This is a genomic window from Chitinophaga varians (assembly GCF_014529945.1).
GTDB classification, from domain to species: domain Bacteria; phylum Bacteroidota; class Bacteroidia; order Chitinophagales; family Chitinophagaceae; genus Chitinophaga; species Chitinophaga varians.
Genome location: NZ_JACVFB010000010.1, coordinates 1 through 115,343, shown reverse-complemented (window position 1 = coordinate 115,343; position 115,343 = coordinate 1). Strand labels below are relative to the sequence as shown.

Genomic DNA, 115,343 nt, shown 5'->3' with positions numbered 1-115,343 from the left:
CTTCCGTATAACGATAGCTTACCCGGGGCGTCATCTCCCAGCTTTTGTTGATCTGTATCTTATCGCTGACAGCCGCCAGGAAGGTTTTCACGGATTCTTCCGATTCTTTGTCACCGGGGGCTGCGTAGAAACCGTTGGCGCCATAGCTGTTTTTCACAAAACCGGCCAGTGCCCGGATATCATGGTTAGCCGCCGGCTGAAAAACGCCCTGATAAAAAGCGCGGTAGTTGTCGTACGCCGTATTATAGCGATAGCCGTTGCCGCTGTTGGCGTTGAGAGATAGTGACTGTCCGCTGTTGCCGGTCATGAGGGTACCGGTGGCGCCCACGCCGTAACCGCTGTACAACTTGTCTTTTTCATCTTTTTTGAAGCTGCTGCCAACGTTGGCGCGAACAACCGCCCCTGTTTCTTTCAGCTGCCGGGTGATAATGTTAATGGCGCCGTTGAGCGCATTGATGCCGTAAACCCTGGCTGCTGCGCCACGGAGCACCTCAATATGGTCCACGTCTTCGAGGGAAACGGGCAGGTTCATGATATTGTGGCCTGTCTGCGGGTCGGTGATCTTAATGCCGTTCAGCAGCACCAGCGTCTGGTCGAACGTACCGCCATCAATGCCAATATCTGCCTGGACGCCTCCGGGGCCGCGCTGGCGCACGTCCAGCCCGGGCACAAAAGCCAATACTTCATTAATAGAGGTGACCGCCAACGCGTCGATTTGTTTGCGGCTGATGATGGTAATATTGCGGTTGGCAGCCTTTAAAGGCGCTGCCAGCCTGTTTTCCTGTACAATCACTTCATCGAGGCTGTGGGTGGTCATGGCAGTGTCGGGACGCTGCTGTGCAGCTGCCCGGCCACACAGGCCCGTCAGCAGGAATAGCAGGAGTGTACGGTTATTCGTATAAATACGCATGCGTTTAAAATTGGTCAAAGCGGCGCAAAAGTACAGAATTATTTACAACCGGCCGGCAGCGCATCCTGTACTGTCCTGTCCGCCGGTCATATTTTCTTTTGTGTATAAACATTAGCGACTATCTTACCGGCACTGCTTACCTATAAAAGCTTTAACATGAAATTCCACGTATATCCGCTACTGATCTTACTTTGCTGTATCTGTCCATTGATGGCCCACAGCCAGCTGCCACCCAATCCGGCGCTGTTGCAAAACCACTGGACCGCCACCTGGATCAGCTGTCCCGGTATTGCACAGCGGGCTTATGGTATCTATCATTTCCGGAAGACCGTAACGCTGGCGGCCCAGCCGTCGAAATTTATCGTACACCTGAGCGCCGACAACCGATACCGCTTTTTTGTGAACGGCCAGGCGGTCTGCAGCGGCCCGGCACGCGGCGATCTCTATAACTGGAACTATGAAACGGTGGACATCGCGCCCTATCTGCAGGCAGGTAATAATACCCTGGCGGCGCTGGTCTGGAATATGGGAGAACATGCGCCGGTAGCGCAGGTATCCAACCAAACCGGCTGGCTGTTACAGGGTGATGGGGAGGCCGGGAAGATCGTTAACACCGACAAGAGCTGGAAAGCATATCACGACACAGCCTATACTCCCTGTTCACTCGACAACGGCGCCCGGATGCATAGTTATATGGTCGTCGGCCCGGGCGATCAGGTAAAAGGGACCGCTTTCCCCTGGGGCTGGGAGCAGCCCGGCTTTGACGACAGCGGCTGGAGCGCCGCCAGCGGGGTCACCCACCCTGCCTCGGCCGGCTACGGCACCGATAATCTCTGGACACTCGTTCCCCGCAGCATTCCACTGATGGAAGAAGTGCCGGAGCGCATGGGCACCGTACGGCGCAGCAGCGGTATCACGCCCGTAGCTGGCTGGCCCAACAAGCCCGGCACATTGGAGATACCCGCGCATCAGACCGTCAGCATACTGGTGGACCAGGCCTATAACACCTCCGCCTATCCGCAGTTGACCGTCTCCGGCGGCAAGGCTTCCCGCATCAAAATGACCTACGCAGAAGCCCTGTTCCGCAACCATCAGAAAGCCAACCGCAACCAGGTGGAAGGCATGGAGATCATCGGCAACTACGACATCTTCGAGCCGGATGGCGGCAGCCGGCGTACTTTCCGGCCCTTATGGTTCCGTACCTACCGTTACCTGCAACTCGATATCACCACCGGTGATGAACCGCTCCGCATAGATGATCTCTATGGCATGCGCACCGGCTATCCGTTCGAAGAAAAAGCAACATTCAGTTGTAACGATACTACGCTCACGGATATATGGAAAACCGGCTGGCGCACCGCCCGGCTCTGTGCCGGTGAAACGTATTTCGACTGCCCCTACTACGAGCAGCTGCAATATGAAGGCGATACCCGTATCCAGTCGCTCATCTCCCTCTATGTGGCTGGTGACGACCGGCTGATGCGTAAAGCCATTCACGACTTCTACTGCTCCCGGGTACCGGAAGGCCTCACCCAGGGCCGCTATCCGAGCAACCGCATGCAGGTGATCCCTCCTTTCTCCCTTTTCTGGGTGTCCATGCTGCATGACTACTGGATGCACCGGAAAGACGACGCCTTCCTGCAACAGTATCTCATGGCAGCCCAGGGCGTGCTGGACTGGTACGAGCGACATATCGACAGCAGCCGTATGATGCTGGGACCCATGCCCTGGTGGGGCTTCACCGACTGGAACACGGCGTTCCCCGGTGGTGTGCCCGATGGCGCTACCAACGGCCATTCCGCGGTGATTACTTTACAATACGCCTATACGTTACAGCAGGCAGCCGCGTTGTTCGCCGGTTTCGGTAAACAGCCGCTGGCACAGCATTACAGGGATTTAGCTCAGCGGCTTTCCCAAAGCGTATACCGTCAGTGTTTTGACCCCGCCCGCAACGCCATGGCCAATACACCGGAGAAAAAGACTTTCAGCCAGCATGCCGGTATCATCGCCGTGCTCGCCGGCGCCATTCCCGCCAGCCAGGAACAGTCCGTGCTGCGTAGGCTCATGACCGATACCACGCTGAGCCAGGCTACTTTCTATTATCGTTTCTATCTCAATCAGGCGCTGAAGAAGGCAGGCATGGCCAATCAGTATTACGGTCAACTACAACCGTGGCGGGACATGCTGGCCATGGGTCTTACCACTTTCGCGGAAAACCCGGAGCCTACGCGCTCCGACTGCCACGCGTGGAGCGCCAGTCCCAACTACGATTTTCTGGCTACCATCTGTGGTATTGTACCGGCCCGGCCGGGGTTTGCACGCGTAAAGATTGCACCGGCCCCTGGTGAATTGCGCCAAATAAAAGGTAGCATGCCACATCCTCTGGGCAATATAACGGTATCGATTATACGAAAAGGAGCACATGGTATCACCGCCAGCGTTACGCTGCCAGCCGGACTGGACGGGGTGTTTGTATGGGAAGGAAAAGAAAAGGCACTACACAGCGGCCAACAGAGTTTTGATATTGGGGTATTTTGATATTGGGGTATTTTGGGATTTACGGATCTTGAAATTTCGGGTTTGATAGAATTTTGATAAAAATCGAAAAGAAAAAATTTTCAACATCTACTCAAAACCCCGAAATCCCAACATCCGTAAATCCGTAAATCAAAAAATCGATTCAAAGTTCCCGTCGGCGATCACCTGGTCCAAACGTTGTCCCAGCGCTCTTTTCTGCGCCCAGTATATGCTACCGCCCATACTGATGCGTTTTACGCCGAGCGAGTTCAGCTCTTCCACCCCTGGCAGGCCTTTCATGGACATTACATTGACCGGCAGTTTAGTAGCTGACACTACGGCCTTAATATCTGCCGGTCCTTTGATAAAGGGCACAAAAAGACCATCGGCGCCGGCTTGTGCGTATAACCGTGCCCGTACGAAAGTTTCTTCCAGTTTTCCCGGAACATCTAACAGGAACGTATCTGTACGGGCGTTGATAAACAGGTTTTGTCCTTTTGCAGCGAGGTGACTTTTAATAGCGGCAATTTTTTTCACAAAATCATCTGCGGGCAACAGTGTTCTGGTGCCGGAAGGTGCAGAGTCTTCCAGGTTGATTCCCGCCACACCAGCTTCCACCAGCAGGTCTATATTAGTCAGCAGGTCTTCTATGCTGTTGGCGTATCCTGCTTCAATATCGGCAGATACGGGCACTTCCACGCATTGTACAATACGACGAATGATATGGAGCAGCTCACCGAAAGAGATATTTTGTCCGTCGGCATATCCTAGCGTATCTGCAATAGCCGAGCTGGACGTAGCGATGGCTTTGATACCTTTTTCCTGCATCACCCGGGCACTGGCCACGTTCCAGGCGTTGCCCAGCAACAGCAGTGTTTCCTGATGATGTAATTGTTTGAATTGTTCGTAAACAGACATGGATTCCTTTTATTGATGATTTACATTAAATGTACCAGAGATAACCGTCACTGCTTCCCCACGGAGTAATACCCGGTCGCCCCGCAGCTCCACCTCCAGCTCACCACCTCTTGCGGAAGCCTGGTAAGCCTTAAAAGTGGTTTTGCCCAGCTTGTCCGCCCAGTACCGTGCCAGGCAACAATGTGCCGAACCCGTCACCGGGTCTTCGTTGACGCCCAGCGGCGCAGCAAAATAGCGGGATACAAAATCGTAAGGGCTGTCGCTGTCACCCGGAGCGGTGATCACCACCGGATAGGACGCCAGCAGCTGGAAGTCAGGTTCAAATGCAGCTACAGCGCCGGCCGATGGCAGTTCCACGATATAACGGTCATGGCTATACACCGCGTTGCTGTAGTTGTCCTGAAACAACTGCCGCAGGGCGGTCGGCAATACTACCTGTTCGTAAGTACGGGCGGGAAAATCGAGTTCGATCCGCTGCTCCCTGCCGGCGGCGGTCAACAGGCCGCTGCGGACCGTATGGAAGCGCAGGGGGATGTCGCGGGGTTCCAGTCCGTTGCTCCAGAGCACATGGGCACTGGCCAGCGTGGCATGGCCACAGAGGGCGATCTCCACCCTGGGCGTAAACCAGCGAAGGCTGTAGCCATCGGCCTGTTTCAGCAGGAAAGCCGTTTCAGAGAGATTGTTTTCCGCCGCAATGGACAGCATCGTTTCATCGGGCAGTGGCGTTTCCAGCAAACATACGCCGGCCGGATTACCAGTGAAGGGCTTATCGGTAAAAGCATCTACCTGAAAGAAACGGATATTCATATCGTGAGGGATTGTTGAGTAGCAAAAATGCAACAATTCCTCCGGCTAAAACAGATACAGTTTTTTATTTTTTGACCATATCAGATGAGGCGGTTACATTCTGTAACACACTGCATTGATGTTCATACCGGCGCCTACAGAAGCAAATACGATCACATCGCCCGGATGCAGCGTATGTTCCGGCAGATCGCCTTTACACACCATATCAAACAAGGTAGGGATCGTAGCCACCGAGCTGTTGCCCAGTTCATGGATATTCATCGGCATCACGCTGGCCAGGTCCGGCGTAAGGTCGTACAACTTATACAGCGCCTTGATGATGGCTTCGTCCAGTTTTTCGTTGGCCTGATGAATGAATATCTTTTTTATCTGGGAGATGGGTATGCCGGTAGCATCGATGCAGGATTTGATGGCTTCCGGTACATGTTTGAGGGCAAACTCATACACCCGGCGCCCCTGCATTTTTACATATTTGATACCGCTGTCGTCTTCCGGAGAGTTGGAGACACCGGTGCTGATATAGTTGAGTTCCTGTATAGCGTAAGTCTGTGCAGCGGCAGCGAGGATGCCCGGACCATCGGCCGTTCCTTCGGCAGCTTCCAGTACCATGGCGCCGGCGCCGTCGCTGAAGATCATACTGTCGCGGTCATGGCTGTCGAGCACGCGGCTCAGTACTTCTGCTCCAATCACCAGGCAACGTTTCGCTACACCGGCACGGATAAAGGCATCTGCCTGTATAACGCCCTGTAGCCAGCCCGGGCAGCCGAAGAGGATATCGTATGCCACACAGTCAGGGTTGCGGATACCCAGTATATTTTTTACACGGGCTGCCAGTGAAGGCACGGCGCCCGACTGAATAGAGCCTTGTTCCACATCTCCGAAGTTATGCGCCACGATCAGCTGGTCGATCGTTTCCGGATCAACACCCGCATCTTCCAGTGCCTTTTGGGCCGACCATGCCGCTATTTCAGAGGTGTGCTGATCATTCGTCACATAACGGCGCTCACAGATACCGGTGATCTGCCGGAACTTATCGACAATCTCTTCGCCCGGCGTGTCAATCGGCGCATGCTGAGCATCGTAAAAATGGTTAGGAATAAAATCCCGGTTCAGTTTCGCGACTGCGGGAATAAAGCTGCCAGATCCTTTAATAATAGTGTTGGTCTTCTTCAATGTCCGAGTTTAAAATTTTTTGATAAAAGGCAAATAGGTTCATAGCCTGACATGCGCATGGTATCCGGTTGCAGAGCGGAGGGCATGTATCTCTTATAACAGATAGTGTGCAGAAAAAATCTTGCCGGTTTACCGGCGTTTTAGTCTTGGAAAAGCATTTATATCTCCCTGAAGGTACTTTTTTTGGAGGACAAAAACTAATGCGGCCCCAACAATATCTGACCGCAGGGGGCCAAAATGCGGCCCGATTTTTTTACTACCTTTAAAAACAAACACTTATAAACCATTGAACTATGACAATCCAGGAAATCGCTAAACGCCTCGCTGCCTACTGCGAAAAGGAAGACTACACCGGCGCCCACAACGAACTGTATGCAGAAGATGCTATCAGCATTGAACCGGAGGCCATGGGTGGCTTTGAGAAGGAAACCAAAGGCCGGCAAAACATCATCCGCAAGGGTGAACTGTTCATGGACATGGTAGAGGCTTCGTACGGCGTGAAAGTATCCGAACCACTGATCGCTGGCAATGCCATCGCCTTCACGCTCACCATGGATACGAAGTTCAAAGGCAGGGATCGCAGTAAATTCGATGAGATCTGCGTGTATGTGGTGAAAGATGGTAAAATCATCTCAGAACAATTCTTCTTCTAAAAACGGGCATCGCCCCTATCAAAACACAGTAGCCCGGGGCGATGCTCCGGGCTATTGTGTTGGTTACCGGGTCAAAGTGCCGCTGCTACCATCTCCTCCTGATACGCTTTTTTGACCACCTTAGCGGTTTTATGATCGCCCGTATGGCTCCATCCCGGCGGCATCACGATGTACAACAACTTGTTGACAATCCCCGGCGCCTTGCGGATATCTTTCCACAAACAATACAACTCTCCAAAATATACATCCAGCAGATTACCCGGATTCATCTCCCGCGTAATGCCGTATTCAATTTTCACGGTTCTTTTTTCGGGTTGAAAAGTACCGAAAACCTTGTCCCATATATTGAGCAGGTTACAGAAATTGGTGTCCATATACTCCGGGTTTTTAGCATGATGCACCCGGTGGTACGACGGCGTAAGGATGATGCGGTTCAGAAAACCCATTCTGCCATCCGGCAGAATATTTTCGCCCACATGAATAAAAGCGCCCCAGGTACCATCGATGAACATGATCAGGAACAACATAGGCGGATTTACGCCCGCCAGTATACAGATAGACGTGCGGATCACGTCTGCATAGGGCGCTTCCAGAAAGAAATGCGCATAGGTGACAGACAGGTTCATGGCCTGCGGCGCATGATGGGTGGAATGCAGGCACCAGAAAATACGCACTTTGTGTCCCAGATAATGATAGATGAAATGCGCGAACTCCCAGATTATATAGCCATAGATAAACCAGTACCAGGTAAACGTTGTCTGAAAAGGCGCGATCTTTTCAAATACCCCGATACAAAAAGCAATGGCCGCGATGGAAATAAACCGTGAGATAAATCGATTAAGCACAAAAATCAAAAAAGGAATTTTGTAGTCTTCTATCTTAAACCGCTTGTAAATCAGCGCGCGGGTGACTTCTATCAACAGCAAAAAAGGTATCACCGGTGAAACAACAGACAGGATTCCATTGAAGGTAAGCAACGAGGAATAATTGCCGGTACGGTACAGTTCCAGAAGGTTTCCGATACCCAGGAAAGAAATCAGCTCCTGGTACAATGTGTGGAGAATGGCCATAACAGGATAATTAAAAAAGATCAGTAACGTGGGAAAAGTTCTCCCGGGAAAATAGTATAAATTCGGGAAGATTTTACCCGAAATTGTTCTTATGAGAAAATTTTCTATCCTGCTGACTTTACTATTGTCTGCTACCCTGTTAAGCTCCAGCCAGTCAACCGACTCCATTCGAACCTCCTGGGGCCATCTGTATTATCATCTTTACGGCAAAGGTGAACCCATCCTTGTATTATCCGGCGGGCCGGGCAATTCCTGTTTGCAGCAGGCGGAAGTGGCCGCTGAACTGGGCAAAACCCATCAGGCCATTTTGCTGGAACAGAGAGGCACCGGCTTGTCCATCCCGGTACCGATGGATTCCACTACCATCAACCTGAAAGCAGCCGTGGAAGACGTACGCCTGCTGACCGACCACCTTCATCTCGCCAAAGTGACCATCTATGGCCACTCCTGGGGCGCCATGCTGGCCATGAACTTCGCTGTTACTTACCCGCAACGGGTGAAAAAACTGGTACTCGCCTGCCCGGGCTATTACAAATTTGATCCTGGCTTTTTTGCTACGCACATCAACAACCTGCGGGTAAAAATGGGGCTGCACGACATCGTCCGTTATGATTCCCTGGAGAAGAAGATAAGCGGCCACCAGGCCACCAAAGCGGATTCTGTGGAGTACAACCGCATCATCCGGATGTCGTACATCTATGATAAAACGATGATCGACAGCATGCTGAAAAAAATCGATGTGGCCCCTTCCAACACTACCATGCAGCTGCTCATGATCCAGGACCTGAACCGCACCCATTACGATCTGAGCAAAACACTGCCCCGTTACAAAGGCCCGATGTACGTGATCGGCGGTGCACAGGACGCGTTGTCATTCTATACGTATGAGCTAAAACAGGTACATCCATCGGCCATCCTGTACTGGATACAGGGTTCCGGCCACTTCCCCATGTTTGAGCAGCGGAAAGCTTTCTTTGAAACATTGAAAAAGACGTTGTAGTCCTCACTCCTGACGGAATGCGGTCATCACCTGCTGCCGGTACGACTGGCTCACCGGCAGCACGGTGCCATCTGTCAGCGTAAGGCGGTTGCCCCCCAGCACCCTGATCGCACTACAGGCCACCAGGAAAGAGCGGTGTATCCGGACAAATCCGGCCGGCAACAACAACTGCTCCAGCTCTTTCATCGTCAGCAAAGTAAGATAAGGCTGCGGCCCTGCATAAATCTTCATATAATCGCCCGCCGCTTCTATATAACGGATCTGGCTATACGTCACTTTTTCCAGTCCCTCCCGGCCTTTTAACATCAGAAAGGGCACGTCCACCGCCGTTTCCGGCTGTGGCACATTCGTTTTGTCTCCCGCCAGCACACGCCGCACCTTGCTGACGGCCCGTTCAAACCGTTCCGGAGAAAAAGGCTTCAGCAGATAATCAACAACGTCCAGCTCAAACCCCTCCAGCGCATGGGCGGCATAGGCTGTCGTCAGCACCACCGCCGGCGGCTCTTTCAGGCTTTTGAGAAAATCCAGCCCATTCATCAGCGGCATATTGATATCCAGGAAAAGTAAATCCACCTGAAGCTGGTGCATGGCCGCAAAGGCCGCTATCGGATTACGCACTTTACCGGCCAGCATCAGGTCGGGCGTTTGCAGGATATAATGCTCCAGTATCTCGTGTGCCACCGGCTCATCATCTACTATCAGGCATCGGATCATTTTGTATCATTTAGTTTATTCCATGTCAATGTGCAGGCTGGCCCGGTACAGGCCTTCAGCAGACTCCAGTTTCAGTTCGTGCCGCCCCGGATAGTACAGTTCCAGCCGGCGGCGTACATTGGCCAGCCCTATACCGCTCCGCTGCACCGGCATCCCCGGCACCACGTCGTTTTCCACGGTACAGGACAGTTTCCCGCGCTGCGCCCGGATAATAATACTGGCGTAACCGTTATCCTCCACACACAAGGCGCCGTGTTTGAAAACATTTTCCATCAGCGGCAGCAGCAGCAAAGGCGCCAGCCGGTAGTGGGCCGAGTCCGTATCTACATGCATCCGCAACTGCGCAGCAGGATATTTTTGTTGCTCCATGTCCAGGTACTGCTGCAGGAACACCACTTCTTTTTCCAGCGAAATCAGCTGTCCGGGCGCTTCATAGAGCACATACCGCATCATTTCCGCCAGCTTCAGTATCTGTCCGGGTGTTTTCTCCGGCTGCTTCAGGCTCATAGCATACAGGCTGTTGAGCGTATTGAACAGAAAATGCGGATTGAGTTGCCCTTTCAGCGCATCCAGCTGCAGCTGCATATTGGCTTCCTGCACCTGGCGCCGGTGATGTTCTTTTTCAAAGGTCTCCCGGACAAACAGAATAGAGGAAAAAACCGCAAAATCAGTGAACAACCATTCCATATGCACGGCTGCAAAAGGCCATCGGATCCCCAGCAGCTGGTGCCGGTACTCGGCTTCAAAGCCGCGGCTCAGCACCGGATCTGTTGACAGCCAGGCAAAGAGCTTATTGACCAGCAAAGCATCGTACTTGCCCAGATAACCGAAACACACGATCACCGCCGGCAGCACCCAGCCGTACATTTTTTTCCGCAACAGCCAGGGCATCAGCCAACGATAATATATCACCACATAGGCCGTCAGCAATAAACTGAACAGGATGAGCTGCGGATACGGCAGGTCGTTGCCCGGGATATGCGGGAACTTGTAATAACCCAGTAGTTCACTGTATTTGTACATGCACACGTACAAAAAAATCACCGACCACTCATACACCGCCGGAAACCGGCTCCTCCCCTGCTGTAATGACTTTTCCTGCATACAACCTTTTCTTCAATAATGAAATGAATGCGTCAATTTACAACAACTGTTCGACGAAACAGGCCTTTTTTTCGACGAATGAAGCCACCGGACACCTTCGGCTATTATAACCGGCCGTTCGACGGTTCACATGCCTCCATCCCGCGGCAGCGTATTTGTTTTGCTACCGGTGCCGCTCCTTCCGCCAGGTCTGATGCCACCCTGCCCGGGCTGAAGCCCCGGATTATGTTGTCATGCAGGTTCATTATCGGTAAATATTTAAAGCGCCGATGATGGACCTTTTTCGGGGCGAGGTTAAATTTTACCCTGTTTTTTAGCCGCCGGGTTTCTCCAACATCCTAAAAATTTCCACTATCTTGTTGCCTGAGTTAATCTAAACCCGTTGTCAAATCCAATTAAAAAGGCACTGGCCCGGCTGATCATCCGGATGTCTGACCGCTTGTCGTCCCGCCCGGACAAAAACGCCGTATTTAAATCCCTGTCGCTACTGTACGACCGTATCCTGCAAGGGAAAAAGGATAGCGGCTTGCTCGTGCCCTTCGACCTGCAACAGGGGCGTTTCATTATTTTTTCCGACCAGCACAAAGGCTGCCGCGATGCCGCGGATGACTTCAAAGATGCCGCCAGCGCCTATACAGACGCGTTGGAGCATTATTACGATCATGGCTATACGTTGATCAACCTGGGGGATTGTGAGGAGCTATGGGAAAACAAACCCTCTGCCGTGATGCAGTATAACGAACCGCCCCTGCGGGCAGAAGCGCGCTTCCTTCAAAAGAAACGGTATTACCGCATTTTTGGCAACCACGACCTGGAATGGCATTACGCCGTGCCCCGCCGCCAGTTCCTGCGGCCCTTTTTCGGCAAAAAGCTGCGGGTATATGAAGGACTCGTATTACAAACCCAATATAACGGTAACGCCTATATGGTCTTTCTGGCACATGGTCATCAGGGCGACAAACGCAGCGATGGCAACGCTTTCAGCAAATGGTTCGTAGCCGCCATCTGGACACCGGTGCAACGTTTCCTCGATATCCACCCCGATACCCTTTCCGAGTCATTTGACCTGGTAGACGCGCATAACATCATGATGTATGAATGGAGCCTGCAAACCGCCAATACATTGTTTATCTCCGGACATACCCATAAACCTGTCTTCGCCTCGCTGGACCATATCGACCGGCTCACCAAACAGCTGCAGCGGGCTTCCGCCGATAATGATCTGACAGCCGCGGCTGCGCTGCAAACCGAACTGCGCCAGCGACAGGAAGAATATGCAGGTAAACAATTCGTGAAAACCATGGCGCACCCCACCTATTTTAATACCGACTGTTGCTGCTTCAGTGATGGCGACATTACCGGGATAGAGATCGCAGACGGCTTCATCCGCCTCATCAAATGGAGCCGCAAAAGCGGCACCGTCACGCATCGCAGGGTGCTGGAGGAAGCTCCGCTGTATTACCTTTTTGATCAGCTGCCCGGTAGTATTCAAACGATCCGTTAATTGTATATTCTTTAGCAGGGAGAAAAGAACAATCGCCACCGCGGTATTGTTAGCAGTATGGTGATGTGTTCCCTATAGGGGGAATATTACCTGTCATGAAAACTATCGTTGATCCTAAAACCCTGCATATGAAAAGGTTGATTGTTCTCATGGCGCTGCCCATGTTTATTGCGTTCTGTGCAGCCAATGCACAGGAGCCACTGATGGCCCGCGCCGACAAAAAAGAAATCCGTAAGGAAAAACATGCTGAAAGAAAATCCCTGCGTGCATTAAGAGGACGGGACGTCAGCTACGAGTCCAAAATGCGCTTCGGACAAGACTTCGGCAATATTTCAGACGTGGTCTGGGAACGGACCACCTACTTCGACAAGGCTTCTTTTACCAGCAAAGAGGGCAAACCTATGACTGCTTTTTATGACGAGCAGTCCAACCTGGTAGGCACTACCACGCCGGCCAAATTCACGGACCTGCCACCGGCTGCACAGCGGGACATCGAAAAGCATTACAAAAACTACGCGAACGCTAACGTCATATTCTTTGACGACAACGAGTTTAATCAGACCAATATGATTATCTACGGAGAAGAATTTGAAGATGAAGACAATTATTTCGTGGAAGTAAAAGACGATAACAATAAACTTATCGTACTACGGGTAACACCGGAAGGAGAAGTGACTTACTTTTCAGACGTTAAATGACATTTAAACATTTTTTTATTTTGATATTTAGTCATTTTGATTCCGTCATCAATACAAAGTGGAATCAAAATGACTAAATATCAAAATAAAAAAATAAAAAAATGTTATGATTGCAGCACGGAGAGGATATTCCCTGCCGGATCTGCAAACCAGGCGATGGCCATTCCCCGTTCTTTATCCCGGAAAATACCTTTTTCATCCGTCCCTATTTCACCTTCGTATTGCAGGAACTTAATACCCTTCTGAGTAAGCTGTTCCACAGCATCGTCCACATTGTCTACAATAAAATTCAATACGGTAAAAGTGGCCGGCTCATGATTCGGCTTGGGATACAGAAAAATTTTGGATCCACCGTTTACCTGTAACTCCAGCCCTTCCGGTGTTTCGGCAACTTCCAACCCAACCTTGTCGTGATAGAACTGTTTAGCCTGTTGCAGATCGCTGACGGAAAAGCTGCTGAAGGCCCCTGAATGTTTAAGCATACGCTAAGGTTTAAAAGATGAGGAATACCCCAGTTCCTCAATTTTGTAACCAGAAAAGTAAAATGCGTTACATTCATGTTACCTAACCTCGTTTCTATGCGATGGACATCCATACTGCTGCCGGCCCTGATGATCGCGCTACAGGGCGCCGGTCAGTCCCTGCCAGATACGGCGGCGGCGCTGACAAACAATGCCGCGGTATATCAGCTGGTGATATCCCAAAACGGACAAATCATCTTTAACCATACCTACAACGGTCAACGGCCGGACACCCTCCACAACAGCCAGTCCCTGACCAAAAGCATACTGTCCATCCTGATCGGTATTGCCATCGACAAAGGCGATATCGCTTCCGTGGACCAGGAAATCGGTGCCTGGTTTCCGGAGCTGGCCAAAGACCCCGATTCCCGCAAACAACATATCACGTTGCATCAGATCATGGACCAGGCCTCCGGGCTGTGGCATGAAAACCTCGAAGGCGGACTGGGTGAATACCTCTCACAGCCTGCCCCCTCCCAATATGTGCTGGCCCAACCGCTGGTCAGTGCGCCGGGAGCAGTGTTTCATTACAATAACGCCGCCACGCACCTGCTTTCTGTTATACTCACCAGGGCGACCCATATGCCTACGGCAGTATTCGCCCAACGTTTTCTGTTCAACAAACTGGGCGTTCAGCAAGTTGACTGGAAAAAGATGAACGACGGATATGATGATGGCGCAGGGCTCCACAGTGTTTATCTGTCTACCACAGCTATCAATAAAATCGGGAACCTCCTCTTGCAGGAAGGGCGATATAACGGCCAAACCGTGGTATCCGGAAAATGGGTACGCATGCTGTTGCAGCCACCACTTACACGAGCTACCAACTGGGGTTTTGACGGCTCACAATATGCTTTATGCTGGTATCATGTACGCTATGAAAATCAGCCCGTTACTTACGGCATGGGATGGGGTGGACAATATATGATCATCATTCCCCACTTCAAAGCGGTGATCGCTATACATGAGCGGGTAAACGACGCGACTGCCGTGCGGCAGGCGTTGTATTTTGAAAAAGAGATCTTCCCGCTATTATGGCGTTATCTGCAAACAAAAGATAAAATGGCAGCAGGCCATTAACCATACAACACCTGCTGCCCGTTAGCCACTAAAACCTGCCTTATGCCAGTAATGCCGCTGCGGCAGTATCGAGATAAAAAGTACAATGCGGATGTTGCTGCAAGATGCTGGCCGGAAACAGATTGCTGACCGGTTGTTCCAGGCTGTTTTTTACGGCGGTGGCCTTTCTTTCACCAGGCACCGAGCAGATGATATGTTTCGACAACATAATCTGGTGCACAGACATGCTGATGGCTTGCGCCGGCACGTCTGCCGCTGTTTCAAACCATCCTTCGTTGGCCTGCTGCTGCCGGCAGGCCTGGTCCAGGTTTACCACCAGATAAGGCGCTTTGGTGGTGAAGTCAGCCGGAGGGTCATTAAAAGCGAGGTGACCATTCTCCCCTACGCCGACTAACGCCACGTCAATGGGATGCGCCTGTATCAGGGCAGAAAGCCGGGCTATTTCCGTGTTGGGGTCTGTTTCTCCGTCAATCAGATAAGCGGCTTTGAGCGGTCCTACCTTCTGCAGAAAACGTTCTTTCAGGTATTTGCGGAAACTGGCCGGATGGGTAACCGGCAACCCGATATATTCATCGAGGTGGAACATCACTACCTTGCTCCAGTCGATATCGGTGGCGATCAGTTCCTGAAGGGTTTCAAACTGGCTGGTACCGGTAGCCAGAATTACGTTAGCCTGTCCTTTTTCATGGATAGCCTGCCTGATCAGTGCAGCCGCATCCTGACCGGCTGTTACCCCTAATTCCTGTGGGTTGTTTGATCGGATGATTTTCATGTATATGCTTTTTTAGTCGTGACAAATGGATGCCTGTCCGCAAAAGACAGCAAATCTTTTATTGTTTGTTTTCGGGAGATGCCTGCCTTTTGTTGACCACGCCGGTGTTGCCGCCCTGCGCCAGGGAGATGTCCACCGGTTGATTCTTTTTCCATGATCCGCCTGTAAAGTCAGGTACATCGATGGAATTGGAGCGATGGGCGATGGACCATTCACTCAGCGGCCAAATGGCGCTCCAGGTGGCCGCATCGTATACGTCCATGTCCATCGGGAGGCCGTTACGCAGACAGTCGATCAGGCGCCAGTCCATCATAAAGTCCATGCCGCCGTGGCCGCCTACCTGTTTGGCCATATCGCCGACCTTTCGTACGATGGCCGGCATGTATTGCTCTTCCAGCTTTTTGACGTCCGCTTCGCTGAGCCATCCTTCGTGGCTGGTAGCGATACGCGCAGGCAGCGGATATTTCTGGGCGGTGGCTTTGGTGCCGCTGATCAGATGAATGCGGGAGTAAGGCCGCGGAGAGGTAACGTCATGCTGCACCATAATGGTTTTGCCTTTGCGTGTACGGATCGTAGATACGTTCATGTTACCCCTGAAATGTGCGTTGGCGAATGGTTGATAGAAGCTGTCCTTCTCCGCCAGCGACACCGCATAGGGATGCATCATAAAATCATTCGATGACACGGATACCAGGTACTCCATGCTGTCGCCCCGGTTGATGTTAAGCACCTGACATACCGGCCCCAGTCCGTGCGTGGGATAGAGATTACCGTTATGTTTGGCATTTTCGCGGAGGCGCCAGTTGTTGTACCGTTTGGTTTTATCGAACATGCTTTCGAAGATATCGTGAAGATAGGCGCCTTCACAATGGATGATTTCTCCGAAGAAGCCCTGTCTCGCCATATTGAGCGTAAGCAGTTCAAAGAAATCGTAGCAGCAGTTTTCCAGCATCACACAATGTTTACGGGTACGTTCGGATGTTTCCACCAGGCGCCAGCAGTCTTCCAGCGTAGTGGCGGCGGGTATTTCCGTGGCCACGTGTTTACCATGCTCCATGGCATATACGGCTATGGGCGTATGCAGTTCCCACGGGGTAGCGATGTATATCAGATCGATATCGTTGCGTTCGCACATTTTTTTCCAGGCATCAGCAGATCCCGTGTATTCGTGAGGGTGATAACCGCTGTTGGCGATCCTTTTTTTGGCTTCTTCTATTTTTTCCGGACGGATATCGCAGAGTGCTTTTACTTCGATGCCCTGCAGCCAGGTGATACGTTCCACGGCCGCGCCGCCTCTGTTGCCGAGGCCTACGTAGCCGATGCGCACTGTATCAATTTTGGGGGCTGCATAGCCGCTCATATTAAAACGTTGCCGGCGGATTTGTTGCGCCTGTTGCAGCAGGTTATCGGGCATGCCGGCGGCATGAGCAGCTCCGATGCCCGGCAGCACGGCATTGCCGGTAATGCCGATACCGGCGAGGCCTGCCAGTTTGAGGAAATCCCTGCGATTATTTTTCATATGCATATTATTTTTCGATGTTAAAGGTGGTGTCCGTGGTGCGCACAATCAGCTGTCCACGCTGGCGGCAGCGTCTGCGCAACTCCTGGAACTCGTCCCGGTAAAATTTGAGCGGCAGTCCGCTGATCGGGTTACCGGACATGTCTACCGGCGCTATCAGCTCTATTTCGCGGCCGGTAAGCGCGGCGGCCAGCGATACGTCGCCCCATGACAGGAAGCCCGGCACATGGATGGCCATGTTGAAATAATCGATGCCCTGCCTGCCGGCAAACTGGTAGCTAATGGGACTGTTATGCAGCACCACTTTATGCACACCGGTTTCCAAGGCCGCGAGGAAAAGACCCGCCATGGCTGTTTCCCGGTACCCTTCCAGGGTAATGCGTTTCACGCCGTAGTGGCTCCGGAGGTAACTGGTCAACAGCCGCAGGTCGCTGACCCACTTGCCCTGCAGCGTATGCCCCAGCCAGAGCGCGCTGCGCGCCAGCGTATGGAAGCGGGGCAGGCTGCCGTCGGTCTTGTTGGCAGCTTCAGCGCTTTGTTCACCGGTGCCCCACAGATCGGCCAGCACTACGCCGTAGCCCTGTGCCAGCAGGTCGTCGATACGATCTGATGGTAAACTGTCTTTTCCGCCGCTATGGGTCAGCACCACATACCCGTTTTCTCTTTTGCGGGGCTTGCGGTGCAGCAGCGGCAGCATTTCCCCGTCAGTTGTTTCCAGTGCGAGCCGGTCCCACCCTTGTTCCGGCGCATAGGTATGTATCTTCTTCAGTTGCAGCGGTTGCTCCTTCAGAATAGCTTTCAGTCCCGCTCTTTTTTCTTTCACTTCCGGGCGATCGTGGCCCAGCATACCGGCGCGCCATTCGCTACCTGCCTGCCGGCACCAGGCGGCGGTGCTGAGCACATTGCTGTCGCGCTGCAACGAGGGGAACGTGAGCAGTTGCTGTGCGGGCAACAAAGCACTATTGGGCAGTGGTACCGCTGCGCCGTTGCCAATGCCTTTCAGTTGCTGGTCAAACCAACCCAGCATGGCGCTGCGTATTTCCGGCCAGTAGCCATGGGTGGTATCAAAGAGTTGGTATTGTAGCCTGTCGCCGGCTTTCAGCATCTCAAACAGCGGCATAGCGGCTTTATAACTGCGCAGCATCTCTGAAGGATAAAAAGATTTGCTGGCGTCCTTTTCCGCGTTGCATATTTTTAGTGCCCGTGGCGCTGCCATGGCGAGGATGCCGGCTTCTTCCGTGAAGGTAAGCCCGGAAGGCAGCAGCTCGCATACACAGTTACTGTGAAGGATATACGCTTCAAAGGTGCCTACGCTGACCACGGGTACCGCGGCTTTAATTCGTTCATCCATCGCCGTGAGCCACATGGTTTGATTACCACCGCCGCTGGCGCCGGTAGCGCCTATACGTTTTTTGTCGGCCTCCGGCAGACTGCACAGCAGGTCTACCCCGCGGATGTTATCGGTCAGCTGCATGCCCATGAGCGTAGCACCGGCGTTCATCAGCGAGGCGCCGAGATTAGCGCCATGGTATTCGGCTTCGCCGGGCGTGGTGGTCCTTTCTCCTGCGCCCCAGGCGTCGATATTGAGGCAGATATAGCCGTGGCTGGCCAGTTCATGGGCCGTGGCCTGCACCATATCGCCGGTACGCGCCCCGGGCCAGTGGCCATGCATATTGATCACCGCCGGGAAAGGGCCCGGGCCATCCGGCATATACAGATTGGCGGTAGCATATACGCCGGGCCGGGTTTGAAAAGAGATATTACGGATGCTGTAACCCTGTTGTGGTACACGCCCTGTTTCATGGATATCGAGCGGCAACGTATGATCTTCCTGCATGCCCGTTTCGCGGACGATCTTGCCGCGCAGCTCCTGCCGCCAGGTGGTCCAGCCCTCGGGCGTTTGCGGGAGCGTGGTATGCCGCTGGAAGGCGGCGGCAGCCTCCAGCTTCAGCTGTCTGTCAACAATATCCTCCCGCTCAGCGGGAAGCACTTTGGGCAAAGGCTGCCCCACAGCCAGAAAAACAGAAGTCATTACCATGAAAAACTGCACTATCGTATTCAACATCCAATGATTTTACTTATCCAATAAACTATTCCACGTCCCACCACAAGCGGGTGGCGGCGTTATCAGGCCCGCCCAGCAGCTGCACCCCTTTCTTCAGTTCAGCAGCATTGGTGGTAGCCTCCGCGGATGGATACGGCAACCGCTTGATAAATGTGCCGGCAGGCAGGTCGGCATTCTCCGACTGCAATACCGGGTACATCTTAGGATAACCGCTGCGACGGAATTCCGCCCAGCCCTCTATCCCATCGGGATAAATGGCGATCCATTTCTGGGTACCGATCTGCTGACGCTGTACGCCGGCACTGGCGCTAAATTTCACCGGTATATCGGCTACGGCAGGTGAATTGGCCACATCGCCCGGCGGTACCGGCACCGCGGCAGATTGCGTATAGGCGTTGATGATAGCAACATCGGTAACGCCCCACTGTTGCAGACTGGTTTCGATACCTTTCTCGTACAACGCCTGTGCGGTACCGCCCATATTCCAGCCGTTCACCGCGCCTTCTGCCCGCAGGAAATAAGCTTCGGCGGCGTAAAGAATGGTCTGGGAAGCTTCCAGCGCCGGCAACCAGGAGCTGCCGTTCCAGGTGACCCAATACGTGCCCGCGTTGGAAGTTTGTGCCGCCTGGTTCAGCGGATTGTTCAGCGCTACTGCCGGTGAACCATTGCGAACGCCTCTGAAAGTGCCACCAGCCACGGAAGGCTGGTACATCCTGCTCAACCGCGGATCATGATAACCCTTCAGGTAAGACAGCATCGTGGAGCTCATGCTAAACTCGTTATAAGAAGCAATCCTGGCCAGTCCATTACCGTCGCCGCCGTTAAGGGAACGTTTCAGTTTAGCCGTATGCGTGATATCGGTCATCACACCGGCAGCTACGGCCGCTTCGGCTTCCTGTTTGGCCCGGTCGGGCTGTATCCGGGAAATCCGCAGCGCCAGCCGGAGCCGCAGCGTATTGGCAAAACGTATCCACTGTTGTACGTCGCCGCCATAGAAAAGGTCATAGGTGCCAAACACATTAGCGGTACCCGCCTGTTGCAGATTTTTTACGGCATGGTCCAGCCGCTTGAAAAAATCATCATAGATCTTATCCTGCGCATCATAGGCGATCACATCCTGCGCCTTGCCGGCATCAAAATAAGGTACCGGTCCGAAGTAATCTGTCATATGATGAAAGGCATACACCCACATGATCTCGGCCAGCGCATATTCCCCGGAAGCCTTGTCTGTCTTTTCAAAAATGGTAAACAACTGCGGGACGGTCTGCACATAGGTGACAATACCAGGGCGTGGCAACCAGGCATCGTTGATCTGATAACGATCGGTCTGAAAACTGGTGGTGTTCAGCGCAAAGTATTGCGCATACAGGTCAGCATACAGGTTCTGCGTGGTCTGGTAATAACCCTGGTTGATGGCCGCAGAAGACTGCGCTTTGGAAAACATAAATGGTATCTCCCGCAAGCCCGCGTCGGTAATAGCGCCGGGATTGGTATTCAATTCATCAAAATTTTTGGTGCAGCCGTTCAGCATAGCAGCCATTACCAGCGGAAGTATATATCGGAATTGTTTTTTCATGGCAGTTGGTTTTAGCGGCTAAAAAGACAGGTTTACATTCAGGCCAAAGCTGCGGACAGCGGGCAACAGGCCGGCTTCGATGCCCTGGAAGTTGCTGGCGCCGTTGGCCATCTCCGGGTCTACCGGCAGCTTTCTTTTACCGACACCAGGTATCTCCAACAGTGCTTTCCCTCTGTACAGGTAGAAGAGATTGCGGCCGGTGAGCGATACCTTCGCCGCCTTCAGCACCTTATTATTCAGCTTAAAATCATACGCTACCGATAGTTCGCGCAAACGGAAGTTGGTGGCGCTGTAGGTAAAGAATTCACCATAAGCGTTACGACCGCCCTGTGATACCGTGGTCCAGAGGTCTTCCGCCTTAACAGCGATATTGTTTTGAGAGCCGTCCGGCAGGATACCGGGCAATATCAGGCCGCCATCACGGAAACGGGTGGTATAGTCCGCCACGCCGTAAGCCGCCAGGATGGCGTCTGTACCGGACACCAGCACTCCGCCTACTCTTCCGTCTATCAGAAAAGACAGCGAAAGGTTTTTATACTGCAACTGGTTATTCCAGCCCAGGGTGAAGTCGGGGTTGAAATTACCCAGCTTCTGGTTGGCTGTTACCACCGGCAAACCATTGGCATTGATCATCCGTTGCCCGGTTTTTTCATCGCGGCTCCAGGTGTAACCATAAATATCGCCGTAAGAGCCGCCCGGAGAAATCAGCAGGCTCCCGAAGATAATGGAGGGCGACAGGTTTGCCTGGTCTATGCCCGGCGCCAACGATAACACTTTGTTTTTATTGGTGGCGTAGTTCAGGGTGGTATTCCAGCTGAAACTATTTTTACGTATAGGCGTCGCTGTTAGCATCACTTCTATGCCTTTATTTTCAATATTACCGGCATTGATATACTGATTGGTAAATCCGCTGGCCTGCGGCAGGCCAATATAGATCAGCTGATTGATGGTGTTGTTCTTATAAACCGTTGCGTCCACGCCGAGGCGACCATCAAAGAAACGCGCTTCCAGACCCGCTTCGTAGGACTTAGTCTGCTCCGGCTTCAGGTCCCTGATGGACTTGGTCACGTTTCTGGAAACGAAGCCATTGCCCGCGCCCATGGCATAATCATATGTCTGCAACAACAGGTATGGGTCTGCATCGTTGCCCACCTGCGTATAGGACGCCCGCACCTTTCCGAAAGTGACCCAGGAAGGCATTTTGATCATATCAGACAATACAGCGGATAGTCCTACCGAAGGATAAAAGTAGCTATAAGGGCTGGGCAACGTAGAGGACCAGTCGTTACGCGCACTGACATCCAGGTAGAGGTACTGCTTAAAATCCAGCTGGGCGTTGCCGTATACCGACTGTATCTCTTTTCTGATGGTAGTATTGGAGAAAGCCGGCGCTGAGGCGAAGTTCAGGTTGAACTGATTGGGAACGCTCAGGCCATTGGCCAGCGATTGGGTGTTGTATCCCCGGCTGGTGAGCACACTCCCTCCCACGTTGTAACTAACGTGAAAATCCTTTGAAATGGTGTTGTTGCCGGATAACAGCAGGTCCATATTGCGTTCCCAATGATTCACGTATCCTTCCAGATAGCGGCCGCCTGGTTGCACCGGAAAGGCTACCGTACCGTCATAATAGGAAGCCGTTATTTTATCATCATAACGGTCAAGGCTATATCTTCCCTGTACGCTGAGCCAGTTGCGCAGCTGATATTTGACCAGCCCCATCAGCATGATACGGTTGCGCGATTCATTGAGGCTATTGCGGTATACGTCCCAGTAAGGGTTCTGGAAGGCGGAGGAATTGGTCCAGTAAACAGGGTACGGTTTACCCGTGGCATCGAACCCTTCGTAGCGTTTCAATGAATCCGGGCTGAGGTCCCGCGGCATGATATAGGCTTCGTTGGCCACGCCCTGGTCGCCCACGCGTGGTTTATTTTTGATATCCTGGCTGACGTAGGTCAGCTTTACGTCGGTGGTGAGGCGTGGCAGCACTTCCGCGTTCACGCGCAGGTTGAGCGTATTGCGTTGCAATGTGTTTTTAGGATAGATACCGCTGATGGCATTATTAGCGTAAGAAGCGTATCCCCTTATTTTGTCTGTACCGCCGGAAACATCCACGGCGTTGTTCACCGCCGTGCCGGTGTTGAAGAATCCGCGTACGTTATTGCCATAAGTCTGTGCCGGTGCGCCCCAGCTGCCGCCGGAGCGGGCGCCGAACTGACCACCGTTGCCACGGCCGTAGGTATTCTGGAACTTCATGAGCAGGTTGGGTTGATCAATGGATACGCCACCGTTATAGTGCATGGCCAGTTTGCCACTTTTACCGCTTTTGGTGGTGATGATAAGCGCGCCGTTGGCAGCACGGCTGCCATAGAGCGCAGCAGCGGCCGGGCCTTTGAGCACGTTGATCGACTCTACGTCCTGCGGATTGATGCTGGCCGCGCCGTCGCTGCCGGAATAGCCGCTGGCCGGGCTTTTCACCTGTGTAGACACCGCATTGGCAGAGCCTTTGCCACCGGTTTCCGTGCTCATGGTATTATCGATGGGCACACCATCTACCACAATGAGCGCATTGTTATTACCGCTGATAGAGCGGTTGCCGCGAAGCACTACCCTTACGGCGCCGCCGGGGCCAGACGCCGCCGGTGTCACCACTGCGCCGGCCACTTTACCATTGAGCGTATTCATGATATTGGCGCCCGGGTCTTTGACAGCGTTGATGCTTTCCGTTCCCAGTTGCTGGGTGGCATATCCCAGCGAGCGTGTTTTGCGTTCAATGCCCAGCGCTGTCACCACCACCTCGCTGAGGCTGGAAGAGCTTTCGCTAAGTGTCACCTCAATGGCGCTTCTACCGTTTACCGGTATCTCCTGACGGGCATATCCTAAAAAAGAAAATATCAGTGTGGCATTGGCAGGCACCGCAAGCGAGTACGTGCCCGTGGCGCTGGTAGTAACACCCTGTGTGGTGCCCTTAACGGTGATGGTCACCCCGGGAAGCGGCGCTTTGGAAACAGCGTCCTTCACAGTGCCCGTCACAGGAGAAGTTTGCGCCATCAGTTGGCAAGGCAGCGCAGCCAGAAAATATAGGGATAGGTACAATAATAGTCGGTGGTAATTACAGCTCTTCATACGCGCGAATTTTAATGAGTGATTCCTGGTTGGTTTCATGGCTGAAACATGGCCTAAAATACACCGCATTAAAACGTTTCGACGGAATTTCACCGGTAACGTTACCGAAAACACCGGTGATTTCTTATATTCGGGCATATGCGCCGACACTATGCTACGATAAAAGATATTGCCCGGGCGTTGAACATCTCCGTATCAACGGTTTCCAGGGCACTGCGGGACACTTATGATGTGAATGCCGAAACCCGGCAGCTGGTACTGGACAAGGCGGCAGAACTGCATTACCGGCCTAATTTCAATGCCACCGGCCTGGTAAAAAACAGCTCGCATAATCTGGCTGTACTGTTGCCGGGCATTACCAACTATTACTTCTCTACAGTATTTACCGGCATACAGGAAATAGCCTACCGCCACGGTTATAACCTGATCCTGCACGTCACCAACGATGATGCAGAACGGGAGCTGAACATTATACGCAGCCTCTCTTTCAGCAGCCTCGACGGTATGCTGGTGTCTGTATCTTCTCAGGCCGACGCCTGTGACCATTTCCAGGAGATCATCGACGACGGCGTGCCGGTGGTGTTCTTCGATCGTGTAGCCGAACATGTTAGCACCAGCAAAGTGATGCAGGACGATTATAACGGCGCCTTTGAAGCTACCGAACACCTGATCGCCAAAGGATACCGCCGCATCGCACATATTGCCGGCCCACAGGGGCTCACGTTCACCGGCAACCGCCAGCAGGGCTACCTGGATGCGTTGCGTAAACATAAACTGCCGGCACAGGATTCCTGGATTATCCATTCCGGCTTCTCGCAGGACAGCGGGTATCAGGATTTCCAGCAGCTGTGGCAGCTGCGTTCAAAGCCGGACGCCATTTTTGCGGTCAACGACCGTAAGGCCGTCGGCGCCATGCTGGCCATGAAAGAAAAGAAAATCGTTCCCGGCAAAGATGTGGGTGTTATTGGCTTCACCAATGACCCCGTATCGGCCATCATCTCCCCTTCCCTCAGCACCATCGCTGAACCGGCCTTTGAGATCGGCAAGGTAAGTTGTCAGTTGCTGCTGAACCATATCCGGAAAAAGAATTTCATCGCGGAAGAAGTGGTGCTGCCGGGGAAATTGATTGAACGGGAATCTACCCAACGTTAAAATTTTGATACCCTGTCATCTGAGGAAGCTTTCCGGTCTTACATTCGGTTAAAATTACCCTGTACAGATGAAGCGAATGTTTCTTCTACCTGCCTTTATTGTTATTGCCCTGGCAACCTGCATGCACTATGCTCCCACCTTTGAAGTATACTCCAAAAGATACTCGCCGGACAGCAGTAAATACCTATTAGCTTATAACCGCGCCTTTGGCGGCGCCTGGGATGGCGGCCGCGACTGGTACCTCACCGTAATGAAGGCGACAGATTCCGTATATGAAGCGGAGAAATTCCGGGTGCTTTCCAATCAGGATATTGACAGCTTGTATTGGAAAGGAAATGACACGCTGGTGATACATGAAAAGTATGAACACTATATCGGGCGTGGAAAATCTGCTTTCGGAAGCAACCTGTTTAAGATTAACGACGCTTATATTCAGATTGTGCAGAAAGATCCTGTCAATAGCGCCTATACGAGAAAAATCTATTATCGGGAAGTATCGCCCAGCGGGCGTTATGAGTTGGTCGTTTACCGGTACGTCAAACCCCAAAACCATTATTATCCGCTCCACGTCTCTGTCATCCCCAAAGGTGACAGTCTTCCCAAATTCGGTAACTTCTTCATCTCCCGCTATGAAAATGATTGTATCAATGGCATCAAATGGCGTGCAGGTGACGTCTTAGCCATTCAGATGCATTCCGCAGATGCCTTTGCTTTCACGGAATATCTGGTAACAAACAGGGTCGCGATCCCCTATGTTCGCATTGACAATAATGAGGTGATTTCTTTTGCACAGTGACAACATCGCCAATACCCTCGTTATTCAACAGGTGTATAGCGGTCATCTCCGGGTGACATCGGCCGAAGGCCCGATAAAAAATATTATTCGGCCACCTCTTTGATCCGGTATTTCACAATCTTGTTGATCAGCGATACCGGCAGTGGTTTATCCAGCGAAAACTGAATAGCGCCTTTGGAAGTTTTATAGTCGGCCAGGTCGTCCTGAAAAACATGAATAGCGGAGCCGCCCGGATAAAAGCCGATATGGCCTTTGTAGCCGGCAAACCATACCAGCACTTTTTGCTGCTTAAATGCCGGTATATTATAGCTGATCACTTCTGTCGCTTTCGGTGCTGCTTTGCGAATGATTTCGCGGATCTCGCGCGCCTTTTCGACGCAGGGTTCAGGCACAGTGGCCATGTATTCGTCGGTAGTTTTGAATTTAGTTCCCATGGCGATATGATTGTGGATACAAACATACAAAGACTAACATTGCCGGAGGCGGTGTCAATACGACAATTACAAGGGGAGATACCGCCATTAATATTTATATTGGGAAACCTATTTTGATACACATGACAAACAGCCAACAACCTAAGATAAGCCTTGTTACCGGTGCCAGCAGTGGCATTGGCCATGCCATTGCCCGCGCCCTGGCGGCAGAAGGCCATACCGTCATCATCACCGCACGCAGGCAGGAACGGCTGGAAGAACTGGATGCCCCCAATGTGGTGATCATGGCCGGAGACCTTACTGACAGCGAATTTCAGGAGCAGGTAGTCAATACTGTTTTTGATACTTATGGCCGCTGCGATTATCTTTTTAATTGTGCAGGCAGTATTGAAACCGGCGCCATCGATACTATCGATGTAGATAAGATGGCCGCTATGATCCGGCTGAATGTGGAGGCTACCTTCCGGCTGACTTACCTGGTATTAAAACGTTTCAAAGCGCAGGGCTCCGGACATGTGATCAACCTGTCGAGTGTGATGGGCACGAAAGTGCGGCCTACGGCCGGCGCCTACGCGGCCACCAAATTCGCCATGGAAGCGCTGTCCGAAGCGCTGCGGATGGAGCTGGCAGGTACTCCGCTCAAAGTGTCCTGTATAGAACCGGGACTGGTGATGACGGAGCTGCACAAAGACTGGCCCGTTCATCCCAAAGAAAGTATGGGCATCCATCATCCGCTGACGGTAGACAACATCGTGGACACGGTGAAGTTTATATTGCAACAACCGGAACATGTGCGCATACCGAAACTGATGATCCTGCCGGGCGACCATCAGATCTGAGTTACAGCGCCACCACCACTTTACCGCGAGTGCTGCCGCTTTCAATCTGTTGATGTGCTTTTCCCATATCATCGAAATTAAATACCGCCGACACGTGGGACTTCACTTTGCCGCGCTCCAGCAGGTCGGCCAGCCGGTGCATGTCTGTACCGCTGGAAGCCACGACGATAAAGTATCCTGTTTTATTTTGTGCGGCAGCTTTCTCTCCCACTGTTTCGCGTAATCCGCTGGGCAGGCTGATGATTGTTCCCTGTGGCCGCAGCACTTTCAGCGAACGATCTATGTATTCACCTCCCATCGTGTCCAGTACGAGGTCAAGGTCATGATAGTGATCTTCAAACGCGCCGGATTTGTAATCGAAATGTTCGTCGGCGCCGAGGCCCAGTACAAAATCCCGGTTGGCGGCGGAGGCCGTACCGATCACATACGCGCCGGCTTCTTTGGCCAGTTGCACCGCATAATGGCCTACCCCACCTGCGGCCGCATGTATCAGCACTTTGTCGCCGGGATGGATCTGCGTGCTGTTAAGCGCCTGCAGGGCCGTGAGTGCCGCCAGCGTTGCCGCCGCAGCTTCTTCATGCGAGATGCCTGCCGGTTTGCGGGCCAGCTGTTCTGCCGGCACCGCCACATACTCCGCGTAAGCTTTACCATGACCGGGAAAATTAATCATCCCAAATACCTCATCCCCTTCTTTGAACAACGGAGAACGGGAGGCGGTCACCGTACCGGAGACGTCCCAGCCCAGGATGATGGGATTATCGGCCTGTAGTTTACCAAACATGCCTTTACCAGAACGGGTTTTAACATCGATAGGGTTAATGCTGATCGCTTTTACCTGTACCAGTACTTCGCCGTCCGCGATCTCCGGCACCGGCAGGGTTGTATGTATGAGCTGGTCAATGTCGCCCGCTCCTTGTAAGATGATTGCTTTCATGTTGTTGAGGATGATTTGATACAAATGTAACTCAACCACCCGCTCTTTTTCCTGTATAATCTTTGTATAAATCTGTAAAAATACCAGATAACTAAAAATAAAAAAGCGGCCCGGAGAGCCGGGCCGCAGGTGGATTTATATTCGTTCACTTAAAACGTTTTGATATCTTCTCCGAGGTCGTAAACGGGTACCTGCCCTTTCAGCGCGTCTGCCACGATGCTGCTGCCGGCAGCGCTGCGGTAACCACCGGCGCAATGTACCACGACGGGTTTGCTCACCGGTATTTCGTTTAATCGTTCCCGTAGCTGGTCCAGCGGAATGGCAATGGAGCCGGGCAACAAGGCACCTGCCTGTATTTCGTTCTCCATCCTCACATCTACGATGGTAAAATCTTCCGGATGCGCGCGCAGCTGGTCCAGCGGCACAGGAGCCATTGTTTCGGTGCCCCCGGCATATACCATGGCGCCGCGTATCATGCTTTCATAGCCGATGCTGGCGGCCCTGTGAAGCGCTTCTTTCAGCTGCTGTGCATCTGCTGCCAGCAGGTAAAAAGCTTCGCCTGGCGCTACCACGCTGCCCAGCCACGTTTCAAATTTGCCCTTCAGTTGCAGATTGATCGCATGCGGCAAATGGCTTTGTTTAAAAGCGGCACCGGAACGGGTATCTACGAGCAGCACACCGTTTTCCAATGCCTCACCGGAAGCCGGTGCCGGCACTTTTTCCAGTGAAGAGACCAGGGCTGGCGCCCCTTTCCGGTTGATGTCCACATCATACGGAAAATATTTCGGGATATAGGGCTGCTGCGATAACAGCTCCGCTACAAATGCGTCTTCGGTATATTCCTGCAAACTCCAGTTGGTCAGTTTCTCGGCGCCGATGGTACTGCGATTGGCATCACTCAGCGACTTACCGCACAGGGTACCCGCGCCATGGGCAGGATACACGTAGGTATCATCCGGCAATGTCATCAGCTTCTCCCGCAGGGAGTGGTACATCTGCCGCGCAAGGTCGGCCCGCGTAGCGGTGAGGTTACCGGCTTTCTCCCGCAGGTCAGGACGGCCGCAGTCGCCGATGAACAACGTATCACCGGTGAAGACTGCTTTTACAGTCCCTTCTTCTTCCAGCACAATACTGATGCTGTCGGGCGAGTGGCCGGGCGTGTTCAGGGCTTTGAAAGTCAGCGTTCCTATTTGTAATGTCTTTCCTTCATCAAAGGCGGTATGCGGATAGGCCGCACCCACCAGCGCCGAACAATAAATCGTTGCGCCGGTAGTCTGATGCAGCTCCAGATGGCTGCTGACAAAATCCGCATGCGGATGCGTTTCTATCACCCCGGTGATGGTTGCTTTCTTTGAGGCAGCGTATTCCACGTAAGGCGTGATATCGCGTGCAGGGTCTATCAGTATCACTTCTCCGGCCTGTTCGCTGTATACAGCGTACGCATAATGTGCCAGTCCTTTATCTTCAAATTGTCTGATCTCCATAACTATCTGTTTTTTAATGAGGTAATTGGTCCCGAAAACGGCCATACACCCAGGTGCCGGCGATGGCACTTAATAAAGTAACGGCGACTACGGTAGCGCCTACACCGATCTGGGCGAACAGCGGGCCCGGACAAGCGCCGGTTATGGCCCAGCCCAGACCAAATATCAAACCACCGTAGATCTGTCCTTTATTGAACTTCTTAGGATGAAACACCACGGTTTCCCCGTCCAGTGTTTTGATATTGAATTTTTTGATTAACCACACCGACAACATGCCCACCATCACCGCACTGCCAATAACGCCGTACATGTGAAAGGACTGCAGCCGGAACATCTCCTGGATACGGAACCAGCTGATCACTTCTGCTTTTACAAAGATGATCCCGAACAAAGTACCGATCACCAGATATTTTAATTGACTAAACCATGTATTCATAAAAAAGTCAGCATTACAATGAAAGAATAAAAGGCAGTATCAGATTAGCCATCACAAAACCGCCGATCATAAAACAGATGGTGGCTACCAGCGAGGGCCACTGCAAAGTGGACAGGCCCATGATAGCATGGCCGCTGGTACAGCCGCCGGCATAACGGGTGCCGAAACCTACCAGAAAACCACCACCCACCATCATCAGCAGGCCACGAACGGACAACAGCGCGGGCCAGTTGAACAGCTGACCAGGCACCAGCGAATGAAAATCTGTAATACCATATGGTGCGAGGTCCGTAACGAGTTGAGGATTCACCGCCACCGGTGCCGGATTAGCCAGCACGGAGCCTGCGATGATACCGCCTAACAGGATCCCCCCTACGAAAAGAAGGTTCCACGTTTCCTTTTTCCAGTCGTACTGAAAGAAAGGTACCTTCGCCGGTACGCAGGCAGCACAGATATGCCGCAGCGAAGAACTGATACCAAAAGATTTGTTGCCCACCAGCAGCAGTACCGGCACAGTAAGGCCGATCAAAGGGCCTGCGATGTACCAGGGCCAGGGTTGTTGCAAAAATTCGAGGATTGTCATTTAATTATGTGTATTTATGTTACAAAGGTGTAGCAATACGGTCACGAATACGGTGACAATTGTTACACAGTGGGATGCTTATTTCAATAATGTTTCCAGCAGGATGATGTAAATGCCCATGACCAGTACAAACCAGCCGAAGCCATGTTTGAGCCGCTCCCCCGGTATCCTCCGGGAAAGCAGTCCGCCGGCCACCACCCCTGCCACGGCAATACTGGTCAATGTCAACAACAGTAGCCAGTTGATGCCTGCATGGCCGGTGTCTCCCATAAAACCAATGAGGGTGCTCATGGCCATGATCATCAGAGACGTGCCTACCGCCGTTTTCATGGGCAGCCCCGCCATCATGATGAGCGCCGGGATGATCAGGAATCCGCCACCAGCGCCCAGCAGGCCTGTCACGAAGCCGATCAGCATGCCATAGAGCGCCAGCCGCACCTTGCCGGTGGTACTCATGGGCGCCGCTTCGCGTTCCTCAGCCTTTCTGCCTATGATCATGGAAAAAGAAGCCAGCAACATCAGTCCGGCGAACAATAACATCACTGCCAGTTCGCGGGTCAGTATCCAGTCGCCCACCCTAAACAGCTCCGCCGGTATGGCCGGCATCACGTACCGCCTGGTGAGCCATACCGCGATAATAGAGGGTATGCCAAACAACAGGGCCACCGGCACATTTACCCGTTTTTTCCGGTAGCTGCCCACCGCCCCTACAAGGCTGGTGGAACCTACAATAAACAGCGAGTAAGACGTTGCTGCCGCCGGGCTGATACCAAAAAGATACACCAGTACCGGCAGGGTAAGCACAGACCCGCCACCACCGATAAGACCCAGCGATATGCCGATCAATGCCGCTGCGATATAACCTATAATTTCCATCTGTTACACATTTGCTTTACTGTCCATACAAAGGTACGGAGCCGCCAAAGCAAACTCTGTGACTTAGGTTACACAGGCAGTACTTCTATAGAATTCCTGTTGAGTTTGACAAAGCCTCTCTGTTCCATTTTTTTGAGCAAACGGGAAACGACCTCCCTGGACGAGTTGAGGTCTGTAGCGATCTCCTGGTGGGTTAATTTCAGCTCCTGGGTGCCCAGTTTGGTGGCCTGGGAACGAATATAGGATAAAAGACGCTCGTCCATGTTTTTAAATACGGTGCTGTCCAATACGCCCAGCACCTCTTCGAAGCGGCGGCGGTAAGACTCTATCACAAACTGGTACCAGCTTTTGTGGTCTTTCATCAGCGCCTCCATATAATGCACGGGTATCATCAGCACCACAGCATCTTCCACTGCTTTAGCCATTACCTCGCTCGCTTTTCCGGAAGCCACACATACCATAGAAATGGCACAGGCATCACCCGGTTCCAGATAATACATAAAAAATTCGCCTATATCTTCTCCTTCCCGGTATAATTTGATCCTGCCTTCCAGGACCAGCACCGTGTATTTAATATATTGGCCCTGCTGCATCAGCACCGTGCCGGCAGGTACCTGCTGTAAGGTCCCGATCTCTGACAGGTATACTTTCAGTGCATTGTCCAGTGAGGGAAAATGAGCGTTGAGATAGTCCAGAATATCAGATTTTGCATCCATTGTATGCGCGATATGATTACAAGGTACAAAAAAGCCCGCGAACAGGGAGCGGTACAGATATCACCACAAAAAAATATAAAAAAACTTAAAATTATATAACAACCATTCCGGCCCTTCCGGCTACTTTTGCTCACATATGAAGAAAGTCCTCACACTCCTGTTACTACTGCTGTACGTAGGCACCTCCACCGGCGCCACGTTCCACATGCACTACTGCATGGGGAAGCTGGTAGAGGTAGCGTTGTGGCACGGGGACAATAAAAAATGCAGTCATTGCGAGACAGACCTAAGCAAGGGATGCCCTAAAAAGTGCTGCAAGGACGAGCATAAAACGGTGAAGCTGGAGAAAGACCAGAAAGTAACTGCTCATGCGCTTCATTTTCTGCAAATGCCTGCGGCCGACGTTCCTGTCAGCTATGTGGTGTTGCCTCCTGCTAAGATAGTGTCGCTGGCAACCGCGCATCCGGTGAGCCATGCACCACCTTACCCCGGTAAGGTCCAGCCCTATATCCTGTATTGTATTTTCCGCGTGTGATACCCCTTCCTTCAGCACGGTAAACCTGCCGTTTACTGATTTACCACCCTTTTATTATTCTTTTTCCGGGAGATGACTGGTCCCGCTGTGCAACGTGTAACCTATACCGTTATACCGGGTTTATGGTTGTGCATCGCAGTCTGTGAGCAACCTTGTATCTGCAGCGGTTGCTGTTATCTTCTGGTACCCATTGAACTAACATATATGGTACATCGAATTATCGAATGGTCGCTGCGCAACCGCTTTATTGTGCTGGTGCTGGCCACCGCCCTCTTTGCCTGGGGCATCTATGCCGTCAAAAAAAATCCTATCGACGCCATTCCGGACCTGTCGGAGAACCAGGTGATCGTGTTCACCGAATGGATGGGCCGCGGCCCGCAGCTGATAGAAGACCAGATCACCTATCCGCTGGTGACCAACCTGCAGGGATTGCCTAAAATCAAGTATGTACGCGGTTCTTCCATGTTCGGCATGAGTTTTATCTATGTCATTTTTCAGGATGATGTAGACATCTACTGGGCCCGTGAAAGAGTGCTCGAAAGACTCAGCACCGTGTCCCGTACCCTGCCCACAGGTGTTTCGCCGCAACTGGGGCCTGACGGCACCGGCGTAGGCCACATCCTCTGGTACACGCTCGACGCCCCGCAGATGGACCTCGGCGAACAACGCGCCCTGCAGGACTGGTACGTAAAATTCGCCCTGCAAAACGTGGAAGGCGTCAGCGAAATAGCCTCCTTCGGCGGCTTCCAGAAACAATACCAGATCACCGTAGATCCTAACAAACTATTATACTACCGCCTCTCCGTGCCGGAAGTGATCAGCGCCATCCGGACCAACAACAACGAGTCCGGCGGCCGCAAATTTGAAATCAGCGATATCGGTTATATCATCAAAACTTCCGGCTATCTGAAATCGGCCGATGAAATCGCCAACATACCCGTCAAAACCCAGAACAGCATTCCGATACGTGTGGCCGATGTGGCCACCGTGCAGATGACCGGCGAAACACGCCTCGGCATCTTTGATCAGGACGGACAGGGCGAACGGGTAGGCGGCATCGTGGTGATGCGCTACGGAGAAAATGCCGCAGAAGTGATCGATCGCGTGAAAGCCAAAATGAAAGAGGTCTCCAAAGGTCTCCCTGACCACGTGAAATTCGATATCGTGTACGACCGCGGTGAACTGATCAAAGAATCGGTGGACTCCATCAGACACACACTGATCGAAGAGATGATCGTCGTGTCGGTGGTGGTGATCATCTTCCTTTTCCACTGGCGCAGCGCGCTCAGCATCATCATACAGATACCTATCACCCTGGCCGCCAGCTTCCTGCTGCTGAATGCCTTCGGCATCTCCTCCAATATCATGTCGCTTACCGGTATCGCACTGGCCATCGGCGTCATCGTGGACAACGGGATCATCATGAGTGAAAACGCATACAAACACCTGGCTGAACGGTACGCCAGCTGGCAGGAACAACAAAAAAACCAATAACATGAACTGGCTGAAAAAGATATTCAGGAAACCACCACAGTGGATCAGCGAAGAAGAAAGGCTGAAAGTCATCGAGCAGTCAAGCAAGCAGGTGTCGCGTGGCGTATTTTTCGCCACCATCATCATCATTACCTCTTTCCTGCCGGTGTTTATGTTGACCGGACAGGAAGGCAAGCTCTTTCACCCGCTGGCCTATACGAAAACATTTATCATGATCATGGACGCCCTGCTGGTCATCACGCTGGCGCCTGTCCTGATCTCCTTCTTTATGAAGGGCAAATTCCGGCCCGACAATGCCAATCCGGTCAACCGGTTGCTGGAACGCATATACGAACCTATTATCAAAGGCGTATTAAAATGGCGTAAGACCACCATCGCTATCAACGTGATTGCACTGGTGATCACCATCCCGCTGCTGAAAAGCCTGGGCAGCGAGTTTATGCCGCCGCTGGATGAACAGAGCATTCTGTTTATGCCCGTTACCCTTCCCGATATCTCCAACGCAGAAGCCAAACGAATCCTGCAGGTACAGGACAAGATCATCAAATCGGTACCGGAAGTAGAGAAAGTGCTGGGTAAGGCGGGCCGCGCCAGCACCGCTACCGACAACTCCCCCATCAGCATGATCGAAACCATCATTATGCTGAAACCTACATCACAATGGCGGGAAGGCAAAACGAAAAAAGACATCATCGATGAGCTGGACGCTAAGTTACAGATACCTGGTGTGGTAAACGGCTGGACACAGCCCATCATCAACCGTATCAACATGCTGGCCACCGGTATTCGTACGGACGTAGGCGTGAAAGTGTATGGTCAGCAGCTGGACACCATCGCCGCTGTTTCTGAAAAAGTACGGAAAGCGCTGGAAGGCACGCCCGGTATCACCGACCTGTACGTAGAACCCGTTACCGGCGGTAAATACCTCGATATCACCGTTCGCCGGGCAGACCTGGCCCGCTATGGCCTTAATGTTGATGATGTGAACCAGACGGTAGAAACCGCGCTGGGTGGCGCTCCCATCGGCAACACCATCGAAGGGCGGCAACGTTTCTCTATCAGTGTGCGGCTGGCACAAGACTACCGCAACAGTGTAGAGCGTATCCGCCGCATTCCGATCATGTCTGCCGCCACCGGCGAAGTTCCTTTGTCCGCCGTAGCTGACGTAAAATTCACCGACGGCCCGCCGATGATCACTTCCGACAATGCCATGCTGCGGGGCGCCGTACTGTTCAACGTACGTGGCCGTGACCTCGGCAGCACCGTGCAGGAGGCCATCAACAAAATGGGACAGGCACAAAATATCCTGCCACAGGGCTACTATCTGGAATGGAGCGGCCAGTACGAAAACCTGATCCGTGGCCAGCAGACACTGTTATGGATTGCGCCGGTAGTGCTGATCATCATTTTCTTTTCACTCTACTTCGCTTTCCATTCCATCCGCGAGGCTTTCCTGAGCCTTATCACCGTGCCTTTCGCGCTTATCGGTGGCGCCTATATGATTTATTTCTGGGGCGTAAACCTGTCAGTAGCGGTGGCCGTGGGTTTCATCGCCCTCTTCGGCATCGCGGTGGAAACGGGTATCGTGATGGTCATCTATCTCAACGATGCCATGCAGCAGCTGGTGAAACAGAAAGGCAACAGCGCTGAGACCATCACGCGGGAAGACCTGCGGATACAGGTGATCTATGGCGCCGCTAAAAGGCTCCGTCCCAAACTGATGACCGTATGCGTGTCCCTCTTCGGACTGGTACCGGTACTGTGGGCCAACGGCGTAGGTACTGATGTGATGAAACCCATCGTACTGCCTATGATCGGCGGCGTACTCACCTCGTCCACGCATATCTTGCTGGTCACCCCGCTGATCTTCCTCATGACAAAAGAATATGAATTGCGTAAGCACGGAAAACTGGAGATCCATGAAGTACATCACTAAATATAAGCACGCAGAAAACCTGCACGCAAAGACGCAAAGCAACAGAGGCGCAAAGAGACGAACCTGTTTTTTGATGGTGGCGATGTCTTTGATGACCTATGCGGCCAGCGCGCAGCAAGCGCCCGTATTGTCTTTGCAAAGTATTCTGCAAAGAATAGACAGCAACAACGTGTTGCTACAGTCGTACGGGCTGAAAGCGGAAAGTTACCGCCACAGCGCCGAGGCAGCCACTGCCTGGATGGCCCCCATGGTGGGCGCCGGCACCTTTATGACGCCCTATCCCGGCCAGATGATCATGGACGACCGCGATAAAGGCAACCTGATGCTGCAACTGGAACAGGACATCCCCAATCCGGCCAAACTGGCGGCCAAAAAGCGTTACATCGCGTCGCAGGGCAACGTGGAAATGGCTACCCGCGGCATCACGCTCAACGAATTAAAAGCGCAGGCCAAACGACTGTACTACACCTGGATCGTAGCGCAACAAAAAATCCGCGTGCTGCAAGAGAATGAAAAGATCATGCAGACCATGCAGAAAATCGAAGAAGTACGGTTCCCCTATAACCAGTCGCAACTCAGTGGTGTCTATAAAACCACCGCCAAACTGGAAGACAACCGTAACATGATCCGCATGCAGGAAGGCACCATCGCCAAGGCGCGCTCCTGGCTCAACAGCCTCATGAACGCACCCGGCAATCAGTCGTTCGATATCGACACCACGTACCAACCGCTGTTTGAGCAGGCGTCTTCCTACGATACCGCATCGCTGGCGGCCGTACGGCAGGACGTGGTGAAGATGAACGAAAGCATCCGCTCTATGCAGCTCAACGTAGCAGCAATGAAGCGCGACAAAAAGCCTGATTTCAGGATCCGCTTCGACCACATGCAGCCGCTGGGCTCCGGTATGCCAAAAGCTTTCAGCGCCATGGGCATGGTCAGTATACCAATAGTGCCGTGGGCCTCTAAAATGTATAAGTCAGGCATCAAATCCATGGAATACAGTGTAGCGGCCATGGAGAAAGAGAAAGCCGCCATGTTGCAGGAAACGCAGGGCATGCTGTACGGCATGCAGTACGAGATACGCTCCATGCAGCAGCGCATCAGCGCTATGGAAGACAAGATCGTGCCCGCGCTGCGACAAACGCTGGATGCCGGCTTCCTGAACTACCAGGAGAACAAACAGTCGCTGTCCACCGTCATCGACTCGTGGGAAGCGCTGACCATGATGCAGTCCAATATTCTGGACGAGAAACTGAAACTCTATGAAATGATCGTGGATTATGAGAAACAACTATATCGTTAATATCAATATCCTGTCGGTAGCAGCGTTGGCGCTGCTGACCTTCGCTGCCTGCCAGCGTAAGCCGGCACAGACACATGCTACCGGCCACGCACAAACGCCGGACAGCAGCATTACCGCGCTGACGCAGCCGGTCAATGCCCGCGTGATTGCCACTATTCCGGTCATCAAAGCCACCAGCGGCACCCGTATCCATACCGCTGAGGTGAGCGGTGTCATCACCTACGATACCCGCCGGCAGACCAGCATCGCCAGTCGCGTAGGCGGCCGTATCGAAAGGCTGCTGATCAAATACAACTACCAGCCTGTCAGCAAAGGACAGCTGATCATGGAGATCTACTCCCCTGATCTGGCGGCCGCACAGCGGGAGCTGCTGCTCGTCGCCCAACAGGACGGCCCGCTGCTCTCCGCTGCCCGTCAGCGGTTGCAGCTGCTGGGCATGCAGCCGGCACAGATAGACCAGGTGCTGAAAACAGGGCGTATCCTTTACCGTATTCCGGTATACAGTAACGCCAACGGCTATATTCTGGAACAGAGTGGTGCAGCAGCACCAACTGCCGCGGCGCCTGCTGCCGCTGCACCTGCCGGCGATGGCATGAGCAGTATGGGCGGTGGTGGCGGCAGCGCTCCCGCTACTGCTACACCCGCAGCACCCGCCAACACACCGGTGATGCTACGCGAAGGACAGTATGTAAGCGCGGGGCAGTCGCTGTTCACCATTTATCAGGCCGATAACCTCGTGGCAGAATTCTCTTTTCCTTCCACGCTGGCAGCTAAAATAAAGGCACAGCAGCGCCTGCTGTTCTATCCGGTGCATGATAAAAACGCGATGCAGCCCGGTACGATCGGACTGATAGAACCGGTGTACCGCAACGGACAGAACTTCACGCTGGCAAGGGTGTACCTGGGCGCTCATCATTTCCGTGCCGGCCAGCTGCTCACCGCCAGCATACCGTTGGTATATCGTGAAGGCTGGTGGTTGCCCGCCAAAGCACTGTACCGCTCCGGTAATCAGTCGCTCGTGTTCCGCAAAACAGGGGGCGCCTTTACGCCCATAGCCGTGGAAGCCGGCGCCATTGTAGCCGACATGGTACAGATCACATCCAACATCGCCGACTGGGAAGTGGCTTCCAATGCCGCTTATCTGGTAGACAGCGAGAGTTTTATCAAAACCAATCCATAGTGTAAATCATCTAACCATGGAAAGAAAAAAATTCTTACGCAACATATTCCTGGTGTCCGTGGCGCCGGCCGTATTGCTGGCCGCCTGCAAGGAAACCGGCAAACCCGCCGCACAGGCGGGTCCGCAACCGACGTTCACCTGCCCTATGCACCCACAGATCGTGCAGAACAAACCCGGCACCTGCCCTATCTGCGGCATGGACCTGGTGCCGTTCGACAAAAACAACAAAGACCATTCGCTGACGCTGGACAATAGCCAGATAGCGCTGGCCAACATCACTACCGTGACCATCGGCGCCGGCAACCTGGCCGGATTCAAACAGCTGAACGGCCGTCTCGCTACCGATCCGGAGAAAACCAATGTCATCTCCAGTCGCGTACCCGGCCGGGTGGAAGTGCTCTACGTGCGGGAGACCGGCGTGAAAGTGACCAAAGGACAACCGCTGTACCGTATCTACTCCGAGCAGCTGGCAGCGCTGCAACAGGAATATCTGCTCGCCGCCGCACAGGCGCGGCAGTTCCCCGATGATGCCCGCTTTGCACAGATCGAAAAAGGCGCCCGGCAGAAACTGACGCTGTACGACCAGTCAGATGCCGCTATTCAACAGCTGCAGCAGTCACAGAAAGTGAATCCTTACGTGACCTATCCCGCCACCCAAAGCGGCGTGGTGTCGGAGTTGTCTGTCACCGAAGGACAATATGTGGCCGAAGGCGGCGCCGTGATGCGCCTCGAAGGGTATCAGCAGTTGTGGGTGGAAGCGGACCTCTACCCGGCAGAAGCCGAAGCCGTAAAGCCCGGACAGACCGTGAAGGTAATGGTGGCCGGCTGGGAGCAGGAACCGCAGCAGATGACCATTCAGTTCATCAACCCGGCCCTGCAGAGCGGCAGTCAGCTGATGCAGCTGCGCGGCACCATTCCTAATCCGGACAACCGCTGGCAGCCGGGCCAACAAGCCAATATCCTGTTGCCCGTTAAAAGTAAAAACGACGTACTGACGTTACCGGTAGACGCCGTGATCCGCGACGGCAAAGGCACCCACGTATGGATAGAAAAAAGCAAAGGTAAGTTTGAACCACGTATCGTTACCACCGGCATGGAAAACTACGACGCCGTAGAGATCGCAGACGGCCTGGCTGCCGGCGATAAAGTCGTCGTAACCGGCGCCTATCTGTTGTATAGCGAGTATATCCTCAAAAAAGGCGCAGACCCGCTGGCAGCAGCCGCCAGTCATCAACATTAAAAAATCAACTGTTCATCATAAAACGTATCCTCATGACTTCATTCGTTAAAGCGGGTATCCCCGTACTCTCCGCCCTGGTCCTTGCCGCCTGCGGCAACAGCGCCACCACCGGCAGCCACGCAGACTCCTCCCATCAGCAGCAGCCGCAACAGGCCGCCGCACAGCCCGGAGCCCTGCAGCTGAAAGACGATCAGCTGAATGCCGTATATCAGCAATACCAGCTGCTGTCTCAGGCACTCGTGAATGGTGATGCCGCCGCAGCGCGCATTGCCGCCAACGCCATCGAAGCGGGCGCCAAAGACCTCGCCGGCGGCGCACAGACCGCCAGCACCGCGGCGACCATCGTAGCGGCAGCAGATATCGAAGCACAGCGTACCGCCTATGCATCACTCAGCAATGACCTGATTGCCCTGGTGAAAAAATCAGGCGTCAGCAGCGGCACCCTGTACGTAGACTTCTGCCCCATGGCCCTCAACGACAAAGGCGGCTACTGGCTCAGCACAGAGAAAGGCATTCAGAACCCATACTTCGGCGAACAGATGCTCACCTGCGGAGAAGTAAAAGAAACGATTCAATAACTACTAACGTATACACATGAAGACGATCATCATCAGCACCCTGACAGCCACTACCCTGGCCTTTGCCGCCTGTAACAATCAACCTGCCACCCATGAAGGCAGTCACACCGACAGCAGCGCTACCGCACATCATCATGATGCCGCACCTGCCGCCGCTGCGGACGTCGCCACCGTGCAACCACAGTTCACCGACGTAGACCCGGCCGTGACCACCGCCATGAAAGGCATTGTAGAGGGCTACCTGCAACTGAAAAACAGCCTCGCCGCCGATGACGATGCAGCCGCGGCCAAAGCCGGCGAAGCCATGAGCGCCGCCCTGGCTAAAACAGATGCCTCGCGCCTCACCGCAGATCAACAGAAAATCTACGCCAACAACGAAGCAGACCTGAAAGAGCATGCCGAACATATCAGCAAAAATGCCGGCAACATCGCTCATCAGCGGGAACATTTTGCCGAGATGAGCGAAGATGTTTACGAACTGGTAAAAGCATTTGGTGGCGGCCAACCGCTGTACCACGAACGCTGCCCGATGTACAACGACAACAAAGGCGCGCTGTGGTTGAGTGAATCCGCCACAATTAAAAATCCTTACATGGGCGCCAAGATGGCGACATGCGGCACCGTGGAGGAATTAATCCGATAATTATTCGTCCAGGGGCTGAAGCCCTGGGCTACAATGTGTGTTCAGGTTGTTTCCTTTATACGCCTGTTTAGTTTTTGGGATAACCATGTGGCATATACGAAAGGCGGCCGGGCCACACATGCCCCGGCCTTATTGCGGTTTAAAACAATATAGCCCAGGGCGTCTGCCCTGGGCATAAAAATTTTATGATGAAAAAATTTAAATGGATAGCGGCTATACTACTACTGGCATTTGGCTCGATGCAGTTATTCCGGCCTGCTAAAAATCAGGGCGATCCACAGGACCTGACAGCGGACATCGGTCACGTATATACGATGCCGGACAGTGTCCACACACTATTGCAACAAGCTTGTTATGATTGTCACAGCAATCACACCCGTTACCCCTGGTATGCGGACATACAGCCGGCAGGCTGGTGGCTGGCCAGTCATATCCGGGAAGGAAAAAAGGAGCTGAACTTTCAGGAGTACGGACAGTATCCACCTAAGCGGCAACGCAACAAACTCAAAAGGATAAAGGAACAGCTTATTACCGGCGCCATGCCGCTGTCTTCTTATACGCTTATTCACCGGGAAGCCATATGGACACCCGCGCAGCGGCAGGCCGTGATCGTCTTCATAGACAGTACGCTGGAAAAACTTTAGGTGAATTTCAGTACGCCGCAGGTGAAGATAGCCAGCAGCAGCAACAGCTGAATGATATAAAACAGGTTCAGCCGGCCCTTCAATGGTTCAATCGATGCGCTGACGTTCTCCCCGGACGTGGCAGCCTGCAATACCGGTTTCATCTTCAGGCCAAGCCTTCTTCCAAGAATACCGTTGACGATCACCAACAGAAACATGATCATCTTGATCCTGAACCACAGCTGTTCTCCATAGACGCCGTGCACCTGGGCCATCATGCTGATACCCGACAACAATAACAACAACATCCCGATGCCCATGGCTACCGGGAAACGGGCCGTCAGGTCCAGAATAGCCACGGCCCTTACACGATCAGATGCATAAATCTTCCAAAAACGGCGGTTAGCCATAAATCCTGCCAGTACAATGCCGGACATCATGGCCAGTCCGGTAATGTGCACCAATAAACTCAATAAATAGGTGTTCATCTTAACATAATTTTATGCCGACAAAGGTCTGCCCTACCCGCCTTTTCCGTTTACATTAAAAGGAGTCTTATTTATATAAAAAGGAATTAGATTTGTAAAAAAAGTACCATGCCACTGGAATGGGATGCCGCAGGGAATGGACGGCCAAAATTCAACGCAGACGAACCGGACATCTTTACGCCGCACTTGCATGAAAACTCATCAGAAGTATCGGCGCCATTTGGCCGGGGGGAAATATCCACCTGGCAGTTTGATGGCATCCGTATGATCAGAAGCAACTGGGAATACAATAGCCGCAGCCAGTTGACCTGGCAGACCGAAGTTGATATGGTCCACCTGCATTTTATTTTGAAGGGAGACCTCCTCATGGAGCCATTAGAAGGAAGGACACCGCTGCACTTTACCACCAATACGCACAATATGCTGTATAACAATATGGTGCCAGGCGTATTAAATATTCAGGAGCTGGAAGCTTCTGCCTTTATCCTCCAATTTTCCAAAGACATTTTTCTTCAGCTGACCGAACATTCCGATGAAGTGCTGCAACGGTTTGCAGACAAGGTGCTGAACGGACAGGTAAGCACACTCTCGCCCCGTTCCATGCCTATCAGTCTTCCTATGCAGCAAACCATCAACGCGATCCTGCATTGCGGCTACCAGGGCGGTATTAAAAAGATGTTCCTTTTCTCCAAAGCCATTGAGATGCTGGTACTGGAAGCTGCGGCCTATCAGGAATACCACCAGGCCAAAAATACCGTTGTGCGTACGCCCTACGACCGCGACCGGCTGCATTTCGCCCGGGAACACCTGTCGCAAAACCTGGAGAACCCACCCACGCTTTCCGCACTGGCCAAACTGGCAGGGCTAAACGAATACAAATTAAAACACGGGTTTAAAGAGATGTTCCACACCACCGCTTTTGGCTTTGTAGCAGAGCAGCGGCTGGACCTGGCCCGTACTTACCTGCTGGACCAACATAAGACAGTGGGCGAAATTGCGAATATGCTGGGATATTCTTCTATTCAACATTTTAGCGCAGCCTTTAAAAAGAAGTTCGGCTGTTCGCCTAATAAAGCACGATAATATACCTATGACCGCACGTAGACTGTTACCCTATATACTGATGGTAGTGTTGTTTACAGGGATTTACTGGATCAGTATGCTGGCTCCTCTATCTTTTCTGCATGATATAGGTTATCCAACAAGAGCGCATTTACAGAATGAAGCTTTTATACGCTGTCTTCCCATTGGCCTTTTTATCGTCAACACGTTGGAGATAGTTACCGTTTACCCGCAAACGTTCTGGTCCAGAACATTAAAAACCTTCGTCACCATCCTACTCGTTTATGTAATCAGCGCGCTGATATGGCTGCTGATGGGACGGCCCAACGTTATTAACCTGTTTGGTGGTCGTGTAAGGCCACATATGCCCTGTCTTGCTACGATGTTCTTTTCGCTGGTGCTGATGACCGGCCTGGAAATAGTACAATACATCGTTTTCCGATTTGTCGGCAAGACGGTTGTTTGCCGGTATATCCCCCGCTGGCTGAGGATGGATCATACTGTTGCTTAGACCCAACGCCTATATCAAACTAAAGCGCTTTTCTGAATGACCTTACGCCGTCTGTTACCATATGTACTCATTGTTGTTTTGCTTGCCGGGATTTACTGGCTGACGATGGTAATTCCTGATGGCTGGTTTGAGGGTGGGTCTTATAAAATCTACCGGCAGAGAATACAATCGCAGCAAGCACTGTTAATGGTGTTATTACCCATTTGTTTATTCTTGGTAAACTCGTTGGAGACATTGACTGTTCCCATTTTGACATTCCCTGTCAGATTACTAAAATCAATTTTTACGTTAGTGCTCTGTTATATCACGATGGCCGGAATATGGTATTTGTCCGGACAACCACAGGCCAGTCTGTTTGGAAACCATCGTATATCCCCCCATTTCAACTGCCTCATGGCAATCATGACGACTGTTGTGCTCCTTGTCTGTCTCGAAATATTCTCGATTTTCCTGTCGCGTTTTGTTACAAAAGCCACCATCACCCGATATATCCCCCGTTGCCTCCGGATGAGCAGCACCACTAGTGCTTAATCCTGTAGGCAGTTCTGATATACTTATCAAGATCATCCTGTAGGCGGTCTTTTTTCATTTCCCCCATTTTCCGGTTCACCTCCGTTTTTTTCCGGTTCATCCGGATTGTCGGTATCTAATCTCCTGTGATAAGCCACATTTGCTCTTTATAAAGAAAAAATGATGGCAATGACTCACCAAAAAAGCAACATTAGCAGCAGACATCTGATTCCGGGGCTGATCATAGCCTGCCTGGTGCCGGCAGCCCTCAGCAGCTGCGGCAACAAAGCCGGAGCAGCTGCTGCCGGAATGGAAGCTCCCGTGCCCGAACTGCCGGTAATGACTTTGGATACCACCACCGCGATGACCACCAGCGACTATTCCGCGCAGCTGGAAGGAAAGGTGAATGTCGATATCCGTCCACAGGTGGATGGTTATCTCGATAAAATATTTGTGGACGAAGGCAGCTATGTAAAAGCAGGCCAACCACTGTTCCAGATCAACGACCAGACTTACCGTGAACAGCTCAATAAAGACATCGCCAGTCTGCATGCCATGGAATCTGCGCTGAATGCGGCCCAGCTGGAAGTAGACAAAGTGAAACCACTGGTAGATAACAAAGTGATGGCGGAGATGCAGTTAAAAACAGCCCTGGCCACGCTGCAGACAGCCAAAGCCAACGTAGAACAGGCCAAAGCCGCCGTGGCCTCCTCCCGCATCAATGTAGGCTTTACGCTGGTGAAAGCACCGGTAAGTGGCTATATCGGCCGTATCCCTAAAAGGATCGGTAACCTCGTTGGTAAAGGCGATGCCACCCCGCTCACGACCCTTTCTGATATCAGCGAAGTATATGCGTATTTCTCCATGAGTGAAAACGACTTCATGAATTTCAGTAAAGGAGCTTCCGGCGCCACTTTACAACAGCAACTGAAACTGCTGCGGCCAGTGACGCTGCTCCTCTCTAATGGAGAAGCCTATGGCCACAAAGGACGTATTGAAATGATCGACGGTCAGTTCAACAAAACCACTGCCGCCATCAGCCTGCGTGCCACCTTCCCGAACCCGGCTTCCCTCCTGCGTTCCGGCAACACCGGAAAAGTGCGGGTAGAACAGCTCTATAGCGGTGTGATACAGGTGCCACAGGCCGCCACACTGGAATTGCAGAACAAGGTGTTTGTATATCAGCTGGGCGACAGTAACAAGGTAGAACGTCGCATCCTTGACCTGGCCGGTAGCAGCGGAGAAAACTTCATCGTCCATGAAGGGCTGAAAAAAGGCGATAAGATCGTGACCGCCGGTATAGAAACCCTGATGGAAGGCGCCGTGGTAAAACCCGCAGGCACCCCTAAAGATACCGTTGCCCCGGCAGCGGGAAAATAAACCCAAAGTAATACAAGTCATGCTCAATAAAATCATTCAACGACCAGTACTCGCCACCGTGATATCGGTGATCCTGGTAATCCTGGGTATCGTAGGCCTCACGCGGCTGCCGGTGACCCAATTCCCCGACATCGCTCCGCCCAGCGTAGTGGTGAGCGCCACCTTCCCCGGTGGTAACGCAGCCACCGTACTGCGTTCGGTGGTAACGCCGCTGGAAGAAGCCATCAACGGCGTGGAAAACATGACCTATATACAGTCTACCGCCAGCAACGACGGTATGGGCATGGTCACTGTTTTTTTTAAACTGGGCACCGATCCCGACCAGGCGGCGGTAAACGTACAAAACCGCGTGGCCCAGGTAACCAGCCAGCTGCCTGCTGAAGTAATACAGGCCGGCGTGACCACCACCAAACAACAGAACGGGATGATCATGATCCTCGATCTGGTGAGTGATAATAATAAAAAATACGACGAAGCTTTCCTCCAGAACTACGCTAAGATCAACGTAATACCAGAGATCAAACGTATTCCGGGCGTAGGCCAGGCACAGATCTTCGGCGCCAAGGACTACTCCATGCGGGTATGGCTGAAGCCCGAACAGCTGTCGGCCTATAACGTTACGCCGACGGAGGTGATGAACGCTATCCGCGACCAGAGCCTGGAAGCCGCTCCCGGTAAATTCGGGGAAGGCACCGATGAGCCTTTGTCTTTCGTGATCAACTATAAAGGGAAATTCAATCTCCCTGAACAGTATGAAAAGATCGTTATCCGCGTAGCGCCTGACGGTTCGGTGTTGTACCTGAAAGACCTCGCCCGCATCGAGCTGGGATCGGCCAACTACACCACCGACAACCGCGTGAACGGTAAAGACGCCGTGACCATGGCCATCTTCCAGACCAACGGGTCTAACGCCAACGCTATCCAGACCGCCATCGGCGAGGTGATGCAAAATGCCTCCAAGACATTCCCTAAAGGGATACGCTATAACATCACCATGAGCACCAAGGAGCAGCTGGACATCTCCATCAAACAGGTAAAATCCACGCTGATAGAAGCTTTCGTGCTGGTGTTTGTGATCGTGTTCCTGTTCCTACAGGACTTCCGGTCCACCCTGATACCCGCTATTGCGGTGCCGGTGTCGCTGGTAGGTACTTTCTTCTTCCTGCAGATGATGGGCTTTTCCATCAATATGCTGACGCTCTTTGCGTTGGTGCTGGCCATCGGTATTGTGGTGGATGACGCCATTGTGGTAGTGGAGGCCGTACACAGTAAGATGGAGCGATCGCACCTGCCGGCCAAAGCCGCCACCATGTCGGCCATGGGCGAGATCACAGGCGCCATCGTATCTATCACGCTGGTAATGGCCGCGGTGTTCCTGCCGGTAGGTTTCATGGAAGGACCTACAGGCGTGTTTTACCGCCAGTTTGCCTTCACGCTGGCCATCGCCATCCTGATCTCTGCGCTGAACGCTTTGACGCTGAGTCCTGCGCTGTGTGCCCTCTTCCTGAAGAACACCCACGCCGGCGAAGGCAGTCATGATGGCAAAGCCCCGGCGCCGAAAGGATTTGCGGGCCGTTTCTTCACCGCGTTCAACACCGGCTTTACAGCACTCACCAATAAATACGGCCGTGGTGTAAAATGGCTGATCAACTACAAATGGGTGGGCCTCGGTTTACTCGGCATCGTGACCGCCGTTACCGTATGGCTGATGCAGACCACGCCGAAAGGCTTTATCCCCAACGAGGACGGCAGCTTTGTGGCCTACTCCCTGTCCCTCCCTCCGGGAGCGGGCCTGGACAGGACCACCCAGGTGCTGCATCGCGCCGACAGCATCCTGCAAAAGATGCCTTTTGTAGAATCCGAGACCAGCATCTCCGGTTACAACATCCTCAGTAACGGCGCCAGTCCGGCTTATGCCATGGGCTTCGTGAAACTGAAACCTATCAAGGAACGTGGCGACACCAGCGATATCAATGACATCGTGTATGTGCTCACCGATCAACTGGCCACTATCAAGGAAGGCACCTTCAGTGTGTTCACCTTCCCGACAGTGCCCGGCTTCGGTACCTTCAGCGGCCTCGAACTGGTACTGCAGGACCGCACCGGCGGCCCGGTGGAGAAGTTCAGCGAAACCGCCAATAAGTTCATCGGTGAATTGATGCAGACCCCGGAGATAGGCGTGGCCTTCACCATGTTCAAAGCGGACTTCCCGCAGTACGAGCTGATAGTGGACGCCGTAAAAGCCAAACAGCTGGGCGTAAGCGTGAGCGATCTGATGATGACCATGCAGACCTACTACGGTAGTAACCAGGCCAACGACTTCAACCGGTTCGGTAAATATTATCGGGTGATGGTGCAGGCGGAGCCACAAGCCCGCAGTAACCCGGGCAGTCTCGAAGGTATATTCGTGAAGAACGATCAGGGACAGATGGTGCCGGTGAACAGTATCATTACGCTGAAGAAAGTATATGGTCCGGAGATGATGAACCGTTACAACCTGTTCAACTCTATCGCCATCAACGCCATCCCTAAACCGGGGTACAGCACTGGCGACGCCATTAAGGCCGTTGAGCGGCTGGCCGCCTCCAGGCTGCCTACAGGCTTCAGCTACGAATGGACCGGCTTAAGTAAGGAAGAAAAAACTGCCGGCAATCAGATGGTGTTCATCTTCGTACTGGCGCTGGTGTTCGTATACTTCCTGCTGGCAGCGCAATATGAAAGTTACCTGTTGCCACTGGCCGTACTGTTTTCTATCCCTACCGGTATCCTGGGCGTATTTCTCGCCATTAATATGGCCGGTATCGATAACAATATCTATGTACAGGTAGGTCTGGTGATGCTGATCGGCTTGTTGGCCAAGAATGCCATCCTGATTGTGGAGTTTGCCGTACAGCGGCGCCGTGCAGGCAAAACGCTCGTATCGGCAGCGCTGGAAGCAGCGAAGCTGCGTCTGCGCCCGATCATTATGACATCACTCGCCTTCGTGGCCGGCCTGATACCGCTGATGGTCGTAAAAGGCCCGTCAGCGCTGGGCAACCACTCTATTAGTATCGGTACCGCCGGTGGTATGTTGTCCGGTGTTATCCTCGGTGTGTTCATCATCCCGGTATTATTTATCGTGTTCCAGTACCTGCAGGAAAAAGTCTCCGGTAAAAAGCCGGTAGCCACTCAGGAAGCAGTTGCGGTGTAAACACTTTTAAAATCAGTATACAATGACTACCAATAAATCACTGTTGTTCGCTATTGCCGTGCTCTCCAGCACGGTGATGGCCTGCAGGGTGGGCAAAGAGTACACCAGACCGGCCACCACGATGCCCGTTCAATACCGGGATATGGCCGTGCCGGCCGACAGCAGCAATATCGGCCAGCTGTCGTGGAAGACCTTCTTCACCGATCCGGCGCTACAAACGCTGATCGATAGTGCTATCGCGCACAACTTCGACATCCAGACCGCCCTGAAAAACGCAGAGATCTCTGCACAAACGCTCAAAACCGCGAGGCTGGGCAATCTGCCGGACATCAACCTGCAAATACAGGCCAACCGCAGCTACCCGTCCAAGAACAGTTTGAACGGCTCCATGGCCGATCAGTTTATGGGTACCCGTTATATGGACGACTATAACGCCAACGTGAGCCTGAGCTGGGAAGTAGTGGCCTGGGGTAAAATCAGCCGGCTGAAAGAAGCCGCCCTCGCCGGTTACCTGGGTAGCGCCGAAGCTGCCCGCGCCGTACAGACCCGCATTGTCAGCGAGGTAGCGCAGGGGTATTACAACCTGCTGATGCTGGACCAGCAGCGGGACATCGCCGCCAGGAACCTGGCGCTGAACGACAGCACCCTGTCGATGATGCAGTTGCAATACCAGTCCGGTATGATCAACAACCTGGCCATCGAACAAACCGCCGCACAGCGGCAGGTGGCCGCTGCCCTGTTACCCCAACTGGAACAGCAGATCACGCTCCAGGAAAATGCGCTGAGCATTCTTACCGGCACGCTGCCTGCCAGCGTGGCCCGGAGCAACCGGCCTTCATCCGTTGTCACCGGCAGTCCCCTCCAGGCAGGCGTGCCCGCCAGTTTGCTCAGTCAACGCCCCGACGTACAGGCCGCCGAGATGGCCGTTAAAGTAGCCAACGCCAAAGCGGGCATCGCACAGGCCAGCATGTACCCGGCCCTTAATATCACCGCCACTGCAGGCCTTAACACATTTAAAGCCAGCAACTGGTTCAGCATACCAGGCAGCCTTTTTGAAACAGTAGCCGGCAGCATTACGCAGCCGATCTTCCAACGGAAGAAATTAAAGACAGATTGGGAAATAGCTAAAATTGAATGGGAAAAAGCAGCGATCGACTTTCGGAAATCGGTATTGACAGCCGTTGGAGAAGTATCAGACGCCCTCGTGAAGATCGACAAGCTCAAAGCGCAACAGGAGATGACGCAAGTGCGGGTAGACAAACTGCATAGCGCGACCAAAAATGCCGGCTTACTGTTTCAAAGTGGCATGGCCACCTACCTGGAAGTGATCACCGCACAAAGCAATGTGCTGCAAAGTGAACTGGACCTCGCGTCAGTGCAACGTGCCCAACAAAGCGCCGTCGTAGAGCTTTATCGTTCCCTCGGTGGCGGCTGGAAATAGGTGTCATATGATTACTTTATATTTAGGGCCAGTTGGAAGCACTAAAAACAAGCAATGACCAAAAATAACAGGACAGAAAAAATGTTCAACAGGTATTACCGGATATTTATCATTCCTATGATATTTCTCCTGTACTACCTGTTGTCCTATCTGGTAAACCCCTACAGCGAGTCGTGGACCAAGATGTTCAAACAAAGCTGGAAGGAATGGATGATAGAGATCACCATCATGATGATCTTCTGTTGGCTGATCACAGAGCTGAGCCTGATCACCGCCCGGTGGATGGACCGGTGGATCCCCTGGGAACGATGGCCCATCCGGCGTTTCATTGCGCAGCTCTGTGGCCAGATCATCTCCGTGGGCGTGCTGCTTAGTATTTTCTATGTGATCCTGTCGCTTATATTCGGGCCGCGGGAGAACGAACCGGTAACGATACCCGAGAAGCTGGACGAGTGGCAGTTTGTCTTCGTGTGTGTGATGCTGTCGATACTGATCAGCGCCGTGCATACCGGCAACTACTTCCTGCAACGCTGGAAAACCTCCATGCTGGAAGCTTCCGAGCTGGAGCTTAAAGCCGCCGAGCTACGGCAGATAGCGATGCAGTCGCAGCTGCAATCTCTCAAACTACAGCTCGACCCGCATTTTATGTTCAACAATTTCAGTACGCTGTCGGCGCTGATTGAAGAAGATAAAACCACCGCATTGTCTTTCCTTGAGAATCTATCGCGCGTGTACCGGTATATGATCGTCAATCTTCCCAATGATATTATCACCCTGAAAGAAGAGTTACGTTTTATACAAGCCTACATCTATCTGATCCGGATCCGGCACGGAGACAACGTCGATATCCGGATTGACGTACCGGCAGAGATTTCCGGTCGGGGCATCCCTCCTATCACGCTGCAGCTGTTGATAGAAAACGCCATCAAACATAATGTCGCCACCGGCGAACATCCGTTGCACATTCATATTTATCAAAACGAAGAAGGGAAACTAACTGTCAGCAATAATACCCAGCGTATCCCCAATGTGATCCCGTCAACCAAACTGGGCCTGGAAAATATCCGGAACCGCTATGCGCTGCTCTCCGACCAGACACCTGATATCAGGGAAGAACACAGCATGTTTATGGTAACGCTGCCATTACTGGACTTTTAAAATTAACTGTATGAGAATCGTGATCGTAGAAGACGAAAAACCCAATGCTACCCGCTTAAAGAACCTGGTGCAGGACATCTGTCCGGATGCCATCGTGGAGGCGATGCTGGACACCGTGAGCGGCAGCGTGGCATGGTTTCGGGAAAACCCTCATCCCGATGTGGTACTGATGGACATCCGGCTGGCCGACGGCCTGTCATTTGATATATTCCAGGAGGTACCCCTTCAATGTCCGGTTATCTTTACCACGGCCTACGACGAATATGCCATCCGGGCGTTTAAAGTAAATAGCATCGACTACCTGCTGAAGCCCATCGAAAAGGAGGACCTGCGGCTGGCGCTGGACAAGATCCACAAACAGCCCACACAGGCCGGTCCCACCGAGATGGTACAGCAGCTGCTGGAATTTTTCAAACAGAAAGAAGTGTCCTACCGTACCCGATTCATGCTCCCCTTCCGCGATGGATACCGTACCGTACTGGTAGAAGACGTGGATTTTGTTTTTTATGCCACCAACGTGACCCACCTGGTGCTGAAGGACAAGTCGCACGTAGTAGTGACCCAGACGATGGACGAACTGGAAGAGCAGTTAAACCCCGTTCAGTTCTTCCGTGCCAACCGGCAGCATATCATTGGTGTACACAGCATAGACCGCATACTCCATTCTTTTAACGGCAAATTGCAGATCCGGCTGAAGCGAGATCCCGATCGGGAGGTGCTGGTGAGCAAGGAGAAAGTACCGCTGTTTAAACAGTGGCTGGATAAGTGATTATTTAAAGTGTAAGCGTCCGTTTTTATCGAAGTAATAATCCACGGTAGTCGTTGACTTCAGGTTTTCCAGGAATATATGGATAGACTGGTTGCGTTCGAGGCTGCCGGTGAATGTTTCGGAAGCGATTCGGGCGTTGTCCATGATGACGGGGATACCGAACCAGCGGGGAAGTACGGAGGCTATTTCCGCAAGAGAGGTATTGGAGAAATGAAAGATACCCTGGCGCCAGGAGAGTTCTTCGGTTTCGTCGAAGGGTAGAATATCGATTCCTTTACCAGTCGCGATAGCCTGTTGTCCGGGTTTTAGTGTTACCTCTTCCCCGTTTTCCAGCATTCTTACCGCTCCTTCCACCAATGACACCTTTATTGTTCCATTATCATAAGAATTGACATTAAAGGAGGTACCCAGAACTTGTACAGTGCTATGGGCCGTATGTACAAAAAAGGGTCGGTTGACATCTTTTGCCACATGTATAAACGCTTCCCCCTCAATAAATACCTCTCTTATCTTTCCTTGAAATGGCACTGAGAATCGCATAGTAGTCGCAGAATTTAGCCAAACATCCGAGCCATCGGATAATCTCACCTTATAGTCGAGACCAACGGGAACTACCAATGTTAACGTTTCGTTTCGTTTTGACGAGTCGATGGTACTTGTTGCCAGCGAAAGCGTTTTATGACTGTTGGTGAAGTGTAATTGTTGCAATGCAATGGTCCCACTGTCTTTAGAAAGATTCACCACTTTGCCATTGGCCAATTGTAATTGTACACCACGCTTTTTATCCACCAGGTTCAGGTGCTGGGGAACAGATTGTCTGGGCTGGAATTGCCACCAAGCTGCAATCACAGCCACCAGCACTGCTGCTGCGGCCGGCCAGATAGCGGGGTGTATACGTTGCGCTGCAGTAGTAGGCGCTGGCTGTAGGGCATCAGGTGTTTCTTCCTGCAACAGGAACGGGATAAGTTCATCCGATTGTTTATCCTGTTCCCATGGAATGGGCACGGGGATGTTGCTATCGGCAGGTAATGTTGTAATGTCTTCCCATTGGAGGTGATCAAAGCGGTCAAAGCCGGTTTCAATATCTTCAGTAGAATATAGTTGTAATGTATGGTGCCATACGCTGGCTACCACGCTGTCTGTTTCGATCAGGTGGTCGAGATAGGCTTCATCAGCAGCGTCAATTACGCGACCGATTTTCTCCATCATCAGTTGCTGTATTTTTAAATTGGCTCTCATCACTTAAATAAGACACATTTTTTGGCAAGGTGGGCTAACGACTAATAGACTTTATTTTTAAGCAGGTTCCGCAGGTCCTTCAGGGCGAGTGCCATGTGTGTTTTCACGGTGGCTTCACTGATGCCCAGATAGTTGGCTATTTGCTGGCGGGTAAACTGGTGCAGGTAACCCAGTTTAAATACCCTTGCCCTGACGGCCGGCAGTTGTGCCATGGCGTCGGACAAGTGTTGCTGCAGCTCTTTATTCTCCAGGACATCGGCCGGTGGTTCATAGTCAGGTGGCAGTTGCAGGCGCGCGGCACGCTTACGCATGATCTCGCTATGTCGGATATAGTTAAGACAACGATTACGGATACTGATAAAAAGGAAGTTTTTAATAGGCCCAATGAGTGCGCCGGTTTTACTCCAGTCCATCTGCCAGAGGTCCACAAAAAATTTCTGGACAAGATCCTGTGCTTCCGTCTCCTGTTGAACGATTCCGTAAGCCACCACAGTCAGCCATTTGCGGTAGGTGGTATACACATAACCAAAAGCATCCGGATCGCGCTCCTTCAGCTTTTGCCATAATATCATATCATTTTCGTACTTGCTCATGGCTGCGTATTCGGTATTGATATGCGATAGTGACAAGGTATACCGTAACATCCGTCAAAGGGATAAACAGGCCAGTTACTATCAAGTACTGACATAGTGTTAAGCATGGCAATAATGTTATGTAAAAGATTCGCCCCGCACAGAGCGTTTTCGATTTTTTTGTTGCAAACCCCGTAACGTACTATAGCATATCAAATAAATAGTCTTACATGAAAATAAGGCATAACCCGAGGCTACAGCGAATTGAACGAAAAGAAAAAATGTTAATCAGTTGTTATGAAATATCAGATGCAAAGAAAGAATGCAAATACTAATTTGTATGTTAATTTTCTGTTATGGACACAAACGCGTAACATTAAGTTAACGCGAAAAAATCCTCCTGCTGTTAGGCCAGCTTTTTTCTTTTGTTGTCTTCTTATTAGAGGTACCTGATTTTACAACAACAATTTATCAAACCTATCAACACATTGTCATGAACTTTACACACCATGTGCGCGGAGGTGGGCTCCGTAAACTAATCACACTGGTACTTATTGCCGGTATGCTGTATATCTCCCCTCCCGCAAGCGCATCCAGTCAGGGAGAAATGAAGGTGACACTGTCCTTTAAGGATGCTCCCATCAGTAAAGTCTTTAAGGACATTGAGAAACAAACTGGCCTCGTATTCCTGTACAACACTAACCAGATACAGGATGACTATCGGATAAGCATATACGTCAAAAAAGCGTTACTCAACGATGTGTTGAAAAATATTCTTTCCACCAAGGGTATTACCTGGGAATTCAGAATTAAAACAATTGTTTTAAAACCAGAGAAAACACCTGCTTCAATGAATGCTGCACCCGCTGACTCCGGCAGTGTTATCTCCGGCGTGATTAAGGATCAAAACGGAACCCCATTACCAGGAGCATTCATTATTGTAAAGTCCACACAGAAAGGTGCTATCAGCAATGAAAAGGGAAAGTTTACCCTTAATAATGTACCGCGCGGGGCACTACTTCAAATCAGCTATACAGGGTACACTCCTAAACTGATGAATGCCACCGCTGAACCTATGCAGGTAAAATTGGAGGTTGCCAACAACCGGTTGGACGAAACGGTGGTAATGGCTTATGGCACAACATCGAGGCGACTGAATACAGGAAATATAGGTAAAGTAACAGCAGAAGAAATATCCAGACAACCGGTATCAAATGTATTGGCAACGCTGGAAGGAAGAATACCTGGTGTATTGATAACGCAGAGTAGCGGGGGACCGGGAGCATCTGTTAAGGTACAGGTAAGAGGACAGAGTTCACTTATCAATGGCTCCGAACCGCTTTTCATAATAGACGGAATTCCATTTGCTCCGAACAACGGTAACATCAATAATCTAAATTCAATACTCAGTCAGAAAGATGGTGGCTTAAGCCCGTTCAGCATGCTTAACCCTGCAGAAATTGAAAGTATTGAAGTATTAAAAGATGCAGATGCCACTGCCATCTATGGTAGCAGAGGCGCCAATGGTGTGGTATTGATTACAACCAAAAAGGCAAAAGCAGGGAAAACGACGTTGAATGCAAACGTAAATACCGGTGCCAGTACAGCGGCGAGGATGTTGAAAATGATGAACACACAACAATACCTGGCGATGCGCAGAGAAGCCTTCAAAAACGATGGTCTTATTCCGAGCTCTACTCCTGGCCCTGCATATGCTCCTGATTTGACAAAATGGGATACCACAAGATATACCGACGTCCAAAAACTGGTCTACGGAGGAACAGCAAAACTACTTAATGCCGGTCTTTCTATTGAAGGCGGAAATGAACAAACGCAGTTTTCAATAGGAGGTAATTTCCATCGGGAAACAACTATTTTACCAGCTGATGCCGCGGATAACAATTCTTCCATAAGAGTATATTTGCATCATACAAATCCCAATAGGAAATTAAATATTACGCTTACTTCGTTGACCAATCTTGACAACAACAAATTAATACCAGGAAGCACTATCGATTATCAGCTTCCTCCTAATATACCTGAATTATATGACTCCACCGGACGTCTAAACTGGACAAAATCAGGTGTCACATTTCAAAACCCCATGGCTGGTTTCCTGAGAAAATATACAGCCATAACAAATAACTTCCTTAACAATCTAACGGTCGACTATCAAATAATAGATGGCCTTTCATTTCGGGCAAGCGGCGGCTTCAACGTTATGAACGTTAAGGAAACACAGCTCTTTCCAGTCGCCTCATATAACCCCGCTACTAACCCCACAGGCTCTGCATCTTACTCAAACAGCAACTACAAAAGCTGGATTATTGAGCCTCAACTGGAGTATACGCGTTCTCTATTTAACGGAAAACTGGACCTTTTGTTGGGGGCCACATGGCAGGAAAATCAAAGAGACAATGCCAGTTTTACACTTGAGGGATACACCTCTGATAATCTTCTTGGGTCCATTGCTGCCGCACCAAGTGTGGGAAATAAATCATCAGATGACAGTAAGTATAGATACGAAGCACTATTTGCGCGGCTGAATTATGCATATTCCAACAAATATATAGTTAATCTGACTGGCAGAAGAGACGGATCCTCCCGTTTTGGTCCCGACAAGAGATTCTCAAACTTTGGAGCAGCTGGCTTGGCCTGGATTTTTACGAATGAAAGTTTCTTTTCCCATCATGTACAATTTCTGAGCTACGGTAAATTAAGAGGAAGCTATGGCATAACGGGCAATGATCAAATTGGAGACTATAAGTATCTATCCACATGGGCTCCGGTGCAAGCTTATCAGGGAGGGGTTAGCGTCGCGCCAGACAATCCATTCAATCCGGGTTTCAACTGGGAAAAAAACCAAAAACTGGAAGTAGCTCTTGAACTTGGGCTCCTGCATGACAGAGCGCTTTTCTCGGTTGTGTACTATAAAAACCGAAGCGGCAATCAACTCGTAAATTATCGTTTGCCTACACAAACCGGTTTTGCTTCCATCACCAAAAACCTTCCGGCAGTAGTTATCAATAAAGGGTTTGAATTTGATTTAAACCTCAAAATAATAAACACGAAGCAAGTAAGATGGAATATACAGTCTAATCTGACATTACCCACTAATATATTGGAGAGCTTTCCCGACCTGAGCAACTCCAGTTATGCAAATGTATATGAAATCGGCAGATCAGTAAACCTGTTGAGATTATACAAGTATACTGGCATCGATCCCAAAACCGGCGTGTATACATTTGACGATATCAACAAAGACAATACCATCGACCAAAAAGATCTTCAATATGTCGGAAAAACAGATCCTAACTATTTCGGATCGGTGTCAAGCGACATCAATTACAAAGGTTTTCAGTTAAGCGTCCTGTTCAGTTTTCGAAAACAACTGGGACGAAACACACAATACACGCTCTATACCTCAAAAAACTTTCCTGGCATGATGTACAATCAGCCAACCTCGGTTATTGACAGATGGCAGAAGGATGGAGACAATGCAACTTATGAAAAATTCACGGCTGTAACTACAAGCGCGGCATATAAACAAGCCATTCTTTATGCCCGTTCCAGCGGTATGTATAGCGACGCTTCGTTTATAAGGCTCAAGAACGTCTCTCTTAGTTATACATTTCCGGATAAATACATGAAATCTATTGGGATGAAAGGAGCCAAAGTATTTGTTCAGGCACAAAATCTGTTTACCATCACAAACTTCCTCGGGGATCCGGAAACGCAATACTTATATGGCATTCCCCCGTTGAAAACGGTAGCCGGAGGTGTACAGTTGTCCCTGTAAATCTCGAGGAAAGTACATTCCAATAACCTTCTAATTAATTTCAATATGCTAAGATATATCCAACTTACTATCACCGGAGACCTCATCACAGTAGTGATACCTCCCCAAAAAAGGAGGCAACAAATAACGATTTATGCCCTTACATTTGTAATGTTCATTACAACAGCATGCAATAAATTCGTAGACGTCCCCTCTCCTGATAACAAAATCACATCAAAAGAGCTTTTTAAGGATGACGCTAGTGCCACATCAGCAGTGAGTGGCCTGTATTCCCAGATTTCCGCCAACGGAATAAACATGTCGTCAGGTGCAGTAACGATATACACCGGGTTAACGTCAGATGAACTGATCAGTACTTCCGGTACCAATACTGACTTGATTGAATTTCAAACTAATTCGATCAGCAGTGGCAATTTCGTCAATCAAAGCAGCATTTGGCCCACAGCATATCAGTACATATACCAGGCAAATGCCGCCATTGAGGGCATCACCAATAGCAACGGCATCTCCTCCGGAACAAGGAATCAATTATTGGGAGAATGTAAGGTAATCCGAAGTCTTTTATATTTCTATTTAACACAATTATACGGGGACGTGCCGCTAATTACGTCTACAGATTACAACACAACATCCGTGCAAGGCAGAACCGCTATGAAAGACATCTATAATTTCATCATAACGGATCTTACTGATGCACAAAAAACGCTAACCGGTTCATATCCCTCCACAGGTAGGGTAAGACCCAATATTTATGCAGCTTCAGCACTCCTTGCCAGAGTTTATCTCTATACCGGAAACTGGAAATTGGCCGAAGACGAATCCAGCAATGTAATAAATGCGCCACAATACAGTCTAAACAGTGACCTCAACAAAGTATTTCTAATTGAAAGCAACGAAGCTATATGGCAGCTAGCTACTGTTGGAAACGGAATCAATACAAGAGAAGGAGCGACGTTTGTTCCTTTCAGTACCAGTGCAATACCCGGCTATATCCTCAGCCCACAACTATTGAGTGATTTTGAACCAGGAGACCCAAGAAGAACTGCCTGGGTAAAAAGTAGCACTATAAGCAATACCACCTACTATTTTCCATATAAATATAAAGTTCCCATTTCTTTTGCCAGCTCGACAGTAACAGAGAACTACACACTACTACGACTTGCAGAACAATACCTGATCAGAGCTGAAGCAAGAATAAGACAAGGACAAATTGGAGCAGGCATAAACGATATTAATGTGCTGAGAAAAAGAGCAAGAGGATCAAACAACGCCATTCTCGTCGACTTACCTAACAATGTAACCCAGGACCAGGCTTTAGCTTATGTCCTGAAGGAAAGAAGAATTGAGCTCATGGTTGAATGGGGCAATAGATGGCTTGACCTGAAACGGCTCCATTTGTCCAATACCGTCTTAAAACCAATTAAACAAAACTGGCAAGACAACGACACACTATTCCCAATTCCCAATCAGGAAATCATACTCAATAAAAATCTAACCCAAAACAAAGGATATAACTAAGTATCAATGGATTACTTTACGTCAACAATTAAACTAACAAAAATGAGAAAAATCAGTTGCCTGATAACCTTGCTCACGATTGGTATACAGATCCACTTTGCCCGTGCCCAGAAGGTTAACATTGGCGATAAATGCCCGGATATCAAATTAACAACACTAATAAATTATCCTACAAAAGAGGCAAAGCTATTGACAAACTTCAATAACAAACCACTCATCATAGATTTCTGGTTTACTGCCTGCGAGCCATGTATCGATTTCATTCCAGCTCTGGATTCACTCCAAAAAGCATACAATAATCAATTTAATGTATTGCTAACTACCTTCGAAAAAGAAGAGGATGTTATAAAATTCATCAAAAAGAATCCAAAATTAAAAGACATCCATCTACCTCCTATTCTAACATCCACCAGCGACAAGTCCGCCCTGAGAAACATGTTCCCCCATTTTTCAGAACCACATGAAATCTGGATAGACAAAAACGGAGTTGTGCAGGCAATTACCTCTCAATACGAAATAACACCAGAAAATATTGAAAAATTCTTACACGGTGTTGCATTGGATATCCCCGAAAAAAAAGAAGCGATGGACGCAAAAAGAGCCATGGGTGGACAACCATTACTAATAACAGACGAGCAATATTGTTCAGGAAAAAGAAAACTGTATTACTCCTGGCTGGGGGCTGCAGATCCCATGGTGCCTAATTTGACCACTTCTAATTTCTCGGCGCAAAAAGGAGAAAGCAGACTCGTTTGCCAAAATCTGAAACTCCACAAATTATATCAGATCGCATATGGAAGCACCCAAAGCACCAAACCGTTAAAAGTAATTGCCGCCTATAAAGATACTCTCAAATTTGCCCCTGATTTAAGAACATCCAAGAACTTGTATTGTTATGAACTATTTCTTAAAGACAGCTCAGAGAAAAAAGCAAGGAGAATAATGCAAAAGGAGCTGGATGACTACTTCAACCTAAAAAGCATGTTAAAACAAGATAGCGTTCTATGTTATGTCTTATCAAAAATGAAAAGCGGCGATCGTTTCAGGGCGGCTAAGACGGACAAAGCTTACCATGAGAAAAATAACGACAGCGTCTACATTAAGAATATCGGGATCGATTACGTAGTAAATAATAGGCTCTACAACAACCTTCAGCACGAGGTAGTAAACGAAACCGACTATTCGGGGAAAGTTGACTTGATTATACCTAACACGACAGACATCACAGAGCTAAAGCGCAGCTTAAATAAGTATGGACTTGACATCAATCTCGAAATGAGAAATGAGTATAGTATTTTGTTGCAGGACGCGCCTTGATATGACAAGCTCATAAACAAAAAACCATAAGGATTCGGGGAATAACCGGATCCTTATGGCAAAACGACAGTGTTAACAAACGCCAAATAATTACAAAAGTTCCATACAATATCAAAAGGACGCCCGAAACAAGGTAATCGGCTGTAGTTGACGCGCTGTATTAGTTCCTTGCAAACAAACAACCACTCCGCCTATAGGACAAGCACTTCTTGCCACAGCAACGGTAGAAATAAACGCCAGGTTCCCATTAGGGGTGTACCAGTTATATGTATAGCTCACCGCTCCGGGATCTGCTTTATGAGAAGTCGCATATGCTCCGCCAAACCCTATCAGCGCTCCCAGAGTAAGGTAGACAACCTTTATGCTTTCAGTAAATTTTACTCTTTTTTGCATACATCACGTTTTAAATATTACCAAAATTCAAAACCTGACCAATTGAAAGGGAATAAACCCGTTTATGGGTTTAGCCAGCCCAATGAGAGTGAAACAATGTTACAGGTGGTAGCTGTTTTGCAAAATTCGTTCCTCTCAAACACGTAATAAATCCGGAACCATCGCATCCACTGGCCTCTATAGCGGAGTTAACAGTCATTCCTATACTGAAGGGTGATCCTGCGGGTGTGTACCAATTATAAGTAGGATTGACGGCAACCCCGAATGCCGTGCGACCAGATGAAGCATAAGCTCCTCCTAAACCCACCAAAGCTCCTAAAGCCGTACAAATTATTTTCAACTTCTTGATTGGGTTATGCATCTTCATATAACAATGCTTTAAGAAAGTCAAACTTCAAAGTTCCGGCGCACTAATTATTGCGACCAGCATTAAATAAGAGGAGGCAGTTTTGCCGCCTCCTCTGAATAAAAATCCTTAGAATTTGAATAAGGTAACAGGCGCCTGCTGTTTAGCAACGTTAGTACCTTTAAGACAAGTTACACTTGTACCTTTACAGCCGGAAGCATTAGCAGCAGCAACTGTAGTTTGGCTAACAGAAAAAGGAGTACCTGCAGGGGTATACCAGTTGTAAGTCAGTACTCTTGCACTAGATTCACCCTGAGTAGCTGCATAAGCGCCACCAATACCAGCAACTGCTGCGAGAGCTGCGAAAGCAATTTTAATCTTGTTCATACATCTGATTTTTAAAAGGTTATAGATAAAAAATGTCATTTTTAAACCAGGTTGACTCCTGTACTATGCGCATCAGTATCTTAATTAAGTTTAAATCTATTTTTATTGTAATGCAGCAATAAAGCCACCCCTCCAAACACTAAAAAAAAGAGGTTAAACCACAAATGCTGCCCCCAGGTCAATTTGCTAATAACACCACCACAACTACAGGGAATCTTTTTAAACACACCCAGTTCTGCAATCGATATATAACCGGTAAATATGATCATAAGCCCTGTGGCCAATTTAAGACCCAGATACTTGTATCGGGGGATCAACAATACCGACACTATCAATAGCTCAACAACAGGAACTCCCCACATAATAAATGGTATCAAGGTTGGACCAAATGGCTGGAGCTTCAATTGCAAGTGGAATAACTTCATATCAAACAACTTACTCATTGCTGCATATGAAAACAACAAAATGTAGGCAAATGAAGCGATATCCGACAGCGTTTCTTTTTTCATATATTACAATTTAGTTGAATGCTTTTTCAACAGCCTGCCTTATTTCCAACAAATCTGGCCTTTTCCGTGGATCTACATCAAAACACTGCAGCATGATTGGGAGCAGGGACTCCACACCCCAATACTTTTCTATTTCGGGCACATTAACTTCACTATTTCTATTAATGAAAATACCAGGATGTCTACCACTTAGCATATGCAACAACAGCGACCCCATAGTATAAACATCTTCTTTAACCGTTGGAATGCTAAGCTGAAGTTGCTCTGGAGAAGCATAGCCAAAGACACCAAGTGTATACGGCGGGTTAGGCTCCCTTTCATTTATACTATATGACAATTCGAGGTCAATAGCATAAATATCACCAGAATGCAGTATCATGAAGTTGGTCGCAGTAGCGTCTCTATGAACATATCCTCTGTCATGCATGCATTCAATTATCCTCAGCACCTTTAAATAATAACTGACTAAAAGACGTTGATCATCCGCAGACAGCTCAGACCAACTTCTACCGAGGTATATTTTTTCAATCCTTTCCGCCAGATCAACCCCCTCCAACAACTCCATTACCAGATAACTCTCTTCACCCTGTTCAAAATAGTCGATAAACCTGGGTATGGGAACATATCCATACAGATCTCTTAATACTTTTGCCTGCCATTGTAATCTGTGTTTTATATACCTTCCATACTTATCATTGAATACATGATACTTGCCTTCTTTAATAAAGCACCAGCTAAATTTGAGCCCCTTCAAATCCACCGATTTCAATAAATCTCCTTTAGGCGATCGCCCCATCATTACCAACGGCACATAGCGCCTTTTTAGTAACCTTTTCCTTTTCCAATATTGATATTTCCTGTCTACCTTAAATGGCATTTTTTTCACATCTATCGCCTCTATAACTGGTGCAGCAAGCATATGACCATTTGTATTTTGTTGTTCCACATAACTAACAAAGGCCACGTATATAATCTCCCCCAGCCGAATTGCCTTATGGACTTCGGGGCCGTAAAAGTCCTTTGTCACATTAGTTAGCTGGGTTACGATTTCTTTCGTTTTTTTTTCATTATTTGTAAATACCGTTATCATTCTCCCTACTTCATCTACACCAAACCAGAAGTCATTTCTTTGTCCTGCAATTGTTTGATTTTTTACTACAGAAAATGCAACCTCTTCTTTATACAATAAAGGACACACGGTCGCAATCAGGCGCTCAATCTGGTCTACATCTACTGATAAAAATAGCAGCCACCCACTTGTACCCGGAAGACTTCCTACATTTAAACGATGTTCGTCTTCTGTATAGGGTATCGACATTTCATCAAGCAGGTGGTGGAAACCATTTTGCTGATCAACATTCTGGTTGTGTGTTTCCTTTAATTCATTTATCATACTTACTATTTTATGCAAGACAAACCCACCACCATCTACCTCGGTGGCATACATATTCGGGCTACTTATTAATATTGTCTATTTGAAATTACCTAAAGCATACATTGGCACAGTAAACCACCAGAGGGCCAGCGATCTCATCATGTTTTACCTGCAACATTTTACAATTCGGATTATGTGATTTTGTCTTTAATGGTACTACCAGGAGAGATTAACGGTTATTTTGATAAAATCAACTAGGTTCTTCTTTTCGGGCTTTCTGATTTTCCTGGTAACAACGTCAACAATATAAAGTTCCTTAATAAAAAGATAACAAAATATTCATTTTGGAAATGGTATCTTATCATTTTAGGTTTTTGGAGAAAGTTAACATTGAAATTTTAACGGGTCGCTCCCGGAAGCTTGCCGTGATATTTTTTATATTCCCGGGTGAAGTTTGCCGGATAGCCATACCCCAGCATATAGGCTATCTTATTCATACTCAGACCGGATTCCATGATAAGCCGCTCCGCAGTTTCCATTCGCTGTTTGACCAAATACTTGCTAATAGGTATCTGATAGTATTTGGAAAATCCTTTCTTAATCTTGGATTCGCTGATATTATACATATGCGCTAATTCACCCACGGTATGTGGAATATCAAGGTTCTGGTCTATATAGGACTTAATACCGGCAAACAACAAAAAGTCATTATTCTTTGTATCAGGGTGCTGATCGCTTTCAAAATAGGTAACAGCCAGCATCAATACTTCGAATACTTTATTCTGAATCCAGGAGGCCTTTAATTTATCTAACACACCCACCCTCTTCAACTCCCTAATCCGTCCGCCAAGATCCTCCTGAATAATACCGGCATGTTTACTGACAACAACCGACTTAACTCCCTCTATAAGCGCGGTCCATTTATTCAACATAGGCGACAGGCCGGCCAAATCAATGATTTGTTTCTTAGAAAAAGTAATGCCATGCCATTCGTAAACACCAGGATCAAAATACAACAGCAGTTTTTCCGGTTTTACCTCAAAAAGACTGAACTGCCCCTGGTAAAAAGGTAATTTACCCATGCTTTTGACAAGTACTTCTGCTGTTCCCTGCATCATACAGGAACACACATGAAATGTGCCCTTCACTTGTGTTTCGATGATAGTCTTTTCTTTAACAAAAAACATTGCATTGATAATCGAAGCGCCATTCGTTTCATATCTGTGCAGGAGAATATCTATTTTAGAAGACCTAAACAAATAAGGACTGGAAAAGGCATATATGTGCTGCCTGTATTCCTCTGGAATAACAATTGATGGGGCGACATGAATATTGGGGGCATTAGCAATAACAAACTCAAAAGTATGGATAGCGGACATCTCAAAAGCGGTTTTAAAGCAATTCAACCAAAAACTCGTACCATACAATTTAGACAATCATACTGCTAATACGCCACAGAATACATTTAAACCAAACCCTTTACAGAAAAGAGACACAGCCAATGTTAATTTTTTATCACTGCGAATATATCAGCAGTTTGGGATCATAACTTAATAGTTATTTTTTACCTGTTTAAAAAAACACTCATACTATGATACTACGAATTGCTGAAACTGAACCCGAAGTACATACCTTGGAAAAGGCCGTCCCGTTTTACCATTACAACCATATAAAGCCATTCACACATTCAAACTTTTTACATTTCAAAGACGTAGGGATTCTCTTTCAGAATAAACAATATGAAGGGTTTTCTTTGCGCTGGATGGTTTGTTTCACAGAAACAAGAAGAACTCTATTGATAAGTGAAGAAAGAAATAAGCTCGTCATCGAAACCTCTCCAAACAAGACCTTATATACCCGCTTCATCGAACAGGGAAAAGTACTACTTGAGCCGGATGAATATGGTATCACCCACGGCAGTACCGAGTTCTCCTCTATCATTCTCACCCAGGGCAGACAAGAAGTGATACGTCTTGAATTTGCGGCAGATGCCCTAAAGCAAGAGAAACTTTCCGACGCTACCAAACACTGGCACGATAACTTCGAACAGGAAAAATCCTGGCTCTATGGCAGCGGCAAAATCGACAGCACATTACAACAGCTATTCAGCGATATTATTAATACACCGGCAAACACCCCGGAAGAAGAGGCCCTCTTCGGCGCCAGGTGCCAGGAGATACTCCTCCACGTGGCGGCCCAACATGTGCCGGCCTGACAATAATTCCCTACCTTCGCCGCATGACCATCCGCCCATACACCGCCACCGACAAATCCGCCTGCCTCGACGCCTTCCGCAGCAATATGCCGCAGTTCTTCGCACCGGAGGAGCTCAAAGACTTCGACGAGTGGCTGGATACCCAGGCGCAACGCAACCTGGCCGATACAAGCGAATGCTACTATGTCATCGAAAACGAGGAGCAGGTGATAGGCTGCGGCGGCTACTACGTCCGGCCGGACAAGGCCACGGCGGTCATGACCTGGGGACTGCTGCACCGGCAGTACCACAAACAGGGCTGGGGCAGGCAACTATTCCAGCACAGAATAAACATCATTAAAGCAGTATGCCCTACCTGCACGATACAGCTGGACACCACACAACACTCCGCCCCTTTCTTTGGAAAGATGGGATTTGCGGTGACGAAAGTCACTGCCGACTTTTACGGACCGGGACTGGACCGCTACGATATGGAACTGAAAAACTAACCGTTAAACCGGGGATGGTTTAACCCATACAACATCACATATACATCGTCTCCTTCTGCATTAAATTCATTGATCAGGCCAATGCCCAGGATCTTATGGTCCATATAATCCGACAGGCTGTCGGTTTCTGCGTCGAAGTTAGGCGTAAAATAAAGGCAGATACCCAGAAAATTAGGGCTCATCAGTCCGCCGGGAGGAGAATAACAACTAAAGCCGGCATCTACCTGCAGCACTTCACGCACCGTCATGCCTACACGAAGTACGCCGTTGACCGTGCCCTGATACCCTTTTGTAGCAATGATATTGGTAATTCTTCCATCATAAATATCTACTTTCAGACGGATAATACCACCCATGTACCAGTATTCTATATATCGCAAGGAAGGTGTTGTCACGAGGCTGATCTTCTTGTCACGGGCAAAGTACTGGTCTGTCCGAAACATCTTCTCCAGTCCTTTTACCTCCATCCCCTGCTGAATACCACCAAGACTTACGCCGGGAATGATCGGTGCTTCAATGTCAAAATATTGCTCCTTCTCCATTTATTCTTTTAGTCAGGCGTCAAAAATAAGGGAATTCCCGTACAATCAGGTATACTACCTGCACAGATATCAAAAAGCCTTGCAAATGAGCAGACCTGCAAGGCAAAACGATTATCACACAAAATATGTATTTATCTTATTATCAATTAATTACAAATTAAAAATAGCCTTTTGATAATTCATCTGAATTTCACGGCTATCTGGTAAGTCTCCGTCGGTGCAGTCATTTCATTATTCAGTTTCTTCACCTTCACGGTTTTGATAAACCGCTGCAACCTGGCCATCAATTTGGCCGTTTCAGGTTTTGTTTTATCAGTAGCATAATCATACACAAGGCTATCCCGATTATATATACGGAGCGCTATCACGTCGAACTGTTGGATGGCTGCCGAGGAATCAATGACAATACTGATCCCTGCCAAACCGTTTATTCCTTTGGGAAAGATATCGGGGCTGATTCGGACAATCCGGTCATAGGTTATATCAAAATGTACCGGTATTATCGGACAGATCAACGTTTCGCCCCGGATCATGGTATCCCCTTTAGGGACTTGTCCTTTTGTCCGCCCACAAGCTAAACATAAGGCTAACAATACAACCAGTCGTATCATCTATATCTTTTTATCAACCAGGCTTACACCATAATATTCCCTCCCCTTCCTGCTTATCAGCAGCAACGGGTAACCAACATAAAAGAGCAAAGGTATCAATCTGATCATATGCCCCCATCTCCCGCCGTTACGACTCCCAAAAAACAGGTCTTTCACAGGGGCCGTAAACTGCATATGGGTCGGCACAGCGGCCTTCGGTTCAATATAAAAACAATTATACAAACCGTAAACACAAAGCAGCAGCGCTATCCGGTAGGTCCACCGGTTGTTTTTCATCACAACAAAAAAAAGCAACAACTGGAGCAATAGTGTTCTTCTGGCGAAAGAATGATGATCGATCATCAGACAACAAAGATTCGCGCCGGCAGAAAATACCAGGACGAACAATATCACGTATTTGATCATCTTCATAGTGCGGGGAAATATTACTTACCTGTCGGCTCCCACAATTCAATTTTGTTCCCTTCCACATCAAGGATATGCACGAACTTTCCGTAGTCGTACGTCTCGATGTTATCCAACACCGTCACCCCTTCTTTTTTCAGTTCCACGACCAGTGCTTCCAGATTCTCCACCCGGTAGTTGATCATAAAGTCCTTCGTGGAAGGTTCGAAATATTTGGTTTTTCCGGCGAAAGGGGTCCACAGCGTATATCCGTCCTGTGCAGTGTCTTCTTTTTGTTTCCATTCGAACTTTGCCCCGTATTCGTTGGTATCAAAACCGAGATGGGTTTTATACCATTGTCTGACTTTTTCGGGGTCGTTGCATTTGAAGAAAATGCCCCCGATGCCTGTTACGCGTTTCATCTGGATTTGTTTTTGGGTGGCATGGGTCCATACGGCGTTGAAGGCGAACCCAACGCCAAAGGATGCCGCCAGTACGAAAATGAGTAATGTTCTTTTTATCATACAGTGAATATTAACAGAACAAAACGTCGTCATTCACACTTTATCTCCTCTTTATCCGTATAAAGATACTGCCAGGCGAAGTAAGACCGGCTGCCAATCCTATAGCAGGTCACATTGCGATGATTCTCTTTCCCTTTTTCGTTATAAATCGTCCGCTCCAGTCTTAACACTCCATTCTTTATCTGAATTTTCTGCACGACGGAGCCTAAGGCCTGCGCTCGTAGCCTGTCAGGAAGCGAAACATCAGGTTTTATCGTAAGCCCTTTGCCCATCAGAAAATTTTCCTCCTCCCATTTTCTGAAAACAGACACTTCTTTCAGATAGCTGGCCTTACTTTTAGCGTTAACCCAATAATTCAGGCCAACAATCTTATCCGGCATTACATATTCGTATACATATTCCCGTGAGGTATCACCTACATGGCTGTAGATCGTCCGCCAGTAGTGGCCTATCTTCTCATAATGATAACTTTTAACCGTCTTGTTGTCGATATGACAGGTAATATCTTTCTCCCTATTATTCTTCGATTTTATTACCACGTATGGATATACGAAAGGGGACTTCAGCGGTTTGATCCCCTCCAGGGTAAACATATCCATATCTCCAAAAACAGCCTCCGTTTGCTGACTGTATCCCTGAAGCCTGCAAAGAACGCATAAAACAAATAAAGGTAATAGCCGGTTCATATAAATGCTACTTGTTATCCATCCAAATATACAGTATCTGCTTACATTAAACTTTGTCACTCACACGCTACCTCCTCCATATCCATATAAAGGTGCAGCCAGGCAAACAAAGACCGGTCACTAATCCGGTAGCAGCTCACATCATGATAGTCCGGTTTCTTTCCTTTGTGAGGTATCTCCCTCTGAAACATAGTTTGTCAACCAATAGTTGTTGATTTTTTTATAGTGATAACTGGAAACCCGCTTATCATTAACATGATACGAAATATCCTTCTCGTTATTATTCCGCGATCTGATGATCACATATGGATACACGAAAGGAGGCTTCAGCGGCTGGATACCCTCGAGGGTAAACATATCCATATCAGCGAAAACAGCTTCCGTATATTGACCATATCCGCGAAGGGAGCAAAAAAAGCACACAACCAATAAATGTAATAGCCGGGGGCATAGGGATTTTATCATATTATCTACCCAAATATAAGGCAACGATGGCATGCCTGCAATATTTAAACAGGGGGGAGCCCTAGCTTTGAGGATAGCAATCCTTACTGTAAGCACGTTTTCCCATACAATCTCACCATTAAACATCCTCCCATGAAAATCAAATTTTACCTTTTCCAATTAATCCTGTCCCTTGTCTGTATACTACCTCTTGGAACAAAGGCGCAGACCTACGCCAATGCCCAAACGAACGGCGTCACGGGGCTTTGTATACTCTGCGGCGTCCTCAACCCGGGCAATGCCGTCAATACCAACTACAACGACTATTCGAGCTTCGCCATCACTGCCGGGCTGCTGGGCGTCACCGTGCAGCAAACGCTGATATTTCCTGCTGCCAGTACCACCGGCTGCGACTCATTAGTCATCAGCATTGGCAGCGGAAGCACTTTGCTGTCGGCCAACCTGTTCCGGGGTGTCACAGTGCAGACTTTCAACGGCAATACTGCCAATAACGACGCCCTGATCGTAGACAGCAGCATCCTGCGACTGCTACAGGGAAATACCCGCGCCGAGGTATTACTGCATCCCCGGCAAACGTTCGACCGCGTGAAGATCACGCTCAGCAGCAGCCTGCTGGGCTTGCTGGATGACTTCCGCGTTTATTACGCCTACTACCATAACGGCACACCGGCTGCTCCCGTTTACCGTGTTCCGCAAGGGCAGGTATGTGGCGCCCAGTTACTGCCGGTACTCAACCATCAACCAGGCAACGACTACCAAGTGAAGGCAAAATATACTGCTGCTGACGGCGCCGTCATGAAAGACACCGCCTGGACGGTAAAAAACAAAGACAGCATCGCCGTACCCGGCGTCGTTGCCTTTATGGGCGCTACGGTCAATGTGGTAGTACGGGCCGTAAATCCTTTTACCGGCTGCACATCAGATAGTGTAAAACAGGTGTATCATCTTGGCGGCAGCGGCGGACTACCCTCCGTGGATGCCGACAGCCTCACCATCTGCAAGGGAGGCTACGCGGTTTTACACGCCTTCAGCCAGCAATCTGCGGATATGGTGGTCCGTTGGTACGATGCTCCCGTGGGAGGCAAATGGCTGGGGGCCGGCAACTACTTTTTAGTCATCCCCGATACTACCACCACTTACTACGCCGCGGGCGCCTTTACCTGTGAATACCCACAGCGCAGACCGGTGAAGGTCATCGTACAGACGATGCCGGACCCGGTGTTTTCCGTTCCGCAGGAAATGGTATGTGATACCCAGGTGATCTCCATACAAAATCATCGGCCGGGTTACGGCTATAAAATCCGGGTACTCCACTCCGGCTTCTTAGGGCCGGTAGCAGACAGCACCTGGTACCTTGTCAATGACAATCATATCGTCATCCCGCCGCGCATCGCCTATTCCCAGCTGGAGGTGGAGGTCTATGTCCAGGCCATTGCCAACGGCTGCCTTTCAGACACCGTGCATCAGGTGTTCCTCCAGGGCGGTTTCGCCGGCCCGGTAACCCCCGACCGCGACAGCGCGGGTATTTGTCAGGGAGATACTATCACCCTGCATGCCGTTGACCCGCGCTCCGACTATTCCGCTGTCCGCTGGTACGACGCCCCTTCCGGCGGCCATCTGCTCTTTACCGGCAGGTACTATACGGTGCGTCCTGCCGCTACCACCACGTACTATGTTACGGCCGGATTTGACTGCGACTATCCGCAACGGAAACCGGTGAAGGTCACCGTTACCGCCTGTGGTGCACAGCCAAGCGCCTTCATCACGCCACCGAGCGGGAAAGTGGCCACATGGCAGCTATTTCCCAATCCTACCCGCGGCGAAGTCACTATCAACAACAAAGAAGACCTGAGCGGTGCCCTGCTCATCCTGTTCGACTTACAAGGCCGGGAAGTGAAAAGGACCAGGCTGAACAACCATACCTTCCGGATACACGGCGCTGATGGATGGTACCATGTTAAAGTCATTTCCCGCAGCGGGGCTGTGTATCAAAGCAGCATACTACTTCAACAATAATATCTTTCTTCATCCTACAATGGCCTGCTGGAACAACCGGCGGGCCATTGTCTTTTTTCAGCGAATGAACAAAATGAATAGCCGTCAATTCCCGCATCCTCTTTAACTTCAGCGTCCAAAACTACCCGTCCTATGATCAGGGAAAACCTAAACCTCTTCGTCTGGATCACTCTCTGTAGCTGGATACTGTTCGGCTGCTGTTGGCTTACGCTCCGGAACCGCACCAAAGAAAACGTACAACTCAGGACTACCCGTCAGCGCTGGCTGGGCGTTATCGGTTATACCATCATCTTTTCTACTTTATACTACCCTTTGTTTACGCGTAGCCACTTCCTGCCTGCGTTACCGCTGTTGCAGGGCCTCGGGGCGCTGCTCTGTGTGGCCGGTATTGCCCTCTCTATCTGGTCCCGCCTACTGCTGGGCACCAACTGGAGCGGCGGCGTGGCGGCCAAAAGAGACCATGAACTGGTCGTCAAAGGACCTTACCGGCTGGTAAGGCATCCCATCTATACCGGCTTTATCACTGCGCTGGCAGGCACCAGTCTCGTTACCGGCGGCGGTGCGGCCATCATTGTAACCATCATCTGTGCACTATCGCTCTATATGAAAATAGGGCAGGAAGAAATACTGCTCAATGAACTATTTCCCGGCACTTATGCGGCCTATCAGCAGCAGACCCGTAAACTGATACCTTTCCTGCTATAGGGTCCACGACGGAATTTCGTACCTTCATGGTCCGCACAATATTTATCTATGCTACAACTCACCAGAACCGATTCCGGCAACTCCGATTTCATATCGTTGGTAAAATTGCTGGATCGGGACCTCGCTATCCGCGACGGCGGAGACCACGCGTTTTATGCCCAGTTCAACAAAATTGATCTTATCAAACAGGCAGTGGTAGGCTATCTCGACGGACGCCCCGTGGCCTGTGGCGCTATCAAACCCTTTTCGGATGCAACGGTGGAAGTAAAACGCATGTATGTGCACTTCGATTACCGTGGCAAAGGCCTCGCCGGTGAAGTACTACAGGAACTGGAAAAATGGGCCCGGGAACTGGGCAACCAGACCTGTGTACTGGAAACAGGTAAACGGCAACCGGAGGCGATTGCGCTCTATCAGAAATATGGCTATGCCATCACAGAAAATTATGGGCAGTATATCGGTGTAGACAACAGCGTATGCATGCGTAAGGATTTACCGGTATAAAAAACGGGCACCTTCCCGGCGCCCGTCCAATAAGCAAAGCAGTCTGCAATCAGGGTAATGTGTTCAGGTTCACTGTAGGCGCTACCCCTGTTGCGGTGCGCGTAAAGGTAGTATTGTAGTTGACATAGTTGGCGAAGAACCCGCCGTTTTTCAGGAAGAACCGCCCGGTAACACTATCCACGCCTCCGGCATAATCTCTTCGCTGATCGTTGGTGGCAGTAGCATCGGCGGTGAACTTAGCACTGGTGATCTCCGTCCACACACCGGCGGTAGAGCGTATCCACTGATTGTTATATTGACCGCTTCTGCCGAGATAACCGTTTTTATCGTTGAAATTCTCCAGGAAAGAATAGATCCCTGCGTGATAGGTGGTGGTATTAGGCCGCTTCCAGGTGGCAATAAAGCGCCAGGACGTTGTTTCCGGCGTATATATCCAGGCGGAGAAATCTGTGGCGCCCGCGCCGTCAGGAACAATATGTGTCAGGAATTTATAGGTGGTGCCCGCCTGCCAGTTGAATACCAGGTAGCTCTGCCCGCCGGTACCTTCGCCGCCAAAGGCATTGTCCACCACATCAGGCCCTTTCCGGACCAGCGTGGTTTTGCCCGTAGTGGGGTCCCAGATGGAAAACAGCACTCTCCTCTCGGTGGCGCTGTTCACCTGTATACCGAAATAACCGCCATTAAATCCATTGCTCATAAAATAAGATCCGATCTTGTCTTCTCCTGCCGGTACGGTGACTTCATTGTAGAACCATTCCGCGCTCACGCCCGACGGAATAGGATAGTTCAGATGCACGGAAGGCCCGCGCCGCGACCAGTAGTAATTCGCGGAATCATTGGCATATACCACATTGCTGGCGGTGGCACTGCCGCTGATAACGATATGCGACACATCGCCAAAGTAACTGCCGGTTTTGCTGACGCCTTGCAGTTCCACTTTAACATAGCCCGCACCGGTGATGTTTACGGTGCCGATCGCAAAGTCCGTATAGGCGGTACCGGTAACTGTTTTGGTAAAGGCAGTGCCGTTGATCGTTACTTTAATATCGCTGCTGCCGGAAGGCACTTTCATCCGCACCGCTACGTTGAGCTGACCGGTTTGCCCCAGCCGGAAATAGGCGCTGGTGATACTGTTGGCGTTGATCCAGTTACCCAGGCCGTTGTTAGTGATCACTTCTGCGCCACCGGGGGCCGCCGTGGTCACAAAACCATTACCTGCCAGCGCTACTGCATAACTGGAAGCGGGAGGAACAATGGAAGCCTTGCCGGATGGAAGTGATGAGGCATCGGCAGGAAGCGCGTCCTGCATGCTTTTACCGCAGGAAACAATGGCGATGGCCGCCATTAACATAAAGATAAGGTGTGCTTTTTTCATTGGATGCAATTTGATGGTTGCAGACTAACAGCTTTGCTTATACGATTTTCTACAGCACAACATCCTTCCACGGTCCTGTATGACAGGCCAGCCGGTATATATGCTGATGGTAAAACTCAATAAAGGTTAACAGCCACTATTGCCCATTCCATTGTTCACGCCGATAATGTTTTGCACGGGAATATATTCACTGTTGGTAGTAACGGTCCAGATAGTTTGGTGGCTTTGATGATGATCTAATTTAAGACAGGATCACCAAATAAAATAATTTTTCTTGTACTACACCACCTCCGCTTTTTCCGGTAGATAATACAACGTAACAGCCACCACGAACAGACACACCATCCCCGCGCCCAGCCCGTAACGCAGCGCCTCCGTATAGTCGTTGGGGTGGATATCGGATTGCAGTACGGCAAAAAACACACCGCCGATTATACTGATCCCCAGCCCGGAAGCTGTCTGCTGAAAAGTAGAGAAAATACCGGAGGCCGCGCCGGCATCTTCCACCGCTACTTTATCCAGCACAATGTTTAGCAGGAAAGGCAATACCATGCCGTTGCCCAGCCCATATAAGGCAATCAGCGCCACCGTTCCGGCAGGACCGTTAACACCCACCAACTGCAACAGAAAAGCAATAAAGATCATCAGCAGTCCTGCCTGTAACACCTTCTTCCCATACCTCACCAACAAACGGGAGGCTATCACAGACGACAACATAAACAACAACGCATGCGGAATAAAACTGGCGCCACAAGCCAGCGCCGACATACCGAGGCCACTTTGCAGGTAAACCGCCATCATCAGCAGGTAAGCTGTATGCAACATAAAATGAAACAGTACCGCCAACAGACCTATGTTAAATGCCGGCTGCTTAAACAACGCGAGGTTGATCAGCGCGCCTTTGTTATCGCCCTGCCCGGCCTGCTGTATGCGCACAAACACGATCGCCAACACCACAAACAACGCCAGCAGCCCCACGCTCCACAGCGGCCAATGTTGCTCCCTCCCTTCGGTGATGGCATATATCAGGCAACCCAACGCCAGCGTCAGTACCGTTGCGCCGGAGTAGTCGAACTTCACGCCCACCGTGGCCGCTGTTTCGGGTAGATAACGGTAAATAGCCCACATGGCGGCGGCTCCCACCGGCAGGTTGATAAAAAATATCAGTCGCCAGCCTTCAACGGCACCATGTGTTTCTGCCAGGTAACCACCCAGCATCTGCCCGATAATAGCCGCTATGCTGAGCGTAATGCCATACCAGCCAATGGCTTTGGCCCGCTCGGCCGCCACCGGAAACAATACCTGTATCAGCGCGATGGACTGCGTGACCATAAAAGCAGAGCTAACGCCCTGAAAGAAACGCGCGATGTTCAGCTGCAGCGGTGTCTGACACAATCCGCAGAGGCAGGACGTCAGGGTAAACCAGACCATCCCGTGAAAAAATACTTTTTTCTTGCCCAGATAATCGCCGGCCCTGCCGCCGGTGATGAGGAAACATGCGCTGCCCAGCAGGTAAGCAGCGATCACCAGCTGCACTTCGCCGTCGGTGGCATGCAGGCTGTTTTTAATAGTGGGAATAGCGATGTTGATGATAAAGATGTCTATCACGTACAACAGTGGCGCGGTCAGGACAATAAGCAGCGCATACCACCTGTTGACGGCGGAAGTAGTTACAATCATAAAAAAAGAAAAATTGTTAGCGGGAGTTGTTCTTTTCGAAATCCAGCAGCCATTGTTTGCGCCAGATGCCGCCACCATAGCCGGTCATGGCGCCATCGGCCCCAATGATGCGGTGACAGGGAACGAGGATAGCGATTTTATTCATGCCGTTAGCATTGGCCACGGCGCGGACAGCGTCCGGTTTTCCAAGTGCCACCGCCTGGTCTTTGTAAGAGCGCGTAGCGCCATAGGGCACATCCTGCAACACCTGCCATACCGATTGCTGGAAATCGGAACCCGGCATATACAGCGGTACGGTAAATGTTTGCCGCTGCCCGTCGAAATAGGCTTTCAGCTGGGCTTCCAGCGTAAGGAAGTGAGGATTGTCGCCCTGTACGATCGTAGCGTTCAGCACGCGCGACAGATACCGGAATGCTGTTTCCAGCATCTTGCGATCGGTGAATTCCAGTAGACATACACCTTCTTCCACGGCACAGGCATACATAGTGCCCAGCGGTGTTTCCAGCCGTTTCAGGTCGATGACCCGTTGTTGCCTGCTTTTTTTGGGAGACACCCCGAAGATGTTTTTGAAAGAGTCCCCGAAGCCGCTCAGGGATTCAAAGCCGGCCTCAAAGGCAGCCCCGCTCACCGATTCGCCCTGCTGTATTTTCTTAAAGGCGGAGTTGATGCGGAACATACGCTGGTAGGCGTGAAAAGTGATGCCGTGGTTTTTAAGGAACCAACGCCGTACCTGGTGTGGTTCTATGCCGCGGCGTAGCAGATCGGCGTCTTTTATTTTCAGCCCCGGGTCGTCTGTCAGGGCCTGCAACAGCTGCCGGATATCCTCCGGTGTCTGGTTCAGCTGCTCCAGCGGATGGCATACTTTACAGGGACGGTATCCTTTCAGGATACACTCTTTGGTGGTAGCGAAGAATTCTATATTCTCCGGCTTGGGTTTCCGCGCACGGCAGGACGGACGGCAGAAAATGCCGGTTGTTTTTACCGCTGTAAAAAACACGCCTTCAAAAGCCACATCTTTCTCCAGCGAAGCCTGGTACATCCTGTCAAAGCTCAATTGCATGATTTATCTTCTTGATTTCCCAACAAAAGTAGGACTACCGCGTCCGCCCGACAACCGGAAAATTGACAACTATTTTTTTACAGTCCAAAGGTACAAAAGGAAAGCCGGAACAGTACGCGACGGGGCTTGCTCAACGGACGTAATGCTCTTATCTTTGCGCTTATGCACGATTTTACCGATATCAGTTATCTTCAAAACGGGCCAGCCATTCACCGGCAGGTATACGACCTGCTGACGCGCCACCAGCTGCTTTCTCCCCTGCATGCCTTCTCCCCTGTTTTTGCCGGCAGCATTCCCATACTGGTACATACGGCCGGCAGCGATATCGATATCATTTGTTGTTTTGATCATCAGGAGATATTTATGTCTACTGTAAAACAACTGTTTCAACACTACCCCGATTTTGTTATCCGGGAGATCATGATCCGGGAGAAGCCTGCCGTGGTAGCGAATTTTACGATAGAAGGACAACCAGTGGAAGTATTTGGCCAGGCCATCCCCACACGGCAACAGATGGCTTACCGGCACCTGCTGATAGAAGCGGCCATTCTGCAACAGCGGGGGGACGATTTCCGGCAGCAGGTGATCGCCCTAAAAGAAAAAGGACATAACACCGAAGCCGCTTTCTGCGAATTACTTGGCATTACCGGCGATCCTTTTCTGGAACTGTTACAACTGGAAAGCTAAAAAAGGCCCCCTGTCGGGCGCCTTTGATTAATAACGTTTTTCGGGGACACGCTGCTTAAACAACGTAAAAGTATCTGACAGCATTTGCAGGAAGGACCTGCACTGTGCCTCCTCCAGCCAGATGCTTCGCTCCAGCGCATCTACTTCATCCATCGAACTGTTGTCATATAATTCCTGACGCTGCGCTGTTTTGCCGGCCACTTCAATGTACAGTGTTCTGATGAAGATATTTATCTTTTCACCACCAGGTAGCGTAATATTGCTGCTACGGGCAATGTTAAACAAAAAAGAAATCAGCTCCGGATCATCGATCACCTGCGTATCCCAGATATGGTCCTTTAAATACCTCGTGGTGAAATCCAACAGCACAGCATGATCTACGCTCAGGGTCTCGCGATAGGCATCTTCCGGTAATAACAGATAACGGTGATCGAACAACCATTTTACCAACAGTGGGTAGGCCTGCTTTATCGTGTTAAGCGGACTTGTCTGGTTAAAATCATAATGGGAAAATATTTCACGGTCTTCCTTCAAACGCAGTTCCATATCCGTAATCCGGCTCAGGTCCTGCGACATCCATACCATCAGTTCCGCCACCTCACTCACCGGCTTTCTGAAAATATTCCGTTCGTTGTTTCCGGTAGAGAAGAAAGCCTGGCAATCTCCATAGGTGGCAGCAGGATGAATGAACCCATCCCAAAAAGCAGCAGGTTTGGGGTCCGGCGTTCTTTTTCTGTCTTCACTGTATAGCACGATCGAGCTCAGGTGGCCGTCAAAGTTGTAATCATCCTTTTTGGGGCTCACCGGCGGATAGAAACGGTCGTTGGTAATATCGAACCTGAAGGTAAAGGACAGGTTGTTTGGTTTGTCCTTAAACCCTTTACTGCCTTGGTTGGCATTCACCGACTTGGGCGGCTTTCCTAATCCGTAGGTTTCAAACAACCGGCTGATGGCGGGGTCGGTACTCTTTGTTCCCATCAGGCTGATAAAGTCATGGACTGTCATAAAAAGCTATTTATTTTCTGGCCTCCGCAAAGATATACCAAACAGGGGTAGTCCAAAAAAACAAAAGTGTTCCCGCAAAGCGAATGAGCATATATCAATCACCGGTAAAAACCCGCTGTTCACCGACAATGCGCTGCATTCTACGCGGAGACTCTTTCCTGCAAAGCTGGTATAGCATTGTTTTGCAGACAAATTTAAGACCATGCATATCCGGGAACTGGCGCCTATGCTTATCAATCCCTATAACCATCAGTCATTACATGCTGTCGGAGAGCAGCATCTGGAAGATGTGTCGGGCAACCGTATCCCTGTTGTCAACGGTATCCCGGATTTCCTGGCACTGGAAAAGATTGGCGGGATGAACAGGAAATATCAGCGGTTGTACGACAGCATCAGTCCATTCAATGACATCGCCGAAAGCGTGATGTCATTTTTTATCGACCTGGATAAGCTACGCCGCGTGTGGATGGCCGATGTGGAAGTAAAGCCCGGCGACAAAGTGCTGGAAACGTCTGTGGGCACCGGCTGGAACATCAGGGTACTCCCCGATTTCGCGGAATACTACGGGCTGGATATTTCCGGTGGCATGCTGCGGCAGGCGGTACGCAATATGGCAAAATGGGACCGGCGCATGCAGCTTTTCAGGGGCAATGCAGAATATCTTCCTTTCAGAGACAACACGTTCGACAGTGTCTTTCATGTAGGTGGCATCAACTTCTTCGACAACCGGGTGCGGGCCATCCGGGAAATGATTCGTGTAGCCAAGCCCGGTAGTCGCATCGTTATCATCGATGAAACTGCCGTGCATATTCAAAAACGTTACCGGAAAATCCCCTTCGTGAAAGGGTATTTTAACAACGGCACCACAGATGGAATGAGGGCGCTGGCGCCGGTAGAACTGGTGCCGGGCAATATGCGGGAACTGGAAGTGAAACTACTGGAACATGGCAGGATGTACCAGCTGAGTTTCAGGACGGTGTAAAATGGCTTTATACCGTCCGCAGTGATTTTACGGGATTGGACAAGGCTGCCTTGATCGCCTGAAAACTTACCGTAAAGATGGCTATCAGCACGGCAACAACGCCGGACAAAGCGAACATCCACCATTCAATGTTGATGCTGTAGGCAAATCCGCGCAGCCAGCGGTCCATTCCCCACCAGGCAATAGGTGTGGCTATGATGAAAGCGATCGTCACCAGCTTCACAAAGTCAGACATCAGCAGTTGCACGATGCCGGTCACCGTGGCGCCCAGTACTTTCCGGATACCTATCTCTTTCGTACGCTGGAAGGCCACCAGCACGGCCAGTCCGAACAAACCGAGGCAGCTGACCACGATAGCCACGCCCGTGGCCAGGTTCACTAACTTTGAATCAGAGCGGTCCTGTTTGTATATAGCGGCCAGCGTTTGATCATAGAACTTACCGGTCCATTCTTCGCCAGGGTACATAGCGTGCCAATGCCGCTCCATTATTTTCAGGGTGGTCTGCCACTGCGCCGGGTCGTTGCCCGCCAGGCGGACATTGAGGCTGGTGCCATCTTCTTTATTGGCGATCAGCATCACCGGGTCCATAGAGATGTGGAAGTCTCTCGTATGAAAGTCTTTCACCACACCAACAATGGGGAGACGCTTTGAAGACATTTGACTCAACGTTTTACCAATGGCCTCCTGTGGCGAGGCGAAGCCGAAGGCCTTCACGGCCGTTTCATTGATGACATATTCGTTGGTGGTATCAGACGGACGGATATTCCGGCCCGCCACCAGCTGCATATTATACACACGGATATATGCGGTGTCTACCGCTTTTTTATACACCTGCCGCCTTACCGGGTCCTGCTGTTTTCCATCATAATATTCGTACATGCTGGAAGTGTAGCCGTCCATCAGCGGCACCTTGCCCACCGAAACAGCCGCGATACCCGCTTCGTTTCTCAGCACATCGGCCAGCACATACTGTTTGTTGGCGTAGGCGGAGTCCCGTAACAGCTTCCACGGAATGTCTACGGTCACCACAGCGTCTTTATTGAATCCCAGTTCTTTCTTCAGCGTGTAGTTCATTTGGGCACCCATGATCAGCGTGCCGGCAATAAATACCTGGGCAATGACAAACTGGAATACGATGAGCACCTTCCGCAACGCCAGCCGGCGGTTATTGCCGGTATTGAGTACGCCCTGCCCCTGAATGATGCCGGCGGGTTGTACACGGGTCATCAGCCAGGCCGGATAACTGCCGGCCAGTAAGGTAATAGCGGTCAACAGCGCCGCCAAAAACAGTACTATACCCCAGCCGGGCGCATAATTCAGCATGCCTTGCGGAATAATGTCTCCCAGAAAACGGTACGCAACCCCGGTAAGCGGGAACGCTACTAATACCGCCAGCAGCACGATCAAAAATGTTTCCCCCATGATAATACGCATCAGGTGACCATTGCTGCTGCCCAATACTTTCCTTACGCCAAGGCTCAGCGACCGCTGTGGCAACTGGGCGGTAGTCAGGTTCACGAAGTTGATACAGGCCACAATGACCAGCAGCACGCCCAATCCAATCAATCCACGCATTACTGACTTATTGGCCTTGTGGATATTCCATTCGTTGATATAAGTGGAGAAATGCGAGTCTTCAAAAGGCATCAGTTTAAACCAGCGTTTGATCGTAAGCGGAAACCCGTTGGTCCGGCTATGTTCGTTCCATTTGTCCGCTCCTATCCTACTGATCTGCGCCATTACCTTTGCGGTGTCTGCGCCCGGCACCAGCTGAAGATATACTTTATCAGAGCCGTTGGTATTGGTCCATTGCGCTAACGAATAATCCACTTTCGGAAGCCGGAAAAACTCCTGCGCAGTAAACTCTGATGGGTATCCCAGGTCCTTCACCACACCGGTCACCATGCGCGTTTTTTCTTTGTTGTAGGTGATCTCCCGGCCCAGCATCGCCTGAGGCGACAGGGACCCAAAATAACTTTTTGCCCGGCTCTCCGTCAACACCACACTTTCCGGCCCCTGCAATGCGGTGGCCGGATTACCCGCCAGCCAGGTGTAAGGTACCATCGCAAAGTAAGAAGAGTCCGTGGCCACGATCTCACCGGGCGCGTCTACCACTATAGGCCGTTGCTGCTGGTCCCGTGTTTCCACCGTATTCACCCACTGTCCGAAGACCGGCACTACCCGCTTCATACCAGGCACCTCTTCGCGCAACGCCTGGTACATGGGGGCGGATACGCCGCCGTTGTAGTCTTCTTTCTGATCAAACTTCAATCCTGTTACCAATCGATAGGTGTAGCCCCTGTCGGGCAACTGGCTGTCAAAGCTGTATTCATAACTCACGATACGGTATATCACCCAGCAGGCACTCACGCTGACGGCTATACCGGCAATGTTCAGAAAAGAAAAAAGCCGTTGACGCCACAGACGACGGAACATAGATTTGATGGATAGATGCATAAAAAACATTGTCACACCTTTCCGGTGTGACAATATTGCGCAGCATTTTCATGCCGTATTTATAATACAATAAAATTCAATCTGTTATCTATTTAAAACACCTGTTAAATGTCCGGATGTGTACGGCCGGTGTCCATAATCGTACAGGCATTACTGTTCGAGTATGCCCACCACATAATTCACCCATTGCGCATCAGGAATACTCTTATCGATATAATAATCGGGCATAATACCTTTCCCGTCGATGGCCAGGTCCGGTATCCGCAGGCTTTTAGAGAGGGAGTACCCCAATTTGAATTGTTTGTCCGGCGATTCCACTACATAAGTATTGGAAATATCCAACACGCCAAAAGTGGTGACCCCAAAGAGTTTCACCTTCTTACTTTGTTTGGCGGCCAACAGGAATTCTTCGGACGTACTGCCGTTGCCGTTATCGATAATGATGGCCACATTTTTAGGGAAAGGGAAAATGGTATCCAGCTTTTCTACCTGAACGGTTTTCCCTTTGTTCAGGTTGACGAACTTGCCCGGGTTTTCTTTCAGCATTTTTACCGCTTCCGTCAACTCCTTTTTTTCGGCTTCGGAAATACCCGGCGTAGCCAGGAAACCTTCCATCCTGCTGTTGTTCAGCGGTGTAGACAGAAACGTGGTGTTGATGGAGCGGATAGGATTGGTGTACAGCAACGGGATGATCCCGTAGTAGCTGACATCTGACCCACCGCCGTTGTCTCTGATATCGATGACCAGGTTAGGTGTGCGTTTCAGCAGGACATCGTTGACTTTCAGCAGGCTGTCGATATCATGCTTCGCATAGTCTTCGAAAGTGGGTATCCGGAAGAGGATGGTCTTATCAGACAGTTGTTGCAGGAAAGGTACGCTGGTCGCCATTTCCTTCGCATATAGCACCGCGGCTTTATCATCTCCCTCAAACGCAGGATAGATACGATTGAGGAACACATTCCCCAGTTGCAGGGTATTTTTTCCGATCAATATTGCTTTGGCAAATTTATTCGCGGAGAAATCGCCCATATAAAAAGTACCGGCGCTATCCGCGGCGATGTTCAGTTTCACATAACCGGGCTTCCAGGCCTGATTGCCGGATGTTAAAATAACGCCTTTGTAACCCTTGTCTTTTTTAACGATCCCGATTTTATAGGAAGATGTTGTCCAGATGCCTTCCAGTGAGGGATTTGAAACATCAGGCACCTGTTGTTTTACCTGCTCCTCGGAGAGTGACAGTATTTCAGGGGTCTCACTCACGGTGGCGGTAGTGGCCGTGCCGGCGGCTGGGGTAGCATAAACCGGAATAATCGCATGATGTCCTTTCCGGAAGAACTGTAACCATTCCCGCATCACTACAGCACACTGCTCTTTGTCTGTGGTTTTCTTAATTTTCGCCAGGATGTCTTTGTTGTGTTGCTGATAAGCGGCCATTCCTTTTTGCTGAATAGCATAGTCAAAGCCGGCGTCATTTTTCTCGAAAGTTTCTTTTACCCATTTGAAATTTCCTTCGCAATTGCAGGGCTGTTGGGCCAGGAGAAAGATTGGGCTAAGCAGTAGCAGCAGCGCAGATGACGAAAATTTGTTGACAATCATAGGTTACAACGATTTGATTTTGGTAGGCCCAAATGTATGTTTTCCGAAGGAAATAACCGTTAAGTAATCTTGTAACGTATGAAACGGCGGGCAGCCGGATGATACGGCTGCCCGCCGACAGGTATTATTTTCTGAGTAGCTGTACTTTTGCTTCCATGCCATCCGCCTGTTGGTTGGCAGCATCTGCGGTGACCGCGTTATTACAGGCCCATTCCAACAGGGCCGCATCATTTTTGGCGGCCGCCAGTTGTGCCATACGGTAATAGGTATACGCCAGCAGTTCCTTGTTACGGCTAACGCTCTGCAATGCATGCTGGTACCAGCCTATGGCCTCGTCAGTTTTATTCTGCGCGGCGGCAATACGGCCCATCTGGTAATACAGTGAGAACTCCACTCCATACTGATCATCCCGGATACCTTCCCGGATGTAGGATCTCGCCAATGCCATCGCTTCGTCAGGCTTTTGCTGTATCCGCAGGTTCAGTACCCGCACTACTTTCGCCTGTGCCTGCGCCATAGGTGTCAGCGCATCGTCCCAGTGCAATACCTTAAAGTAGGGATCTATCTGCACAGTTTCCACCGGTCCGTTCACAGACAATTGCAGCTGATGGACGCGCTCCCGGACGGTGATATGCTGTAAGGTAGTGGTGCCATTACGATAAGTAACCAACACTTCCAGTGGTAACTGGTAAATACTGTCTTTCTGGGTAACGGTGAGTTGAACGGTATTGCCCTGTTGTTGCCAGCTGCTTTGCCATGCCGGCGCGCCGGTGCGGTCAAACCATTGCTGATAAAACCATTCCAGGCTGCTGCCGTGCGCCGCGGATATCTCCTGTAAGAAGTCTTTCCAGCTAAGGCCATCGTGGCTGTATTTTTCGCCGATATTTTGTAGTGCTTTGTGAAATGTTGGTTTTCCCACCACGGTCGCCAGCAGTTCCAGCGCCAGAAAACCTTTGCTGTCGCCGAGGATATGGCCGTTCTTACTACTGAGCGTGGCCAGTGGTTCATCGTTGCCGGCGGCGGCATTTTTAAGATATCCCAGTCCGCTCTGGTCCGGCAGGTAGCCGGGATAACCGATCTTCCGGTAATGGATGGCCCGTGTGCTGTCGAAGTGTTCCACTACCTGCAGCGAGCCGTATTGGGCCATCGCTTCGGAGAGCATCTCCGCCCCGGTGCTGCCTTTAGAGAGCACTTTATTGCCCCACCACTGGTGCCCTATCTCATGACCGAACAGTGCGTAGTTAAATTCCCGCAGCGCGCCGGTAGGCATCACCACGCCGCCGAGAATGCTGGCGCCACCGATACCGGTTTTCTCTGCCACTGCTTCCGGAAATTCGATGACAGAGAAATTGGGGATCACGAGCGGACCAAATTCTGCCGACAGGAAATCCAGTACGGATGCTGCTTTCCGGGAGATATCATCTCCGTTGATCGCTTTACTCAGGCAGTAGGTATAAAACGGCATCTTGCCCTGGTAGTCCTGGCGGGTATACTTTCCAATATACAGGGAGAAGATATCCGGCTGGGCGTAATAAAATTCGTAGGTCCGTGTACCGGCGCCCTTCGTGGTGTTGAGGGTGCAGGCGGCCATCACCGCCATCAGCGGCTCCGGCAGCGTCACCCGCAGGGTGCCGGTACCACGGATGTAATCATCCGTACCGTCGGCGGCACGGGCCATCACCTGCGGATACCATGCGGAGCCATATCCGCCGGCCATGCAGAAACTGCTGTCCAGGTAATACTGAAAGGTGGGGGCATCTCCCCGTTCGTAGGCATAGGTAAAATGTAAGCGGGCGCCCACGGGCTGCGGGCGTTTAAAGTGCCAGTGATACAGCACATCACCGGAGCTACTGAGACTGGTGTCTACGGTGACAGCGATACCACCCTGCAGCTGCAGTTTGGCAGGGCCTCTCCCCTTGCTGATCATGATGTTAACGGAATCGGTGGTAGCGGTGGTCGTTTCAAAGGAAAGGTTCCCCTGTACGGCAAAGGTCTTTTTCAACAGGTCTGCCTGTACCTGCAACTGGTAATCCAGTTTCTGCTGGGCCACAAGCCACACCGGTGAAAGTAAATATAAGAGGGCGATAAGTCGGCGCATATTTCTTTTTTATGCAAAGTAACGCCGGCATGCACACAAAAAATAGTATCAGATTAACTATTCAGCTGGCGCCTGAATTGATGGGGCGTACACTGGTAGAATGCCCGGAATACCCGTATCAGATGGGAAGTATCGGAGAATCCGGCGGAGAAGGCGATGTCCGTTACCGGCAGCCGCGTGGTAAAAAGCAGCTCCATGGCTTTTTGTGCACGCATCTTCAGCTGGTAGTTGCCTATGGTCATGCCCTCTTTTTCTTTGAAAGCCCGCGCCAGGTAAATAGGATGTACAAACACCCTGCCGGCGATGGATTGAATGGTATGATGCGTATCGAATTCGTTTTGCAGCATCTCCTTGGCCTGCGTGAACCAGGGCAGGCGACTGGCAATTTTCACGTCCGTTACTTCGGACAGCCAGTTGACGATATATTCTTCCGGCAGACAGTTGGCCGGCGCTTTCAGAAAGGCATACAGCAACTGGTACAAATCATTGAAGGCACCCGGCTTGTAGATCATCAGTTGCCGCGGAAGCGAACCTTTCAATGTCAGTTGCTCTAGTCCGGATTGTTTGAATTCTATGTTCAGGCAACGACCGGGCTGTTCCCGGAAACGGTTGGCATGCGTATATCCTGCCGGCCGGAACAGCAGCTCTCCGGGCCGCACTTCATCTTCCGTACGGCGGTTCATCTCCTGGTAACCACCGTTGATCAACAGGCTCAGGTAGGCATTCTCGTGATAATGCGCATCAATATGCGTATCCGGCTGGTAGGCCGTGATATTGAGCTTGAAGAAAGCATTTTCGTTGAACTGCTGCTCCTTGCCAAAATAATGCCCGGGTGAAAGTATGATGCTCATAAGCCTGACTGCGTATAAAACCGTCAGTAAATATACAATATATAGCAGGAATGATCAACAGGGTGGCCTTCGGCCGATGATGAAAAAAAATATACCTTCGGGAATCGATGCGTAAATAACTAAATGGCAAAATATGAATTTCATGAAGCCTTCCCGACTGGCAGCAGGCGATAAAGTCGCCACGATTTCCCTCTCCTGGGGCGGAGCAGGGGAACTGCCGCACCGGTACCGGAAAGGCAAAGAACAATTGCAACAACAGTTTGGCCTTGAAGTCACCGAAACAAAACATGCCCTGAGACCCGCCCAATGGATCTACGAAAATCCGCAGGCCCGGGCTGAAGACCTGATGGAAGCCTTCGCCGACAAATCGGTGAAAGCGGTCATTTCCAATATAGGCGGAGACGACAGCATGCGGATATTAAAATATGTAGACATCGATGTTATCCGGAACAACCCTAAAATATTTCTCGGCTTCTCCGACAGCACCATCACGCATCTGCTGTGCCTGAAAGCAGGCCTCACCTCTTTCTATGGCGCCTCGCTGCTGACAGGTTTTGCGGAAAACGGCGGCATGCACCGTTATCAGGTAGCAGACATCCAACAGACGTTATTTACGGCGACGCCTATACGCCGGATCATGCCCAATACTGAGGGCTGGACATCTGAGCGGCTGGAATGGTTTGATCCATCATTGCAGGACGTCAAAAGGAAGCTGGAACCTCCTACCGGCTGGAAGTTCCTCCAGGGCCAGGGCACCGTACAGGGCCGGCTGATGGGCGGATGCATGGACGTACTGGAGTTTCTCAAAGGCACTTCCTATTGGCCGGAAGATGCCTGCTGGCAAGACGCTATCCTGTTCTTCGAAACATCCGAAGAAATGGCGCGGCCCGAACTGATACGCTACTGGATGAGAAACTACGCGATGCTGGGCATTCTCCGCAAAGCGAAGGCCATCCTGCTGGGACGGCCTTATGACAATCAATATGCCGCGGAATACGAAACTGAAATCCTGAAAGTATTGCGGGAAGAAGGATTAACGGATATGGTGGTGGTCACCCAAATGGATTTTGGCCATACCTGCCCCACATTTACGCTTCCTTATGGTGTGCTGGCGGAGGTGAACTGTACCGATAAAACATTTACCCTGCTGGAATCAGGTGTTCAGTGAGGATGGTGAGCGGGCACGCTTACCATCTTTTCGGGGTGCTTTTTACATAACGCCCCTCCTGCTATGGGACAGATCTTTGCAGCTGACCAACTTATATTACTGTAGCAGTTTAGGGGCTTTCTGTGGATGGTTGTCCCGTTTACGCAAGGCGCTGTTGCCCATACTAACCCCGTCGCCTATACGGCCGGTAACCCATACCCTATGGCATCACCGATGAACAGCAAATACCCGCCGCTGGTGCCTGCAGCGGATAAGACAGTATTACAACCAGCCCCTGAAGACTACGCTCACCCGGAAGTTTGGGTCGATGTTGGAACAACGCGACCGGAAAAAATCATTAATAATGATGTAAGAGAACAATCAAAAGGATAAAAATATCATTGTTTCGCCAGATGATTATCTGATCAAACAATGACATTTTTTATAAATGCAACATAGTTGCATTTATAGTATATTTGTTTTCTTATGCTGAAAACAATGACTACCATCGGAAACTATGCGGGCTGGGTGGCGCTGACCACCTGTATGGCCTTTTCCTGCGAAGCAACAGCGCAGATGATCAATACCGGCAAACAAACAACGGACAGCTCCGGCAACAGCCGGCTACAGGACGCGAGCCGCATGGGCCGCACCTCCGGCGCTAAAGCAGCGGCCTTTCAGGAATTGTACGACTATGAAGTGAGTGCCAAAAATCTCAATGACGAAGTATTTCCTTACCAGCAGTTGCTGCACAAAGCCTATGTGATCATGCTGGCAGAACAAAAAATCATCACTGCCGGGGAGGCAAAGACTATTTTAGGCGGGCTGGCAACGGCCGACCAGCAGGCGGCTATCCATCCGGCGTTGCGGGTATACCTCCCCTATGAAGCAGCCGTCATTAAAGCCATCGGCAGCGTAGGCGGAAAAATGCATACCGGCAGGAGCCGCAATGACATGGACAATACCACGCATCGCATGTACCTCCGCGATCAGCTGCTTCGCATCATGGAAGCTGTCGCAGGCCTGCGGGCGGCCGTTATCGCCAGGGCGGCGGAACACAAAACAACCGTAATGGTTGTGTATACACACCGTAAAGAAGCACAGCCGGTTACCCTGGGCCATTATCTGACAGCCATCGATGAAAGTCTGTCTAAATGCCTGGACCGTTACCAGGAACTGTATGCGCGCATTGATCAATGTCCGCTGGGGTCCGGCGCCAGCGGCGGCACCGCATGGCCTATTAACCGGCAACGGCTGGGCGCCCTACTCGGCTTCAAAGGTATCGTCAACAACACCATTGAAGGAGTGGCCGGCTGGGACCACATCACCGAAATGGCGGCAGACAACAGTATTTACATGAGCAATCTGAGCAGACTGGCTTCTGAAGTACAGCTATGGAGCACCGACGAATACAATGTGGCGGAACTGGACAATTCCTTTGCCGGCATCAGCAGCATGATGCCGCAGAAAAAGAACCCTGATGCCCTCGAAAGGACCAGGAAAGCCGCAGCCCTTACGACTGGCCAGCTGGCAGGCATTCTCACCTCCCTCAACGGCATCGAATACCAGCATAGCGGCGTACGGCTGATGATAGAACCTAAAAGCCTGGATGCCGTGCTGGCCGCCACTCACACCATGACCGGCGTCATCAGGACACTGCAGGTACGCAAAGAAACCATGCTGCGATATGCCAGGGAGAACTACTCCACCATGACCGACCTCGCCGACCTCCTCGTGCAATATGGCCATCTTGATTTCCGTGATGCCCATGAAATCGTGGCGACGGTTATTACCCAGGCGCTGGATGAACATCTAACGGCCGACCAGGTCACGCCGGCCATGATCAATGCGGCTACAGAAAAGAAATTGGGTCGTCAACTGATGATCCCCGCGGCCAGACTGGCAGACGCCCTCGATCCGCAAAAAAGCGTGCAACGCAAAACCGGTACCGGCATGCCCGCACCCGTGGCGGTGGAACAGATGATCGTCAGCGGCCGGAAAAGCCTGACAGCTCAAACGCAATGGCTGAAAACACAACAGGCTTATCTGGCGGATGCGGTGGAGCAATTGCAAACACTGGTGGAAAAGTATTAAAGATCCGTTTTGCAAATGCTACAGAATTTCCGGAAATTCGTTCTGTAGCATTTGCAAAAATTATTTAGCAAAACCCAACCCACCACCATATGCCTTACATCCGTGTAATCATGCCACTGAAAACATTTTCCACCTATATAGCTGACATACTGGAGAAGTACCATGGTGCACTTTTTATCGAGGTAAGAGATGATAACGGCATTATTGCTATAAAAAATCCATCTGCAATAGAAGACAACAGAGGGAAAAATCTGGACTTCTTTATTTTGTCTGATCACCGGGGGGAGAACTTAACCCCCAGTCAGGTATACGATGATGAAACCGCCCCTTTTGTTATTCATGGGCAAGGCGGCAGAGAAACAGCAGATAGTATTGAGCGGATTGCATTGCGGGTACTGGCCAAGGCAACGAATCAAAACACCACGAAGATTTTTAACGCGATCAGAAACAAATTAAAGAAAGATGATGCTATCGGCATGGGTGTTCAGGGTGGCTCAACGTTGCATGACAATTACTTTTATCAAAAGAAATACGTCGGCCAGAAAAGCTTCAAAACAGATTTTCATAATGCCAAGGCTTCCCTTATCCGTGTAAAGGAGGAATAAGTTAATTAATCAGCCGGCTGTTGATCAACCGGACCACCTCCTCCTTGTATGTGGGGCCGATAGGCACCAGCTGTCCGTTTGACAGCGCAATGGAGCCGCCTTTCAGGCCGACAATATGTTTTACCGCCACGATACTGGATTTCTGTACACGGCAAAAATCCCGGCCCGGGAGCTGTGCTTCCAGGTCCTTCAGGTTCAGGAGCGTCATTGTTTTCGTAGGGCCATGCCAGATAGTAACATAGTTCTTGGCGCCTTCTATCTGGATGATATCGGCGATGTTGATTTTCTCCAGGCACCCTTTCACGCCGGTTTTCACAAAAAAATGATCGTCTTCAGCGCCGGGATTTTGTTCCCTGTATTTGTTCACTGCCTGTAAAAACCGTTCATACCTGACGGGTTTCACCAGATAGTCCACCACATTCAGGTTGAAGGCCTCTACCGCGTAGTGGGCATACGCCGTCACAAAAATAATGGGGGTCTTTCCTTTCTGATATCCGGCGATCTCCAGTCCATTCAGCAGCGGCATCTCTATATCACAAAAAATCAGATCAACCTCCTGCTGCATGCAGTAGCGGACCGCTTCCCCACTATCGGAGAAGGCGGCCAGCAATTCGAGCGACGGCGTCATGTTGATATAATATTTCATCACGTCTATCGCAGCGGATTCATCGTCGATCACAACAACTTTAATGGCCATTACGCAGTGTTAGTTTAATAAAATAAGTGTCCGTAGTGTCTTCTATCAGCAGATCATGATCCTGGCCATAGGCCATCCGAAGCCGCTCCTTCATATTGGGAATACCCACTTTGGTAGAAGGGAGGACCGCCATATGACGGGGCTTCTTCTGATTTTTACAACTAAACACCAGTTGATCGGCAGTTACCTCCAGATGGACCCGGATGGGCTGAAGGGCGTCAGTGGCATCCGCATGTTTGACGGCATTTTCGACCATGGTAATTAACGCAAAAGGGATGATCCGACGGCCGCTTATCACGCCTGTCTGCTCAAAGGTGGCATAAAACCCCACACCAAAGCGGAGTTCATTCATCTTTAAAAACTTCCCGATGTATGCCACTTCATCTTGCAGTAAAACCTTTCCATCCCCTTCCATGCTGTGAGCGTCAAACGCATACCGCATAATTTCAGACAGCGTAAGAATGCCCTCCGAAAGTTCTGCTGAATAGGGAAGCGACCTGGCATACAAATAATTTAGCGAGTTAAACAAAAAGTGAGGGTTCACCTGCGCCTTCAACAGCTCATACTCCGCCTCCCGTTTGTCCAGCTCCAGTTGTTTGTTTCTTTGGGTGATGTCGTTGGAGATCGCCACTTTGACGATGATGACCGTTAACACGGTGATGATCGTTACTCCCAGCAAAATATCCGAAGTAAGTGCCAATGGGTTGTTGATAAAAACATTAAACGTCTCCCGATAAAAAAAATAATTAATCCCCTGATCTATCAGCAGGTACAGCGCAAACAACAGCCCTCCGGTAGCCAGGAATACAGATAACCGGGCTTTGCAGGCCGACAAATAATAAAACAGGTTGAAGACCACAAAGCAGAGCCACGACACCAGTACACAGGACAGCAGCTGCTGCAACAGATAAGTCCAGCTGGATATCCAGTTAAGAAAACCGGCTTTCAGTACAGGGTCTGTCAGGTGACTGTTGACATAATATGTTTTGGCATTAATCACCAGTTGCAGCACGGCCAGCCAGCCGACAATTTTCCAATAGGAAATTCTCGGCTGGCGGATGATCTTTTTTATACTTTCGGCAATGGCTATCGCTGGCATATCTCGTTTTTCGCTACCCTGTTATTTACCTGTAGCGAACCAGCTGATGGCAGCCAGCACGCTTTTATCGTTGTCCAGGTGCTCAAAATCAGCCCCGTCAGGAACCAGTACATCGGGGGCTACGTCCACCATGTATTTCTTTCCGGTTTTGTCTTCTGCCCAGGCTGTTGACAGGCTTAAAGTAACATCTTTTCTTAAGAAAATAGTTTCATTGCCGGTAATCTGTCCTCTGGTGGGACTTCCAAAGAAGCGGGTATGACTGCTCCCTTTGAGCGCGATGGCCGCATGTTCTCCTGCACTGGTGGTGTAGCCGCTTATCAGCACGGCCACCTTCGGGGTTTTCTTTGGCCTGCAAAGATTTTTCAGTTTTGTCATCTGCAGGGTATCATAAAACAGATTTCCCTCTTTTAGCCGCATTTCTTCCCGGGCATTTCCGCTTGTTGAAAAAGTGAAACAGCGGCCATCCGGCAATACGGACGCCATTCCGCCGATAAGCGCAGGCGTGCTTCCGCCGGTATTCAGCCGCAGGTCGATGATAAGCCCCTTGAGAGGTTTGCGTTGCAGCGTACACAGTGAATCTGATATATTTTGGGCGATAGCCGTCATTTTTTCGATCGCCACCTGCATATCTTCTGTGGCTTCAATGCCTGCGGCCGGTATGGAGATGTAGCCGTAGTTACCGGGCAGCATGGCTATACGTAAACGGTCATATCCTTTTTTAACAGCCTCCCGCATTTCCGGGGTGATTTTACTGTTGACAAACGCCCACGCATCCGGGTTGCCATTTACTTTTCCTTTGTACGACATGCTGCTGTGCATATCTTTGAGGGCCTGCATCAGCGTGCCGAAAGTAGCCAGCACGGCCTCCGCGCTGTCAGCTTTGGTGACGTCCAGCCGGCTGTACATGATGGGGGTCAAAGAATCCCAGTTAACGCGTTGCGTATAAACGGACCGCTCTTTTACCAACGTAAAAACGGTATCAAATAAGGTTTTCTGCGCGTATAGTGTGGAAGCGCAAAAGGACAACAGTACACAAAAAAAAAATTTTCTCATCCGGTGTTTTTTTAAGCCGCTAAACTATTTAGCGACATGCCTTCCGGCAATTTATTTACACCAAATGAAGGATTCCCGGTACCAAAAAGGATTATCCCAAAGACTGTCTGAAGGCCAGTGGAGAGAGGTTGGTCTTCGCTTTAAAAAGCTTACTGAAAGACTGGGAGTGCTCAAAGCCCAGCTCATAGGCAATTTCGCTGACCGTCAATGTTGTCCCGATCAGTTTCTCTTTTGCCTTTTCAATTAATTTTTCATGGATATGTTGCTGTGTATTTAATCCGGTAGTGACTTTCAGTAGCGTGCTGAGATAATCAGCAGACAGGTTCAGCTGCGCGGCCAGATAGTTGACGGTAGGCAGGCCTTCCTGATGTGTATGCTCAAAATATTCATCCAGCAGGGTTTCCAGCTTTTCCAGCACCTGATGATTGGCCACTTCCCGCGTCAGGAACTGCCGTTGATAGAAACGTTCCGCATAACTAAGCAGCACTTCTATCTGGGAGGCAATGATCTGCTGGCTGAACTTATCGATGTTGGCCTGATACTCCCGCTGGATATTCTGTACGATGCCGGTCAGCACCGCTTCTTCTTTTTCAGAAAGAAACAGCGCCTCGCGGACGGAATAACTAAAGTATTTGTATTTCTTAATCTGTTGCGCCAGCGGCAGGTTCCGGAAAAAATCCGGATGGATCAGCAGCATCCATCCGGATTTCCCGGGCTTCTCCTGTTTTATTTCTATCCTGAACACCTGTCCCGGTGCGATGAAGAACATGGTGCCCTCATCAAAATCATACTGCAGCTGTCCGTATTTAAATTTGGCGTCAAATCCTCTTTTCAGCGCAATAAAGTAGAAGTCGTATACCCAGCTGATATCGTTGATCCCTTCAGGGAGTTTGACATCATTATAATCCACCAGGCTTATCAGCGGATGTTCCGGGGCTGGTAGCCCACGGGTGCGATGATAATCACTGACTGACTTTAATCGTTGAATGTTGTTGTTTGTCATGAGCCAAATTTTAGCGGTGGGTTACCAGGATACCTCTCCGCCGTCTTTGAAGAATCTGCCGGTCACCGTTCTGTCTGTGGACAGGGCCAGTGCTACAATGGGCTTAGCGCCTTCAGCTACTGTTTTAGTCCCGGTAAACCCGTTCAGGCCGGTGGCCGTATGGCCGGGCGTAACACTGTTGACCGTAATATGCTCGTCCCGCAGTTCGTTGGCCAGCATGGCTGTAAAAGCATTCACTGCTGTTTTGGTAGCGCCGTAGCCGGAATAGAGGGTCCAGTTGCCACGCCTGTCGGGGCTGCTGTTCATCGTTAAGGAGCCTACCTCGCTCGATACATTGATAATCGATGGTGTAGCAGACGCCTTTAATAAGGGCAACATGATCTGTGTGGTCTGCACCATGCCGAAGAAGTTTGTATCAAACAGGTGGCGGAGGTTTTCCATGCTGCCATCCGCCAGTCGCTGCGGCTGCTCTCCCGCAATGGCGCTATTGTTGATCAGCACGTCCAATGAACCGGTCTGCCGACTGATGGCCTCCTTTGCCCTGTTAATAGTGTCCACATCGGTCACATCCAGCTGGACGGCTGCTACATTAGCGATGCCGGTGGCTTTCAGTTCATCCGCCGCTTGTTGTCCGTTAGACAGGTCACGGCTGCCGATATATACAAAACAACCCTGCTGTGCCAGCTGTCTGGCTGTCTCCAGTCCGATGCCCTTGTTGGCACCGGTAATTAAAACGGTCTTCATACTATTCAAATGTAAAATTAAAAAATCCGGTGGAACTATGTCCGATGCAAATATCCGGAGGGTTGCAGGCGTAGGTGTAGCCTAATCCTGTCAGTTTGTAGTCAAATACCGGAATGGTTTAAATACCATCAGCACAGGTCGTACCATCCACGATCAGATATTCACAAAATACTGATTATCAATTCTATGAGAGCATACTATTGTAGTATCGTTTTAGTATCGTTTTAGTATCCTTTACCTATCCTTTAGGTATCTCCCTTGTAAGCCCGCAGCGTACGATCTGAAGACCGATGCTTTTTTATCTGCACAGAAAAACCGGATTTGCCGAAACCGCACTAAATTACAGGTCCATGTAAACCATCAGCTATTATGAAGTGGATCACCCGCGAGCGCCCTAAGATTGATCGTATTGCCTGTCCATGGCTGATAAAAAGATTTGTGGACGAAGCCGCGGAATTTATCTACGTCCCCTTTGATCAGGTGATTACCAGAGCGGAGGCCGAAGGTGCCATCCCTTTCGACGTGGTGGGCGTGGAGTATACGCACTATGAAGACCAGTGCACGTTTGATTACATCATTAAAAAACATGGCATCAACGATTCTGCCGTGCTGAGCATGGCCCCTATTGTCAGGGGCGCGGACACCGACCGCCATGACCTGGCCGCTCAGGCTTCCGGGCTGTGGGCCATCTCCGCCGGGCTGGCCTATAATGAATCAGACGACACCGCCTTACTGGAAAAAGGGATGATGTTGTATGACGCCCTTTACAGCTGGGCCAAATATCTCCAGCATGTCAAACATACGCAGCAGCCATTTGAACAGCAGCTGATCGACATCTTCAACAAATTTCTTCAACAGGAAAAAGATAGCAGGAAGGTACCCGGCTGGGCGAAAGAACTAAAAGAGATCATTCAGGACCAGATAGACACCAACCTGAACCTGAGCCTGAAAGGATTATCTGAAACGCTTCAGGTACATCCGGCTTACTTATCGCGGGAGTTTTCAAAGTACTTTGATGATTTATCATTTGGCGACTATATCCGTAAACTGCGGATAGATAAAGCCATTCAGCTGTTGAGCACTACAGACCATTCGCTGACTGAAATCGCCTATCTCACGGGGTTTTCAGACCAGAGCCATTTTACCCGGATCTTCAAGAAGTTCACTGGTAAAAGTCCTTCTGTCTATAAAAAAGGGCTGGTAAAAAAGTAAAAATCAGACCAAACCTTATCATTCGTTCTATTTTTTGGGCGTCGTTCGCAGGAACTTGCAGGTGTACAAACATCTCCAAAGAATGGACAGTAGTAAATCAACTATACCGTATAGTCTTCGTGACCTCATCGTCTATTTTCTAAAACTGGGCACCTGGGGTTTTGGTGGTCCTGTGGCCCTGGCCGGATACATGCACCGCGACCTGGTTGAAAACAAACAATGGATCAGTGAAGAGGACTACAAAGAGGGGCTGACACTGGCTCAACTGGCGCCCGGCCCACTGGCGGCGCAGCTCGGGATATACATGGGTTATGTTCACTACCGGCTGTTGGGCGCTACCCTTGCCGGGCTGGCATTTGTACTGCCCTCCTTTTTTATGGTGGTGGCCCTGGGCTTTATCTATGTCCGCTGGCAGGGCATTCCCTGGATGCAGGCCGTCTTTTACGGTGTAGGCGCTGCCGTTATTGGCATCATTGGCATGAGTGCCTGGAAGCTGACACGTAAATCCGTCGGCGGCAACAAAGTACTGATAGCGATTTACGTTGTTACGGCCGCTTATACAGTATGGCAGGAAAACGAGAACATCTGGTTGTTCCTTGGTGCGGGGGTGCTCTACTGGCTGTTAAAGGCCCCTCCTGCCCGGCTATCCTTTCCCCGGAAAGGAACGGCCATTACCAAGTTACTGGCTCCTTCCGCACTACTGAATATCACCAACGCCACATCCGGGAAAACACTTTGGCAAATACTTTTGTATTTTACTAAAGCAGGGGCCTTTGTATTTGGCAGCGGGTTGGCTATTGTACCCTTCCTTTATGGAGGCGTGGTCAAAGAATATGGCTGGCTGAATGAACAGCAGTTTGTAGATGCCGTGGCCGTAGCCATGATCACGCCCGGTCCGGTGGTGATCACCGTAGGGTTTATCGGATATCTTACTGCCGGCTTCCCCGGCGCCAGTGTAGCGGCCTTCGGGACGTTTTTCCCGTGCTACCTGTTTACGGTGCTGCCAGCCCCTTATTTCAGAAAGTATGGCAAACACCCCGGTATCAGGGCTTTTGTAGACGGTGTTACCGCAGCCGCGATAGGGGCTATTTCGGGCGCCGTCATTGTGCTGGCGAAACGGTCGCTCGTGGATGGTTATACGATAGCCATCGCTGTGTTAACCGCTTTTATCCTCTGGCGGTTCAAAAAGGTACCGGAACCGGTCATTATCGCAGTGGCAGCTGGTATAGGACTGCTGGTGAAAACGATTTCTTAATATAAATATAGATCGCTATATAAATATATTTGATGCATGAATGTTTCCTATAGAAAGCTAGTCACCCTGAGCAGCATCGTGTTATTCTCCCTACGTGTCTATGCGCAACCAAAATCGCTGCACATAAAAGACATGCTTTCCCTTGTACAATCCTCCCAGCCACAGATGAAGGCTTATGCCGGGCAGGCGAAGAGCAGTCAGTATGGCGTTAGCCTGGCAAAGAACACCCTGCTGCCGGAAGTCAATGTCGGCTATCAGGCCGGATATGCGACCTACAACAATATCACCGGCATGAGTTATCCCGGACTGATACTGCCTATCAGCGGCCCTCCTTCTGCCGGCAATAGCTACGATCCTGTGCCGGGTACCGCTGCCGGGGCCATGCTCAGATGGAACCCGCTCACTTTCGGTCAACGCAGCGCTGCCATCGAAAAGGCAAGCGCCCAGTATAAGCTGGCCAACAGCACCTATAATGATGCGCTGTTCCGTCAGCAGTATGCAGCAGTGTCCACCTACCTGGATGCGGTGTACCTGCAAAAACTCATACGTACCTATCAGGCTAATATTGACAGGACCAAAGCCGGACTGGAACAGTCGCTGGTATTTACGCGACAGGGATTACGCCCCGGCATAGACACCACCCAGTTCCAGGCAGCGCTGGCACAGGCTACCACAGACCTGCTGATTGTTCAGCGGCAATACTTTGCGCAGATAACAGAACTCACCAGGCTAACGGGACTGCCTGATCCGCCGGCCAACCTGGTGCTGGCCGACACCTCCCTGCTTAGTCAACTGCCGCTAACGGCCGACACGACTGCCGGCCCGGCGGGCAATCCTGTTTATGAATATTATCAGATGCGAAAAGAGGTAACAAAATCTGCGCTGAAAGAAGTGGACCGTATCTGGAGACCGAAGCTCGACCTGTGGGCCAATGCCTATGCAAGAGGCTCCGGCGTGAAAGCCGATGGCACCATCGATAAAGCGGATGGCTGGTCGCTTTCCCGCAAGAACTACGGCGCCGGCGTCCAGCTCAGTTTCCCCATCCTCCAGTTTTCTGAAGTGCACCTGAAAAAGAAACAATACCAGGCGATGGTCAAAGCGGACGAAGCTCAGCTGGACCAGATAGCGTTAAACCTGCAAAAGCAGAAAGAGACGGCCCGCTACAATTATGACCAGAACATGCTGATCACAAAGCAGGCCGTGGTACAGTCGCAGGCAGCCCGTTTTGCATTTGATGGCCTGCAACTCAGCTACACCAGCGGCCTGATTGATTTCACACGGTTGATACAGGGACAGTACGACCTGCTGAAGGCGGAGACCGGAGAAGCCGGCGCATACCTACAGGCATGGCGGTCGCTGTTGGACATTGCCGTGGCAAACGGCCAGCTGGCCACCTTTACAGACAATCTGAAATAAAGCTATAAGTAAGTATTATGAAGCTAATCCGTTCGGCATTGCGGCATCCTGTCACCATCCTGGTGGCGGTCCTGGCGATTGTGTTTTTCTCCTACCTCTCCATCCGGCAGGCCCGGGTGGATATTTTCCCACGGCTGGGATTACCGGTGGTGTATGTGGCGCAGCCCTATGGAGGCCTGTCACCGGAACAGATGGAAGGTTTTGTCACCTCTTACTACGAATATCACTTCCTGTATATCACGGGTGTAAAATCCGTAGACTCAAGAAACATACAAGGGGCGGCCATTATTAAAATCGAATTTAATGAAGGCACCGATATGAGCCAGGCGATGGCGGAGGTAGTAGGGTACGTGAACCGCGCCAGAGCATTTATGCCGCCGGGCACCGTACCGCCATTCGTTACCCGTTTTGATGCCGGCAGTGTGCCGGTGGGACAACTGGTGTTCAGCTCTGACAGCCGCTCCCTGAGCGAGATATCCGACCTGGCGCTGTTCCGCGTACGTCCTATGTTCTCCACCTTACCGGGCGTATCTGCGCCCCCACCGTTCGGCGGTAATCAGAAAACAGTGCTGATCACGGTAGACCCGGACAAACTGCGCAGCTATAACCTGTCGCCCGACCAGGTGGTGCAAGCCATTGCGAAATCCAACACCATCTCCCCCGCCGGTAATGTACGCATCGGGGACTCGACGTACATCACGCCACAGAACAGTGTGATCGAATCGTTGCAGGACCTTCAGAATACGCCGCTGCAACCGGGAGCAGGAGCAGCCGTGTATATAAAGGATATCGCCAATGTCAGTTTAGGCGCCGACGTTACGACCAGCTACGCGCTGATCAATGGGAAACGTTCCGTCTACATTCCTGTGACCAAAAGAGCGGATGCCTCCACATGGGATGTGGTGCAGCGGGTGAAAGCCGCGCTGCCGGACATGCAGGCGGCGATACCTTCCGATATAAAAGTGACCTACGCATTTGACCAATCCGGCTATGTGATCAATTCCTTACAAAGCCTGTTGTTTGAAGGCGGACTGGGAGCGGTCCTTACCGGTCTGATGGTGTTGCTGTTCCTTGGCGACAGGCGCAGCGCGCTGATCGTGATCATGACCATCCCGCTGGCGCTCTTATCTTCTGCCATCCTCTTATACCAGACGGGGCAAACGATCAACATCATGACCTTAGGTGGTCTGGCTTTGTCTGTTGGTATATTGGTGGACGAAGCCACCGTGACGATAGAGAACATTCACCGGCATATGGAAGCCGGGAAAACCAAGGCCCGCGCCATTGCAGATGCCAGCATGGAGATCGCCGGCCCTAAGCTGTTGATCCTGCTGAGCATTCTGGCGGTATTTGTTCCGGCGATGTTCATGAACGGCGTACCCAGGGCCATGTTCATGCCGCTGTCGCTGGCAGTGGGTTTTGCGATGATCGCCTCGTTTATCCTGTCGCAGACATTCGTTCCGGTAGTCGCCAACTGGTTGTTTAAACCCTCATTGCCCGAACAGGAAAAAAAGGAACGTGGATTTTTTGAAAAACTAAAACAGCGTTATGTCTCCGCCGGAGCGCGCCGGAAGGGCGCCTTCAGATGGAGCTCCCTGCTTTTTCTGCTGATATCCGCAGCGTTGGTGGTACTGCTCTTCCTATTTACCGGCACGGAACTTTTTCCGCAAACAGACAGCGGACAGGCACAGGTACGGTTACGATTACCCGTCGGTACCCGCTTTGAGCGCACAGAAGACGCCACCAGGAAATTATTGGCGCTGACAGACAGCATCGTCGGAAAAGAGCATGTAGCCATTACCTCTGCTTTTATCGGCACACAACCTTCCAGCTATCCGGTGAACTACATCCATCTGTGGACCAGCGGTCCGCAGGAAGCAGTGGTGAAAATAAAGTTAAAACGGGGCGTGATGCCGATCGCCACTTTCCGGGAAAAGCTAAGAGCAGCCGCTGCTACAGCCATCCCCGGGGTGAAGCTTTCTTTTGAGCCGGGAGATATGGTGGAACAAGTGTTGAACCTTGGCAGCAGTAATCCGATAGAGATTGCTGTCGTCAACAAAAATCTGGCTGAGGGTAAAAAGACCGCCACTCTACTCCTTAAAAAGTTGTCATCTATTTCCGCTCTTCGTGATCTTCAGATTGCCACGCCACTCGACTATCCCGTTATCCGGCTGGAACTGGACCGTGTAAAGGCCGGTCAGCTGGGGCTTACCAGCGATCAGATCACCCGTTCTGTTGTTGCCGCCACCTCTTCCAGCCGTTTTACCACGCCCAACTATTGGCTGGATAAAACTACCGGCACCGCCTATCAGGTACAAGTACAGTATCCCGAGTTCAGGATGAACAGCACCAGTCAGCTGGAAGCGATACCCGTTTCCGGTGGCAACGGCAATACCCATTACCTCAGTGAAGTGGCCTCCTGGAAACGTACATCGATGCCCGGCGAATACGACCGCCTCAATCAGCAACGTTATATCACCATCACGGCGAATGTGCACCGGCAAGATCCGGGCACGGTATTCAAACAGGTAAAACATGCTATCAGCAGTATGGGCCAGTTGCCCAATGGCGCTAAAATCATCCTGCGTGGCCAGCCTTCCCTCCTGCAGGAAACGCTGAACAGTCTTCAGTTTGGCTTATTGATCGCCATACTGGTGATCTTTCTGGTGATGGCTGTTTACTTCCAATCCTTCCGGGTAGCCATTACCACTTTAGCGGTAATACCCGCTGTGGTGGCAGGCGCGCTGTTGTTTTTATATCTGACAGGCCACTCACTGAACATACAATCCTACATGGGCACCATCATGGCGGTGGGCGTAGCCATTGCCAACGCCGTGCTCTTTATTACCAATGCAGAACATTACCGGAAAAATAGTGTTGACAGTCCGCACCTGCAGGCGGCGGAGCATCGTCTCCGTCCTATCCTGATGACCAGCGCAGCGATGATCGCCGGGATGGTGCCTATGGCGCTGGGATTGTCGGAAGGTGGCGACCAGACGGCGCCACTGGGCATCGCCGTGATTGGCGGCCTGCTATTTTCCTCCATCAGCGTACTGTTCTTTCTCCCTTCCATTTACCAGTGGATAGTTGGAAGGACACCCTACCAACCTGTATCCCTTGACCCTGACGATGAAAAAAGTATTTATCATGACAAAAACATTCAATAACGATATGCGGACCATCGCTTCTCTCGCTTTGCTGTTCCTGATTTCAGCCTGTGGCCATTCACCCGCACCGACAGCTGGTGCTGATACCCCGGCATCGGACACCGTGCCGGTATTCATCCTGAAACAGGACACGCTGAAGAAAACAGCAGAATTCCCCGCAGAACTGGTGCCTTATGAAAATGCGGAGCTCTTTGCCAAAGTACAGGGCTTCGTCAGGGAGATGAAAGTGGACATGGGCGACCGCGTCAGGAAAGGGCAGGTACTGGCGGTGATTGAAGCGCCGGAAGTCAACAGCAGGCTGGCGGAATCAGAAGCCGCGGTGCAGGCAGCGAAGGCTAAATGGATATCCAGCAAGGACCAGTACGAAAGGTTATATCGGGCCTCGCAGGCCAACACACCCGGCATTGTGGCGCCGGTAGATCTGGAGCGTAGCCGTAATCAGATGCAGGCCGACAGCGCCACCTTCATTGCCGCCGGCAAACAGGCACAATCCTACAAAGCGGTGTCAGGGTATCTTTATATCATAGCGCCCTTTGACGGCGTGGTGACTTCCCGTAAAGCCGATCCCGGTTCACTGGTAGGCACCAACGCCATGCTGCTGACCGTGCAGCATAATAACGTATTGCGCCTGCGTGTAGCCGTTCCCGAAATATATGTAGCCACCGCGGGTAAACTTCAACACATCGACTTCCGCGTGGATGCCTATCCGACAGAACGTTTTAAAGCAGTCCTCACCCGCAAATCTGAAACCATCGACCCCAACACCCGCACTGAATTGTGGGAGTTTAAGGTAGACAATAGCGATCACCGGCTGAAAGCAGGCGCTTTCTGTTATGTAAAAATTCCGCTGGAGAGAAATGGGACCTCGTTCGTGGTGCCATTTTCAGCAGTGGCCACCACACAGGAAAAGAAATTTGTCATCCGCGTAAAAGACGGACAAGCCGAATGGGTGGATGTCCGCCAGGGCATGACGGTGGACGCAGGCGTGGAGATATTTGGTAACATCTCCGCAGGAGATACCCTACTGAATAAGGCAACAGACGAAAGGAAACCAGGCAGCACCGGCCTTTGGACAATAAAGAAATAACTTCCCACACATCAGTTTGATGGCAGGCGTGTAATGGTTATATTTACAAATACCTCCCATCAAACTGATCGTGTAATGGAACACCAGGAAGACCCGATAATCCAACGACTGAAAGAAGTGGCTTTCTCCACCTTCAAATTAGGCTGTATTGGTTTTGGCGGCATCGCCGGGATGGTGGCCACCATCGAAAACGAAATGGTGGTAAAGCGCAAATGGATCGATCACCAGCATTTCATGGACGTGCTCAGCACCTCCTACATTATACCGGGTCCTAACGCCGTGGAAGTGATCATGCATTGCGGCAAAGAGCGGGCAGGCCGGCTGGGCCTCATCGTAGCCGGCGTATGTTACATCTTTCCGGCCATGGTGATCTGCCTGTTGTTTGGATACTTCTATCAAAAATACAGTGCCTTACCTGATGTGCAGGGTTTCATTTACGGCCTTCGTCCTGCCACCACCGCGCTGGTCATCGCCACCGTCTTCCGGTTGTCTGCCACCACCCTGAAACGTAACACTACACTGATTATCCTCTGCCTGCTGGTTTTTGCAGGCTCCTGGTATGGTTTGAATGAAGTGCTACTGATTATAGGCGCCGGCGCATTGAATTACATCGCTCACCGGATGCGCCATACAATCGCCTCCCGGAGCGGCTGGTTGGTGGTACCGGCTACACCAGGCGCCAGTGCCTTTTCCAGTTTAAAACTGTTTTCCATCTTCCTGAAAATCGGCGCAGTATTATATGGCAGCGGATATGTTTTGTTTGCCTACATGGACGAGTCGCTGGTCCGGAAAAATCATTGGCTCACGCGGCAACAGCTGATGGACGCCATCGCCGTAGGACAGATAACCCCCGGCCCTATCCTCTCCAGCGCCACCTTCGCAGGGTACCTGATCCATGGCCTTTCAGGCGGTGTGCTGGCCACCATCGGCATATTCCTACCCTCTTTCTTCCTCTCTTTCTTTCTGCACAAACTATTATCGTCCGCCCGCAAAAGCGACCGGCTCCGGGTATTTCTGGACGGCCTTAGCGCCGCTTCCATCTCCATCATTGCAGTAGTAGGGATACACCTGTTGATTTCGTCCACAGAGCACTGGCGCAGCGCCGTGATACTGGCCACCTGCCTTGCGATCACGCTGATATGGAAAAAGCTGAGCACCGTGTATGTGGTACTACTGGGCAGTCTGGGTGGATTTTTGTTGTTACATATATAACGAACAGGTGCCGTTAATGATACTAACGGCACCTGCTTTTTTGAGATTGATTTGTTTATTAACGAAGCGATTTAAACGCCGCCCGCAGTTCTTCTGCATACAGTTGCGGCTCTTCCCATGAGGCGAAGTGACCGCCTTTATTCACCTCATTGAAATAGGTAAGCTTCGGATAGGCGCGCTCTGCCCAGGTTTTCGGCGCCTGATAAATCTCACCGGGGAATACCGTAATGGCCACCGGTACTTTGATATCAGCCGTTTTTTGTTCTACGGCATTGAAGTTATTGTTGTTGTTTTCCCAGTACAGCTGCGCTCCGGAAACAGCGGTGTTGGTCAGCCAGTACAAGGTGATATCATCCAGTATTTCATCTTTTGTCAGTGACTTCTGGGCATTTCCGCCGCTGTAAGTCCATTCGTTCATCTTATCCAGGAAGAAAGCGGCGAGGCCTACCGGTGAATCTGCCAGGCCATAGCCCAGTGTTTGCGGACGGGTGACCATCATACCGGCATAACCGCCACCTTTGGTATAGAGTTTATGCAGTGACTCAAAAGCTGCTTTTTCTTTAGCGGACAAACCAGCGGGCGCCGCTCCTCCTTCTTTCAGCACTTTGGCTACGTCAGCAGGTACCGTTGCGGGCATATTCACGTGAATGCCCAGCAATCCTTCCGGCGCCTGCCTTCCCATGGCATCTGCAATCACAGCGCCCCAATCGCCGCCCTGCGCTACGTAATGCTGATAGCCCAGTCGTTTCATCAGCACGTCCCAGGCAGCGCCAATTTTTTCAGGTCCCCAGCCGGTAGTTTTGGGTCTTTCGGAGAAACCCTACCCCGGCATCGATGGGATGACCACATCAAAGGCATCTTCTGCTTTACCGCCGTATTTGGTGGGGTTGGTCAGCGGCTCAATGGCTTTCAGTGCTTCGAACACGGAGCCCGGCCAGCCGTGGGTGATGATCAGCGGCATCGCGTTCTTGTGTTTGGAACGAACGTGTATGAAGTGGATGTCCAGGCCGTCGATCCTGGTGATGAACTGCGGCAGGGCATTTAACTTACTTTCTGCCTTGTGCCAGTCGTAGCCGTTTCCCCAGTATTTAACGAGGGTCCGGAGCTGGTCCAGTTGTATACCCTGCGACTGGTCCGCCACCGTTTCTTTCTCCGGCCACCTGGTAGTGCTGATCCGTTGACGGAGATCTTTCACCTGTTGCTCAGCGATCGCCACATGATAAGGACGGATAGCCGTTGACGTTATATTGGAGGAACTTTGTGCAAAGGCCGTGGTGGTGGCCAATAACAATAATCCGGTTGTTATCTTGTTTTTCAGGGAGATGTTTTTGTTCTTCATGATGTCTGTTATTTTATTGGGTTTAATTGATTACTGAACCCAAAATAACAGCAGGCAACGGGCTACATCAATGACGACATCGGCGGAGTGGACTAAAACAGGAGTGAATTAGACAATCCCGGCCATGAATAATATTTACCCGAAAATTTTTCAACGGAAATATATACATTGAGAATATTTTTCTACCGATACCTATGAATAACATCTCGTTCCACACCGCCGCGTTTATTAAAACCCTTGTATTCTTTTTGATATTGACCGTACTCTGGACGTTTGTCTGCAGGGCTATGCCAGACCCTGGCGCTGTCCTGGTTTTCCTGACCGGCCTTGGATTTCTGGTCCTTTTTCCGGTATCCATCTATGTGGGCATGGGCAGAAAACAACTAAAGGCATTAGTGACCACACTGGTAGCCACCATGCTCGTGTTCGCGGTAGGAACCTTTATTATCTTCCCGCTGGTTAGCTTAATAGCTGATGCTACCGCTTTGTATGCGGTGGTAAATTCCTGCTTTGTGGCCGTTGTTATGACACTGGTATTCGACAAATGTTATGGCGTGAAGTTCAGGTACTTCACAATGGGGCTGATCTTTGTAGCATTGCTGCTGGCGTACTACCTGCTCGATCAATACAAGGATGCATCAGATATGCTGTTTGGCATCCATCCCCGGCTCGTTATGTTCAATATTTTTCAGGGACTGCTGCTTATTCCGCTGGCGCTGGGCATAGCCACGGGCAGCTCCGAAGAGGCCAACTAATTCACACCAGCTGATCAGAAATCAAAGAAGAAGAAAATCAACGCCGCCCATTCCTTTTTAACGCCGGAAGCAGACCCCAGGCTGCTGTGGCTCCAGTTCTGTACATCGCCATTGTCCTTAATGTAACCGATAGTGCTATGGTTATAGTCTTTCACGGTGCCGTCTTTTTTTACATAGCCCACGGTAGAATGGTTGCTGTCTTCGATGCGTTCTCCCCGGACATAACCGATGATCTTGTAGCTGGCCGCTTCCACCGTGCCATCGCTTTTAACACGGCCCACGATGCTGTAGCCGCTGCTTTTGATGACACCGTCGCTGTTGACGGTAAACCGGGTGCTGCCGCCGGTGGACTTGATCGTTTGGGCGGTTGCCCATCCGTTATAGAGTAAAATACTTATCAGGATAATTTTTTTCATGAGCAGGTGTTACGGGATGTGTTATCATTACAGTATCAAAGTAAAGCATTTTATGATAAAAATACCGGTTCCAACTGTGCCCGTACAAAAACACAAAACTGGTACCGTCAGCATCTGCGCCTGACCGCTAATTTTGCAGTATCAAATTGTAAACCAGTATCGAATTCATATGGGTATTTCAAAGGAAGGTAGCCAGGGAGGCTGGCTCAATGGTTTTATCGGCGTGGTATTGTTCAGCGGATCGTTGCCGGCTACGAGAGTAGCGGTACTGGAGTTAAATCCTGTTTTTCTGACGGTGGCCCGCGCCTCCAATGCGGGCATACTGGCTGTGCTGGCCTTGCTGCTTTTTAAGGAAAAACGGCCATCGCGGGAACACATTATTCCACTGGTGATCGTCGCCCTGGGCGTGGTGGTGGGGTTTCCGCTGTTGACAGCCATGGCACTACAGTATATTACTTCCGCCCACTCTATTGTTTTTTTGGGGCTGCTGCCTCTTTCTACGGCCATCTTTGGCATTATCCGCGGCGGTGAACGTCCGCGGCCGGTGTTCTGGGTTTTCTCTGTGGCCGGCAGCCTGCTGGTAATGGGCTATGCGGTATCACAGGGACTAACGGCGTCGCCTATAGGTGATTTGCTCATGGTGGCAGCGATCATCGTTTGTGGACTGGGTTATGCGGAAGGCGCTAAACTGACCCGCATATTAGGCGGCTGGCAGGTGATCTCCTGGGCGCTGGTGCTGGCATTGCCGGTGATGTTGCCGCTGGCGTTTATATATATGCCGTCATCTTTTGAGGGGATACACGGAGATACCTGGGTGAGCCTGGCCTATGTCTCCTTGTTCAGTATGTTCATCGGTTTTATCTTCTGGTACCGTGGACTGGCGCAAGGCGGTACCGCCACGGTAGGGCAACTGCAGCTGTTACAGCCGTTTTTCGGACTGGCGCTGGCCGCCACCCTGCTACACGAAGCTGTCAGCATCGGCATGCTGGCCGTTACGGTGGGCGTTATCCTTTGTGTGGCGGGGACTAAGAAATTTGCGAAATAACTGTACGTTCAATACCAGACCAACCTGATCATCTTCTACGACATATGCTCCGGGCAATATCCTGTAACAGACCGGCCTTTTCCCGGAGCATCCGCAACTCTGCCGTACTTAGGTTATGGCTAAGCCGATAGTAGTCATAATAGCTAATATCGATACCCCTGTTAATAAGGAGGACCGGATAGTTATCCGGGCTATGGTCAGTACTAAAAACCGCAGCCAGATCAGCGGAAAAGACCTCACAGATTTTCCTTAAAGTACTTATATGCTGCTCGCGGGGGATTGTTCCCCAATACCAAAATAATACACCATTGTAAATATGTATCACTCCCTGGTAGAGCATTAACAGCGCCAGGTACATATCATTTTCCTCCAGGTACTGATCGGCGGTGTTCAGCAATTTCCCGGCCGTGGCAGACCAATATTCATATTCCACTGCAATTTTCTTCTCTAAAGCGGTCTTTTCTTCTTCTCCTAATTCTATTACTTCTACCAGCGGAATAATGCCGGCATCGAAGAGACAGGTCCCTTCCCGCACCATAGAAGAGAAAAAAGGGTTGGCCTCTTTCAACCGGGCATTTACAAATTCGATGCTGTGGATAATGGTTGTTACAGGTGTATCAAACTGACAGCTGTATTTAATATCATTATTCAGCCTGTATTCAGATTTGTTTTCACCGTTTGCCCCGGTAACGATCAACATCACATCTTGTTGCACTACCTGCACATCAAGCCAGCCACTGATGCTACAGGGGTCCAGCAGTATAATTTTTTCAACGGCAATAGCATCAATAACGCTTTGTACCATCCGGGCCAACTGTCTGATTTTATCGGGGGGCAAATGATCAAGGGTAATTTTCAACGCAGGCGAATTTTAAAGATAAGATACGATTTATTTTTATGAGTGTTAAAAGGAGCCCTAAAAGATAAGGGGCCATCAAGACGGCCCCTTATCCAATGTGTTACTATTGTTATTTCCTCACGGATCGATCCGGGTTTCCAGGCTGTCTTGCAGCGATGGGCGCAGGTTTGACAGCAGGTTGTAGCCGGTGGCGCTTTCGATGTCGCGCACCGTTGTTTTATACTGGGTCCAGTCGGTATTGATATCGTTGCGGTTAGGCGTGTTGATGGCAATCACGCGGGTATTGCCGTTGATTCTGTTCAGGTCGTTGCTGCCATCAGGGATGACTACCACTACTTTCCAGATGTTGGCGGGAACGGTCACATGACCGTTGTCGATGGTAGTGGTTACGCCACCCAGTGAACCGGTACCGCCCTGGCCGTAAGAACCGCAGATAACGAATACTTCGTTGCCGGCCTTCACGAGATCACGGGTATAGTTTTCCAGGTTAGCCCAGGTTTTCTGGTTATTGTTCGGCGCCTGTGGCATCATGTTGGTCATCAGGAAAGTAGCGGAGTTAGCGTCAGCGGTAGCTGTTCTGTCGGCTGAAGGGCAGTTGTGGCCACGATCAAATCCGGAACCGGAATAGCTGCTGTTCTGCACCTGATACCAGCCTGCGGGCAGGTCGGTGTCGGCGCGGAAGTCGTTGGTGCGGGAAATGCTGCCAAGGTCGGCCGACTGGATATGCCAGCTCACCCAGTTAGGGGTACCACGGTCGCGGCTATAGGATAAAGTATAGTAAGATTTTACCATCAGGTAGTTGTTCACTACTGACACATCAGCGAGTGCATTGCTGGGGTTGCCCAACAGCAGGTTGTTGTCGTCACCGGGATCGGTGCCGCCACCACCGCCGGTGCTGCCGGCTGTGATGTTCACATCGTCGATATTGATCCTGTTAGTGCTGCCGGAAGTTTTACGGATGGAGATGCGCAGGTTGCCGGTTGACTGGAAGGTGAACGTGGCCGTTTGCAGGCTGCCGGAAGTAGTGATGGTATTACCCTGTTGTGTCCAGGTCTGCCCGTTGTCGGCAGATGTCCACAGCTGCCAGTTGCTGTTGGCATCGGAGCCATAGGTACCGTGTTTAACGGTCACGGTTACACTACCGGCGGTACTGGTGCTGCTAAAATTAGTGGTGATGCTACCGGTGTTTCTGATACGGACAGATTTAGCACCGTTTTTCAGGTCGCCAGCGAGGTTGCCGATCAAGGCATCGTCCATAGACCAGGAGCCGCTGCTCAGCGTTACGTTGCCGAGGGCATAAGCTGTTTTAGTACCCGATTCAAAGTCTTCATTAAGGATAACGACGGATTCTGTAACAGCGGTACGTGATTTCTCAATGTCCAGGGGCTGAAGGTCAGCTTCCTTTTTACAGGCAGTCAACAACAAACCGCCCAGGCAAATGAGCATACAATGCCTGATGAATTGTTTCATAATTCAGGTTTTTTAAGGGTTCTGTAATATGTGGAAATTGGCTTACGATTCTATCGCTGTGGTCACCAGCGCTACGCAGGTATCATCCGGTTGATGGCAAACGATGTACACCGGAATACTGGTGCCATCTTCCACCCGGACAACCTGTATGCCGGTAAAATGTTCTTTCAGAAACTGATGCAGGACTTTGAATCTTTGTGCGTTTTCTACAATGGGTGCGTCGTTTGGATCTGGTGCGCTCTCTACTTCGTTGAAAAAATCTGTTGGACTGATGGTCTTTACTACGTTGGGTTCAACCTGATGGCGGGTGGCGATCTTACCGGTTATTTCAGCTACCGGGACCCTGCCCCACGACTCGATGGTCAGTGGGTTCTCCGATTCGCTGTAATATAAAATGCCGGTGGTCTTGGTGGTTAGGTTCTCTAATAAAGTATTTTTGCTCATAAAATGAAATTAGCGATTCCTGATAAACTTTTTCAGCTGGATAAGAATGGTAACAATACTTTAATGTGTGATAACAAACAGATACAGCTAAGATAACAGGAATTAACAAGACTAAAAAAAGAAACGGCCGGATAAAGGCCCGGCCGTTTCTTCTGACGGACTGTCATCATCACCCCTGTCTCTGAATTAATAGCGGAATGCTTCCCATCCCGATATGGCAGACCTGTTACAGGTCATCGGTTGTGTGCCATTTTCGCTGGACACATACAGCCCATTATTGCCTCGCAGGGAGAAGGTGCCATCAGCATTTGCTATCCAGTCGAACTTCTCCCAGTCGCCCACACTGGTACGGTTACACGTAATAGGCTGCGCACCGTTTTCGGAGGACACATATTTCCCCATGCTTTTCAGGGCTACTTTTCCGCCGCCGGCATCTTCCACCGCGAACTGTTCCCATGCCTGGGCAGTTGCGCGGTTACAGTTCATGGCCTGTGTACCGTTTTCCCCGCTGACATAAGCATTGTTAACCCCTTTCATGGAAATGGTGGAGCCAATCGGCGCACTGCCGCCGCTGTTGGTCATGGCGTATACCCGCACATAGTCGACATACATGCTGGCCGGCAACTTGCTCTCATCGATAGTTTGTCCGGGGAAATCACCGCCGACAGCGAGATTAAGGATGATAAAAAATGGATTGTGAAAAGCGCCTGTATTGTTGATGTTATTGAGAATATTGCCCTCATGGAACTTCACACCGTCAACGTACCAGCGGATGGCGCCCTGGTCCCACTCTACCGCATATACGTGATAATCGGTAAAGGAAGTGGTGGTAGTGCCGCCGTAGGAAGCGTGCCCACCGGAGAACCAGTGCATGGTGCCGTAAATGGTGTTGCTGGTGTTTACCTGTTCCATAATATCGATTTCGCCGCATTGGGGCCAGCCTACTGAACCGATATTATTGCCCAGCATCCAGAATGCCGGCCACAGCCCCTGCCCGGAGGCGAGCTTAATACGCGCTTCTATACGTCCGTAGGTGGTGGTAAAACGCCCCGCGGTATTGAGCCGGGCCGATGTGTACGGCCATCCGTTCACGGATTGTTTCCGGGCTGTTATCACCAGATTGCCATTGCTGACCGTAGCGTTGGCTGCCTGGTAATATTGTTTTTCGTTATTACTGGTATTGGGCCCTGTTTCAAACTGCCATTTGCTGCCATCAACACTGCTGCCGTTAAACTCATCGGACCAGATCAGCTGATAGGCCTCCGTAACGGCCGTTTTACTGCCGGCAGGTGGCAGGGCCTCTTTGTCTTTTACGTCTTTCTTACAGGAAGTTAATGCGGCCAGTACAAGCACGCTAACGTGGAATAATAAACGTTTTGTTTTCATGGAATTTACAATTATGATGAATAAATGCGGGGTGATGTCATCGTGGGTTTCATATATGCTCAAAATCGTCCGGGACCGGGTAACTTACCTTGACAATTTAACCATTTCAAATGCACTGCTACTGCATTCGGGGATTCCGGCCGGTCGGATGGTTTGCATTCTCTGATAACTTCTTTACTTTTAAGGTTCAATCAGTGGATATGTCAGGTTCTGTTCCGGTTCAGCTTGCAGAGGGTACTTACGTGGGCACGAAGGTGAAAGAGCGCGCTTTCGGCGCCGTCATCACCAGCGAAACCTCTTTTGTGCCCAATATGGCGTCTGACTGGCATTTCCACGTAAACCCCCACTTCTCCCACATACTGGAAGGCGGCAGCAGAGAAGTGAGGAAAGGCGGCACCGACCGGCAGTATGCCGGCGCCGGACTTTATTACTATCCCGGTGTGGCGCACCAGAACGTGGATTATCTCCCGGGCACCCGTATTTTTAATATGGAACTGACCGAAGATTTCTTTAAGACCTATGGTTTATCGTGCCCGCCGCCGTCCCTGATGTTTGGCGATAAGTTTCAGCTCAATACCAACGGCCTTGTCCGGATCATGAAAGAACATTATCTCCATGATGCGGCGGCGGCCCTGGCGGTGGACCAGCTCTGCGTTGACCTCATTGCGCCCTGCCAGCAGGATTTCCACTGTTACCCCGAGTGGACGGAGAAAATAAGGGATATTATGCATGATCACTGGGACACGCCACTATCATTACCGTTTCTGGCGGAGCAGCTGGACCTCCACCCGGTCACCATCTCCCGTTACTTCTCCCGCTATTTCGGATGCTCCGCAGGAGAATATCTCCGGAAAATAAAAGTCGAACGGGCCATCTCCCTGATAAAAAAAGAACAGGTGTCGCTCACCGGCATCGCCTATGAGTGCGGGTTTACCGATCAGGCCCATTTCACCAAAACCTTCCGGCGTATTACCGGTATGCTCCCCAACCAGTACAGAAAAATCTAACTGCCACAAAAGGTTAATCCCGTACAATTTTAGCAGTAACCGGCTGCTTAGTTTTGTGGCATGACAACGACGAGTAAAATCAGGCCACTGCAACCGGACGACAATCAGCAGCTGGGCACCATCATACGCCAGGTGTTGGAGGAATTCAGGGCCAACAAACCCGGCACCGCCTATTTCGATAAAAATCTTTATGAACTATACAGCGCTTTCGCCATCCCCAATGCCGCCTACTGGATTGTAGAAGTAAACGGCAGCGTGGCTGGCGGCGCCGGTATCTTCCCGGTACCCGGACTGCCGCCCGCTCACTGCGAACTGGTAAAACTGTACCTGTTGCCCGAAGCCAGAGGCCTCGGCCTGGGGAAACAACTGATAGCACAATGCCTGCAATCTGCCAGGGACCTGGGATACAGCCACGTATACCTCGAAACACTGCCCGAACTGGAACAGGCCATCCCACTGTATGAGAAAATGGGATTTAAATATTTACCCGCACCATTGGGCAGCGCCGTTCACTTTGGCTGCAGCATATGGATGATAAAAGAAGTACAATGATGAAGAGAAAATTAATGACCTGCCTGCTGATACTGGCCACCCTGTTATGTACCACAGCTACCTACGCACAGCAAAACAACCCACGGCTGCAACAGTTGTTTGACCGCTACTATGCAGAGCGGATGCCGCTGTTCCCGTCTGAAGCCACCACCGCCGGTTTCCATCAGTACGACGACCGCCTCGCCATCGAAGGCAGCGCGCCTTACCTGGCCGCCACCGAAGCATTTTACCGGAAATATCTACAGGAGCTGAAAAAATTTGACAAGGCCGCATTGAATCCCGGCGACAGGATCTCCTGCGATATTCTCACGTATACCTTGCAATCCGCCCTGGAGGCCCTGTCGCTGCACCTGGAATATCTGCCCATGAACCAGTTTGTGTCCACGCCGCTGGAACTGGCATCCTTTGGCTCCGGCGATGGCGACCAGCCATTTAACACCGTGAATGATTATGAAAACTGGGCCAAACGGATGACCGCATTTATGGACTGGACAGATACCTGTATCGCCAACTTCAACAAAGGCATACAGGCAAAGGTGGTATTGCCGAAAGCACTGGTGAAACTGATGATACCACAGATGGAATCGCTGGCAGCAGAAGATACCACCAAAAATATCTTTTATAAACCCTTATCGAAATTCCCGGCATCCTTTACGGCGGCCGACAAACAAAGGATCACCGCGCTATACCAGGTAGTGATTAGCACTAAAATGCGGCCTGCCTATGCGAAGCTGGCGGCCTATCTGAAAGACCAATACCTCCCCGCCGCACAGGAAAAAGCAGGGCTTTTTGCCGTACCAGGCGGAGACCGGATCTACAACTATTACGTCCACTCCTTTACCACCACGCCAGACCTTACCCCGGAGAAAATATACCAGACAGGATTAGCCGAAGTGGCCAGGATACGGGCGGAGATGGAGCAAATAAAAACGCAGACAGGTTTTAGCGGCAGCTTACCGGAGTTTTTCACCGCGCTGAAAACCAATCCCCGCCTGATGCCTTTTAAAACACCGGAAGAAGTACTGGACGCCTATCGGGCCATCTATCAGAAAGTGCTGCCGCATATATCACAGCTATTTGGTCATCAGCCACTAACGCCAATGGACGTACGCAGAGTGGAAGCCTATCGGGAGGCCGCCAGCGGAGGCCCTTTCTACATCAAGGGAAACATCGCTGAAAAACGTGCCGCCATCCTATACGTGCCGGTACCCGATGCCACAAAGGTGAATGTTACCTTTTACGGCATGGAAGCCACCTTCCTGCATGAAGGGATACCGGGACATCACTTTCAGATCGCCTTACAGCAGGAAAACAAGGACATTCCCGCCTTCCGCCGGCAGCCGACTTTCAGCGCCTACTTTGAAGGGTGGGCACTATATGTGGAATCGCTGGGAGAACAACTCGGCTGCTACACCGATCCGTATCAGAAAATGGGGCGGCTCAACAACGAGATCCACCGCGCCATCCGGCTGGTGCTCGACGTAGCTATCCACACCGGTAAAATGGCCCGCGAAGAAGCCATTGATTATATGATGGCCAATGAATCCGTTAGCAAGGCGATTGCCACGGCAGAAGTAGAACGTTATATGGCCATGCCGGGACAGGCATTGTCTTACAAAACAGGGGAAATCAGATTAAAAGCACTGCGGGACAAACTGGCCGCGCGACTGGGCGCCCGCTTTAATCTGCGCGACTTCCACGATGCGCTGCTGGCATATGGTGATATGCCATTACAGGTACTGGAAAAATATATGAACAACTGGGCCGCTCATTACCAAAGATAGTTTTAGCAATAGACAAGCAAGCCTAATAACAAGAGGCTGTCTCAAAAGTAATCTGAAGGCACTGAGAATATCGTAAACGAAAACTCTCTCCAC

General features: G+C 50.5%; 103 protein-coding genes (1 of these 103 running past the window's edge). 50 read left to right on the top strand and 53 right to left on the bottom strand.

Annotated features, from left to right (window positions below; translation table 11 throughout):
* Nucleotides 1-910: the beginning of a TonB-dependent receptor plug domain-containing protein gene (locus ICL55_RS34530; protein ID WP_188106556.1), read on the bottom strand. 977 nt of this gene lie to the left of the window's left edge; the window shows 910 of its 1,887 coding nt (coding positions 1-910); it begins with the start codon at nucleotides 908-910; its stop codon lies off the left edge, out of view.
* Between the two features lie 156 nt (nucleotides 911-1,066).
* Here ICL55_RS34530 and ICL55_RS34525 point away from each other — a divergent pair, with 156 nt between their 5' ends.
* The gene (locus ICL55_RS34525; RefSeq protein WP_188106554.1) at nucleotides 1,067-3,448 is read left to right on the top strand and encodes an alpha-L-rhamnosidase-related protein; all 2,382 of its coding nucleotides are present in this window, start codon (nucleotides 1,067-1,069) and stop codon (nucleotides 3,446-3,448) included.
* Nucleotides 3,449-3,577: 129 nt separating this feature from the next.
* Here the strand turns inward: ICL55_RS34525 and ICL55_RS34520 are convergent, their stop codons facing one another.
* From ICL55_RS34520 to ICL55_RS34510, 3 genes are all read right to left on the bottom strand, one after another.
* Nucleotides 3,578-4,345, bottom strand: coding sequence for an isocitrate lyase/PEP mutase family protein (locus ICL55_RS34520; protein WP_188106552.1), 768 nt, complete (start codon nucleotides 4,343-4,345; stop codon nucleotides 3,578-3,580).
* Between the two features lie 9 nt (nucleotides 4,346-4,354).
* Nucleotides 4,355-5,152, bottom strand: a complete 798-nt coding sequence (locus ICL55_RS34515) for a PhzF family phenazine biosynthesis protein (protein WP_188106550.1) — start codon at nucleotides 5,150-5,152, stop codon at nucleotides 4,355-4,357.
* Nucleotides 5,153-5,245: 93 nt separating this feature from the next.
* Entirely contained in the window at nucleotides 5,246-6,325 is a 1,080-nt protein-coding gene (locus ICL55_RS34510) for a 3-oxoacyl-ACP synthase III family protein (RefSeq protein WP_188106547.1), read from the bottom strand.
* Nucleotides 6,326-6,618: 293 nt separating this feature from the next.
* On the opposite strand from ICL55_RS34510, the gene ICL55_RS34505 reads away from it, so the two are divergent.
* On the top strand, nucleotides 6,619-6,978 hold the full coding sequence (locus tag ICL55_RS34505; protein WP_188106545.1) for a SnoaL-like domain-containing protein: 360 nt from the start codon (nucleotides 6,619-6,621) through the stop codon (nucleotides 6,976-6,978).
* Between the two features lie 71 nt (nucleotides 6,979-7,049).
* Here the strand turns inward: ICL55_RS34505 and ICL55_RS34500 are convergent, their stop codons facing one another.
* Nucleotides 7,050-8,048, bottom strand: coding sequence for a sterol desaturase family protein (locus ICL55_RS34500; protein ID WP_188106543.1), 999 nt, complete (start codon nucleotides 8,046-8,048; stop codon nucleotides 7,050-7,052).
* A gap of 91 nt (nucleotides 8,049-8,139) precedes the next feature.
* Between ICL55_RS34500 and ICL55_RS34495 the strand changes: the two genes are divergently transcribed.
* Nucleotides 8,140-9,048, top strand: coding sequence for an alpha/beta fold hydrolase (locus ICL55_RS34495; protein WP_188106541.1), 909 nt, complete (start codon nucleotides 8,140-8,142; stop codon nucleotides 9,046-9,048).
* A gap of 3 nt (nucleotides 9,049-9,051) precedes the next feature.
* Here ICL55_RS34495 and ICL55_RS34490 read toward each other — a convergent pair whose 3' ends face one another.
* Both ICL55_RS34490 and ICL55_RS34485 read right to left on the bottom strand, forming a co-directional pair.
* Complete coding sequence (locus tag ICL55_RS34490) at nucleotides 9,052-9,762, bottom strand: LytR/AlgR family response regulator transcription factor (RefSeq protein WP_188106539.1); 711 nt, start codon at nucleotides 9,760-9,762, stop codon at nucleotides 9,052-9,054.
* 15 nt (nucleotides 9,763-9,777) lie between these two features.
* Nucleotides 9,778-10,866: a sensor histidine kinase gene (locus ICL55_RS34485; RefSeq protein WP_188106537.1), complete on the bottom strand. Its 1,089-nt coding sequence runs from the start codon at nucleotides 10,864-10,866 to the stop codon at nucleotides 9,778-9,780.
* A gap of 382 nt (nucleotides 10,867-11,248) precedes the next feature.
* On the opposite strand from ICL55_RS34485, the gene ICL55_RS34480 reads away from it, so the two are divergent.
* The gene (locus ICL55_RS34480; protein WP_246496853.1) at nucleotides 11,249-12,370 is read left to right on the top strand and encodes a metallophosphoesterase; all 1,122 of its coding nucleotides are present in this window, start codon (nucleotides 11,249-11,251) and stop codon (nucleotides 12,368-12,370) included.
* Nucleotides 12,371-12,498: 128 nt separating this feature from the next.
* On the top strand, nucleotides 12,499-13,068 hold the full coding sequence (locus ICL55_RS34475) for a hypothetical protein (RefSeq protein WP_223151693.1): 570 nt from the start codon (nucleotides 12,499-12,501) through the stop codon (nucleotides 13,066-13,068).
* 104 nt (nucleotides 13,069-13,172) lie between these two features.
* On the opposite strand, the gene ICL55_RS34470 is transcribed toward ICL55_RS34475, so the two are convergent.
* Complete coding sequence (locus ICL55_RS34470; RefSeq protein ID WP_188106532.1) at nucleotides 13,173-13,550, bottom strand: VOC family protein; 378 nt, start codon at nucleotides 13,548-13,550, stop codon at nucleotides 13,173-13,175.
* A 96-nt stretch (nucleotides 13,551-13,646) separates the two neighbouring features.
* Between ICL55_RS34470 and ICL55_RS34465 the strand changes: the two genes are divergently transcribed.
* The gene (locus ICL55_RS34465; RefSeq protein ID WP_188106529.1) at nucleotides 13,647-14,669 is read left to right on the top strand and encodes a serine hydrolase domain-containing protein; all 1,023 of its coding nucleotides are present in this window, start codon (nucleotides 13,647-13,649) and stop codon (nucleotides 14,667-14,669) included.
* A gap of 40 nt (nucleotides 14,670-14,709) precedes the next feature.
* Here the strand turns inward: ICL55_RS34465 and ICL55_RS34460 are convergent, their stop codons facing one another.
* Genes ICL55_RS34460 through ICL55_RS34440 form a run of 5 tightly spaced genes read right to left on the bottom strand, consistent with a single transcriptional unit; the run spans nucleotide 14,710 to nucleotide 23,724 of the window.
* Nucleotides 14,710-15,441, bottom strand: a complete 732-nt coding sequence (locus ICL55_RS34460) for a glucosamine-6-phosphate deaminase (protein ID WP_188106526.1) — start codon at nucleotides 15,439-15,441, stop codon at nucleotides 14,710-14,712.
* 58 nt (nucleotides 15,442-15,499) lie between these two features.
* Nucleotides 15,500-16,960: a Gfo/Idh/MocA family protein gene (locus ICL55_RS34455; RefSeq protein WP_188106523.1), complete on the bottom strand. Its 1,461-nt coding sequence runs from the start codon at nucleotides 16,958-16,960 to the stop codon at nucleotides 15,500-15,502.
* 7 nt (nucleotides 16,961-16,967) lie between these two features.
* A complete protein-coding gene (locus ICL55_RS34450) occupies nucleotides 16,968-19,025 on the bottom strand; it encodes an alpha/beta hydrolase (RefSeq protein ID WP_188106521.1) in 2,058 nt (685 codons plus the stop codon).
* A 25-nt stretch (nucleotides 19,026-19,050) separates the two neighbouring features.
* Complete coding sequence (locus ICL55_RS34445) at nucleotides 19,051-20,601, bottom strand: SusD/RagB family nutrient-binding outer membrane lipoprotein (protein WP_188106518.1); 1,551 nt, start codon at nucleotides 20,599-20,601, stop codon at nucleotides 19,051-19,053.
* Nucleotides 20,602-20,619: 18 nt separating this feature from the next.
* On the bottom strand, nucleotides 20,620-23,724 hold the full coding sequence (locus ICL55_RS34440; protein ID WP_188106515.1) for a SusC/RagA family TonB-linked outer membrane protein: 3,105 nt from the start codon (nucleotides 23,722-23,724) through the stop codon (nucleotides 20,620-20,622).
* 138 nt (nucleotides 23,725-23,862) lie between these two features.
* Here ICL55_RS34440 and ICL55_RS34435 point away from each other — a divergent pair, with 138 nt between their 5' ends.
* Nucleotides 23,863-24,876, top strand: a complete 1,014-nt coding sequence (locus ICL55_RS34435) for a LacI family DNA-binding transcriptional regulator (protein WP_188106512.1) — start codon at nucleotides 23,863-23,865, stop codon at nucleotides 24,874-24,876.
* A gap of 67 nt (nucleotides 24,877-24,943) precedes the next feature.
* Complete coding sequence (locus ICL55_RS34430) at nucleotides 24,944-25,672, top strand: hypothetical protein (protein WP_188106509.1); 729 nt, start codon at nucleotides 24,944-24,946, stop codon at nucleotides 25,670-25,672.
* A gap of 83 nt (nucleotides 25,673-25,755) precedes the next feature.
* Here the strand turns inward: ICL55_RS34430 and ICL55_RS34425 are convergent, their stop codons facing one another.
* A complete protein-coding gene (locus tag ICL55_RS34425) occupies nucleotides 25,756-26,106 on the bottom strand; it encodes an iron chaperone (protein WP_188106507.1) in 351 nt (116 codons plus the stop codon).
* 122 nt (nucleotides 26,107-26,228) lie between these two features.
* On the opposite strand from ICL55_RS34425, the gene ICL55_RS34420 reads away from it, so the two are divergent.
* Entirely contained in the window at nucleotides 26,229-26,945 is a 717-nt protein-coding gene (locus ICL55_RS34420) for an SDR family oxidoreductase (protein ID WP_188106504.1), read from the top strand.
* Between the two features lies 1 nt (nucleotide 26,946).
* Here ICL55_RS34420 and ICL55_RS34415 read toward each other — a convergent pair whose 3' ends face one another.
* From ICL55_RS34415 to ICL55_RS34390, 6 genes are all read right to left on the bottom strand, one after another.
* Nucleotides 26,947-27,879: an NADP-dependent oxidoreductase gene (locus ICL55_RS34415; protein ID WP_188106502.1), complete on the bottom strand. Its 933-nt coding sequence runs from the start codon at nucleotides 27,877-27,879 to the stop codon at nucleotides 26,947-26,949.
* Between the two features lie 149 nt (nucleotides 27,880-28,028).
* Nucleotides 28,029-29,363, bottom strand: coding sequence for an MBL fold metallo-hydrolase (locus ICL55_RS34410; protein WP_188106500.1), 1,335 nt, complete (start codon nucleotides 29,361-29,363; stop codon nucleotides 28,029-28,031).
* A 13-nt stretch (nucleotides 29,364-29,376) separates the two neighbouring features.
* Nucleotides 29,377-29,799 (bottom strand): DUF6691 family protein, encoded by a 423-nt coding sequence (locus tag ICL55_RS34405; protein WP_188106498.1) that lies wholly within the window; start codon nucleotides 29,797-29,799, stop codon nucleotides 29,377-29,379.
* A 13-nt stretch (nucleotides 29,800-29,812) separates the two neighbouring features.
* The gene (locus ICL55_RS34400; RefSeq protein WP_223151691.1) at nucleotides 29,813-30,382 is read right to left on the bottom strand and encodes a YeeE/YedE family protein; all 570 of its coding nucleotides are present in this window, start codon (nucleotides 30,380-30,382) and stop codon (nucleotides 29,813-29,815) included.
* Nucleotides 30,383-30,460: 78 nt separating this feature from the next.
* Nucleotides 30,461-31,258, bottom strand: a complete 798-nt coding sequence (locus ICL55_RS34395; RefSeq protein WP_188106495.1) for a sulfite exporter TauE/SafE family protein — start codon at nucleotides 31,256-31,258, stop codon at nucleotides 30,461-30,463.
* 68 nt (nucleotides 31,259-31,326) lie between these two features.
* Complete coding sequence (locus ICL55_RS34390; RefSeq protein ID WP_188106493.1) at nucleotides 31,327-31,974, bottom strand: Crp/Fnr family transcriptional regulator; 648 nt, start codon at nucleotides 31,972-31,974, stop codon at nucleotides 31,327-31,329.
* Between the two features lie 136 nt (nucleotides 31,975-32,110).
* Here ICL55_RS34390 and ICL55_RS34385 point away from each other — a divergent pair, with 136 nt between their 5' ends.
* The 9 genes from ICL55_RS34385 to ICL55_RS34345 all read left to right on the top strand — a co-directional run bounded on the left by ICL55_RS34385 (nucleotide 32,111) and on the right by ICL55_RS34345 (nucleotide 41,527).
* A complete protein-coding gene (locus ICL55_RS34385; protein ID WP_188106491.1) occupies nucleotides 32,111-32,509 on the top strand; it encodes an HYC_CC_PP family protein in 399 nt (132 codons plus the stop codon).
* A gap of 204 nt (nucleotides 32,510-32,713) precedes the next feature.
* Nucleotides 32,714-34,003 carry an efflux RND transporter permease subunit gene (locus tag ICL55_RS34380; RefSeq protein WP_188106489.1) on the top strand — a complete coding sequence of 430 codons (1,290 nt, stop codon included), beginning with the start codon at nucleotides 32,714-32,716 and terminating at the stop codon, nucleotides 34,001-34,003.
* Nucleotide 34,004: 1 nt separating this feature from the next.
* The gene (locus ICL55_RS34375; protein ID WP_188106487.1) at nucleotides 34,005-35,939 is read left to right on the top strand and encodes an efflux RND transporter permease subunit; all 1,935 of its coding nucleotides are present in this window, start codon (nucleotides 34,005-34,007) and stop codon (nucleotides 35,937-35,939) included.
* Nucleotides 35,923-37,242 (top strand): TolC family protein, encoded by a 1,320-nt coding sequence (locus ICL55_RS34370; protein WP_223151690.1) that lies wholly within the window; start codon nucleotides 35,923-35,925, stop codon nucleotides 37,240-37,242. The genes ICL55_RS34375 and ICL55_RS34370 overlap by 17 nt, the downstream gene beginning before the upstream one ends.
* Nucleotides 37,220-38,422 (top strand): efflux RND transporter periplasmic adaptor subunit, encoded by a 1,203-nt coding sequence (locus ICL55_RS34365; protein WP_188106485.1) that lies wholly within the window; start codon nucleotides 37,220-37,222, stop codon nucleotides 38,420-38,422. Before ICL55_RS34370 ends, ICL55_RS34365 begins: the two co-directional genes overlap by 23 nt.
* A gap of 16 nt (nucleotides 38,423-38,438) precedes the next feature.
* Nucleotides 38,439-39,662 carry an efflux RND transporter periplasmic adaptor subunit gene (locus ICL55_RS34360; protein ID WP_188106483.1) on the top strand — a complete coding sequence of 408 codons (1,224 nt, stop codon included), beginning with the start codon at nucleotides 38,439-38,441 and terminating at the stop codon, nucleotides 39,660-39,662.
* A 32-nt stretch (nucleotides 39,663-39,694) separates the two neighbouring features.
* Nucleotides 39,695-40,240 (top strand): DUF3347 domain-containing protein, encoded by a 546-nt coding sequence (locus ICL55_RS34355; protein WP_188106481.1) that lies wholly within the window; start codon nucleotides 39,695-39,697, stop codon nucleotides 40,238-40,240.
* 16 nt (nucleotides 40,241-40,256) lie between these two features.
* Nucleotides 40,257-40,883, top strand: coding sequence for a DUF3347 domain-containing protein (locus ICL55_RS34350; protein ID WP_188106479.1), 627 nt, complete (start codon nucleotides 40,257-40,259; stop codon nucleotides 40,881-40,883).
* 188 nt (nucleotides 40,884-41,071) lie between these two features.
* The gene (locus tag ICL55_RS34345; protein ID WP_223151689.1) at nucleotides 41,072-41,527 is read left to right on the top strand and encodes a heme-binding domain-containing protein; all 456 of its coding nucleotides are present in this window, start codon (nucleotides 41,072-41,074) and stop codon (nucleotides 41,525-41,527) included.
* On the opposite strand, the gene ICL55_RS34340 is transcribed toward ICL55_RS34345, so the two are convergent.
* Nucleotides 41,524-41,994 (bottom strand): hypothetical protein, encoded by a 471-nt coding sequence (locus ICL55_RS34340; protein ID WP_188106475.1) that lies wholly within the window; start codon nucleotides 41,992-41,994, stop codon nucleotides 41,524-41,526. The genes ICL55_RS34345 and ICL55_RS34340 overlap by 4 nt on opposite strands.
* Before the next feature lie 108 nt (nucleotides 41,995-42,102).
* Here ICL55_RS34340 and ICL55_RS34335 point away from each other — a divergent pair, with 108 nt between their 5' ends.
* The 7 genes from ICL55_RS34335 to ICL55_RS34305 all read left to right on the top strand — a co-directional run bounded on the left by ICL55_RS34335 (nucleotide 42,103) and on the right by ICL55_RS34305 (nucleotide 52,015).
* A complete protein-coding gene (locus ICL55_RS34335; protein ID WP_188106472.1) occupies nucleotides 42,103-43,077 on the top strand; it encodes a helix-turn-helix transcriptional regulator in 975 nt (324 codons plus the stop codon).
* Nucleotides 43,078-43,084: 7 nt separating this feature from the next.
* A complete protein-coding gene (locus ICL55_RS34330) occupies nucleotides 43,085-43,567 on the top strand; it encodes a hypothetical protein (RefSeq protein WP_188106470.1) in 483 nt (160 codons plus the stop codon).
* 699 nt (nucleotides 43,568-44,266) lie between these two features.
* The gene (locus tag ICL55_RS34325) at nucleotides 44,267-45,457 is read left to right on the top strand and encodes an efflux RND transporter periplasmic adaptor subunit (protein ID WP_188106469.1); all 1,191 of its coding nucleotides are present in this window, start codon (nucleotides 44,267-44,269) and stop codon (nucleotides 45,455-45,457) included.
* A gap of 19 nt (nucleotides 45,458-45,476) precedes the next feature.
* Complete coding sequence (locus tag ICL55_RS34320) at nucleotides 45,477-48,647, top strand: efflux RND transporter permease subunit (protein ID WP_188106467.1); 3,171 nt, start codon at nucleotides 45,477-45,479, stop codon at nucleotides 48,645-48,647.
* A gap of 22 nt (nucleotides 48,648-48,669) precedes the next feature.
* Complete coding sequence (locus ICL55_RS34315; RefSeq protein ID WP_188106464.1) at nucleotides 48,670-50,088, top strand: efflux transporter outer membrane subunit; 1,419 nt, start codon at nucleotides 48,670-48,672, stop codon at nucleotides 50,086-50,088.
* Nucleotides 50,089-50,142: 54 nt separating this feature from the next.
* Nucleotides 50,143-51,246, top strand: coding sequence for a sensor histidine kinase (locus ICL55_RS34310; RefSeq protein ID WP_188106462.1), 1,104 nt, complete (start codon nucleotides 50,143-50,145; stop codon nucleotides 51,244-51,246).
* 10 nt (nucleotides 51,247-51,256) lie between these two features.
* A complete protein-coding gene (locus ICL55_RS34305; protein WP_188106460.1) occupies nucleotides 51,257-52,015 on the top strand; it encodes a LytR/AlgR family response regulator transcription factor in 759 nt (252 codons plus the stop codon).
* Here the strand turns inward: ICL55_RS34305 and ICL55_RS34300 are convergent, their stop codons facing one another.
* On the bottom strand, nucleotides 52,016-53,254 hold the full coding sequence (locus ICL55_RS34300) for a FecR family protein (protein WP_188106458.1): 1,239 nt from the start codon (nucleotides 53,252-53,254) through the stop codon (nucleotides 52,016-52,018).
* Nucleotides 53,255-53,295: 41 nt separating this feature from the next.
* Nucleotides 53,296-53,898, bottom strand: a complete 603-nt coding sequence (locus ICL55_RS34295) for an RNA polymerase sigma factor (protein WP_188106457.1) — start codon at nucleotides 53,896-53,898, stop codon at nucleotides 53,296-53,298.
* 421 nt (nucleotides 53,899-54,319) lie between these two features.
* On the opposite strand from ICL55_RS34295, the gene ICL55_RS34290 reads away from it, so the two are divergent.
* From ICL55_RS34290 to ICL55_RS34280, 3 genes are read left to right on the top strand one after another with little or no spacing between them, the layout of a single operon-like run.
* A complete protein-coding gene (locus ICL55_RS34290; RefSeq protein WP_188106454.1) occupies nucleotides 54,320-57,625 on the top strand; it encodes a SusC/RagA family TonB-linked outer membrane protein in 3,306 nt (1,101 codons plus the stop codon).
* A 45-nt stretch (nucleotides 57,626-57,670) separates the two neighbouring features.
* Nucleotides 57,671-59,143 carry a RagB/SusD family nutrient uptake outer membrane protein gene (locus tag ICL55_RS34285; protein ID WP_188106452.1) on the top strand — a complete coding sequence of 491 codons (1,473 nt, stop codon included), beginning with the start codon at nucleotides 57,671-57,673 and terminating at the stop codon, nucleotides 59,141-59,143.
* Nucleotides 59,144-59,185: 42 nt separating this feature from the next.
* Nucleotides 59,186-60,460, top strand: a complete 1,275-nt coding sequence (locus tag ICL55_RS34280; protein ID WP_188106450.1) for a TlpA family protein disulfide reductase — start codon at nucleotides 59,186-59,188, stop codon at nucleotides 60,458-60,460.
* 111 nt (nucleotides 60,461-60,571) lie between these two features.
* Here the strand turns inward: ICL55_RS34280 and ICL55_RS34275 are convergent, their stop codons facing one another.
* From ICL55_RS34275 to ICL55_RS34255, 5 genes are all read right to left on the bottom strand, one after another.
* Nucleotides 60,572-60,853 (bottom strand): hypothetical protein, encoded by a 282-nt coding sequence (locus ICL55_RS34275; protein WP_188106449.1) that lies wholly within the window; start codon nucleotides 60,851-60,853, stop codon nucleotides 60,572-60,574.
* A 475-nt stretch (nucleotides 60,854-61,328) separates the two neighbouring features.
* On the bottom strand, nucleotides 61,329-61,586 hold the full coding sequence (locus ICL55_RS34270; RefSeq protein ID WP_188106447.1) for a hypothetical protein: 258 nt from the start codon (nucleotides 61,584-61,586) through the stop codon (nucleotides 61,329-61,331).
* An 80-nt stretch (nucleotides 61,587-61,666) separates the two neighbouring features.
* Entirely contained in the window at nucleotides 61,667-62,095 is a 429-nt protein-coding gene (locus ICL55_RS34265; protein WP_188106445.1) for a MauE/DoxX family redox-associated membrane protein, read from the bottom strand.
* A 10-nt stretch (nucleotides 62,096-62,105) separates the two neighbouring features.
* Nucleotides 62,106-63,488, bottom strand: coding sequence for a serine/threonine protein kinase (locus ICL55_RS34260; protein ID WP_188106442.1), 1,383 nt, complete (start codon nucleotides 63,486-63,488; stop codon nucleotides 62,106-62,108).
* 380 nt (nucleotides 63,489-63,868) lie between these two features.
* Entirely contained in the window at nucleotides 63,869-64,849 is a 981-nt protein-coding gene (locus ICL55_RS34255) for a helix-turn-helix transcriptional regulator (protein WP_188106440.1), read from the bottom strand.
* A gap of 416 nt (nucleotides 64,850-65,265) precedes the next feature.
* Here ICL55_RS34255 and ICL55_RS34250 point away from each other — a divergent pair, with 416 nt between their 5' ends.
* Nucleotides 65,266-65,685, top strand: coding sequence for a hypothetical protein (locus ICL55_RS34250; protein ID WP_188106438.1), 420 nt, complete (start codon nucleotides 65,266-65,268; stop codon nucleotides 65,683-65,685).
* Nucleotides 65,686-65,708: 23 nt separating this feature from the next.
* The gene (locus ICL55_RS34245) at nucleotides 65,709-66,173 is read left to right on the top strand and encodes a GNAT family N-acetyltransferase (protein WP_188106435.1); all 465 of its coding nucleotides are present in this window, start codon (nucleotides 65,709-65,711) and stop codon (nucleotides 66,171-66,173) included.
* On the opposite strand, the gene ICL55_RS34240 is transcribed toward ICL55_RS34245, so the two are convergent.
* The 5 genes from ICL55_RS34240 to ICL55_RS34220 all read right to left on the bottom strand — a co-directional run bounded on the left by ICL55_RS34240 (nucleotide 66,170) and on the right by ICL55_RS34220 (nucleotide 68,833).
* Nucleotides 66,170-66,715 (bottom strand): hypothetical protein, encoded by a 546-nt coding sequence (locus tag ICL55_RS34240; protein WP_188106433.1) that lies wholly within the window; start codon nucleotides 66,713-66,715, stop codon nucleotides 66,170-66,172. The two genes, ICL55_RS34245 and ICL55_RS34240, sit on opposite strands and share 4 nt — an antisense overlap.
* Nucleotides 66,716-66,894: 179 nt before the next feature.
* Nucleotides 66,895-67,137 (bottom strand): hypothetical protein, encoded by a 243-nt coding sequence (locus ICL55_RS34235; RefSeq protein ID WP_188106431.1) that lies wholly within the window; start codon nucleotides 67,135-67,137, stop codon nucleotides 66,895-66,897.
* A 189-nt stretch (nucleotides 67,138-67,326) separates the two neighbouring features.
* Nucleotides 67,327-67,737 (bottom strand): hypothetical protein, encoded by a 411-nt coding sequence (locus ICL55_RS34230; protein ID WP_188106429.1) that lies wholly within the window; start codon nucleotides 67,735-67,737, stop codon nucleotides 67,327-67,329.
* A gap of 14 nt (nucleotides 67,738-67,751) precedes the next feature.
* Nucleotides 67,752-68,234: a VOC family protein gene (locus ICL55_RS34225; protein ID WP_246496851.1), complete on the bottom strand. Its 483-nt coding sequence runs from the start codon at nucleotides 68,232-68,234 to the stop codon at nucleotides 67,752-67,754.
* 29 nt (nucleotides 68,235-68,263) lie between these two features.
* Nucleotides 68,264-68,833, bottom strand: coding sequence for a hypothetical protein (locus ICL55_RS34220; protein ID WP_188106426.1), 570 nt, complete (start codon nucleotides 68,831-68,833; stop codon nucleotides 68,264-68,266).
* Between the two features lie 684 nt (nucleotides 68,834-69,517).
* Here ICL55_RS34220 and ICL55_RS34215 point away from each other — a divergent pair.
* From ICL55_RS34215 to ICL55_RS34205, 3 genes are all read left to right on the top strand, one after another.
* Nucleotides 69,518-71,401, top strand: coding sequence for a T9SS type A sorting domain-containing protein (locus ICL55_RS34215; RefSeq protein ID WP_188106424.1), 1,884 nt, complete (start codon nucleotides 69,518-69,520; stop codon nucleotides 71,399-71,401).
* Nucleotides 71,402-71,533: 132 nt separating this feature from the next.
* The gene (locus ICL55_RS34210; protein WP_188106422.1) at nucleotides 71,534-72,106 is read left to right on the top strand and encodes a methyltransferase family protein; all 573 of its coding nucleotides are present in this window, start codon (nucleotides 71,534-71,536) and stop codon (nucleotides 72,104-72,106) included.
* Nucleotides 72,107-72,154: 48 nt separating this feature from the next.
* Nucleotides 72,155-72,610: a GNAT family N-acetyltransferase gene (locus ICL55_RS34205; RefSeq protein ID WP_188106419.1), complete on the top strand. Its 456-nt coding sequence runs from the start codon at nucleotides 72,155-72,157 to the stop codon at nucleotides 72,608-72,610.
* Nucleotides 72,611-72,659: 49 nt separating this feature from the next.
* On the opposite strand, the gene ICL55_RS34200 is transcribed toward ICL55_RS34205, so the two are convergent.
* From ICL55_RS34200 to ICL55_RS34190, 3 genes are all read right to left on the bottom strand, one after another.
* Nucleotides 72,660-73,985 carry a DUF3472 domain-containing protein gene (locus ICL55_RS34200; protein WP_188106417.1) on the bottom strand — a complete coding sequence of 442 codons (1,326 nt, stop codon included), beginning with the start codon at nucleotides 73,983-73,985 and terminating at the stop codon, nucleotides 72,660-72,662.
* A 279-nt stretch (nucleotides 73,986-74,264) separates the two neighbouring features.
* Nucleotides 74,265-75,665, bottom strand: coding sequence for an MFS transporter (locus ICL55_RS34195; RefSeq protein ID WP_188106416.1), 1,401 nt, complete (start codon nucleotides 75,663-75,665; stop codon nucleotides 74,265-74,267).
* A gap of 16 nt (nucleotides 75,666-75,681) precedes the next feature.
* Entirely contained in the window at nucleotides 75,682-76,725 is a 1,044-nt protein-coding gene (locus ICL55_RS34190) for a bifunctional transcriptional activator/DNA repair enzyme AdaA (protein WP_188106414.1), read from the bottom strand.
* A gap of 162 nt (nucleotides 76,726-76,887) precedes the next feature.
* On the opposite strand from ICL55_RS34190, the gene ICL55_RS34185 reads away from it, so the two are divergent.
* Nucleotides 76,888-77,412 carry a DUF4269 domain-containing protein gene (locus ICL55_RS34185; RefSeq protein WP_188106412.1) on the top strand — a complete coding sequence of 175 codons (525 nt, stop codon included), beginning with the start codon at nucleotides 76,888-76,890 and terminating at the stop codon, nucleotides 77,410-77,412.
* A 27-nt stretch (nucleotides 77,413-77,439) separates the two neighbouring features.
* On the opposite strand, the gene ICL55_RS34180 is transcribed toward ICL55_RS34185, so the two are convergent.
* Entirely contained in the window at nucleotides 77,440-78,417 is a 978-nt protein-coding gene (locus ICL55_RS34180; RefSeq protein WP_188106410.1) for a hypothetical protein, read from the bottom strand.
* 202 nt (nucleotides 78,418-78,619) lie between these two features.
* Between ICL55_RS34180 and ICL55_RS34175 the strand changes: the two genes are divergently transcribed.
* On the top strand, nucleotides 78,620-79,399 hold the full coding sequence (locus tag ICL55_RS34175; protein ID WP_188106409.1) for a class I SAM-dependent methyltransferase: 780 nt from the start codon (nucleotides 78,620-78,622) through the stop codon (nucleotides 79,397-79,399).
* A gap of 7 nt (nucleotides 79,400-79,406) precedes the next feature.
* Here ICL55_RS34175 and ICL55_RS34170 read toward each other — a convergent pair whose 3' ends face one another.
* The 4 genes from ICL55_RS34170 to ICL55_RS34155 all read right to left on the bottom strand — a co-directional run bounded on the left by ICL55_RS34170 (nucleotide 79,407) and on the right by ICL55_RS34155 (nucleotide 86,402).
* Nucleotides 79,407-81,857 (bottom strand): ABC transporter permease, encoded by a 2,451-nt coding sequence (locus ICL55_RS34170; protein WP_188106407.1) that lies wholly within the window; start codon nucleotides 81,855-81,857, stop codon nucleotides 79,407-79,409.
* Between the two features lie 150 nt (nucleotides 81,858-82,007).
* Nucleotides 82,008-83,453, bottom strand: coding sequence for a S41 family peptidase (locus ICL55_RS34165; RefSeq protein WP_188106405.1), 1,446 nt, complete (start codon nucleotides 83,451-83,453; stop codon nucleotides 82,008-82,010).
* 124 nt (nucleotides 83,454-83,577) lie between these two features.
* The gene (locus tag ICL55_RS34160; RefSeq protein ID WP_188106403.1) at nucleotides 83,578-85,551 is read right to left on the bottom strand and encodes a M1 family aminopeptidase; all 1,974 of its coding nucleotides are present in this window, start codon (nucleotides 85,549-85,551) and stop codon (nucleotides 83,578-83,580) included.
* A 53-nt stretch (nucleotides 85,552-85,604) separates the two neighbouring features.
* A complete protein-coding gene (locus ICL55_RS34155) occupies nucleotides 85,605-86,402 on the bottom strand; it encodes a helix-turn-helix transcriptional regulator (RefSeq protein ID WP_188106401.1) in 798 nt (265 codons plus the stop codon).
* Between the two features lie 133 nt (nucleotides 86,403-86,535).
* Here ICL55_RS34155 and ICL55_RS34150 point away from each other — a divergent pair, with 133 nt between their 5' ends.
* The 4 genes from ICL55_RS34150 (at nucleotide 86,536) to ICL55_RS34135 (ending at nucleotide 90,248) form a co-directional block, all read left to right on the top strand.
* Nucleotides 86,536-87,570: a S66 family peptidase gene (locus tag ICL55_RS34150; RefSeq protein WP_188106399.1), complete on the top strand. Its 1,035-nt coding sequence runs from the start codon at nucleotides 86,536-86,538 to the stop codon at nucleotides 87,568-87,570.
* A gap of 201 nt (nucleotides 87,571-87,771) precedes the next feature.
* The gene (locus ICL55_RS34145) at nucleotides 87,772-87,942 is read left to right on the top strand and encodes a hypothetical protein (RefSeq protein ID WP_188106397.1); all 171 of its coding nucleotides are present in this window, start codon (nucleotides 87,772-87,774) and stop codon (nucleotides 87,940-87,942) included.
* A gap of 93 nt (nucleotides 87,943-88,035) precedes the next feature.
* The gene (gene argH / locus ICL55_RS34140; protein WP_188106395.1) at nucleotides 88,036-89,643 is read left to right on the top strand and encodes an argininosuccinate lyase; all 1,608 of its coding nucleotides are present in this window, start codon (nucleotides 88,036-88,038) and stop codon (nucleotides 89,641-89,643) included.
* A gap of 89 nt (nucleotides 89,644-89,732) precedes the next feature.
* The gene (locus ICL55_RS34135; RefSeq protein ID WP_188106394.1) at nucleotides 89,733-90,248 is read left to right on the top strand and encodes a hypothetical protein; all 516 of its coding nucleotides are present in this window, start codon (nucleotides 89,733-89,735) and stop codon (nucleotides 90,246-90,248) included.
* Nucleotide 90,249: 1 nt separating this feature from the next.
* Here ICL55_RS34135 and ICL55_RS34130 read toward each other — a convergent pair whose 3' ends face one another.
* The 5 genes from ICL55_RS34130 to ICL55_RS34110 form a co-directional block, all read right to left on the bottom strand.
* A complete protein-coding gene (locus ICL55_RS34130) occupies nucleotides 90,250-90,945 on the bottom strand; it encodes a LytR/AlgR family response regulator transcription factor (RefSeq protein ID WP_188106392.1) in 696 nt (231 codons plus the stop codon).
* A complete protein-coding gene (locus ICL55_RS34125) occupies nucleotides 90,935-92,044 on the bottom strand; it encodes a sensor histidine kinase (RefSeq protein WP_188106390.1) in 1,110 nt (369 codons plus the stop codon). Before ICL55_RS34125 ends, ICL55_RS34130 begins: the two co-directional genes overlap by 11 nt.
* 21 nt (nucleotides 92,045-92,065) lie before the next feature.
* Nucleotides 92,066-93,097 carry a S41 family peptidase gene (locus ICL55_RS34120; RefSeq protein WP_188106388.1) on the bottom strand — a complete coding sequence of 344 codons (1,032 nt, stop codon included), beginning with the start codon at nucleotides 93,095-93,097 and terminating at the stop codon, nucleotides 92,066-92,068.
* Between the two features lie 91 nt (nucleotides 93,098-93,188).
* Entirely contained in the window at nucleotides 93,189-94,100 is a 912-nt protein-coding gene (locus ICL55_RS34115) for a helix-turn-helix domain-containing protein (RefSeq protein ID WP_188106386.1), read from the bottom strand.
* A gap of 21 nt (nucleotides 94,101-94,121) precedes the next feature.
* Nucleotides 94,122-94,844, bottom strand: coding sequence for an SDR family NAD(P)-dependent oxidoreductase (locus ICL55_RS34110; protein ID WP_188106385.1), 723 nt, complete (start codon nucleotides 94,842-94,844; stop codon nucleotides 94,122-94,124).
* A gap of 369 nt (nucleotides 94,845-95,213) precedes the next feature.
* Here ICL55_RS34110 and ICL55_RS34105 point away from each other — a divergent pair, with 369 nt between their 5' ends.
* The 6 genes from ICL55_RS34105 to chrA all read left to right on the top strand — a co-directional run bounded on the left by ICL55_RS34105 (nucleotide 95,214) and on the right by chrA (nucleotide 104,193).
* The gene (locus ICL55_RS34105; RefSeq protein ID WP_188106383.1) at nucleotides 95,214-96,056 is read left to right on the top strand and encodes a chromate resistance protein ChrB domain-containing protein; all 843 of its coding nucleotides are present in this window, start codon (nucleotides 95,214-95,216) and stop codon (nucleotides 96,054-96,056) included.
* Nucleotides 96,057-96,138: 82 nt separating this feature from the next.
* On the top strand, nucleotides 96,139-97,311 hold the full coding sequence (locus ICL55_RS34100) for a chromate transporter (RefSeq protein ID WP_188106381.1): 1,173 nt from the start codon (nucleotides 96,139-96,141) through the stop codon (nucleotides 97,309-97,311).
* Between the two features lie 36 nt (nucleotides 97,312-97,347).
* A complete protein-coding gene (locus tag ICL55_RS34095) occupies nucleotides 97,348-98,727 on the top strand; it encodes a TolC family protein (protein WP_188106379.1) in 1,380 nt (459 codons plus the stop codon).
* Nucleotides 98,728-98,744: 17 nt separating this feature from the next.
* Entirely contained in the window at nucleotides 98,745-101,894 is a 3,150-nt protein-coding gene (locus ICL55_RS34090) for an efflux RND transporter permease subunit (protein WP_188106377.1), read from the top strand.
* The gene (locus ICL55_RS34085) at nucleotides 101,875-102,981 is read left to right on the top strand and encodes an efflux RND transporter periplasmic adaptor subunit (protein ID WP_188106375.1); all 1,107 of its coding nucleotides are present in this window, start codon (nucleotides 101,875-101,877) and stop codon (nucleotides 102,979-102,981) included. The genes ICL55_RS34090 and ICL55_RS34085 overlap by 20 nt, the downstream gene beginning before the upstream one ends.
* 75 nt (nucleotides 102,982-103,056) lie before the next feature.
* Nucleotides 103,057-104,193 carry a chromate efflux transporter gene (chrA, locus tag ICL55_RS34080; RefSeq protein ID WP_188106373.1) on the top strand — a complete coding sequence of 379 codons (1,137 nt, stop codon included), beginning with the start codon at nucleotides 103,057-103,059 and terminating at the stop codon, nucleotides 104,191-104,193.
* A 58-nt stretch (nucleotides 104,194-104,251) separates the two neighbouring features.
* Here the strand turns inward: chrA and ICL55_RS35355 are convergent, their stop codons facing one another.
* Complete coding sequence (locus ICL55_RS35355; protein ID WP_246496849.1) at nucleotides 104,252-104,950, bottom strand: hypothetical protein; 699 nt, start codon at nucleotides 104,948-104,950, stop codon at nucleotides 104,252-104,254.
* A gap of 63 nt (nucleotides 104,951-105,013) precedes the next feature.
* Nucleotides 105,014-105,532 (bottom strand): epoxide hydrolase N-terminal domain-containing protein, encoded by a 519-nt coding sequence (locus ICL55_RS35350; RefSeq protein WP_246496847.1) that lies wholly within the window; start codon nucleotides 105,530-105,532, stop codon nucleotides 105,014-105,016.
* A 194-nt stretch (nucleotides 105,533-105,726) separates the two neighbouring features.
* Between ICL55_RS35350 and ICL55_RS34070 the strand changes: the two genes are divergently transcribed.
* Nucleotides 105,727-106,287, top strand: a complete 561-nt coding sequence (locus ICL55_RS34070) for a hypothetical protein (protein WP_188106371.1) — start codon at nucleotides 105,727-105,729, stop codon at nucleotides 106,285-106,287.
* 14 nt (nucleotides 106,288-106,301) lie between these two features.
* Here the strand turns inward: ICL55_RS34070 and ICL55_RS34065 are convergent, their stop codons facing one another.
* On the bottom strand, nucleotides 106,302-106,703 hold the full coding sequence (locus tag ICL55_RS34065; RefSeq protein WP_188106370.1) for a 5-fold beta-flower protein: 402 nt from the start codon (nucleotides 106,701-106,703) through the stop codon (nucleotides 106,302-106,304).
* Nucleotides 106,704-106,872: 169 nt separating this feature from the next.
* On the opposite strand from ICL55_RS34065, the gene ICL55_RS34060 reads away from it, so the two are divergent.
* Nucleotides 106,873-107,748, top strand: coding sequence for a DMT family transporter (locus tag ICL55_RS34060; protein ID WP_188106368.1), 876 nt, complete (start codon nucleotides 106,873-106,875; stop codon nucleotides 107,746-107,748).
* A gap of 28 nt (nucleotides 107,749-107,776) precedes the next feature.
* Here the strand turns inward: ICL55_RS34060 and ICL55_RS34055 are convergent, their stop codons facing one another.
* The 4 genes from ICL55_RS34055 to ICL55_RS34040 form a co-directional block, all read right to left on the bottom strand.
* Entirely contained in the window at nucleotides 107,777-108,607 is an 831-nt protein-coding gene (locus tag ICL55_RS34055; protein ID WP_188106365.1) for a hypothetical protein, read from the bottom strand.
* A 117-nt stretch (nucleotides 108,608-108,724) separates the two neighbouring features.
* Nucleotides 108,725-110,077, bottom strand: a complete 1,353-nt coding sequence (locus ICL55_RS34050) for a DNA/RNA non-specific endonuclease (protein WP_188106363.1) — start codon at nucleotides 110,075-110,077, stop codon at nucleotides 108,725-108,727.
* Nucleotides 110,078-110,119: 42 nt separating this feature from the next.
* Nucleotides 110,120-110,521 (bottom strand): nuclease A inhibitor family protein, encoded by a 402-nt coding sequence (locus tag ICL55_RS34045; RefSeq protein ID WP_188106360.1) that lies wholly within the window; start codon nucleotides 110,519-110,521, stop codon nucleotides 110,120-110,122.
* A 186-nt stretch (nucleotides 110,522-110,707) separates the two neighbouring features.
* Nucleotides 110,708-111,970, bottom strand: a complete 1,263-nt coding sequence (locus tag ICL55_RS34040; RefSeq protein ID WP_484484288.1) for a family 16 glycosylhydrolase — start codon at nucleotides 111,968-111,970, stop codon at nucleotides 110,708-110,710.
* Between the two features lie 137 nt (nucleotides 111,971-112,107).
* Here ICL55_RS34040 and ICL55_RS34035 point away from each other — a divergent pair, with 137 nt between their 5' ends.
* From ICL55_RS34035 to ICL55_RS34025, 3 genes are read left to right on the top strand one after another with little or no spacing between them, the layout of a single operon-like run.
* Complete coding sequence (locus ICL55_RS34035) at nucleotides 112,108-112,914, top strand: helix-turn-helix domain-containing protein (RefSeq protein WP_188106356.1); 807 nt, start codon at nucleotides 112,108-112,110, stop codon at nucleotides 112,912-112,914.
* 60 nt (nucleotides 112,915-112,974) lie between these two features.
* The gene (locus ICL55_RS34030; RefSeq protein ID WP_188106354.1) at nucleotides 112,975-113,466 is read left to right on the top strand and encodes a GNAT family N-acetyltransferase; all 492 of its coding nucleotides are present in this window, start codon (nucleotides 112,975-112,977) and stop codon (nucleotides 113,464-113,466) included.
* Entirely contained in the window at nucleotides 113,466-115,250 is a 1,785-nt protein-coding gene (locus ICL55_RS34025) for a DUF885 domain-containing protein (RefSeq protein WP_223151688.1), read from the top strand. Before ICL55_RS34030 ends, ICL55_RS34025 begins: the two co-directional genes overlap by 1 nt.
* The last annotated feature ends 93 nt before the right edge of the window (nucleotides 115,251-115,343 follow it).

Bases quoted from the DNA above. Each gene is read 5' to 3' on its own strand.
- ICL55_RS34385 (WP_188106491.1), top strand. From the start codon at position 32,111: ATGAAGAAAGTCCTCACACTCCTGTTACTACTGCTGTACGTAGGCACC.
- ICL55_RS34325 (WP_188106469.1), top strand. From the start codon at position 44,267: ATGACTCACCAAAAAAGCAACATTAGCAGCAGACATCTGATTCCGGGG.
- ICL55_RS34310 (WP_188106462.1), top strand. From the start codon at position 50,143: ATGACCAAAAATAACAGGACAGAAAAAATGTTCAACAGGTATTACCGG.
- ICL55_RS34185 (WP_188106412.1), top strand. From the start codon at position 76,888: ATGCACGATTTTACCGATATCAGTTATCTTCAAAACGGGCCAGCCATT.
- ICL55_RS34120 (WP_188106388.1), bottom strand. From the start codon at position 93,097: ATGAGAAAATTTTTTTTTTGTGTACTGTTGTCCTTTTGCGCTTCCACA.
- ICL55_RS34425 (WP_188106507.1), bottom strand. From the start codon at position 26,106: ATGGGAACTAAATTCAAAACTACCGACGAATACATGGCCACTGTGCCT.
- ICL55_RS34255 (WP_188106440.1), bottom strand. From the start codon at position 64,849: ATGTCCGCTATCCATACTTTTGAGTTTGTTATTGCTAATGCCCCCAAT.
- ICL55_RS34280 (WP_188106450.1), top strand. From the start codon at position 59,186: ATGAGAAAAATCAGTTGCCTGATAACCTTGCTCACGATTGGTATACAG.
- ICL55_RS34350 (WP_188106479.1), top strand. From the start codon at position 40,257: ATGAAGACGATCATCATCAGCACCCTGACAGCCACTACCCTGGCCTTT.
- ICL55_RS34180 (WP_188106410.1), bottom strand. From the start codon at position 78,417: ATGACAGTCCATGACTTTATCAGCCTGATGGGAACAAAGAGTACCGAC.
- ICL55_RS34160 (WP_188106403.1), bottom strand. From the start codon at position 85,551: ATGCGCCGACTTATCGCCCTCTTATATTTACTTTCACCGGTGTGGCTT.
- ICL55_RS34265 (WP_188106445.1), bottom strand. From the start codon at position 62,095: ATGAAAAAAGAAACGCTGTCGGATATCGCTTCATTTGCCTACATTTTG.
- ICL55_RS34360 (WP_188106483.1), top strand. From the start codon at position 38,439: ATGGAAAGAAAAAAATTCTTACGCAACATATTCCTGGTGTCCGTGGCG.
- ICL55_RS34105 (WP_188106383.1), top strand. From the start codon at position 95,214: ATGAAGTGGATCACCCGCGAGCGCCCTAAGATTGATCGTATTGCCTGT.
- ICL55_RS34445 (WP_188106518.1), bottom strand. From the start codon at position 20,601: ATGAAAAAACAATTCCGATATATACTTCCGCTGGTAATGGCTGCTATG.
- ICL55_RS34470 (WP_188106532.1), bottom strand. From the start codon at position 13,550: ATGCTTAAACATTCAGGGGCCTTCAGCAGCTTTTCCGTCAGCGATCTG.
- ICL55_RS34065 (WP_188106370.1), bottom strand. From the start codon at position 106,703: ATGAAAAAAATTATCCTGATAAGTATTTTACTCTATAACGGATGGGCA.
- ICL55_RS34215 (WP_188106424.1), top strand. From the start codon at position 69,518: ATGAAAATCAAATTTTACCTTTTCCAATTAATCCTGTCCCTTGTCTGT.
- ICL55_RS34165 (WP_188106405.1), bottom strand. From the start codon at position 83,453: ATGATTGTCAACAAATTTTCGTCATCTGCGCTGCTGCTACTGCTTAGC.
- ICL55_RS34505 (WP_188106545.1), top strand. From the start codon at position 6,619: ATGACAATCCAGGAAATCGCTAAACGCCTCGCTGCCTACTGCGAAAAG.
- ICL55_RS34340 (WP_188106475.1), bottom strand. From the start codon at position 41,994: ATGAACACCTATTTATTGAGTTTATTGGTGCACATTACCGGACTGGCC.
- ICL55_RS34220 (WP_188106426.1), bottom strand. From the start codon at position 68,833: ATGGATATGTTTACCCTGGAGGGGATCAAACCGCTGAAGTCCCCTTTC.
- ICL55_RS34195 (WP_188106416.1), bottom strand. From the start codon at position 75,665: ATGATTGTAACTACTTCCGCCGTCAACAGGTGGTATGCGCTGCTTATT.
- ICL55_RS34375 (WP_188106487.1), top strand. From the start codon at position 34,005: ATGAACTGGCTGAAAAAGATATTCAGGAAACCACCACAGTGGATCAGC.
- ICL55_RS34390 (WP_188106493.1), bottom strand. From the start codon at position 31,974: ATGGATGCAAAATCTGATATTCTGGACTATCTCAACGCTCATTTTCCC.
- ICL55_RS34345 (WP_223151689.1), top strand. From the start codon at position 41,072: ATGAAAAAATTTAAATGGATAGCGGCTATACTACTACTGGCATTTGGC.
- ICL55_RS34405 (WP_188106498.1), bottom strand. From the start codon at position 29,799: ATGAATACATGGTTTAGTCAATTAAAATATCTGGTGATCGGTACTTTG.
- ICL55_RS34270 (WP_188106447.1), bottom strand. From the start codon at position 61,586: ATGAACAAGATTAAAATTGCTTTCGCAGCTCTCGCAGCAGTTGCTGGT.
- ICL55_RS34205 (WP_188106419.1), top strand. From the start codon at position 72,155: ATGCTACAACTCACCAGAACCGATTCCGGCAACTCCGATTTCATATCG.
- ICL55_RS34450 (WP_188106521.1), bottom strand. From the start codon at position 19,025: ATGTTGAATACGATAGTGCAGTTTTTCATGGTAATGACTTCTGTTTTT.
- ICL55_RS34050 (WP_188106363.1), bottom strand. From the start codon at position 110,077: ATGAAACAATTCATCAGGCATTGTATGCTCATTTGCCTGGGCGGTTTG.
- ICL55_RS34335 (WP_188106472.1), top strand. From the start codon at position 42,103: ATGCCACTGGAATGGGATGCCGCAGGGAATGGACGGCCAAAATTCAAC.
- ICL55_RS34300 (WP_188106458.1), bottom strand. From the start codon at position 53,254: ATGAGAGCCAATTTAAAAATACAGCAACTGATGATGGAGAAAATCGGT.
- ICL55_RS34320 (WP_188106467.1), top strand. From the start codon at position 45,477: ATGCTCAATAAAATCATTCAACGACCAGTACTCGCCACCGTGATATCG.
- ICL55_RS34170 (WP_188106407.1), bottom strand. From the start codon at position 81,857: ATGCATCTATCCATCAAATCTATGTTCCGTCGTCTGTGGCGTCAACGG.
- ICL55_RS34125 (WP_188106390.1), bottom strand. From the start codon at position 92,044: ATGCCAGCGATAGCCATTGCCGAAAGTATAAAAAAGATCATCCGCCAG.
- ICL55_RS34085 (WP_188106375.1), top strand. From the start codon at position 101,875: ATGACAAAAACATTCAATAACGATATGCGGACCATCGCTTCTCTCGCT.
- ICL55_RS34225 (WP_246496851.1), bottom strand. From the start codon at position 68,234: ATGATAAAAAGAACATTACTCATTTTCGTACTGGCGGCATCCTTTGGC.
- ICL55_RS34285 (WP_188106452.1), top strand. From the start codon at position 57,671: ATGCTAAGATATATCCAACTTACTATCACCGGAGACCTCATCACAGTA.
- ICL55_RS34070 (WP_188106371.1), top strand. From the start codon at position 105,727: ATGAATAACATCTCGTTCCACACCGCCGCGTTTATTAAAACCCTTGTA.
- ICL55_RS34115 (WP_188106386.1), bottom strand. From the start codon at position 94,100: ATGACAAACAACAACATTCAACGATTAAAGTCAGTCAGTGATTATCAT.
- ICL55_RS34025 (WP_223151688.1), top strand. From the start codon at position 113,466: ATGAAGAGAAAATTAATGACCTGCCTGCTGATACTGGCCACCCTGTTA.
- ICL55_RS34370 (WP_223151690.1), top strand. From the start codon at position 35,923: ATGAAGTACATCACTAAATATAAGCACGCAGAAAACCTGCACGCAAAG.
- ICL55_RS34190 (WP_188106414.1), bottom strand. From the start codon at position 76,725: ATGCAATTGAGCTTTGACAGGATGTACCAGGCTTCGCTGGAGAAAGAT.
- ICL55_RS34365 (WP_188106485.1), top strand. From the start codon at position 37,220: ATGAGAAACAACTATATCGTTAATATCAATATCCTGTCGGTAGCAGCG.
- ICL55_RS34045 (WP_188106360.1), bottom strand. From the start codon at position 110,521: ATGAGCAAAAATACTTTATTAGAGAACCTAACCACCAAGACCACCGGC.
- ICL55_RS34485 (WP_188106537.1), bottom strand. From the start codon at position 10,866: ATGCAGGAAAAGTCATTACAGCAGGGGAGGAGCCGGTTTCCGGCGGTG.
- ICL55_RS34110 (WP_188106385.1), bottom strand. From the start codon at position 94,844: ATGAAGACCGTTTTAATTACCGGTGCCAACAAGGGCATCGGACTGGAG.
- ICL55_RS34460 (WP_188106526.1), bottom strand. From the start codon at position 15,441: ATGAAAATCATCCGATCAAACAACCCACAGGAATTAGGGGTAACAGCC.
- ICL55_RS34060 (WP_188106368.1), top strand. From the start codon at position 106,873: ATGGGTATTTCAAAGGAAGGTAGCCAGGGAGGCTGGCTCAATGGTTTT.
- ICL55_RS34420 (WP_188106504.1), top strand. From the start codon at position 26,229: ATGACAAACAGCCAACAACCTAAGATAAGCCTTGTTACCGGTGCCAGC.
- ICL55_RS34355 (WP_188106481.1), top strand. From the start codon at position 39,695: ATGACTTCATTCGTTAAAGCGGGTATCCCCGTACTCTCCGCCCTGGTC.
- ICL55_RS34330 (WP_188106470.1), top strand. From the start codon at position 43,085: ATGACCGCACGTAGACTGTTACCCTATATACTGATGGTAGTGTTGTTT.
- ICL55_RS35350 (WP_246496847.1), bottom strand. From the start codon at position 105,532: ATGAAGAACAAAAACATCTCCCTGAAAAACAAGATAACAACCGGATTA.
- ICL55_RS34150 (WP_188106399.1), top strand. From the start codon at position 86,536: ATGAATTTCATGAAGCCTTCCCGACTGGCAGCAGGCGATAAAGTCGCC.
- ICL55_RS34430 (WP_188106509.1), top strand. From the start codon at position 24,944: ATGAAGCGAATGTTTCTTCTACCTGCCTTTATTGTTATTGCCCTGGCA.
- ICL55_RS34400 (WP_223151691.1), bottom strand. From the start codon at position 30,382: ATGACAATCCTCGAATTTTTGCAACAACCCTGGCCCTGGTACATCGCA.
- ICL55_RS34520 (WP_188106552.1), bottom strand. From the start codon at position 4,345: ATGTCTGTTTACGAACAATTCAAACAATTACATCATCAGGAAACACTG.
- ICL55_RS34315 (WP_188106464.1), top strand. From the start codon at position 48,670: ATGACTACCAATAAATCACTGTTGTTCGCTATTGCCGTGCTCTCCAGC.
- ICL55_RS34305 (WP_188106460.1), top strand. From the start codon at position 51,257: ATGAGAATCGTGATCGTAGAAGACGAAAAACCCAATGCTACCCGCTTA.
- ICL55_RS34245 (WP_188106435.1), top strand. From the start codon at position 65,709: ATGACCATCCGCCCATACACCGCCACCGACAAATCCGCCTGCCTCGAC.
- chrA (WP_188106373.1), top strand. From the start codon at position 103,057: ATGGAACACCAGGAAGACCCGATAATCCAACGACTGAAAGAAGTGGCT.
- ICL55_RS34145 (WP_188106397.1), top strand. From the start codon at position 87,772: ATGGCATCACCGATGAACAGCAAATACCCGCCGCTGGTGCCTGCAGCG.
- ICL55_RS34240 (WP_188106433.1), bottom strand. From the start codon at position 66,715: ATGGAGAAGGAGCAATATTTTGACATTGAAGCACCGATCATTCCCGGC.
- ICL55_RS34200 (WP_188106417.1), bottom strand. From the start codon at position 73,985: ATGAAAAAAGCACACCTTATCTTTATGTTAATGGCGGCCATCGCCATT.
- ICL55_RS34210 (WP_188106422.1), top strand. From the start codon at position 71,534: ATGATCAGGGAAAACCTAAACCTCTTCGTCTGGATCACTCTCTGTAGC.
- ICL55_RS34035 (WP_188106356.1), top strand. From the start codon at position 112,108: ATGTCAGGTTCTGTTCCGGTTCAGCTTGCAGAGGGTACTTACGTGGGC.
- ICL55_RS34500 (WP_188106543.1), bottom strand. From the start codon at position 8,048: ATGGCCATTCTCCACACATTGTACCAGGAGCTGATTTCTTTCCTGGGT.
- ICL55_RS34435 (WP_188106512.1), top strand. From the start codon at position 23,863: ATGCGCCGACACTATGCTACGATAAAAGATATTGCCCGGGCGTTGAAC.
- ICL55_RS34515 (WP_188106550.1), bottom strand. From the start codon at position 5,152: ATGAATATCCGTTTCTTTCAGGTAGATGCTTTTACCGATAAGCCCTTC.
- ICL55_RS34155 (WP_188106401.1), bottom strand. From the start codon at position 86,402: ATGAGCATCATACTTTCACCCGGGCATTATTTTGGCAAGGAGCAGCAG.
- ICL55_RS34230 (WP_188106429.1), bottom strand. From the start codon at position 67,737: ATGAAGATGATCAAATACGTGATATTGTTCGTCCTGGTATTTTCTGCC.
- ICL55_RS34295 (WP_188106457.1), bottom strand. From the start codon at position 53,898: ATGTTACGGTATACCTTGTCACTATCGCATATCAATACCGAATACGCA.
- ICL55_RS34490 (WP_188106539.1), bottom strand. From the start codon at position 9,762: ATGATCCGATGCCTGATAGTAGATGATGAGCCGGTGGCACACGAGATA.
- argH (WP_188106395.1), top strand. From the start codon at position 88,036: ATGCTGAAAACAATGACTACCATCGGAAACTATGCGGGCTGGGTGGCG.
- ICL55_RS34465 (WP_188106529.1), top strand. From the start codon at position 13,647: ATGCGATGGACATCCATACTGCTGCCGGCCCTGATGATCGCGCTACAG.
- ICL55_RS34415 (WP_188106502.1), bottom strand. From the start codon at position 27,879: ATGAAAGCAATCATCTTACAAGGAGCGGGCGACATTGACCAGCTCATA.
- ICL55_RS34495 (WP_188106541.1), top strand. From the start codon at position 8,140: ATGAGAAAATTTTCTATCCTGCTGACTTTACTATTGTCTGCTACCCTG.
- ICL55_RS34290 (WP_188106454.1), top strand. From the start codon at position 54,320: ATGAACTTTACACACCATGTGCGCGGAGGTGGGCTCCGTAAACTAATC.
- ICL55_RS34275 (WP_188106449.1), bottom strand. From the start codon at position 60,853: ATGCAAAAAAGAGTAAAATTTACTGAAAGCATAAAGGTTGTCTACCTT.
- ICL55_RS34090 (WP_188106377.1), top strand. From the start codon at position 98,745: ATGAAGCTAATCCGTTCGGCATTGCGGCATCCTGTCACCATCCTGGTG.
- ICL55_RS34260 (WP_188106442.1), bottom strand. From the start codon at position 63,488: ATGATAAATGAATTAAAGGAAACACACAACCAGAATGTTGATCAGCAA.
- ICL55_RS34440 (WP_188106515.1), bottom strand. From the start codon at position 23,724: ATGAAGAGCTGTAATTACCACCGACTATTATTGTACCTATCCCTATAT.
- ICL55_RS34410 (WP_188106500.1), bottom strand. From the start codon at position 29,363: ATGGAGATCAGACAATTTGAAGATAAAGGACTGGCACATTATGCGTAC.
- ICL55_RS34475 (WP_223151693.1), top strand. From the start codon at position 12,499: ATGAAAAGGTTGATTGTTCTCATGGCGCTGCCCATGTTTATTGCGTTC.
- ICL55_RS34455 (WP_188106523.1), bottom strand. From the start codon at position 16,960: ATGAAAAATAATCGCAGGGATTTCCTCAAACTGGCAGGCCTCGCCGGT.
- ICL55_RS34525 (WP_188106554.1), top strand. From the start codon at position 1,067: ATGAAATTCCACGTATATCCGCTACTGATCTTACTTTGCTGTATCTGT.
- ICL55_RS34395 (WP_188106495.1), bottom strand. From the start codon at position 31,258: ATGGAAATTATAGGTTATATCGCAGCGGCATTGATCGGCATATCGCTG.
- ICL55_RS34380 (WP_188106489.1), top strand. From the start codon at position 32,714: ATGGTACATCGAATTATCGAATGGTCGCTGCGCAACCGCTTTATTGTG.
- ICL55_RS34175 (WP_188106409.1), top strand. From the start codon at position 78,620: ATGCATATCCGGGAACTGGCGCCTATGCTTATCAATCCCTATAACCAT.
- ICL55_RS34135 (WP_188106394.1), top strand. From the start codon at position 89,733: ATGCCTTACATCCGTGTAATCATGCCACTGAAAACATTTTCCACCTAT.
- ICL55_RS34100 (WP_188106381.1), top strand. From the start codon at position 96,139: ATGGACAGTAGTAAATCAACTATACCGTATAGTCTTCGTGACCTCATC.
- ICL55_RS34095 (WP_188106379.1), top strand. From the start codon at position 97,348: ATGAATGTTTCCTATAGAAAGCTAGTCACCCTGAGCAGCATCGTGTTA.
- ICL55_RS34030 (WP_188106354.1), top strand. From the start codon at position 112,975: ATGACAACGACGAGTAAAATCAGGCCACTGCAACCGGACGACAATCAG.
- ICL55_RS34130 (WP_188106392.1), bottom strand. From the start codon at position 90,945: ATGGCCATTAAAGTTGTTGTGATCGACGATGAATCCGCTGCGATAGAC.